98 protein-coding genes, 1 other RNA gene and 1 riboswitch are annotated in these 112,785 nt (G+C 63.2%); of the genes, 49 read left to right on the top strand and 50 right to left on the bottom strand.

What is annotated here, in order from left to right; all coding sequences use genetic code 11:
• The first annotated feature begins 585 nt into the window (after positions 1 to 585).
• Positions 586 to 939: a hypothetical protein gene (locus VSR68_RS37050; RefSeq protein ID WP_342944493.1), complete on the top strand. Its 354-nt coding sequence runs from the start codon at positions 586 to 588 to the stop codon at positions 937 to 939.
• A gap of 94 nt (positions 940 to 1,033) precedes the next feature.
• On the opposite strand, the gene VSR68_RS37045 is transcribed toward VSR68_RS37050, so the two are convergent.
• The gene (locus tag VSR68_RS37045; RefSeq protein ID WP_342944492.1) at positions 1,034 to 1,369 is read right to left on the bottom strand and encodes a hypothetical protein; all 336 of its coding nucleotides are present in this window, start codon (positions 1,367 to 1,369) and stop codon (positions 1,034 to 1,036) included.
• A gap of 187 nt (positions 1,370 to 1,556) precedes the next feature.
• On the opposite strand from VSR68_RS37045, the gene VSR68_RS37040 reads away from it, so the two are divergent.
• On the top strand, positions 1,557 to 2,369 hold the full coding sequence (locus tag VSR68_RS37040) for an IS5 family transposase (RefSeq protein ID WP_342944491.1): 813 nt from the start codon (positions 1,557 to 1,559) through the stop codon (positions 2,367 to 2,369).
• A 335-nt stretch (positions 2,370 to 2,704) separates the two neighbouring features.
• Here the strand turns inward: VSR68_RS37040 and VSR68_RS37035 are convergent, their stop codons facing one another.
• Together VSR68_RS37035 and VSR68_RS37030 are read right to left on the bottom strand one after the other, a co-directional pair.
• Positions 2,705 to 3,730, bottom strand: coding sequence for an IS110 family transposase (locus VSR68_RS37035; RefSeq protein ID WP_342944490.1), 1,026 nt, complete (start codon positions 3,728 to 3,730; stop codon positions 2,705 to 2,707).
• Between the two features lie 111 nt (positions 3,731 to 3,841).
• Positions 3,842 to 4,423 (bottom strand): hypothetical protein, encoded by a 582-nt coding sequence (locus tag VSR68_RS37030; RefSeq protein WP_342944489.1) that lies wholly within the window; start codon positions 4,421 to 4,423, stop codon positions 3,842 to 3,844.
• Positions 4,424 to 6,272: 1,849 nt separating this feature from the next.
• Between VSR68_RS37030 and VSR68_RS37025 the strand changes: the two genes are divergently transcribed.
• From VSR68_RS37025 to VSR68_RS37015, 3 genes are all read left to right on the top strand, one after another.
• A complete protein-coding gene (locus tag VSR68_RS37025; protein WP_342944488.1) occupies positions 6,273 to 8,249 on the top strand; it encodes an AAA family ATPase in 1,977 nt (658 codons plus the stop codon).
• Positions 8,250 to 8,341: 92 nt separating this feature from the next.
• Positions 8,342 to 8,617 carry a hypothetical protein gene (locus VSR68_RS37020; RefSeq protein WP_342944487.1) on the top strand — a complete coding sequence of 92 codons (276 nt, stop codon included), beginning with the start codon at positions 8,342 to 8,344 and terminating at the stop codon, positions 8,615 to 8,617.
• A gap of 661 nt (positions 8,618 to 9,278) precedes the next feature.
• A complete protein-coding gene (locus VSR68_RS37015) occupies positions 9,279 to 10,184 on the top strand; it encodes a hypothetical protein (RefSeq protein WP_342944486.1) in 906 nt (301 codons plus the stop codon).
• A 615-nt stretch (positions 10,185 to 10,799) separates the two neighbouring features.
• On the opposite strand, the gene VSR68_RS37010 is transcribed toward VSR68_RS37015, so the two are convergent.
• Positions 10,800 to 11,306, bottom strand: coding sequence for a hypothetical protein (locus tag VSR68_RS37010; RefSeq protein ID WP_342944485.1), 507 nt, complete (start codon positions 11,304 to 11,306; stop codon positions 10,800 to 10,802).
• A 636-nt stretch (positions 11,307 to 11,942) separates the two neighbouring features.
• The gene (locus VSR68_RS37005; protein WP_342944484.1) at positions 11,943 to 12,329 is read right to left on the bottom strand and encodes a hypothetical protein; all 387 of its coding nucleotides are present in this window, start codon (positions 12,327 to 12,329) and stop codon (positions 11,943 to 11,945) included.
• Positions 12,330 to 13,705: 1,376 nt separating this feature from the next.
• Here VSR68_RS37005 and VSR68_RS37000 point away from each other — a divergent pair.
• On the top strand, positions 13,706 to 14,119 hold the full coding sequence (locus VSR68_RS37000) for a hypothetical protein (RefSeq protein WP_342944483.1): 414 nt from the start codon (positions 13,706 to 13,708) through the stop codon (positions 14,117 to 14,119).
• A gap of 55 nt (positions 14,120 to 14,174) precedes the next feature.
• On the opposite strand, the gene VSR68_RS36995 is transcribed toward VSR68_RS37000, so the two are convergent.
• From VSR68_RS36995 to VSR68_RS36975, 5 genes are all read right to left on the bottom strand, one after another.
• Entirely contained in the window at positions 14,175 to 14,915 is a 741-nt protein-coding gene (locus VSR68_RS36995) for an integrase domain-containing protein (protein ID WP_342944482.1), read from the bottom strand.
• A 1,570-nt stretch (positions 14,916 to 16,485) separates the two neighbouring features.
• Positions 16,486 to 17,268: a hypothetical protein gene (locus VSR68_RS36990; RefSeq protein ID WP_342944481.1), complete on the bottom strand. Its 783-nt coding sequence runs from the start codon at positions 17,266 to 17,268 to the stop codon at positions 16,486 to 16,488.
• A gap of 135 nt (positions 17,269 to 17,403) precedes the next feature.
• A complete protein-coding gene (locus tag VSR68_RS36985) occupies positions 17,404 to 17,853 on the bottom strand; it encodes a hypothetical protein (protein ID WP_342944480.1) in 450 nt (149 codons plus the stop codon).
• Between the two features lie 78 nt (positions 17,854 to 17,931).
• Positions 17,932 to 18,945 (bottom strand): integrase domain-containing protein, encoded by a 1,014-nt coding sequence (locus VSR68_RS36980; RefSeq protein ID WP_342944479.1) that lies wholly within the window; start codon positions 18,943 to 18,945, stop codon positions 17,932 to 17,934.
• Positions 18,946 to 19,820: 875 nt separating this feature from the next.
• A complete protein-coding gene (locus VSR68_RS36975; RefSeq protein WP_342944478.1) occupies positions 19,821 to 20,069 on the bottom strand; it encodes a hypothetical protein in 249 nt (82 codons plus the stop codon).
• Positions 20,070 to 20,811: 742 nt separating this feature from the next.
• Between VSR68_RS36975 and wecB the strand changes: the two genes are divergently transcribed.
• From wecB to VSR68_RS36920, 11 genes are all read left to right on the top strand, one after another.
• On the top strand, positions 20,812 to 21,999 hold the full coding sequence (gene wecB, locus VSR68_RS36970; RefSeq protein ID WP_342944477.1) for a non-hydrolyzing UDP-N-acetylglucosamine 2-epimerase: 1,188 nt from the start codon (positions 20,812 to 20,814) through the stop codon (positions 21,997 to 21,999).
• Positions 22,000 to 22,182: 183 nt separating this feature from the next.
• Positions 22,183 to 24,399: a cellulose synthase gene (locus VSR68_RS36965; RefSeq protein ID WP_342944476.1), complete on the top strand. Its 2,217-nt coding sequence runs from the start codon at positions 22,183 to 22,185 to the stop codon at positions 24,397 to 24,399.
• Positions 24,396 to 26,555 carry a glycosyl transferase family protein gene (locus VSR68_RS36960; protein ID WP_342944475.1) on the top strand — a complete coding sequence of 720 codons (2,160 nt, stop codon included), beginning with the start codon at positions 24,396 to 24,398 and terminating at the stop codon, positions 26,553 to 26,555. Before VSR68_RS36965 ends, VSR68_RS36960 begins: the two co-directional genes overlap by 4 nt.
• A complete protein-coding gene (locus tag VSR68_RS36955) occupies positions 26,552 to 29,137 on the top strand; it encodes a bacteriophage N4 adsorption protein A (protein ID WP_342944474.1) in 2,586 nt (861 codons plus the stop codon). Before VSR68_RS36960 ends, VSR68_RS36955 begins: the two co-directional genes overlap by 4 nt.
• 36 nt (positions 29,138 to 29,173) lie before the next feature.
• Positions 29,174 to 29,869 carry an alginate O-acetyltransferase AlgF gene (locus VSR68_RS36950; protein WP_342944473.1) on the top strand — a complete coding sequence of 232 codons (696 nt, stop codon included), beginning with the start codon at positions 29,174 to 29,176 and terminating at the stop codon, positions 29,867 to 29,869.
• A 103-nt stretch (positions 29,870 to 29,972) separates the two neighbouring features.
• On the top strand, positions 29,973 to 30,995 hold the full coding sequence (locus VSR68_RS36945; protein ID WP_342944472.1) for an alginate O-acetyltransferase AlgX-related protein: 1,023 nt from the start codon (positions 29,973 to 29,975) through the stop codon (positions 30,993 to 30,995).
• Positions 30,992 to 32,167, top strand: a complete 1,176-nt coding sequence (locus tag VSR68_RS36940; RefSeq protein WP_342944471.1) for an alginate O-acetyltransferase AlgX-related protein — start codon at positions 30,992 to 30,994, stop codon at positions 32,165 to 32,167. The genes VSR68_RS36945 and VSR68_RS36940 overlap by 4 nt, the downstream gene beginning before the upstream one ends.
• A gap of 5 nt (positions 32,168 to 32,172) precedes the next feature.
• Positions 32,173 to 33,789: an MBOAT family O-acyltransferase gene (locus tag VSR68_RS36935; protein WP_342944470.1), complete on the top strand. Its 1,617-nt coding sequence runs from the start codon at positions 32,173 to 32,175 to the stop codon at positions 33,787 to 33,789.
• Between the two features lie 29 nt (positions 33,790 to 33,818).
• Positions 33,819 to 34,055, top strand: coding sequence for an acyl carrier protein (locus tag VSR68_RS36930; RefSeq protein WP_342944469.1), 237 nt, complete (start codon positions 33,819 to 33,821; stop codon positions 34,053 to 34,055).
• A gap of 7 nt (positions 34,056 to 34,062) precedes the next feature.
• A complete protein-coding gene (locus tag VSR68_RS36925; protein ID WP_342944468.1) occupies positions 34,063 to 35,553 on the top strand; it encodes an AMP-binding protein in 1,491 nt (496 codons plus the stop codon).
• Between the two features lie 13 nt (positions 35,554 to 35,566).
• Positions 35,567 to 36,454 (top strand): hypothetical protein, encoded by an 888-nt coding sequence (locus VSR68_RS36920; protein ID WP_342944467.1) that lies wholly within the window; start codon positions 35,567 to 35,569, stop codon positions 36,452 to 36,454.
• Positions 36,455 to 36,529: 75 nt separating this feature from the next.
• Here the strand turns inward: VSR68_RS36920 and VSR68_RS36915 are convergent, their stop codons facing one another.
• From VSR68_RS36915 to VSR68_RS36895, 5 genes are all read right to left on the bottom strand, one after another.
• A complete protein-coding gene (locus tag VSR68_RS36915; RefSeq protein WP_342944466.1) occupies positions 36,530 to 38,071 on the bottom strand; it encodes a mannose-1-phosphate guanylyltransferase/mannose-6-phosphate isomerase in 1,542 nt (513 codons plus the stop codon).
• Positions 38,072 to 38,271: 200 nt separating this feature from the next.
• A complete protein-coding gene (gene galE / locus VSR68_RS36910) occupies positions 38,272 to 39,294 on the bottom strand; it encodes a UDP-glucose 4-epimerase GalE (RefSeq protein WP_342944465.1) in 1,023 nt (340 codons plus the stop codon).
• An 11-nt stretch (positions 39,295 to 39,305) separates the two neighbouring features.
• Positions 39,306 to 40,466: a glycosyltransferase family 4 protein gene (locus tag VSR68_RS36905; RefSeq protein WP_342944464.1), complete on the bottom strand. Its 1,161-nt coding sequence runs from the start codon at positions 40,464 to 40,466 to the stop codon at positions 39,306 to 39,308.
• 33 nt (positions 40,467 to 40,499) lie between these two features.
• Positions 40,500 to 41,339, bottom strand: coding sequence for a glycosyltransferase (locus tag VSR68_RS36900; RefSeq protein ID WP_342944463.1), 840 nt, complete (start codon positions 41,337 to 41,339; stop codon positions 40,500 to 40,502).
• The gene (locus VSR68_RS36895; protein WP_342944462.1) at positions 41,336 to 42,610 is read right to left on the bottom strand and encodes a lipopolysaccharide biosynthesis protein; all 1,275 of its coding nucleotides are present in this window, start codon (positions 42,608 to 42,610) and stop codon (positions 41,336 to 41,338) included. Before VSR68_RS36895 ends, VSR68_RS36900 begins: the two co-directional genes overlap by 4 nt.
• A gap of 245 nt (positions 42,611 to 42,855) precedes the next feature.
• On the opposite strand from VSR68_RS36895, the gene VSR68_RS36890 reads away from it, so the two are divergent.
• The 4 genes from VSR68_RS36890 to waaA all read left to right on the top strand — a co-directional run bounded on the left by VSR68_RS36890 (position 42,856) and on the right by waaA (position 47,978).
• The gene (locus VSR68_RS36890; RefSeq protein WP_342944461.1) at positions 42,856 to 44,250 is read left to right on the top strand and encodes a phosphomannomutase/phosphoglucomutase; all 1,395 of its coding nucleotides are present in this window, start codon (positions 42,856 to 42,858) and stop codon (positions 44,248 to 44,250) included.
• Positions 44,251 to 44,442: 192 nt separating this feature from the next.
• The gene (gene waaC / locus VSR68_RS36885; protein WP_342944460.1) at positions 44,443 to 45,483 is read left to right on the top strand and encodes a lipopolysaccharide heptosyltransferase I; all 1,041 of its coding nucleotides are present in this window, start codon (positions 44,443 to 44,445) and stop codon (positions 45,481 to 45,483) included.
• A gap of 208 nt (positions 45,484 to 45,691) precedes the next feature.
• Complete coding sequence (locus VSR68_RS36880; RefSeq protein WP_342944459.1) at positions 45,692 to 46,576, top strand: Kdo hydroxylase family protein; 885 nt, start codon at positions 45,692 to 45,694, stop codon at positions 46,574 to 46,576.
• Between the two features lie 100 nt (positions 46,577 to 46,676).
• The gene (waaA, locus tag VSR68_RS36875) at positions 46,677 to 47,978 is read left to right on the top strand and encodes a lipid IV(A) 3-deoxy-D-manno-octulosonic acid transferase (protein ID WP_342944458.1); all 1,302 of its coding nucleotides are present in this window, start codon (positions 46,677 to 46,679) and stop codon (positions 47,976 to 47,978) included.
• A gap of 369 nt (positions 47,979 to 48,347) precedes the next feature.
• Here waaA and VSR68_RS36870 read toward each other — a convergent pair whose 3' ends face one another.
• The 14 genes from VSR68_RS36870 to urtA form a co-directional block, all read right to left on the bottom strand.
• Positions 48,348 to 49,793 carry a PQQ-dependent sugar dehydrogenase gene (locus VSR68_RS36870; RefSeq protein ID WP_342944457.1) on the bottom strand — a complete coding sequence of 482 codons (1,446 nt, stop codon included), beginning with the start codon at positions 49,791 to 49,793 and terminating at the stop codon, positions 48,348 to 48,350.
• Between the two features lie 351 nt (positions 49,794 to 50,144).
• A complete protein-coding gene (ureG, locus tag VSR68_RS36865; RefSeq protein WP_342944456.1) occupies positions 50,145 to 50,786 on the bottom strand; it encodes an urease accessory protein UreG in 642 nt (213 codons plus the stop codon).
• Positions 50,787 to 50,811: 25 nt separating this feature from the next.
• Positions 50,812 to 51,492 carry an urease accessory protein UreF gene (locus VSR68_RS36860; RefSeq protein ID WP_342944497.1) on the bottom strand — a complete coding sequence of 227 codons (681 nt, stop codon included), beginning with the start codon at positions 51,490 to 51,492 and terminating at the stop codon, positions 50,812 to 50,814.
• Positions 51,479 to 52,108: an urease accessory protein UreE gene (gene ureE, locus VSR68_RS36855; protein WP_342944455.1), complete on the bottom strand. Its 630-nt coding sequence runs from the start codon at positions 52,106 to 52,108 to the stop codon at positions 51,479 to 51,481. The genes VSR68_RS36860 and ureE overlap by 14 nt, the downstream gene beginning before the upstream one ends.
• A 1-nt stretch (position 52,109) precedes the next feature.
• Positions 52,110 to 53,816, bottom strand: coding sequence for an urease subunit alpha (ureC, locus tag VSR68_RS36850; RefSeq protein ID WP_342944454.1), 1,707 nt, complete (start codon positions 53,814 to 53,816; stop codon positions 52,110 to 52,112).
• Positions 53,817 to 53,870: 54 nt separating this feature from the next.
• Positions 53,871 to 54,176: an urease subunit beta gene (locus VSR68_RS36845; protein ID WP_342944453.1), complete on the bottom strand. Its 306-nt coding sequence runs from the start codon at positions 54,174 to 54,176 to the stop codon at positions 53,871 to 53,873.
• 12 nt (positions 54,177 to 54,188) lie between these two features.
• The gene (ureA, locus tag VSR68_RS36840; protein WP_090864636.1) at positions 54,189 to 54,491 is read right to left on the bottom strand and encodes an urease subunit gamma; all 303 of its coding nucleotides are present in this window, start codon (positions 54,489 to 54,491) and stop codon (positions 54,189 to 54,191) included.
• Positions 54,492 to 54,568: 77 nt separating this feature from the next.
• On the bottom strand, positions 54,569 to 55,372 hold the full coding sequence (locus tag VSR68_RS36835) for a transporter substrate-binding domain-containing protein (RefSeq protein ID WP_342944496.1): 804 nt from the start codon (positions 55,370 to 55,372) through the stop codon (positions 54,569 to 54,571).
• Between the two features lie 221 nt (positions 55,373 to 55,593).
• Positions 55,594 to 56,475 (bottom strand): urease accessory protein UreD, encoded by an 882-nt coding sequence (locus VSR68_RS36830; protein WP_342944452.1) that lies wholly within the window; start codon positions 56,473 to 56,475, stop codon positions 55,594 to 55,596.
• Between the two features lie 33 nt (positions 56,476 to 56,508).
• The gene (urtE, locus tag VSR68_RS36825) at positions 56,509 to 57,201 is read right to left on the bottom strand and encodes an urea ABC transporter ATP-binding subunit UrtE (protein WP_342944451.1); all 693 of its coding nucleotides are present in this window, start codon (positions 57,199 to 57,201) and stop codon (positions 56,509 to 56,511) included.
• A gap of 815 nt (positions 57,202 to 58,016) precedes the next feature.
• Complete coding sequence (gene urtD / locus VSR68_RS36820; protein WP_342944450.1) at positions 58,017 to 58,880, bottom strand: urea ABC transporter ATP-binding protein UrtD; 864 nt, start codon at positions 58,878 to 58,880, stop codon at positions 58,017 to 58,019.
• A complete protein-coding gene (gene urtC, locus VSR68_RS36815; RefSeq protein WP_342944449.1) occupies positions 58,877 to 60,061 on the bottom strand; it encodes an urea ABC transporter permease subunit UrtC in 1,185 nt (394 codons plus the stop codon). Before urtC ends, urtD begins: the two co-directional genes overlap by 4 nt.
• 1 nt (position 60,062) lies before the next feature.
• Positions 60,063 to 61,736 (bottom strand): urea ABC transporter permease subunit UrtB, encoded by a 1,674-nt coding sequence (urtB, locus tag VSR68_RS36810; protein WP_342944448.1) that lies wholly within the window; start codon positions 61,734 to 61,736, stop codon positions 60,063 to 60,065.
• Positions 61,737 to 61,920: 184 nt separating this feature from the next.
• Positions 61,921 to 63,225 (bottom strand): urea ABC transporter substrate-binding protein, encoded by a 1,305-nt coding sequence (gene urtA, locus VSR68_RS36805; RefSeq protein WP_342944447.1) that lies wholly within the window; start codon positions 63,223 to 63,225, stop codon positions 61,921 to 61,923.
• A gap of 404 nt (positions 63,226 to 63,629) precedes the next feature.
• Between urtA and VSR68_RS36800 the strand changes: the two genes are divergently transcribed.
• Positions 63,630 to 64,994: an aspartate aminotransferase family protein gene (locus tag VSR68_RS36800; RefSeq protein WP_342944446.1), complete on the top strand. Its 1,365-nt coding sequence runs from the start codon at positions 63,630 to 63,632 to the stop codon at positions 64,992 to 64,994.
• A gap of 118 nt (positions 64,995 to 65,112) precedes the next feature.
• Here the strand turns inward: VSR68_RS36800 and VSR68_RS36795 are convergent, their stop codons facing one another.
• The 4 genes from VSR68_RS36795 to VSR68_RS36780 form a co-directional block, all read right to left on the bottom strand.
• Positions 65,113 to 66,594 carry a DUF3443 family protein gene (locus VSR68_RS36795; RefSeq protein ID WP_342944445.1) on the bottom strand — a complete coding sequence of 494 codons (1,482 nt, stop codon included), beginning with the start codon at positions 66,592 to 66,594 and terminating at the stop codon, positions 65,113 to 65,115.
• The gene (locus VSR68_RS36790) at positions 66,591 to 67,043 is read right to left on the bottom strand and encodes a DUF2844 domain-containing protein (protein WP_342944444.1); all 453 of its coding nucleotides are present in this window, start codon (positions 67,041 to 67,043) and stop codon (positions 66,591 to 66,593) included. The genes VSR68_RS36795 and VSR68_RS36790 overlap by 4 nt, the downstream gene beginning before the upstream one ends.
• Before the next feature lie 187 nt (positions 67,044 to 67,230).
• The gene (locus tag VSR68_RS36785; protein ID WP_152758091.1) at positions 67,231 to 67,554 is read right to left on the bottom strand and encodes a rhodanese-like domain-containing protein; all 324 of its coding nucleotides are present in this window, start codon (positions 67,552 to 67,554) and stop codon (positions 67,231 to 67,233) included.
• Positions 67,555 to 67,592: 38 nt separating this feature from the next.
• Positions 67,593 to 68,246 carry a protein-L-isoaspartate O-methyltransferase gene (locus VSR68_RS36780; RefSeq protein ID WP_342944443.1) on the bottom strand — a complete coding sequence of 218 codons (654 nt, stop codon included), beginning with the start codon at positions 68,244 to 68,246 and terminating at the stop codon, positions 67,593 to 67,595.
• A gap of 281 nt (positions 68,247 to 68,527) precedes the next feature.
• Between VSR68_RS36780 and VSR68_RS36775 the strand changes: the two genes are divergently transcribed.
• The 6 genes from VSR68_RS36775 to VSR68_RS36750 all read left to right on the top strand — a co-directional run bounded on the left by VSR68_RS36775 (position 68,528) and on the right by VSR68_RS36750 (position 75,568).
• Entirely contained in the window at positions 68,528 to 69,607 is a 1,080-nt protein-coding gene (locus tag VSR68_RS36775) for a LacI family DNA-binding transcriptional regulator (RefSeq protein ID WP_428983671.1), read from the top strand.
• Between the two features lie 13 nt (positions 69,608 to 69,620).
• Complete coding sequence (locus VSR68_RS36770; RefSeq protein WP_342944442.1) at positions 69,621 to 71,108, top strand: sugar ABC transporter ATP-binding protein; 1,488 nt, start codon at positions 69,621 to 69,623, stop codon at positions 71,106 to 71,108.
• Positions 71,089 to 72,102: an ABC transporter permease gene (locus VSR68_RS36765; RefSeq protein WP_342944441.1), complete on the top strand. Its 1,014-nt coding sequence runs from the start codon at positions 71,089 to 71,091 to the stop codon at positions 72,100 to 72,102. Before VSR68_RS36770 ends, VSR68_RS36765 begins: the two co-directional genes overlap by 20 nt.
• A gap of 156 nt (positions 72,103 to 72,258) precedes the next feature.
• The gene (locus VSR68_RS36760) at positions 72,259 to 73,221 is read left to right on the top strand and encodes a substrate-binding domain-containing protein (protein ID WP_342944440.1); all 963 of its coding nucleotides are present in this window, start codon (positions 72,259 to 72,261) and stop codon (positions 73,219 to 73,221) included.
• A gap of 85 nt (positions 73,222 to 73,306) precedes the next feature.
• Complete coding sequence (locus VSR68_RS36755; protein ID WP_342944439.1) at positions 73,307 to 74,368, top strand: sugar phosphate isomerase/epimerase; 1,062 nt, start codon at positions 73,307 to 73,309, stop codon at positions 74,366 to 74,368.
• Between the two features lie 51 nt (positions 74,369 to 74,419).
• Complete coding sequence (locus VSR68_RS36750; RefSeq protein WP_342944438.1) at positions 74,420 to 75,568, top strand: Gfo/Idh/MocA family oxidoreductase; 1,149 nt, start codon at positions 74,420 to 74,422, stop codon at positions 75,566 to 75,568.
• Positions 75,569 to 75,571: 3 nt separating this feature from the next.
• Here VSR68_RS36750 and VSR68_RS36745 read toward each other — a convergent pair whose 3' ends face one another.
• Positions 75,572 to 75,829, bottom strand: a complete 258-nt coding sequence (locus VSR68_RS36745; RefSeq protein WP_342944437.1) for a hypothetical protein — start codon at positions 75,827 to 75,829, stop codon at positions 75,572 to 75,574.
• A gap of 121 nt (positions 75,830 to 75,950) precedes the next feature.
• On the opposite strand from VSR68_RS36745, the gene VSR68_RS36740 reads away from it, so the two are divergent.
• Positions 75,951 to 77,339, top strand: a complete 1,389-nt coding sequence (locus VSR68_RS36740) for a hypothetical protein (RefSeq protein ID WP_342944436.1) — start codon at positions 75,951 to 75,953, stop codon at positions 77,337 to 77,339.
• A 74-nt stretch (positions 77,340 to 77,413) separates the two neighbouring features.
• Here VSR68_RS36740 and VSR68_RS36735 read toward each other — a convergent pair whose 3' ends face one another.
• The gene (locus tag VSR68_RS36735) at positions 77,414 to 78,595 is read right to left on the bottom strand and encodes an ABC transporter substrate-binding protein (protein WP_342944435.1); all 1,182 of its coding nucleotides are present in this window, start codon (positions 78,593 to 78,595) and stop codon (positions 77,414 to 77,416) included.
• Positions 78,596 to 78,650: 55 nt separating this feature from the next.
• Positions 78,651 to 79,592 carry a CysB family HTH-type transcriptional regulator gene (locus tag VSR68_RS36730; protein WP_342944434.1) on the bottom strand — a complete coding sequence of 314 codons (942 nt, stop codon included), beginning with the start codon at positions 79,590 to 79,592 and terminating at the stop codon, positions 78,651 to 78,653.
• Positions 79,593 to 79,830: 238 nt separating this feature from the next.
• Between VSR68_RS36730 and VSR68_RS36725 the strand changes: the two genes are divergently transcribed.
• The 7 genes from VSR68_RS36725 to bla all read left to right on the top strand — a co-directional run bounded on the left by VSR68_RS36725 (position 79,831) and on the right by bla (position 87,141).
• Complete coding sequence (locus VSR68_RS36725; protein WP_342944433.1) at positions 79,831 to 81,510, top strand: nitrite/sulfite reductase; 1,680 nt, start codon at positions 79,831 to 79,833, stop codon at positions 81,508 to 81,510.
• Between the two features lie 13 nt (positions 81,511 to 81,523).
• The gene (locus VSR68_RS36720; protein ID WP_342944432.1) at positions 81,524 to 82,066 is read left to right on the top strand and encodes a DUF934 domain-containing protein; all 543 of its coding nucleotides are present in this window, start codon (positions 81,524 to 81,526) and stop codon (positions 82,064 to 82,066) included.
• Positions 82,063 to 82,803 (top strand): phosphoadenylyl-sulfate reductase, encoded by a 741-nt coding sequence (locus tag VSR68_RS36715; RefSeq protein WP_342944431.1) that lies wholly within the window; start codon positions 82,063 to 82,065, stop codon positions 82,801 to 82,803. Before VSR68_RS36720 ends, VSR68_RS36715 begins: the two co-directional genes overlap by 4 nt.
• Positions 82,804 to 82,941: 138 nt before the next feature.
• Positions 82,942 to 83,904, top strand: a complete 963-nt coding sequence (gene cysD, locus VSR68_RS36710; protein WP_342944430.1) for a sulfate adenylyltransferase subunit CysD — start codon at positions 82,942 to 82,944, stop codon at positions 83,902 to 83,904.
• A 22-nt stretch (positions 83,905 to 83,926) separates the two neighbouring features.
• The gene (locus VSR68_RS36705; protein ID WP_342944429.1) at positions 83,927 to 85,240 is read left to right on the top strand and encodes a sulfate adenylyltransferase subunit 1; all 1,314 of its coding nucleotides are present in this window, start codon (positions 83,927 to 83,929) and stop codon (positions 85,238 to 85,240) included.
• A gap of 38 nt (positions 85,241 to 85,278) precedes the next feature.
• Positions 85,279 to 86,058, top strand: coding sequence for a uroporphyrinogen-III C-methyltransferase (cobA, locus tag VSR68_RS36700; RefSeq protein ID WP_342944428.1), 780 nt, complete (start codon positions 85,279 to 85,281; stop codon positions 86,056 to 86,058).
• A 189-nt stretch (positions 86,059 to 86,247) separates the two neighbouring features.
• Positions 86,248 to 87,141, top strand: a complete 894-nt coding sequence (gene bla / locus VSR68_RS36695; RefSeq protein WP_342944427.1) for a class A beta-lactamase — start codon at positions 86,248 to 86,250, stop codon at positions 87,139 to 87,141.
• A gap of 41 nt (positions 87,142 to 87,182) precedes the next feature.
• Here the strand turns inward: bla and VSR68_RS36690 are convergent, their stop codons facing one another.
• Genes VSR68_RS36690 through lptF form a run of 3 tightly spaced genes read right to left on the bottom strand, consistent with a single transcriptional unit; the run spans position 87,183 to position 89,852 of the window.
• The gene (locus tag VSR68_RS36690; RefSeq protein WP_342944426.1) at positions 87,183 to 87,563 is read right to left on the bottom strand and encodes a CbiX/SirB N-terminal domain-containing protein; all 381 of its coding nucleotides are present in this window, start codon (positions 87,561 to 87,563) and stop codon (positions 87,183 to 87,185) included.
• Positions 87,564 to 87,588: 25 nt separating this feature from the next.
• Positions 87,589 to 88,737 (bottom strand): LPS export ABC transporter permease LptG, encoded by a 1,149-nt coding sequence (gene lptG, locus VSR68_RS36685; protein ID WP_342944425.1) that lies wholly within the window; start codon positions 88,735 to 88,737, stop codon positions 87,589 to 87,591.
• 2 nt (positions 88,738 to 88,739) lie between these two features.
• Positions 88,740 to 89,852 (bottom strand): LPS export ABC transporter permease LptF, encoded by a 1,113-nt coding sequence (gene lptF, locus VSR68_RS36680; RefSeq protein ID WP_342944424.1) that lies wholly within the window; start codon positions 89,850 to 89,852, stop codon positions 88,740 to 88,742.
• Positions 89,853 to 89,989: 137 nt separating this feature from the next.
• Here lptF and VSR68_RS36675 point away from each other — a divergent pair, with 137 nt between their 5' ends.
• From VSR68_RS36675 to VSR68_RS36665, 3 genes are all read left to right on the top strand, one after another.
• Entirely contained in the window at positions 89,990 to 91,501 is a 1,512-nt protein-coding gene (locus VSR68_RS36675; protein WP_342944423.1) for a leucyl aminopeptidase, read from the top strand.
• A 46-nt stretch (positions 91,502 to 91,547) separates the two neighbouring features.
• Positions 91,548 to 91,964, top strand: a complete 417-nt coding sequence (locus tag VSR68_RS36670; RefSeq protein WP_342944422.1) for a DNA polymerase III subunit chi — start codon at positions 91,548 to 91,550, stop codon at positions 91,962 to 91,964.
• Between the two features lie 78 nt (positions 91,965 to 92,042).
• Positions 92,043 to 92,804 (top strand): DUF2486 family protein, encoded by a 762-nt coding sequence (locus tag VSR68_RS36665; protein ID WP_342944421.1) that lies wholly within the window; start codon positions 92,043 to 92,045, stop codon positions 92,802 to 92,804.
• 91 nt (positions 92,805 to 92,895) lie between these two features.
• Here VSR68_RS36665 and VSR68_RS36660 read toward each other — a convergent pair whose 3' ends face one another.
• Positions 92,896 to 93,222, bottom strand: a complete 327-nt coding sequence (locus tag VSR68_RS36660; protein WP_342944420.1) for a c-type cytochrome — start codon at positions 93,220 to 93,222, stop codon at positions 92,896 to 92,898.
• Positions 93,223 to 93,415: 193 nt separating this feature from the next.
• Positions 93,416 to 95,089, bottom strand: a complete 1,674-nt coding sequence (gene ilvD / locus VSR68_RS36655) for a dihydroxy-acid dehydratase (RefSeq protein WP_342944419.1) — start codon at positions 95,087 to 95,089, stop codon at positions 93,416 to 93,418.
• Positions 95,090 to 95,277: 188 nt separating this feature from the next.
• On the opposite strand from ilvD, the gene VSR68_RS36650 reads away from it, so the two are divergent.
• Both VSR68_RS36650 and lgt read left to right on the top strand, forming a co-directional pair.
• Positions 95,278 to 96,231 carry a LysR family transcriptional regulator gene (locus VSR68_RS36650; protein ID WP_342944418.1) on the top strand — a complete coding sequence of 318 codons (954 nt, stop codon included), beginning with the start codon at positions 95,278 to 95,280 and terminating at the stop codon, positions 96,229 to 96,231.
• Positions 96,232 to 96,347: 116 nt separating this feature from the next.
• Entirely contained in the window at positions 96,348 to 97,253 is a 906-nt protein-coding gene (lgt, locus tag VSR68_RS36645) for a prolipoprotein diacylglyceryl transferase (RefSeq protein WP_342944417.1), read from the top strand.
• Positions 97,254 to 97,370: 117 nt separating this feature from the next.
• On the opposite strand, the gene VSR68_RS36640 is transcribed toward lgt, so the two are convergent.
• The 5 genes from VSR68_RS36640 to VSR68_RS36620 all read right to left on the bottom strand — a co-directional run bounded on the left by VSR68_RS36640 (position 97,371) and on the right by VSR68_RS36620 (position 99,824).
• Positions 97,371 to 98,099 carry an SIMPL domain-containing protein gene (locus VSR68_RS36640; RefSeq protein ID WP_342944416.1) on the bottom strand — a complete coding sequence of 243 codons (729 nt, stop codon included), beginning with the start codon at positions 98,097 to 98,099 and terminating at the stop codon, positions 97,371 to 97,373.
• Between the two features lie 228 nt (positions 98,100 to 98,327).
• Positions 98,328 to 98,798, bottom strand: coding sequence for an EVE domain-containing protein (locus VSR68_RS36635; protein WP_342944415.1), 471 nt, complete (start codon positions 98,796 to 98,798; stop codon positions 98,328 to 98,330).
• A gap of 104 nt (positions 98,799 to 98,902) precedes the next feature.
• A non-coding RNA gene (gene ssrS, locus VSR68_RS36630) (6S RNA) lies at positions 98,903 to 99,084 on the bottom strand.
• A 63-nt stretch (positions 99,085 to 99,147) separates the two neighbouring features.
• A complete protein-coding gene (locus VSR68_RS36625; protein WP_342944414.1) occupies positions 99,148 to 99,462 on the bottom strand; it encodes a cell division protein ZapA in 315 nt (104 codons plus the stop codon).
• Positions 99,459 to 99,824, bottom strand: a complete 366-nt coding sequence (locus VSR68_RS36620) for an ATPase (RefSeq protein WP_342944413.1) — start codon at positions 99,822 to 99,824, stop codon at positions 99,459 to 99,461. The genes VSR68_RS36625 and VSR68_RS36620 overlap by 4 nt, the downstream gene beginning before the upstream one ends.
• Before the next feature lie 220 nt (positions 99,825 to 100,044).
• Positions 100,045 to 100,309, top strand: a riboswitch (cobalamin riboswitch).
• 64 nt (positions 100,310 to 100,373) lie between these two features.
• On the opposite strand from VSR68_RS36620, the gene VSR68_RS36615 reads away from it, so the two are divergent.
• The 6 genes from VSR68_RS36615 to cobC all read left to right on the top strand — a co-directional run bounded on the left by VSR68_RS36615 (position 100,374) and on the right by cobC (position 106,861).
• Entirely contained in the window at positions 100,374 to 102,401 is a 2,028-nt protein-coding gene (locus tag VSR68_RS36615) for a TonB-dependent receptor domain-containing protein (protein ID WP_342944412.1), read from the top strand.
• A gap of 6 nt (positions 102,402 to 102,407) precedes the next feature.
• A complete protein-coding gene (locus VSR68_RS36610) occupies positions 102,408 to 103,457 on the top strand; it encodes an iron ABC transporter permease (protein WP_342944411.1) in 1,050 nt (349 codons plus the stop codon).
• The gene (locus VSR68_RS36605; RefSeq protein ID WP_342944410.1) at positions 103,454 to 104,272 is read left to right on the top strand and encodes an ABC transporter ATP-binding protein; all 819 of its coding nucleotides are present in this window, start codon (positions 103,454 to 103,456) and stop codon (positions 104,270 to 104,272) included. The genes VSR68_RS36610 and VSR68_RS36605 overlap by 4 nt, the downstream gene beginning before the upstream one ends.
• A gap of 104 nt (positions 104,273 to 104,376) precedes the next feature.
• Complete coding sequence (gene cobT, locus VSR68_RS36600; RefSeq protein WP_342944409.1) at positions 104,377 to 105,441, top strand: nicotinate-nucleotide--dimethylbenzimidazole phosphoribosyltransferase; 1,065 nt, start codon at positions 104,377 to 104,379, stop codon at positions 105,439 to 105,441.
• 95 nt (positions 105,442 to 105,536) lie between these two features.
• Positions 105,537 to 106,286, top strand: a complete 750-nt coding sequence (locus VSR68_RS36595) for an adenosylcobinamide-GDP ribazoletransferase (protein WP_342944408.1) — start codon at positions 105,537 to 105,539, stop codon at positions 106,284 to 106,286.
• Positions 106,271 to 106,861, top strand: a complete 591-nt coding sequence (gene cobC / locus VSR68_RS36590; protein ID WP_342944407.1) for an alpha-ribazole phosphatase — start codon at positions 106,271 to 106,273, stop codon at positions 106,859 to 106,861. Before VSR68_RS36595 ends, cobC begins: the two co-directional genes overlap by 16 nt.
• A gap of 20 nt (positions 106,862 to 106,881) precedes the next feature.
• Here the strand turns inward: cobC and VSR68_RS36585 are convergent, their stop codons facing one another.
• The 4 genes from VSR68_RS36585 to cobU are packed head-to-tail and all read right to left on the bottom strand — an operon-like array spanning position 106,882 to position 110,319.
• Positions 106,882 to 107,808, bottom strand: a complete 927-nt coding sequence (locus tag VSR68_RS36585) for a cobalamin-binding protein (RefSeq protein ID WP_342944406.1) — start codon at positions 107,806 to 107,808, stop codon at positions 106,882 to 106,884.
• Positions 107,809 to 107,827: 19 nt separating this feature from the next.
• On the bottom strand, positions 107,828 to 108,829 hold the full coding sequence (gene cobD / locus VSR68_RS36580; RefSeq protein ID WP_342944405.1) for a threonine-phosphate decarboxylase CobD: 1,002 nt from the start codon (positions 108,827 to 108,829) through the stop codon (positions 107,828 to 107,830).
• A gap of 3 nt (positions 108,830 to 108,832) precedes the next feature.
• The gene (cbiB, locus tag VSR68_RS36575; protein ID WP_342944404.1) at positions 108,833 to 109,774 is read right to left on the bottom strand and encodes an adenosylcobinamide-phosphate synthase CbiB; all 942 of its coding nucleotides are present in this window, start codon (positions 109,772 to 109,774) and stop codon (positions 108,833 to 108,835) included.
• Complete coding sequence (gene cobU / locus VSR68_RS36570) at positions 109,771 to 110,319, bottom strand: bifunctional adenosylcobinamide kinase/adenosylcobinamide-phosphate guanylyltransferase (RefSeq protein ID WP_342944403.1); 549 nt, start codon at positions 110,317 to 110,319, stop codon at positions 109,771 to 109,773. Before cobU ends, cbiB begins: the two co-directional genes overlap by 4 nt.
• Before the next feature lie 99 nt (positions 110,320 to 110,418).
• Between cobU and VSR68_RS36565 the strand changes: the two genes are divergently transcribed.
• A complete protein-coding gene (locus VSR68_RS36565; RefSeq protein ID WP_428983670.1) occupies positions 110,419 to 111,990 on the top strand; it encodes a cobyric acid synthase in 1,572 nt (523 codons plus the stop codon).
• Positions 111,991 to 112,111: 121 nt separating this feature from the next.
• Entirely contained in the window at positions 112,112 to 112,546 is a 435-nt protein-coding gene (locus VSR68_RS36560) for a DoxX family protein (protein ID WP_090864590.1), read from the top strand.
• The last annotated feature ends 239 nt before the right edge of the window (positions 112,547 to 112,785 follow it).

Genomic DNA, 112,785 nt, shown 5'->3' with positions numbered 1-112,785 from the left:
GATGATCCTCAGGAAGCTGAAGCTTTTTTACGCCCTCGTCCTCATCGCCTTGCTAAACCATATCGTCGCCGCCGTGCCAACAGCATGAGTTGAGTGGCCGACTAAGCGAATTGTTCAGGGCCGACTAATTATTCGGTGACGGACGAACTCGAGTTTTGCACAGAAATCGCAAGATCAGTGATCGACACAGCCCGCGTGGTCGACGGCAGGCCGGCATACCGGAAGGGTTTTGCCCAGCGCTGCCGGTTCGTCCGGATCTGCCAATATGAATGCTGTGACTCGCGTGCTGTGACCCGCGCCGAAGCTTAGACGTCCATCGCAAAGCGAAGCCAGCATAGTTGGCTGGCTGACAAATATCAGCGGCGGCAGAGAGTCAAGGGCAAACCAAATCTAGAAAGTTGAGAGATGCGTGGGGGTACTGTAACTAAGCCGCCAGCAATCAAAACTGCCACGCCTTCTGATGTTTGGTCTCGTAGAAACATTCGCGCCTGACAACGGATCGATGCGCACTCGATGCTCCTGACTTGCATTGCAGATCACGAATGAGAAGCTGGACAGGTTGCAACGACCTTCGGGATACTTTACATGTCAGTGCCACCCTGTCCGACGCGCGCGTTCACTGGCGCTCGTTTCCGCTACGCTGATCGCGTACATGCGGTCACCGATGGTGAGAATGCCTTCGACATACTCATTGATGGTCAATTGCGGTTCCGATTGGAGGGCGATAGTCAATGGCCTACTCAATGGCGCCTTTACCCCGTTACTGCCGGTGTTCGAGAGGCGCAGTGGGTCGCGATGGAGAACGAACGCTGGGACATTATTGGACAACTTGAACGTGGCGCGCACTGGATGTCTGCGACTGATATTGAGCCAGAATCAAGACAGGCTCGGTGTTTGACCACGTACACCCGCTTTCCTGAGTATCTGGGAGAAAACTAGTCAGAGACAGGACATGAAGGCCATATCGCGCTACCTCGTCCGAGCATCATTAACATAGATGTAATGCGACGAGGTAGTTCGACGAACAACCAGTCTAGTTCAGGGCGCTAACTCTGCCGTTGCCGGCAGCAACGGACAATGCGAAACCAGTGATTTCAGCAGCATCCAGTATTGTCTGTACCTGATGGAGCGGTTTTGTCGAAAGCAACGGCGCATCCATAAACAGGTTGACCATCAATCCGAGTTGCATTTCCAGCGCATAACACGTGTCGGCATTTGGGTGTCGTTTAAGGATGCTCCTTGCAATAAGTGCTGCATCCATGAACCGATCAAGATCCGGGTCCCGGATCACGGCAGTACTCACGCCCAAAAAGGGTCCAAAAAAACTTTTAAACATCCGCGTGGCAGCGGTCGGTGTATATTGATTCAATTTCGTTATCCTATGTAAAATAGTTCCAGCGAATTTGGAATGATGGAATGCGGAAAATGCTGCTACGGGCATTACCGCGACAGAGGGAATGTCCGGGACGCAGATTAGGCGTAGCCGGTCAGCAATTGTCCGGGTGAAGGGCTAGAAGGTGTTAGGAACTTTCTCTCAAACCTGGTACCCTGGCGGGATGACAAGAGAGAAACGCAAACCTTATCCGTCGGACGTGTCAGACGAAGAATGGAGCTTCGTAGCTCCATATCTGGTGCTGATGGATGAGCGTGCGCCGCAGCGCAAGTATGAGTTGCGCGAGATGTTCAATGCATTGCGCTGGATGGCTCGGGCGGGGGCCCCGTGGCGACTGATGCCTCACAACTTTCCGCCGTGGGAACTCGTGTACCAGCAGACGCAGCGATGGCTGGCTGCAGGGTGTTTCGAGTGCATGGTCAGTGATCTGCGATCGATCATACGCGTGGCGCAAGGGCGGCAGGGACAGCCCAGTGCAGTGATTCTTGACGGCCGTACGTTGCAATCGACGTGTGAAAGCGGCCCGCGTGCAGGCTATGACGGCTACAAGCGCAAGCGTGGCAGCAAGGTGCACATGGCGGTCGACACGCTGGGTCAGTTGCTCGCTGTACACGTGACTCCGGCTAACGAGCAGGAGCGCGCGCAGGTGGCAGAGCTTGCGCGTCAGGTGCAACAGGCCACAGGAGAAACTGTCAAAGTGGCCTTTGCCGATCAGGGTTACACGGGTGAAGATCCTGCACAGGCAGCGCGCGATCACGGCATCGATCTCCATGTAGTCAAGCTCGATGATGCGAAAAAAGGCTTTGTGCTATTACCGCGGCGATGGGTGGTCGAGCGCAGCTTCGGATGGCTTAACCGCTTCCGACGTCTCACGCGAGACTATGAGCGCTTGCCTGAAACTCTTTCTGGGCTGCACTTTGTCGTCTTCGCCATGCTTATGCTTGTTCACGCAGTGCCGCTACTTCGAAGTTCCTAACACGCTACAAGGGCTTCCCCGTTGAGCACAAGCTCAATCGAGGTTCGCTGTTGATACATGCTGCAATGCCGGGCTGGTGCGTGTGAGAAGGTGAAGGACTGCGGTTCTACAACCGGTCATGTTGGACCAATGGCCCGGACCCTGATGAAAGACGCGCGCAGAGGCCTCATTCTCTAGCCGGGAATGGATATCCCCGCCGTGTTAGTCAGGTACGCCCCGCGCGGGTCCAACCCGCTTCACATCACCGCTGGCAGTGCAAAGTGATCGTTCCTATGTGCTCATGATGTCTGCGCTCGTGTCCGGTTGCAGGTTGATTGACAGGCCCCGCATCGAAGTTAGTCTGCCTCTGGTTCGAGCTTGAAATCATCTCCGTATTTCAGCGAGGCCCACGCCAATCTCGCGTTCTTTGCGGCTATCGCAATGGCCGCCCGCCAGTAGCCCCGGCGCTCGACTAGGGTTCGAACCCATCGGCTGAAGCGATCCTGTTTCTCTCCGAGATTGGCAATGACAGCGCGCGCACCGTTGACCAGCAAGCCGCGCAGATAGGCGTCACCTGCCTTCGTAATGCTACCCAGCCGCGCCTTACCGCCGCTGCTATATTGACCGGGCGTAAGTCCGATCCACGCTGCCACCTGTCGGCCGTTTCTGAAGTCGTGCCCGGCACCGATACTGGCGAGCAGCGCACTTGCCGTGGTTGGGCCGATGCCGCGCAACTGCATCAGCCTCTTGCTACGCGCGTCCTCACGCGCGATATCAGCGATCGCACGGTCGTATTCGAGCAGGCGATCCTCGATATGGCCCGCATGCTCAAGCAGATCGCTGATACTGCGCTTTGCCCAGCCAGGCAATGCGTCCAGATGTTCCGTGATGTACCTGCGCAACTTCTCCGGGCTCTGTGGCAGCACCACGCCGAACTCCGAGAGCAGGCCTCGCAATCGGTTGTAGGTCGCTGTCCTCTCTTCGACGAAACCTTGTCGTGTCCGATGCAGGCAAAGCGTTGCCTGCTGATGTTCGTCCTTCAGCGGCACAAAACGCATGCTCGGGCGCGTCACCGCTTCGCAGATTGCAGCAGCATCCGCCGCGTCGTTCTTGCCGCGCTTGCCCGACATGCGATAAGGCGCGACAAGATTGGGCGCCATGAGCTTGACCGTATGACCGTGCTGCTGGAACATCCGGGCCCAGTGATGAGCGCCGGAGCATGCTTCCATGCCAATGAGGCACGCAGGCAACTGTGCGATCAACGCCGCCAGCTGATCGCGCGGAACACGCGGCTTCATCAGCATCGCCTTACCGGTCTCGTCCACACCGTGAACGGCAAATACATTCTTGGCAAGATCGATTCCGATAGTGACAATAGCCATGGACTTCCCCTCTCGCTGGTGTCGATGAACGTTCGCAACGTCATCCTGGCACATTGATGCCGACTCGCGGCTTCCGCCGCAGCCTCGGGACGGGGAAGTCCCTTTCATTCTCTAGATACTTCGAATAAGAGCAACGGATAGAATCTCGCAAATAAGAATAAGAAAAACAATCCACGCAAGGTAGTGGCGATCGAACGAAAACCAGGATGACAATTTTTCCTTGATTTGGCCATAGCGTCTCTCGACCGACAGTATGAGTAGTCGGAACGGATCGGTAACTGCTGCAGACCAATGGCCACTAACAGAAACATCGATATTTCTTCCGAGAAGATCTCGCTGTAATTGCGCTAGCTGGGTTTCGTATTTATTCAGCTTGCGCTCAAGCGTGGACTGATTGAACAGAATATCCTCCATGGCCATATCAGTGGCAAAAAGAAGCTCCCCGGATAGCTTGGAAAACCTCGCATCCAGATCCAACTCATTCTGGATCGACGTGCAAGCATTTGTTGGTTCATGAATGCGACCACCGTACTCGCTGACCAGACTTTCCAGGGTGGCGCAGATCTCTGTCAGAGTCGCCACGGCTTGAGTCAGCGCTGTTTGTGTATCACGCAAAGTCTGGAGGAAAACTCGTGGCTCCCTGAGTGACAAGGGGTTAGAGGTTTCATCCATTTTCGAGGCAGAAGGAAGCATGAGTTAGATCCCGTGGTGTGGTTGTCCATTGGAGGTGATGTCCAATTTGAAAACTATCCAATGCCTGATTCGTTTTCATGGACTGATAATACGTCCCAAACCGATAAATCGGGATTCGAAAAACACGCTATTTCGGCGCGCTTTCGATCTCATCGACCAATCCAGTCCCGACGTAGAATACTGGCGAGTCCAATGACGTCTCGTGGAGGCGCTGTTTGACGACTGAGGAACCTGGTGCCACAGGAGCGATGGGGATCGAGTTTTTGATCAAATTCACCGCTAATGAGCCGTGACAAGTCGGCGTCGTGAAGCCGTGGACAAGATGGGTCGAAGTGACAGTCTGGGTCGCGCAGACTTCGTATGATCGTCGCGCATAGGACGGGAAGGGCTGGTAAGTTGTTTCGAACTCTTCCTGCGAACCCGCGGATCATGGCGACTCGCGGAGCCTGGCCGCGTTTCTGGAATCACTCGCGATGGCACGAGGGGAAGGACGGCGATTTTCGACGATGCGCTGTTTGTTGGGGGGGCGCGCAGTGCATCTACGAAGACGCTCCGGAAAGACACGCCACGATTGAAAGGCGACCCGAGCACGACAATTACTGGCAGGAGAGGGCCTGAGTTCGAAGGTCGTAACGATGACGGTAACGGTGCGGAGAAGCTTTCAATGCAGAAAGGAAGGCAAGAGAATGCGGCTCTCCATCGTCCGACCGCGAAGATTCGTTGAGGAACAGTTTTGTCTCACTGTGAGACAGTTTTTGCAGATTTTCGTATTGATTTTGAAAGGAAATTGACGATTGGAAGCGCGTAATATACAGAAAAACCTGCGTGATTACGTTCGAGTTTGCATGGAGGAAATGGGCGTTGGGAGGCAACCCGTTCTGCGGCAAATGAAATCGCGATCAGCGGGTCGGTGACCAAGAACGAAGGGCTTTTTGGTCGAGACGATTAAATCTGAACATGGTTCGAGTACGAGATAGACGGTACAGATCCGTGACGTAGCATCATGCGAATTATGCAAGTTGCCGTACGTCTCGGGCGAGTACACATCCGAATCTGCGGCGCCGCCAGATGATGGAGCGCGGTGATTCCTTGTTGCGGGTTGTGGTCAGCCGCTCATATGGTCGCGGGGAAGAAGAACGGATCGGAACATTCCCGCGAGGGGCTGAAGTAACCTGCGGGGGAGACCTAGTACTTGAATCGGACCCCAGCGGCTAGTGGAGGCGAAGAATCGGTGTACATCAGATAGAAGTCAAGGCCCAGACCGAATAGGGTGTGACCCGGCCGACGTCACACATTCCTTTCCCCGGTGCACCACCCCAGATAGCCTTCACCGTGCCGCACATCCAAATCGGTCGACCACAGCGGCTTTCTTCCGATCCGTCCCTTGCTCCAATAGCGCCGGTAACGCCCAGGCTGCCAGTGCTCCCCGGGAGAACGCCCATCGCTCATCTACAGATGCTGGTGATATCTGCATTTCGGAGGCATTTTCGTCGTAGCGGATCGCCGATCGAATGGAGCGCGTCTATGGATACACCGCCTTAAGCTCGTGCCCGAGCTCTCAGCTGATAACGCGGATTGATACGCGTCACGTACATTGCGAAGACGCCGGAGCATTTTGTATCTGGTCTTTGTGTCCCTTCGAAGATCCGGCAAATCCACTTGCTCTTCGCAACGCAGATCGTCGCCAACGACCTCTTACGGATATTCCGGACTTGTCCACGTCCTTTTAACTCTTCTGCTCGCGCCGACGGTGATTTGCGTCGGTGAGATATCCCTCGACAATCGACCTGCGGATCCATGCGCGGTATGCATAACGCGGATTTGGATGCCTAACTACAGAGGAGATATCATGTTTGTGCTCATGTTTGCTTTCGTCGAAACGATCTGCTTGGGATTGCCGGTTATCTGGGGGGCGTTGCTGTTTGCTTCCATATCCGGGCCATACAATCTGGTGGGCGAGAACGGGTTCAGGTTTTTCGGATGGACGGTCGTCGCCGCAGGGGCAATTGTCTTCCTGAGCGCCGGGCGCCGGGGCTGGAGGTGGGCTGCTCTCGCCGTAGTGGGCATCGGGACGCTACGGCTGCTGCTAGCCGCAAATGTGTATGGCGTATACGGCGTGTTCATCTGCTGCGCGGGATTGCCGCTCCTTATATTCGAGCGAAAGCGACGGGTGAAGCTCGCTGCTCACGAGCAGTTGCGTCCTGCACAGACTAGCGTTCAGCAGTCGAGTGATTCTTCACAGGCTGTGCGATCCGAGTACGGATATGAACATCTGATACAGCGGGCGAGGTACAGCTTTAGCGATATTGTCGGTATGACTGATATCAAAAAGCGCCTCATTTTTTCCGCGCGCGAAATCATCTCGTCTAGCGATCAGAAGATACATCTCCAATCACAGGAAAATCCGCGCAATGGAATATTGTTATTCGGGGAGCCGGGAAACGGAAAGACAATGTTTGCCGAAGCTTTAAGCGGGGAACTAAGAATACCATTTATTAAAGTTGCCTATGGTGATGTGGCATCTCGCTGGGTAAACGAGACACCCGCCCGAATCAAGGCGGTGTTTGATACAGCGCGACGTATGTCACCGTGCCTGCTATTTATCGATGAATTCGATTCTCTGGTTAAAAGCAGGGGCTCTGAACGCACGCACTCGATGGATCATGATATGACCAACGTAATGCTGACTGAAATCGTAGCATTGCGCGGCACACCCGTAGTGCTCGTGGCAGCAACCAATTTCAACGACAGTGTCCTTGATCAGGCATCGATTCGCGATGGCCGATTTGACTACAAGATTGAGGTGCCATCGCCTGATCTTGAGGCGAGAAAGGCTCTTCTTCACAATAGCCTTTGCAGGGCGTTGGGGCAGGATTGCATTGACCCAGACACGCTGGCGAATCTTGCGCAACGTTGGGAAGGATTTAGTGCAAGCCGACTGGACGCACTTGGCAGGCAGCTCGGAGAGATGCGTGACAACGGGTTATTGTCCTCAGGCAATGTTACGTCCGAGGCCGCCATGGCAGCCATGCGCATGCTGCAAGGCCGGAAGGGCAAACTGCCGGAAAACGTGAAGTCAACCGACGAGATCATCATGCCGGAGTTGTCACGAGACATATTACGCAACCTCGCATTCAGGATGAAGAATGCGGTTGATCTCGAAAAGATTGGCGGACGTATTCCAACCGGGCTGCTGTTTGCCGGGCCTCCCGGAACCGGGAAGACAGCCGCTGCGATGTCGCTTGCCAAAGAGAGCGGCTATGCATTCCTTTCGACCACCGGTGGTCAGATCATCGCCCGACCGGAAACCTGGGAATCGCTAGTGCGCGAGGCACGCGAGCTAAGGCCGACTGTTGTGTTGATTGACGAAGGCGAGGATATTCTTCGCACCCGGCGACACTCGAACGTCGCCTCGCTGACGAACAGGATTCTCGCGACAATAGACGGCGCGGCGGGCCGGACGCGCGACATCATATACATATGCACTACAAATCACTTAGACCAGATTGATCCAGCGGCCTTAAGGGGTGGGCGATTCGAGGAAACAATCATGTTCGACGTACCGAGCTCGCAGGACATGGTTCGGTACGCCTGTGCGCATCTCAAGAAGCTGGCGGGGAGTACTTACGTGATCATGCCTGGAACGCGCTTGCGTCTACAACAGCTTCTCGTGGGCAGATCAATCGCGGACGCCGACGCGGTTCTGCAAAAAATCGTTGATATGGCCGCCGTTCGCGCCTTACGCGAGCGTGTTAATGAGATTCGCGCCGCGGACGTTGAGCTGGCAGCCGCTAGCGTATTCGCTGCTCAAGACTTTGTTCACTAGCGGGAGGTATTGGGTCGACGCTTGTGAAAACCGTTTACGACGCAAGAGGGATCTTAAATCAACTTCCTGAAAACCGTGCAAGGAGCACGTTAATGCCACCCCTGAATGAAGACGACGACTTCACAGTCATCATGCGCTTCCTGCGTGCCGTCGCGCTCGTCGTGCTTGCGCTCGCCACGCTCGCCATGACCGTGGCAATGTTCTGGCGAGACATGGGGATAGCGTCTTTCTTCGACGACTGGTTTGGGCAGTGGTCTGAAGGAAAGCTTACGGCCGTCGCAGGTGTCATGGCGATCGTTTCGATTGTCGCCCTGAGGGTTACCCAGAAGTCCGAGGATCGATATCGGCAACGCTCGCGTATCCGGTGAGATCCGCCTGGCGCCGCTGGTCCGCGCGTGGAGAGGGCCCGGCGGACCGATCAAGTGGCCTCCTGGCGGCGGAAGGCCCCGTCCCGATATGATCGGCACCGTCTAAGGTAATCCCCGCTCCTCAACATATGCATTGAGCACCACTGCGAACCGCAACGGCGCGCGCTCGAGCGTATGCGTTCATTTCCTGCGCTGAATGTACCAGGGTGCCAGGCTAGCATTTACATATTAGAAGTATGGCGGATCGAAATGCAATCGGCACGTGCCGCGCGTTCGACATATTGCTTCCTGTTGTGTCCGCTTGTCGCCTCTCCTTTTAGCCGGCACCTGTCAGACCTCCCCGCGAAATAAAGATAGCTGGACTTCAGGCCTGCCCACTTGCGTAGCAGGCTCGCCCAACCATTTCTGGCTGCCGGCCGCCAGTGTGTGTGGACTTGTTTCGGTTTCCTGTAGATTGTCAATTACGATGGCCGCCCGGCCAAGATAATTGTCGTTCTCTAGGTTTCCGGGCTCCGTGCCTGGACGACATTGCCTGTGGTGGCGATATGACGGGCGTCATGCCTTTCGTGCCTCCACTTGCGTCGGCGCATCTCTCCTCGACACTGTCGTTGCGGACGATTTTATCGTGATCCGTTTTGTAAGCTTAACTAAGGAGAATTTCGTGCAATCGAAAGTATCGGGATTATTCAAACGTCTTCTGCGTATTGACGTCATAGGTTCTCAAATGGCCGGAATTGCGTTGTTTATCTACTGGTTGACGGGAGTCTGGTCCGACGTCGCATCGGGGCATATTTTTACATCGACTGAACGGAGTGTCTCTCTGTGGACGGGTGTAGCGATAGCGCTCCTGTTCCGTTCTGCTTTTCGTCGGTGGGCGATGTTCCGCTGGTTCGGCCGGTCGACGTTAGTCTTTGCCGTGGCACATACGTTTCTGCCATTTGACGGGTTTTCTGTCATATCCATGCTCGCTCTGTCTACGGCAATCGCGCTGGAAGTTTTCATGTCTCGATCATGCTCATCTACCTCCTACATTCGATCAAGGCTTGACCGAATGTACGGACGCGCCAGGGGCGATGATGCTTTGAACCGGCACGATGCGCTTCTGGCGCCCGCTGGATCGCGACATTCGATCATAGATGCCGCCGCCGCTACAGAGCGGGGACTTCAGGGCAGTTGCGACCGTGAGACCGCGTTCGTGACAAGTGCGGATGATGCGGGAGCTCAGACCAGCGCAGGGGAACTTATATCGGTCAGCGCAATGAACAGCAGCGCACTTTCGGATGCGCGGGCGCGTGACACCCGACGCGCGGACCAGCCTCCGCTTGCGGTGCCGGACCCCGACGCTGTCGCATCTTATATACGCGTCGAGCTTCGCCTGATGGCAGGGGAACTTCGTATATCGCGTTACGTGATGCACTATGCCGTGTTTGCAATGCGCGACGTGCCAGTTTCAGAAATTGGCGCGATATTGGAGCGGATCATCGATGAGGCGATGCTGCGCCGGTGCCGCGAAGGCGGCGGAGCCACAATCACAGCGGAAGATGTTCGTACGGCACTTCGCGGTTAACGTGGCGAGACAGCACCGGGCGGCGGAAAGCATTTCTCTACCGTAGGTCGGACGACCATTCAATGGCGCCATATCGTCACACGGTGCTGACCGTTCGCTTGCCGTCGCAGCCAGGAACTCGGGCCGGGACTGCGGGATGGGGGCGTCCCGGTCGCTTGTGGTGCGATCCACATCTCGCCTGTGAGTGAACGCAGGACTGCTGGACTCCGAACTCCCGGTGCGTCCGGCGGGACCTAACCGGAGTAGTCGCGCACGGGAGATGCGGTTTGTGTCCGCAGATGTTCATCTGGCGTTCGGACAGCATTGCGGGCGATCGACGACGTCTATGGTCTATGCGTTGCCGACGCTGACGACCCGGCTGATAAAAACGCGTCGCAGGTCAACCTGCTCGACTGGCGTAGGGATGTCCGCATGTCGGGTCGGCGGGAGCCGAGGGTTTTCATCTTCCTTGTGCGACCGCGACAAACTGCGCGGAAAGGGTTTTCTTCGCGTGATCGGTGCAGCCGCGTCCGCAAGTCCAGGACTGCGGGACGCGGCACGTTCACGCTTTACAGAATGAGTGACCAGACCGCGAGGCGTGGGATTCCTGATGTTCCGTCAGATACTGGCTGTACCTCATCCGCGTGTAGTCGTCCGGTACTTGCCGCAAATCTCGCACAGGTACGTGTCGAGCGCCACGTGGGCGCGCCGGCCGTGACCACAACACGCAAAAGCCCGAGCTTGCACTTGCCCGGGGCTTGCGCCTGTTTTGAGCAAGAAGTCGCAAAGTGATAGAGGGTAGGAAAAGCGAATGGACCGCGAGCTAAGTTCGCCGCTACTTCCCGCAGGAGCAAGCATAGCACGCAGCCGGTTGCGCATCGTCTTCTCATTCTTTCCGGCGATCGGCTTGCCATCATCACCATCGGAATGGTCCAGGGTTGCTTCGAGCACGCGAATGGTCTCGCTGCGCAGGGAGCGACAAACCCGATCTGGCGCGACCGGATCTTCCAGCACGATGTTCTTGTCACAGGGAGGCAAACTCGCACACAGTTGAATTCTCTCGGCGCCCTTCTTGTCGCGATCGCGGACAACGAGATGACTTTCCGATGGGCCGCCGAAGGGTCGCATCGTGGAGATCCGCATCAGCCCTCCACGATGTGCCTCCCGGTTCGCCCCGACGCTGTGCGGAACAGATTGCGTAAGCGGCCGTGTTGTCGGGCGACGTCCCATCGCCGGTCCCGTCTGCTTGCGTCTGCCAGATCACGTGCGAACCTGCAATCGCGAGGAAGGAAACGCAGCGGCAGGGATGTGAACTGTGCCGCCTGCGCATCGCGAATCTTTCGTCAACAACAGGCGGCGAAGAACGTGTCGCCCGCGTCGTCGTCACCCGCAAAGGCATTCGAATGAAAGTACGGTACTTCGTTTCATCGACTAACCACCAGAAAATCGCGAGCATCAGCAAAGGGAGCGCCACGCTCTTGTTTCCTGCGCGGCTTCCCCTGGAAGTTCTGGAGCATTTCAGGCGACGCATGCGCGACCGGGTCGCGCGCCCGCTCGCATGGAGACGGCGGGAAGCGCGAAGACTTTTGAAGGAACAAACGGCACGACGACACGGGCGCGAGCGCATTGAACGGCATGTGGCCGTGCGCGCGTCCAGGCAGAGGCGAGATGGCGTGCGCCACCCGGGCCGCCGCAACCTAGAAGTCCGGTTTTGACAACGCGCGGGTCTGCTGGCGTGCACGCAGACGTTCCGGTGTAAGTTGCGTGGGCCAGCAACGATCATGCTCTTGTACAGGCTGTCCTCGCCGTAGCCAGGACTATTCGATGGCATCTGCGAGCAGTGGTTGGACGGACCGTAGTTTTGCTCTTCGGGCCCACGCCACCGCCATCGTCCCACCAGAACACGGCGGCAGGCGCGGTCGCCGATGAACCGGAGCCGCCCGCGAGCGACGACAGCATCGAACGGCTGGGGGCCGAATACGACGCTCCCCCTGACGTCGTGTTGAAGCAGTTGTAGCGTGCCGCCGAAGGCGCGGACGACGAGTCCGTGAAATTCTTCAGATAGCTCGCGCTCACGCCCGTCTCGACATAGAGCAGGCAGTTGCTTGCGGCGTTCGGCCTGCTGGTGCGGTATCTCGTCGAGCACTTGTACGTCGTCACAGTCATGTTCTTGCTGCTTGTGGAGGTGCCGACCTTGCCGTTCGAGTTCCTGAGAGCCCGTTAGTGAGCATTCAATGCGTCGCCGCTGCTACCGTTCTTCGATAAGCGCGGACAGTTGCTTGAATTCGGATTCGCATTCGCAAAAATGGGATCGAGGGAATCAGTCGCTGTCGGAATTGGTGTGGCAAACGCCACCCCCCTGATGTCGCGTTTGGGGCCGCAGGTATCGTCTCCACCAAGCCGAAGAAGGTTGTTCTGGTTGCCCGCACAAAAGCTGCTGACCATCCTCGGCGCCATCGCAAAAGCAGGAGAGCCACGTGGAATGAGTCTATCCACACGGTTTGGCTGATAAGACAGGCTTGACTGATAAGACAGTTACTCATTACGCTATAGGATGACCATGCGGAATGGGGCTACGGGAAGAAGTGTTGTGAAGGTCTGCGTTCGATCGTCCCAGTAGCTGTCAATTACCATAAAAAAGTGAATGGCGTTACAGACATGTCGAATAAAACAAAAAATCCGACCGCAATGCTTCATCTTCAAATCCCTCACTCAAGAATGCCTCGTGATGTTCTGCCCATGCTGACTGTCGAGGACCGCAACGTCTTCTATGACGGAAAACTTGTTTTTCAGGCCGTGTCGAGCGACGAAGCTGTAGCCTATAGGGATAGACTCATTGGCTTGTACACCTGACTAGACCGCTTTTCTCGTTCTCTCTTTGCCACTCTCAAGTTTGTTGTGTAATCGTCGACATGGGGAATGGAGGCAATGCAATGCCGAGACGTTTCGAACGTCCATAAATACGGGATCTCGATCGCCGAACTATGGCTTGGGAACCGCGGCCCACGGCACAATTGCATTCATCGTGTCGAGAAACTCGTGGCAACGCATACGTTTGCGTCACGGCTCATATCCTGCACTCTGATCTGCTGCCATCGTGTGCGTGTGCTGCTTCATCGTTTCTCGCTTTTCCGTTGCTGACATATGGATCATGGACCGGGTAGATTGTTGCTCGCATCGGGTGAAGGACGTACGCGCTCATGACGCTCTTGCCTGACTGCGGTGCAACGGTAATGACAAGCGCGCGCTTGCCTGGTGATGAGGTGTTTGCAAAGCGTTGCAATGTTGACTGCTGGTCTGCCGCCGGAGGTGCCGCGGGGATGGATCGAGTGCGGCTGCAATCAGCCACATGGGCGGACCGACCTTGCCAGTTGTGCCCTGGTTGAAGTTGTGGGTCATTGCGGCATCCGGCGAGCACATCAAACCAGATCGACTGCACGATGGAGGCGTGACATCTGCCGGGTCGTCGCCGCATGCAGGGGTGGCGGAGGGCGACGCTCTCAGACCAGTTGTCGGTGGAAGGCGGTGAGATCCAGCGATAGATGAACCCGCACGCGACCTCATCGAGGCAGCCGATCTCGTGGACCATCGCAGTCATCGTCCACTGCGCGAGCGAAAGAGAGGCGGGGCCAGTTGCACCGTTTCCGGCTCGCCTGAGGGCAATAGACCTGGCCGGCCGGGATGCAGTCGATGCGTTCATCGGAGTCTCCTTAGAACATGTTCCGTTATCGGCGGCCGGTATGCTCAATACAGGACAGTCGACACGCGGCACGCCGCACTGCCTGGCCTCGATGCAGCCGGGCACAATGGCATCCAGCAAAACGACGGCGCTGCGCTGCAACTTTTCAGTGTGCCGTTTCAGGCGGCGTGAAGCCAGTCGCTTCGAGCTGCAGTTCATTCACTTTGATATCCAAAATGAATGGTATTGTCATTCACTCAACCGCCATGGGCACTAGCTTGCACGGTTCCCCACCCGGCGGGCCAGCGCCTGCCGGGTGGACATTTCACGTATTACCGTGTGAACACAATCACGCCCCAATCGAATGGTTCCTCGCGGACCAGGCCGGTGCCTGCCGCGCCCGGCGCCTGCGGGGCTTCATAGGACCGCTCGCCAATCTCCCGCAGGTAAGTGTCGAGGAACATATGGGCCCGCGGGCCTTGGCCGACTGATGCGAAAACACGCTCCCGCGCTTGCTCGGGACTTGCACCCGCCTCCATCAGCGCATTTGCCAGCGAAACCGCGTAAGCATGGCGAAGCGACAGCGTGCTCAGTTCGCCGCTGATCCGCGCAGACTGCAGCATCGCGCGCAGCCGGTTGCGCTGCGTTTTCTGATCCGCGCCCGGGATCAGCTTGCCGTCGTGGGCCTCGCAATGTTCCAGTGCCGCTTCGATTGCGCGAATGGTGTCCTCACGCAGCGGCCCGATAATCTCAATCCGGCGCGCGCGGCTCGCCCCCGCACCGCGTGGGAGCCGAAGGTATTGCACACCGATCCGAAGCAGGACAAGCCAGTCAGCCAGTTCGCGCACGCACCGCAGCGCTTCAATCGGTCGCAGTCCCAGCAGGCGCATGAGGCACAGCAGGTGCGCAAGTCCCGGATCAACAGCCCGTGCCCGCCTGAGGGTTTCGGCAAACTCCGATTGCGTCTGCGCACGGCGTGCGCCCGTGCGACCGCGACAGGGTGCCCGGGGAGCGTCGTTAGTGCAGGCGGTGTCGACGATGCCGCATCGGGCTTCCGCGTTGTTTTGTTCCATCTGTTCAATCTCCAGAAAATCCTTCCGACGAGAAGGGGCTGCCCAATGCGGCGGAAGATTCGCAGTGCTTGGGACCTGGCACAGGATTGTCCGCGCCAGGGGGTAAGTTAGAACTTCAGAAAGCCTTATGGGAGAGAAACGCATGCCGGCTGCGGCGGAAGATTCACAATACATGGCCCCCTGGCACAGGATGGTCCGTGCAAGTTACTTACGTCGGGGTTGCACCGGATGCTGCAGGCCGCTTGGGGCAGAAGCGGCAGAACACGCGGTGCTTTCGGACTGGTGTGGGATTGACTGGATGTGTTTCTTCTGATTGGCCAAGGGCATTACTGCACCGCTGGCTCTAGATCTGATCGCCCGAGACTCCGCACGAAAGGCGAGGATGTGTTCAAGGGCTTGACGCACGTCCATCGGGTGTGACGCATGCTGCGTCGGACGATCAAGCTATGCGTCGGACTATTGAGCCTGCTGTCAACGGCAGGTATTGGAAGTGCGCATCAAAACGCTGCGCATCTGCTCAATGGAATTTTGATCGGCGCCTTCAAGGCTCGTGTCAGTTGGGTCGGCCGCGCCTGGCAGATTCGCCCTTACAGTAGCGAATCCAAGCGGGCATGAGATCGCGGAAGACCTCAGATGACTGACTTTAGGGTGCCAGGACGCATTTCGGAAACACCTACTGCCTGATTGCAGCCGTGCCCCGTAGAGCCGGGCGCGGAATTTTCACTTTTATATTGGTACAGCGGTGTAACCCACCCGTTATGCCTCAGCGGAGGCCGGGTAAACCGTTGCTGGACCGATAGTTGTATCGTCACACAACGGTCTATCGCTGTCAAGAGACAATCTTGCCAGATCGTTGTTTAATCAGCATACCCGATTAAGGCGCACCTGTAGCACGGACACTTTCCGGCGGGTATCGCGGCACTTCTTTGCCCACCTTGCACACAACGATCGCCGCATGCCAGGACGTTCACGCATACGCATTGCACGTGGGACTGGATGTCGCGGGGGATACCTGGCGCAGCAATCCCTTGAAAATCACTGTTCGACGCGGTTGGGGCGTTGTCGGTTTGAAGATCCTGTCGATTTTTGCAAACAGATACTCGTCGAGAGTTTTCCAGCTCATCTTTACCTGACTCCTGTAATAGCGTGAGTTGTTCCTTCACGCGAAAGTTGATAAAGGACATGCAGCCAGTTGCCGCATTGCTTACTGCAACAGCGTGGAATCGATTCACTCTCGGGTGACGATCGATTCGCAGTGTTTAGCGTCCGGTCCGACGCCGTACGCATCGATGATCCGACGCTTCCCGGAACATATATCGATATCGGTGTTCAATCTGCGCCGACGTCGACCAGCCTTTGCGACTTTCTGATCATCTGTGCGTTTGCGGTCTCCAGACTGCAGTCTTCATCATGGTCCGTCGACTGGATGCACGGGAACAACGCGCATCGTTTCGCTGCACAGGCAGGCTCGCGGACGGGCTTGCACCGTGCGCTGCCGCATGCGCCGTGATGCCACTGACGGTTGCATCTGCGGCGTAGCAGCTGATACAGGGTGCAAGCCATGACGTGTTCAGCGGGAGGCCGCGCGGTGAGGCGATGCGCCAGCTTCGCGCAGCCACTCGTCTTTTCCAATGCGAGGCAGGCCAAGCAGATCGTAGGCACGCTCAAACTCACGTGCAGCGGCAACGACAGTGCGTGCCGCCATCAGCCGACGGCTCAGCGTGTGAAGCTTCTTTTCGTTTGCACCTTGTGTGCGCGCTGCTGCGAACTCGCCTTCGATGTCGACGGCACGATGAATCAGCGCGCCAAGCGAGAGCTTGTGTGCCTGCGCCTGTTCGAAAGCACGAGAGGCGCAGACCACCGCCGGCACAACCAGCCCGTCGAGCTGTTTATCGCCCAGATACGTGTAAACCTGTCCGAACGCGGACTCGGGTTGCGTATCCTGCGGGCAGTCGACAAGCAGCAGGCGAAATTGCTCGGGTCCAAGGCTGTCGGGCACAGTTGCGTCCAGGAGGGTGACGGCGTTGCGCTGCGACTCCTCATCCGGCGATACGATCACGACGACGCAGGCCAGCTCGACAAGTGTGTCTTTACGTTCATTCAGGAACGTCACCAGATCCTGCCGGTTCTGCGGCGAAACTTCGAGCAGCCCCCCATGAGGCGATGCCATCAGCGTGCAATATGACGCTTCCATTTCGTCACGGCGGGCGGCCGGCTCCGCAAGCCCGGGTTGCGCGTTCATGTCCGTTGCGTGCCGTTTGATACTGGCGCCACGATAGCCGTGCACGACGTCCGTCATGCTACGTTGCGTGAGATCATCCGATGTACGCACAATAATGGTGATTGAATGCATGTGTAGTCCTTATGAGCTTCGTTGGTTGGTAAAAAAGTCGAGCAATGCCTGCGTCGGAAGAGATCCGGTGCCGGGCTGTCGCGGGGCGACCCGATGCAAGCCCTGCGTAGCTTCCCGGCGGATCGCATCAGGTGTCTATTCCTCCCCGGATGAGTCGCTGTCACCGCCGGCCTGCGTCCCCGTCTTACCGGGGACTTCGCGCGGTCGCGCGACTTCATGGCGATACGCGTTGTCCTTGTTTTGCACGCGTTTGCGGCGACGCGGAGCGCTCAGGGCCGCGAGCGCCTCCCGGTCATAACCGCAGTGAAGCAGGATAAGGCGGACGGCACCCAATACGAGAGGAGCTTCCTCGAAGGCGACTGCGCCTTCGAGGTCACAATGTCGGGAAAAGGCCTCCAGCGTTTCCTCCGGGATGTCGGTCACCGACGCCGGCGGTGCGCCGAGTCCGAGCACAAAGCGCGCGAAGATCTGCCAGGGCGGGTCGAGCACGCGCGCGGCGTCTGCGTCCCATCCTTCGCGTCCAATCACGTGACGTGTCGTTTCCATGAGACTTACGTCGTCCCCAGTGGTCTGGATATCATTCATTTTCTATTCCTTAGCGTATGTTGATGCACAATGAAACTGGTTAACGGGCGCCATGTTTTTGGCGATATGTCAGGATTACTATTTGAACTGCATCACCCGGTTCGAGCGAATGGTGCGTTGCGGACCGGGCAGGTTTCTGCGGCGCCCTGCACGATTCGGGTTGCGAGACGGGACTCTCGGAATGGTCACCGACGCGAACCGCTCCTTGATCTCGCGCAGGTATGTGTTTAGCACCATCGGCGCCCGGTCCCCGTGACCAAGGGCCCGCGACACGCGGTCCATGACGGCGTCGGGGCTTACCCCAGCATCGAGCAGCTCTAGCGCCAGGTTCACGGCATATGAATACCGGCAACAATGCGACACCGTGTCACCGCTGAATCCGGCAGCCTGGAGCGCGGTGCGCATGCGATTGCGACTGGTCCTAAGATCGTTATCCATCCCATTGATCAGCCTGCCGCTGTGCGCCTCGCAATAGGCAAGCGCCGCTTCAATTGTCTGGATCGTCTGATCGCGCAAGCTGCTGATGATTTCGATGTTGCGGAAACGGTTGGTTTTGGCACCATGCGAAAACGGAAGGGAGTTCGCACCCATCCGAAGCAGGGCGAGCCAGCCCGCGAGCGTGTCCGCGGACCGCAGGGCTTCAATCGCACGCGGTCCGAGGTAGTACATGATCGAGATATGGTGCGCCAGCCCTTCATCGACACACCGCGCACGTTCGCGCATCTGCGCAAATTCCTCGGGTGACAGCGCGCGACGGGTGCCCGTGCGATCGCGGCGAGGCACACCGAGCGCATCGTTGGAACAGACAGTGTTGACAAGTCCGCGACCCGCTTCATCGAGAAGCACGCGTATGGCCGTCGTCATATTTCTTCCATGCGCAGCCTTCATCCCCTCGCACAGTCGCATCTGGACGTAAAGTTTGATGACCCACAGGGGGGTGTCTCGAATGTGGGTAACGCGGATACCCAACCGCATGGGAAACCCCCATAGTTCATGCGTGAGCTGTCGGCGGTTGTCCCTGGTTTTATAGGATCCGCCCCGAAACATCGAGTACTGCCGTGAACCGTGCCGCAAACGGGAAGTCTGCCCCATACGTTCTCTCCTGAATTGAATGAAAGAATGAAAGCCTTCCGGAACGAGGCATGCCCGACAGCGGAAGGACCGCACAAACATGGCCCCGGCACGGAGTGATCCCGTGTCAGTTGCTGGAGCTGGAGTGCGCTGGTGCAGCAGGCCACCTGGGGCAGGAGCGGCGGTGCTGGTCGCAGCGCTTACGGATTCATGGAGGCGGGGCTCGTTAAGATGGAGTCCTTCGGAAAGGAAGGAATTGTTGCAGTCGCGCCAGTTTGGGATTGGGCAGCCCGCAGACTTTTCGCCACGCGAAATGCGAGGGCGCGCTCAATGGCTCGAGGCGCGCCCGTTCAGGCGATGTCTGACGCATTGCTGCGTCGGGGGGCTTTCAGAATGCCGTATGAACACGGCATGAAAGGAGAAGCGGCTGTTCCGCATGGCGGAAACATCCGTTCGCTTGATGTGCAATTTGATGAGGCAGTTCGGAGAGCACCAGCGGTGCATGGCGGACTGCAGCGGCCGGATCCGTGGACATCCGGAACAACTGTCGATGTCCTTACGCGGGGCGCATCAATGCGTTTCCCTCTGGCAGCAAAGACACGAGGTCCTTGTCTTGCGATATTCCTTGACGGTGCACCCTGACAGGCGGTACACGATATTTCGGGTAATAAACCGTGCAAGTAGCACGGGGTGAGTCAATGCCGGTATGCGGCGGCGGAGAAAAAGCGATGAAGAACAGCTTTCTTCATACATTGCGCAGCATAGACGGGGGCTGCACATATGTCAACAACAAGTTGGTACGAGAGCGCCGGCTTGTGTCAGCACGCAAAAGTGCGGGTGGCCAGCGCCGGGCTGCCCGTCAGATGCGCGCATTGCATGCGAAGCGGATCGGCTGATCAACGGACTGCGGTAGCCGCATCCAGCCAGGAGGCGTGAAAGAGGCGCCGTAGCGGGGGCTTTTTCCGTTCGACAGCCGAAGAAAAAGACGTCGCGTTGGGCGCCTGCTGATTACTTCCAACCGCAAGCTCGATGCTTTTGTCGGTTCCATACAGACTTGTGAAAACAACATCCACTGCAGCGCGTTCGCTCGCCGCTACCTGTTGACTGCTTGCCAGCGCGAGCAGGTCCTCATTTTCGCCCTGCACGAAAACTGGGCTGTCCTGAGCCAGGGAGCCTGCTTGAATCCCTCAGGAATCGATCGCCTGGAGTAGTCAGGAAGCTGCGTACGAAACGCCAGTACCTCGCGACTGACGATTGCCAGTCCTGACTGCGGACATCATCGTTCGCAGCGCGGCAATACGAAGTGCCTCGCTCATCGTCCGTTGTACCAGTTAGGAGTCCAATACGATATGGAATCCAGATCAGATATGGGTGGTGGAGGCGACTGGGAGCACCGATCGTAGAAAAGCGCCCGTCATCATACGAGCGAGGCTTTGGACGGGATAGGCGAGCAGTGCCGCAAATGGGTAATGGTGCGTTAATCAGGCGTGAAGATATATCGCGAATTTACAACACGTTCTCTCGCACACAACGTAAGAGCCGGGCCTCAGGCATTCGCAGGAAGTTGGCAGAAAACGTTTGCATCGCCGTCCCTTACGGATAATGGGAGCAAATCCGCAATATTTACCTGTCAACCTGACCGGCGATATTAGCGTTTTGACGCAGATGTTCTCGAAAATACCGTGTAAACCACGTTAGAATCCGCTTCGGTTTTTACACGTCCACCTGGTTCAATATGCGAGGTGCGCACCATTCGGCATTTGTTACATCCTTCCTTGACCGCGAATGCGCTGGGATGACGGCGCGCGGCCGGTGGCGTCGGTAGGTGGGGCGGTTTAGCGAATACGGCGTACTGGCTCTATTAAAACGATTTAAATACATCGCGACATGCCAACGAGAATTCTGTCGATTTTCGGCACACGGCCGGAAGCCATAAAAATGGCGCCGCTGGTAAAACAGCTGGCGGTAAACCCGGAAGTCGTGTCGGTCGTGTGCGTCACCGGTCAGCATCAGCAGATGCTCGATCAGGTACTCGATCTGTTCGGAATCGCGCCCGACTACAACCTCGCGCTGATGACGGGTAATCAGACGCTCAACGGACTTGCGTCGCGTCTCATTGCCTCGCTCGACGACGTACTGGCGAGCGTGAACCCGGACCGCGTGCTCGTGCATGGCGACACGACGACAGCGTCGGCAGCGGCGCTCGCAGCGTTTCATCGGCGCATTCCCGTCGGTCACGTCGAAGCCGGTTTGCGCACGGGCAATCTGATGCAGCCGTGGCCGGAAGAAATGAACCGCCGCGTTGTCGACGTGATGAGCGATCTGATGTTTGCGCCGACCCCCAGTTCGAAGGCGAATCTGGTGCAGGAAAACCTTCACGGCCGTGTCGTGGTGACAGGCAATACGGTAATCGACGCGTTGAACCTCTCCACCGCGCGGCTGGACAGCGACCCGGTGTTGCGTGCCGAAATCGACGCACGCTTGCCGTCCGTCGATGCGCGCGAGCCCATGCTGCTCGTCACCGGCCATCGGCGCGAGAGCTTTGGCCCAGGCTTCGCAAACATTTGCGCGGCGCTTGCGGATCTGGCCACAACCAATGCTGTCCAGATCGTTTATCCCGTTCATCTGAATCCGAACGTGCGCGGTCCAGTGCAGGAGTCGCTCGGCAAGCTGCGCAACATACATCTGGTGGAGCCGCAGGATTACCTGAGCTTCGTCCGCCTGATGCAGCGCGCGTCGATCATCCTGACGGACTCGGGCGGCGTGCAGGAAGAGGCTCCGGCGCTCGGCAAGCCGGTGCTGGTCATGCGCGACGTCACCGAGCGCCCCGAGGCCGTGGCGGCAGGCACGGTGCGTCTCGTCGGCACGCAGCGCGAGTCGATCGTGCAGGCCGTCATGGGTCTCATCGGGAACGCGCAAGAACGGGACGACTTTGCGCATCGGATCAACCCGTACGGCGATGGTCATGCGTCGCAGCGGATCGTCGCGGCGCTCACGGGATGCCCCTTCGAAGAATTCGCGGGCGCGCGAGCTAGCGAGGAGCAGCGCGTTCAGCCCACCGTGGACGCGCAGTAGTCCACAGGAGTCTGTTACGTCGTGGCGGGCTGCGCTTGCACGCATTCGTCACGTCATCGACTTCAGAAGCGCTCCCGAACTGCCGTTAATGCGAGCAGACCAATGCGTGATTTCACCCGTTGCCGTCGCTGAGTGGTGCGCTGCCCTCCATCTGGTTGCGCGCACATCAAAGGATATGAGAAAGTGAGCTTCGATCCGTCCCCGCACCGCTTCGCGCGAGCTTTCACGCGGCCTCGCCCGATCTGGTCCGTCGCGCTGCTGTGTCTGGCGACAACCGCTCACGCGCAACATTCCGGCGACGTCGCCGGCAGCTTTGCGCGGCTCGGCAGCGGTCGGCTCGTCAATCGCACCGTATCGCTCACCGATCTGGGAGTGCGCGATCCCATCGTACTGCACGCGCCCGAGAGCCGCCAGGAACTGTATTTTCCCGTGCCGGCGGGCCTGGTTCTCAGCGATGCAACCCTGCAGATCACCGGAAGCTATTTGCGCGGCGACGGCGGCCGCGTAACCATGCTGGTTTCGCTGGACGGATCGCCCGTGCTCTCGCGCTCGCCGGCGCAGGACCAGGGCGACGCCTCGGCGAGTATCGGGGTGGACGGCGCAGCGCGGCCGGGCGGATTCGTTCGCGCGGGTTTCGACTGGTCGTCGGTACTAGGCGATAAGGCCAGTAGCGATCAGACGGCAATCGGTAACGTCTGGCGTATCGCACCGACTTCCCGCCTGACGTACAGCTACGATCCCGATTCCGTCCGTGATTTGCGCACCGCGTGGAGCGCGTTGCCGCACATCCCAGTCGTGATGCTGGGCGCGCGTACGGTGACGGCGACTTCCTTCGATGCCGCATGGCGTCTCGAAGCACTGCTGCAACGTGATGGCCACGCGCCCGCGACCCGCGCATGGCCCGTCGCGGGCGATACCGTCGACCTGACTGGTATCGACGTGCCCGCACCGCTACGCGCGATCCCCGCATTCGCCGCGCTTGCAGCGGGCGGTTCGCACAAGCTGGCAGACGAGGCCGAAGCGGGCGCGCTGATCGCACTGACGCCGCGCACGGCATTCGCGCCGGATGTGATCATCGCCGACGACACGTTGCGCAGCTCGCTCAGCCATTCGCTCGACGCGCTGCGTCAGCAGGTCGCGAGCGCAGGGCCCACTGCGGCTAATGCATTCGATGCGTGGCGAATCCGCGCGATCGAGCCGATCACCGAACCGCTCGCGGTGGGGGAGGTGCGTCTCGCGCATTTCGCTGGGCAGACCGCGATCGTGCTGGGCGACAACGAAGGCGTGGCGGGACTTGCACGCGAGTGGCGTCCGATCGACGTGTTGAGCCGTCTCGTCGTGCATCAGCTCGATGACGCCCCGCTCGCGCGCAGCGACGAAGTCGCACTGTCGCTGCTCGGCGGCCAGCCGTGCGCGCTGGACGTGCGAGACCGCGCCACGTGGGACGCGAACTTCGATCTGGGCGCGGTGGCGAGCAACGGCAAGCTGCCGGAATCCGTGGTGCTCGACGTGACAGCTGCGCCAACGGTAAAAAACACGGCGCAAACGGCATCCATCTACTTCAACGACGTGCTGATCGGCTCCCAGCTCCTGACAGCGGATGGCAAGCCGCTGCGCATCACCGCGCACGTGCCGCATTACGCGCTCGCGTCCAACAACCTGCTGCGCGTGGTGTTCGAGCGTCAGCCGGAAAAGGACTATGGGCCCCGTCTCCCGGAGCATCTCGTCGCCATATTGCCGAGCAGCCATATCACGCTCGCCGAAGCAAAGCTCGACGACGACTTCACAGGCATGGTGGCGCGCTTTGCCTCAGGCGCGCAAGTCGTCGTGCCGGCCGGCTACCTGAGCGATGCGACGAATGCGCTTGCGCGCGTCGCGAGCCTTGCCAACGCAAGCGGCATTGCGCCGACGCGTGCAGCCTTCAGCGTCGCGAACGCAGGCGCGGCATTCACTCCCAGCCGCGCCTTCCTCGCGGTCGACGTGCCGCTCGCGGACGAAAAGAGCGTCGTGCGCCTGTCGAAAGACCGCCTTTCGCTCACGGATGCATCCGGCAAGATGCTCGTCGATGTGTCGGGCCTCGATCGCGTCGGCGTGCTCGAAGCGGTCAGGTCGGGCAGCGTGCCGGGCATCGCCTATCGCACGGTCGGCGATACGGCGGCGGTCCTGCCCGCTTCATTGAAACTGTCGCGGGGCGACGTCGAGATCGTCGACGGCAGCGGCACGCTGCGTCAGTTCGATACGCGCAATCCGGGCGAAGTGCCCAAAGCCGACGCCATACAGGGGCCATGGTTCATGCACAGCTGGGTGAGCTGGGGTATTCCTGCCGGTCTGATCGGGCTGCTGATCGTTTTGCTGCTGATCGCCAACGTTGCGCGCAGACGGACGCGGGACGGGTCGTGAGCATCGATCTGATCAAATGGTATGCAGGCTACGCAGTAGCCCACTATTACCACGGACTCGAATACGTCGCGGCGGCGGTGGCGTTCCTCATCTTGCTGTCGAGTATCGACGACCTCTTCATCGACCTCTGGTACTGGGTGCGAACGCTCTATCGCCGTTATACGGTGGAGCGCACCTACAGCCCGCTGACAACCGCTCAGCTTTACCAGCGCGAAGAGCAGCCGATCGCGATCATGGTGCCTGCATGGCACGAGTACGACGTGGTCGCGGCAATGATCGAGGACATGGTGCGGGTGCTCGACTATCGCAGCTATGTGGTGTTTGTCGGCACGTATCAGAACGACCCGCAGACCATTGCCGAAGTCGAGCGCATGCGCCGACGCTACAAGCAGTTGCGCCGGGTGGAAGTCCCGCACGATGGTCCGACCTGCAAGGCAGACTGTCTGAACTGGGTGATCCAGGCGATCTTCGCGTACGAGCGCGAAGCGGGCATCGAGTTCGCGGGCGTGGTGCTGCACGACAGCGAGGACGTGCTGCACCCGGTCGAACTCAAGTTTTTCAACTATCTGCTGCCGCGCAAGGACATGATCCAGTTGCCGGTAGCGTCGCTCGAACGCAACTGGTTCGAACTCGTTGCGGGCACCTACATGGACGAGTTCGCCGAATGGCACGCGAAAGACCTCGTGGTGCGCGAGAGCCTGGTGGGTTCGGTGCCTTCTGCGGGCGTCGGCACTTGCTTTTCGCGCCGCGCACTGCTCGGGCTGATTGCGCAAACCGATAACCAGCCGTTCAACACGGAAAGCCTCACCGAGGACTACGACGTCGGCGCACGCCTTGCCAGAATGGGCATGCGATCGATCTTCGCGCGTTTTCCCGTGCAGTTTGCGACGCGTCGCAAAGCATGGTTCGGCTTCGGCAAGGAACGCGACATTACAGTGACGATGCCGCTGTGCGTGCGCGAGTTCTTTCCGGATACGTTTCGCACCGCTTACCGTCAGCGCGCGCGCTGGACGCTCGGTATCGGCTTGCAAGGCTGGAAGCAGACGGGCTGGACGGGTTCGCTCGCCAACCGTTATCTGCTCGCGCGCGATCGCAAGGGCGTGGTGACTACCTTCGTCGGCTTCTTCGCGTATCTGCTCGTGCTGCAGTTTCTGGCGTTTGCGGCTGCAGGTCTGTTCGGGTGGCTGCCGCCACTGATCGCCTCGCCTTTCTCCGACTCGTCATGGGCGCAGATCCTCTTGTGGAGCAATGCGTGCGCGCTTGCCCTGCGCATCGTGCAGCGGATCTATTTCTCGATGCGCCTGTACGGCTGGGAGCATGGCCTGTTGTCCGTGCCGCGCATGGTGGTAGGCAACTTCATCAATTTCATGGCCGTTGCACGTGCATGGAAGATGTTCATCATGCATCTGATCACGGGCAAGCGGCTCGCATGGGATAAGACCATGCACGACTTTCCGTCGGCGGACCAATTCAAGAATCGCCGGCAGCGCCTGGGTGAACTGCTGCTGTCCTGGCAGGCGATCGATCCCGACAAGCTCGAACAGGCGCTCGGCGAGAGTCATGCGCGCGAGGCACCGCTCGGCCGTGTGCTGATGGCGAGAGGGTGGCTCGACGAAGAGACGCTCGCGGAAGCCATCGCCTTCCAGGCGGATCTGCCGCGCGGCCATCTGGACCCGGAACGCCTTCAGGCGGATGCCGTGCGTCTGCCGCTCGATGCGATCGTGCGGCATCGCGTGCTGCCGCAGGTGGATGCGTCCGACCCGTCGGGTGCACGAACCGTTCTACTGACGGCGAGCCCGCTCGCCGAACCCGCGCTCGCGACGCTCGGCGCGATGGTCGATGGACCCGTGGTCCAGCATATCGTGCGCGAAGGCGAAATTGCCGCAGGTCTTCGCGCGCTGCGAGGCGTCGCGATCGACGCGACGGCTATCCAGCCCGTCGCGGCGCGCAGCGTGCCGCTGATCGGCGATCTGCTGATCGAGCGCGGCTACATGCGGCGCGAAACTTTCGAGGAAGCGATGCAGGACTACCGCCCCGACCGGCATGGCCGTATCGGCGACTACATGGTTGCGCGCAACGTTATCTCGCGCGCCGCGCTCGAAGAAGTCATCCAGCAACAGCGCCGTCTGCAGGACGCACTGGCGGCATCAGAATGATTGATTCACTTGTAGACGGCCGTGCTGTCGCGATTCGCATGCCGGAGTGCGCGACGATCCGCGCACATCAGGGCGAGCGTGCGCTGCGCAAGATCGCAGCCGCTGTACTCGCCGCGACGCTGTGCATGTGCTGCGCCGCGCACGCGCAGACGGCCGCCAACGTGCCGGGCGCGGCGAACGATCAGAACGCGTTGCCATTGACGGGCGCCGCCTACCGGGTCGCGCAGGATGCCTATGCAGCGTACTCCCAGGGGAACTACAAGATCGCGGCCGCGCGGGCGCACGAAGCGATCCGCCAGCGCCCCGACGCGGTCTCGCTGCGGCTGCTGCTCGCCAACGCGCTCGCGGCGCAACGGAACTACGCGGAGGCAAGCCGCTCGCTTGGCGACGCGATCGCGCAACTCGGCGCCGATCCTTCGCTCGTATCGCGCCGCAAGCAGATCGATGCGCTGAACGTATCGACCCGCGCGGTCGCGCGCGCGGCGCGCGTGCAGCCGAACGACCCGGACACGCTGACGGGCGACGCGCTGATCGCGGCGCAAAAAGCGTACAAGGCCTTTAACGCGAAAGACTTCAGCGGGACGGTGAGATATGCCGGCGAAGCGATCGCGATTCGTCCGGATCTGCTGCGCCTGCGTCTGCTGCTTATCGATGCCGCGAGCGCTGCCGGCGAGGACAAGGTGGCATGGAACGCCGATCTTGAAGCCGTCACGCGTTTCGGAGACCGCGAGGAGTTGCGCCTGCGCCGCAGCTTCATCGGCAGCCGTCTTGCGCCGAAGTCGTCGCAGGCGTCGTATACCGCGCGCGGGAAGGGCGATTATGCGCAAGCCGTGGCGCTCGCCCGCGAGACTGTCGCCTATGCGCCCGAGCTGGTCGGCTATCGTATCCAGCTGATGGACGCGCTGTTCGTCTCAAACGATCTCCCAGGGGTGGAGGCCGCCGCCAGCGTCGCGATCGCCGCGGACGACACCGAAATCATGCCGTTCGTCCTGCGCGGCTATGCGTTTGCCGCGCAAGGCAAAGCGGCACAGGCCGATGCAGACTTTGCGAAAGCACTGAATGTGCGCGACGCCACGCAGCGAAACGGGCGCATTGCGCGCGTCATTATCGCCGACGTGTGGATCGCCGACGGAGAACCGCAACGGGCCCTCGACCTGCTCGCGCCGCTGAAAACGGCAGGCGACGACACCGATCCGTCGATCGCGCTTCGCCGAGGCGAGGCGCGGCGGCTGCTGGCGCGGACGGTCGCGCAGAAGTCGGCAGGCGATGCGGACACGGCGGCCACGTCTGGCGAACCGCTCGATCCCGCGCGACGACCCGTGATCGACTGCGTGGCAAATGAATTCGGCGCAAGCTGCGACGTCTATGCCGCCGACGCGGGCTTCAAGGCAGCGCGGTCATACGCAAGGGCGGCCGCGGCAAGCGACACGAAGGCGGCCGTCGGCTATGCGCGCGAAGCCGTCGAGGATGCACCGCAGGATCCGCAGCATCGTGTGGATCTGGTCAATGCGCTAAGCACGGCAGGCGACGAGCGCGCTGCTACGCTCGAGGCGCGGCGCATGGTCGATATGGGCATGCTCGACTCGATTCCCGATATGGCTGCCGCCTACATCGCACAGCGCGCTGGCAACAACCGCGTCGCGTACCAGCGTTTCAGCATGGCCGACAAGGCGGGCATGATGCCCGTCAGTGCGACGGCCGATGCAGGCTACGCCGCCTTGAACGCACACCGCAACCGTGAGGCTGCCAGCTATTTTGAGCGTGCGATCGACGCGAGTGCAAAGCCGGGCGACGACTCGTTGCATGCTACCCCCATACAACTGAACGAAATGCGCAGTGCGCACGCCGACGTCACGCGCAACTGGGGCTTCGACGCGTCACTGAACTATCGCGGCGCCGGTCTGCAGCCCGGGTACGCGACGTCCGCGACGCCGGGGACATCGAACAACTGGCAGGCGGGTGTCGAAGCGTACTGGCGCCCGTTCGGCAGTTTCAACGACCGTATGTTCGAACTCTACGCGCGAGGTTACGACAGCTTCGGCGTGAAGAACGGCGCTCCGTCGGGAGTCAGCACCTCACAGATGGCCGTCGGTGCGCGCGCCAAGCCGCTCGCGCAGATCGACGCGATCGTCGCGTTCGAGCGGATCATTGCGATCGGATCCCAGGTCAAGCCCGACTGGCTCGCGCGCCTCGCGTATTCGGGCGGCGTCGGCATCGAGCGCCGGGTGGACGTGCCGTCGTGGTGGACTGCGCAGGTCTATGCGGAAACCGGGACATACCTGAACGCCGGCTCGGTCTACGCAACAACCAATATCGAAGTGGGCCGAACCTTCCGCATGGATCGTTTCAGTCCGAAATGGACGGTATTTCCGTATGCCGTGATCGGCGCGGATTACGACTCGAACGTCGATCACAGCATTCCGCTAGGTGCGGGTGCCGGTATTGCGACGCGTTACTGGTTGCGGGACAGCAAGTACGATGCGCCGCGCTCGTATGTCGATCTGTCCGTGCAGTATCGCTTGCGTATCTCCGGCGACAATCGCGCGCGGGGCGTTTTCTTCGGCGCAATCTATTCGTATTGAACCCAGTATGGCTGACCTTGAATCCGGACCGATGACATGAAGAGAATCGCGGGTATCCGAAGTAAAGCCGTCGTGGTCCTGGCGGTGCTGCTGTCGTCGGGCGCCGCGTGCGCGGCAGCCAACGATGTGGCGAGTCTGTACGGGCCACAGCCGCCTGAGGATGCCTCCTATCTGCGCTTGCTCAATCTCTCGCCGCAGGCCGTACGCGTTGCGCTCGCGGGCAGCGACACGCCGCGGACACTTGCACCGGGGGCGGCGACGCGCTTTAGCGTGGTGGCCAGAGGCACGCCTTTACGCGTGACGGTTGACGGCATGCTGCTCAGGGAGGCTTCAGGCGACGCCAGTCCTGGCGACGCGATTACCGTGGCGCTGCGCCGCGACGCATCGGGTTGGCACGGGACGCCGGTCGCTGCGCGCTATGGACGCGCCAACGGTTTGAAGGCTACGCTGCGCGTGTTCAACTTTGTACCGGGCTGCGCCGCAACGATCAGCGTGGACGGTGACGGCCCAACTGTATTCGCACGTGTCGCGAGCGGCACGCAGGACGCGCGCGCAATCAACCCGCTTGACGTGAAACTGGTGGGACAGTGTGGCAAGGCCATCAGCGCGCCGCTGCCGTTGCCGATGCTTGCCGCCGGAGACAGCTACAGCCTGTTCGTGAACGGGAACGCTGCGAAGCCGGTATTGAGCGGCGCGCGCGATGTGCTGGCCTGGCCGCCTGCTACCCATTGATCGATCGACAAGCCGGAAGCGCTCGACGCGCGTGCGGGCAGCGAGCCGCACGCATCGATGCCGGCATACCCATGCCTTGTATGCGTCACGGAGACTGCAAGTAATGACTGACACCGGCCGTCCGATCATGCGGATGTCGGCGCAACCAGTTGCTCTTGACGAGCGCCGGCGGCGTTTGCTGCTGGCACTCGCCGCAGCACCGCTTCTCGGCGGACTCTCGACGGTGCCGGCGCGCGCGTTGGCGGCGGGCCAGACGAGCGTGATCGAGGGGCGCAACCTGTGGCTCTACCCTGGCTGGGAGAGCCTGACCGAGGATGCCACGCAAGCTTGTACAAAGGCGCTCGACCTGATTCACCAGACGGCCGCGAAGCTGGCCGCGCGAGGCATTCGCAGCGTCGTCGTGGTGGCGCCGTTGAAAGCGCGTTCGTGCCAGGAGAACCTGCCGGACGGCGTGGCGATGTCCGACGGTGTCAAGGCGCGGTTTGACGCGATGCGCTCGCATGCCGCCTCGCTGGACCTGCAGATGGTCGATTCCGTACGCGCGATCGCGGGCGTCGATCCTGCGCAGGAAAAGTACATCCGCGCAGACTATCACTGGAGCGGGCACGCCGCCGAAGCGGTCGCGGCGGCCGTCGCCTCGCATCTGACGGCGGACGCGCTGAAGGGCGGCAGCGGCGGCGCGCGGCTTGGCAACTGGAAGGAAGAAGTCCGTTATGGTGATCTGGCGACATTGCTGCCGCCGGAACGCAAGAAGGCCATCGGCAAGGACCACTTCATTGTGCGCACCGTGGTAGCGGCGAAGACACTTGTCGATGGCGAACCGCCCGTCGTCCAGGTGGTCGGCAACAGCATGGTGCAGCCGTATCTCGGCTTTCCACAGGCGCTGTCACGTGTGATCGACCGCCAGGTCGGGCTCACGTGGACGTTCGGCGACACCGGCCCGTGGAAGACGCTGCTCAACTATCTGGAGTCGCCTGCATTCAAAGGGAGTCCGCCGCAGGCGATCGTCTGGCAGTTCAACGAAGGGCAGATGATGAATCTGCCGGCTTCCGCGGGGCAATGGGACGCGACCTCGGTCATGTCCGACGATGCGTTTCTTGCGCGCGTCACGAAAGCCCTGGCATGATGAGAGAGCCGTACAGTCATCCTGAGGGAAGCAACGCGCAGAAGACGGCGTGGCCGGTGGGCGCCAGCGGACAGGCACACGCGCAGCAACTCGACACGCAGCATGCGCATCGGCGCATCGCGTGGCTGGTCGCTTTGATACTCGTCATCGGCTGCGCGGGCGCGCTGGCGTCGCTGGTTGCGCAGTCGCGCAGTGGTACGCCGTTGGATGCATCCGGTTGGCGCGACGGCAGTCTTGGCCGCAGGCTCGATCGCATGATCTCCGTGCCGTATGCGCGCACGCTGCATCGCTGGGAGGCGGCGGCACGTTACCGGCTCCTCGGCGATCTCGGACCGCAGGTGCGCGAGGGCTGCCCGGGCTGGATGTTCTTTGCCGATGGCCTGCATGGGCCGCTGCACAGGGACGACGCCCACGACGGCGACGACCTGATGGATGCACGTATTGCGACGATGCACCGGTACGCCGAGGCGCTGCGCAGCACAGGTATCCAGCTGCTCGTCGTCACCGTGCCTGACAAGGCGCGCGTCGAGAGCGAAGCGCTATGCGGGCTGCGCCAGGATGCCCTGATGACGCAGCGCATGAGCGCGTGGAACCGGGCGTTGAACGAAAGCCGGGTCGCGCATGTCGAGCTGCTGCCAGTCTTGCAGGCCGCGCGTCCCGCGTATTTTCATACCGACGTGCACTGGAACGCGCGCGGCGCGCAGGCGGCGGCGCAGGCGGTTGCCGCGGCAGCACTTCAGATGCTCGGCAAGCGTGGTAATACTCACTACTTCCATGTGACGGCGCCCGCTGCGCCGCGAGTCGGGGATCTGCTGATGCTCGCCGATCTCGACGCCGTGCCCGACGCATGGCGTCCCGCGCCCGACGTCGTCTCGGCGGAAACCCTGCAGGTGCAGCGCAACCTGGGTCTGCTCGACGATGGTCCCGACGCAGAAGTGCTGCTCGCAGGCAGTTCGTTCTCGCGCCGCAGCGCGTTTGCCGAGCGCCTTGGCGAACAGCTGGGCAGCGAAGTCTGGAACGTTAGCCTGGATGATGGGCAGTTCGATCGGGCGCTGCGCGCGGTCTGGCGTGATCGGTCCAACTGGCCGAGGAGCGTGCGCGTCCTGATCTGGGAGATGTCGGAGGACGCACTATCGATGCCTGTCGCCGGGGACGGGACGAAACAGGACTGATACCGATGCTCTTCAACTCGTTCATTTTCCTCACGCTATTCCTGCCGCCCGCGCTCGCTGGCTACTATCTGCTCGGCCGGCGCACGCCGCGCGCCGCAGCAGCATGGCTGTGCGGTGTTTCGATTGTGTTCTATGGCTGGTGGACCCCTGCCTTCGTTGGCCTGCTGCTCGGTTCCATCGCGTTCAACTATGCGATGAGCCACGTGATCGCCGCAGCACCCGTGAATTCGGCGCGCCGCCGCTGGCTGCTCCATCTCGCGATCATCGCCGATCTCGCACTGCTGGTGCGCTACAAATACCTGGCGTCGCTGTTGACCGCGCTCGTACACGCGAGTGGCATCGTTCCCGCTGGCTGGCTCGCACAGGGCATGCACGATGTGGTTCTGCCCCTCGGCATTTCGTTTTTCACCTTCACGCAAATCGGCTATCTGCTCGATTGCAATGCGGGCATCGTCAAGGAACGCGATGCGCTCGGCTATATGCAATTCGTGACCTTCTTTCCTCATCTGATCGCGGGTCCGATCCTGCATCACAAGGAAATGATGACGCATTTCGCGCAGCCCGAGACCTACCGGCTGCGCGCGGAAAATCTGTCGGTCGGCGCCTTTATGTTCACGATCGGGCTGGCGAAAAAAGTGCTGCTGGCCGACACCATCGCTCCGTATGCCGATGCGGGATTTGCCGCACCTCACGAGCTTCAGTGGCTGGCAGCATGGGCAACCTGCCTTGCCTATGCTCTTCAGCTCTATTTCGATTTTTCCGGCTATTCGGATATGGCCATGGGACTCGCAAAGATGTTCGGCGTACGCTTCCCGCTGAACTTCAATTCACCGTTCAAGGCGGCCAGCATCATCGATTTCTGGCAGCGCTGGCATATGACGCTCACGCGCTATCTCACCGCTTACCTCTACTATCCGATGGCGATGCGGATCAACCGTAGCCGCGCATCGCGCGGGCTGCCCATCGGCCGTCACGCGCAGCGCTCGTTGAGTGGTTTTCTGAGCACAGTTGCCGTGCCAACTTTCTACACGATGGCGCTGGCGGGGATGTGGCATGGCGCGGGCTGGCAGTACCTGATCTACGGTCTGCTGCATGGGACGTATCTCGCGGTGAATCACGCGTATCGCGCGAGGCGCGCCGCCGCGCCGTCGGCGACGGGTACGGCATCGAAGGGCGGCTTCGGAGAACGTGCTCGCCATGTGGGCAACGTGTTGCTGACCTTCACGACAGTGCTCGTCGCGTTTGCGTTTTTCCGCGCGCATGGCGTCGGCGATGCGCTCGCGCTGTTGCAGGGTATGGCAGGGCTGCACGGCATCGAATCGCCCGAATGGCCGGCATGGGGCACGGCGAACATGGACGTCTTCGATGGGTGGCATCTCGTCATGGGCCGCTCGACGCTCGCGTTGCAGCTTGGCGTACTGCTTGCGATCGCCTGGGGAATGCCGAATTCGCACCAACTGATGGGCCGTTTTTCCCCCGCGCTCGAGCGGGCTGCGGAGCGTTTGCCGTCGGCTCTCGCCTGGCGGCCCTCGTTGCGATGGACGCTCGTCATGTTCGGCGTGCTGGCCGTCTGCCTGGCGCAGTTGCACGGCGAGGTCCGCTTTCTCTACTTCCAGTTCTGATTGTCGACACAGGTCTTGAAGGATCACACATGACTCAAAATGAAACCCTGCATGCCGAAGTCGCGGCGTTGGTCGAATCCGTCGTGCAGCGTCCCGTCGACGGCGATGTCCCGTTGCTGGAATCGGACCTGGTCGATTCGGTGCTGGCCGTCGAAATCGTGATGGGCGTCGAGATGCAATTTGGCGCGAGGATTCCGCCGAGCGAAATCGATGAGCATCTGAGTTCCGTGAATGCGCTTGCCGCATTCATCGCGTCTCAACGCTAGGCGCGCCATGCGATTCGACCTGACGGCAAATCGCTTTGTCGACGAGCACCTGCGCGCCGAAGCGTGGGCGGTAGTCGGTTCGGACCGCGCGCTGCGTTGGCACGAACTGGCTGCACAGGCGCGCGAGTGGGTCGAACGGGCGCGTGCGCATGGCTTTGCGCAAGACGTGCCGTTGATGGTGCGAGGTCACAAAGAGGCGTCGTTTTTCGTCGCGATGGTCGGGGCTTTGCTGCTTGGTGCACCGTTTGTTCCCGTCGACACCATCTATCCCGATGAACGCATGGAGCGCATCGCGCGCGCGCTCGGCGCCCAGATCTATTTCGACGCGCAGAGCGATCGCTTTTTGACCGTGAGTGGCAAGCACGCGATCACCGATCCTGCCATGTTCGTCCCGCGATCCTTGCGGGAGAGGAATCTCGCCTACGTGCTGTTTACCTCGGGTACGACGGGCGAGCCGAAGGGAGTCCAGATTGGCCGTGAAAGCGTGGCGGATCTGGCGAAATGGATGACAGAGGACTTCACGCTCGGCGATACGCCCGTGTTCCTCAACCAGGCGCCGTTCAGCTTTGACCTGTCGATGTATGAAGTATTCGGGACGCTTGCGACGGGTGGCACGGTGGTGCTCGCGTCGCGAGCGCTGGCCGCGCACGGAGGAGGGCTGCTCGGCAAACTGGCGCAATACGGCGTGACCACCTGGGTATCGACGCCCTCGTTCGCGCAACAGCAACTGCTCGATCTGCGCTTTTCGCAGACGGAGCTTCCCTTGCTGAATACGTTCCTGTTCTGCGGAGAGGTGCTGTCCGTCGAGCTTGTGAGGCAGTTGCGTCAGCGCTTTCCGGCTGCACGCATCATTAACACGTACGGACCGACCGAGGCGACGGTCGCGACGACCTGGATAGTCGTCGACGATACCGTGCTCGGCAAATATGAGCGTTTGCCTGTCGGTTACGCGAAGCGCGGTGCAAAGGTGTTCGTCGATGCCGGCGAGATATGCATCGCGGGCGCACATGTGATGCGCGGTTATCTCAATCGCGACGACCTGAACGCCGCTCGCATGTTCATGTGTGATGGCCAGCGTGCGTTCCGCACGGGAGACCTGGGCGCTGTCGACGGCGATCGCCTGTTGTTCTGCCACGGACGCATCGACGATCAGATCAAATTCGGCGGTTACCGGATCGAACTATCGGAGATCGATGCTGCACTGTGCGCATTGCAAGGCGTTTCGAGCGCTGCGGCCGTGGCATTGCGCCGGCCGGACGGCAGAGTGATGCGTATCGTTGCGTTCGTTGCGACGGGCAGCGCCGAGGGAACATTGCCCGGTGCGTTGCTCGACTGGAGAGCCCAGTTGGCAGTTCGTCTGCCTTCCTATATGGTGCCGTCCGAACTGCTGACGTACGAGTCGTTGCCCGTTTCCGCGAACTTCAAGACCGATCGCGCTCGTTTGGTCCAGGATTATCGAAACCATCACTTCAAGTCTTCGTTCCAGGCCAATGCGTGACTCAACGAGCTTCATGGATGAAACGACTACGCTCGCGTCGCCTCGCCGGCGCACGCTTCTCGCTGCCGGTTTGTGCGCGGCCCTGCTTGACAGCTGCTCGGCTCTGCGTTCCGATCAGGCTGACGCACTCGCTCAAGGAGTAGTCTGGCAACCGGACGGAGATCACCTCGACCCGTTCGGCGACTGGGATCGCCTGGGCGTCACGGACCTGCTCGTGCAATGGACGGCCGTGGACGACATTTCGTTTTTGCCGGGCGCAGCCAGCCAGAGCGAAAAGGCTGGCCTTAAAACGTCTGGCCGCATGCCTGACTGGACGCGCATCGCCGGCGAGCCCTGGGCGCGCAACGTGATCGTCGGTCTCGCGGGACGTTTCGACGAGACCACGGCGCGCGCGGAGGTGGCGCGGCTCGTTGCGCAGTCGTTGAAGCTGGCGGCCTGGCGGCCGCCTGTCCATCTTGCCGGATATTATTTTCCTGTCGAAGTCGATCCGACCTGGCAAGGTGCCGCGACCCTTGGCCCTTTGCTCGCCAGGCTGCCGCGACCGCTGTGGATTAGTGTCTACGACAACTCGAATATCGGTGGTGCTGCGTTGGCTACATGGCTGGACGGGTGGCTGCCCGAGGACGTGGGCATATTCATGCAGGACGGGTGTGGAGTCTATGCGCGTGGCCCGTCGGCGGCGCGCGCCTATGCCGACGCGCTGACGGCCCGTCTCGGCAAGCAACGTGTCCGGATCATCGCCGAAGCCTTCCGCCCGGCCATGGGTGACGCATTCCGGCCTGCCACTGCGGAAGAACTGGCGCCTCAATTGCTCGCGTATCGCGGGTATCGCGTCTATCTCTTCGACGGCCCGCATTACGTGTCGGGCCAGCTCGTGCGTGATCTCCTGCAGGCGGCATAGCACGTGTGCTTGCCGCCGAATGAGGGCGCGGTGCTTGCTCGAGAACGAAAGTCCTGACCGAGCGCCGTTCGGCCTTCAACTCTCCGCACGCCCGTATTGATCATCAAACCGCACGATATCGTCTTCGCCCAGATAACCGCCCGATTGCACCTCGATGATCTCGAGCGGTGTCTTGCCCGGATTCTCCAGCCGGTGCTGCACGCCGAGCGGAATATAGGTCGACTGGTTTTCAGTGAGCAGGAACGATTCGTCGCCGCGCGTCACGCGCGCCGTGCCGCGCACGACGACCCAGTGCTCCGCGCGATGATGATGCATCTGCAACGATAGCCGCCCGCCCGGCTTCACGACAATTCGCTTGACCTGGAAGCGGTCGCCGCGATCGATCGAGTCGTAGCAGCCCCACGGCCGCTCGACTTTGCGATGCACCTTCGCTTCCGTATCCTTCGCGGCATTCAGCCGGTTCACGATGGCCTTGACGTCCTGCACGCGGTCTTTCGCGGCGACGAGCACGGCATCGGCCGTCTCGACCACCACGACGCCCGTCACGCCGACACACGCGACGAGGCGCCCTTCGGAATGCGCATACGTGTCGCTCGCGCGCTCCAGCAGCACGCGGCCGCGCGCGACGTTGCCCGCTGCATCCTTCGCGCTGATGCTCCAGACGGCGTCCCATGCGCCGACATCGGACCAGCCCGCCGTCAGCGGCACGATGATGCCCGTCAGCTTCAGATCGTCGCCGATGCGCTCCATCACCGCGTAGTCGATCGAGTCGCTCGGGCATGCGGTGAACGCGGCGCGGTCGATCAGCAATGCGCCGTCGCGATCGGTGCATGCGTTGTCATACGCCGCGCGGCATGCGGCCGCGATATCGGGCCGGCACGATGCGATGGCCGCGAGCCACACCGATGCGCGCATCACGAAGATGCCGCTGTTCCACCAGTACTCGCCCGACGCGACATAACGCTCGGCCGTTTCCTGCGCGGGCTTTTCGACGAAGCGCTCGATGGTCCGTGCGCCGCGCGCGTCGGCGGGCAGGCCTGTCTTGATGTAGCCATAGCCCGTTTCCGCGCGCTCGGGCGGCACGCCCAGCGCGACGATCGCATCGCGCAGCGCATGCTGGACGGCTTGCTGCAATGTTGCGACGAACGCGGCGTCATCGACGATCAGATGATCGGCGGGCATCACGACGAGAACGGGGTCTTCGCCTTGCGGCGCGTCGGCGAGCGCGGCCAGCGCGGCGACCGTCAGCGCGGGCGCCGTATTGCGCGGCGCGGGTTCGAGCACGACGCGCGATTCGCACGCGCAGCGTTCGAGCCGTTCGCGCGTCGGCAGCCGCAGTTCTTCGCTGCAGACGACGAGCGCCCGCTGCGTCCTCACGACATGTCGGGTGGGAAGATCAGATGTGGGCACGCGCAGTCCTTTCGTTCTGCGCAACGTGGCTTCGAGCAACGATTCGTCGCTCGTCAGGCCGATCAGCTGTTTCGGGCATTGCTCGCGCGACAGCGGCCACAGACGCGTGCCCGAGCCTCCAGCCAGCACGACGGGCTGGACGATGCAAGCGGGCTGCGTCTCGTGCCTAAGGGCGTCGTTGGCGGACGCTTCTGCGATGACATTCATTTTCCCTCCGGGGACGCCGGGCCAAAGCGGATGCCGCAGCGCCCGTCATGTCCGGTGATTGAAGCATCGGAGGGAGGGAATTTCTGTGCGTCGGTGCACAGAAGAGGTAGCGGAAGGAGGTGGAAAGAGGTGGAAAAAACAGGTGGAACGGATCGCAGCGGAGCGATCCGTTCATGCGCGCAATCTGTGTATGTTCGCGCTTACTCGAACCCGCGCGGATTCTGCGCCTGCCAGCGCCAATGATCGACGCACATGCGCTCGATGTCGAACTGCGCGTGCCAGCCGATCACGTCGAGCGCCTTCGCCGGATTCGCGAAGCACTGCGCGACGTCGCCCGGACGGCGCGCGACGATCTCGTAAGGCACCGGCTTGCCGGATGCTTTTTCGAAGGCCTTCACGATTTCGAGCACGCTATAGCCCTGGCCCGTGCCGAGATTCACGACAAAGCTCGCATCGCGTTTGACGAGCGCATCGAGTGCCGCGATATGCCCGCGCGCCAGATCGACGACGTGAATGTAGTCGCGCACGCCTGTGCCGTCCGGCGTGTCGTAGTCGCCGCCGAACACGCGCAGCTTGTCGAGCTTGCCGACGGCCACCTGCGCGACATACGGCATCAGGTTGTTCGGAATGCCGCCCGGGTCTTCGCCGATCAGTCCGCTCTCGTGTGCGCCGACCGGGTTGAAGTAGCGCAGCGTTGCGATGCGCCACGACGGGTCGGACACTTCGAGGTCGCGCAGGACCTGTTCGGCGATCAGCTTGCTCTGGCCATACGGGTTGGTCGCCGACAGCGGGAACGTCTCGTCGATCGGCGAGCTTTCCGGCACGCCGTACACGGTCGCCGACGAGCTGAACACGAACTGCTTCACATTGCGCGCGCGCATCACGTCGAGCAGCACGAGCAGGCCGTCGATGTTGTTGCGGTAGTACGCGATCGGCTTCGCGACCGATTCGCCGACGGCCTTCAGCGCCGCGAAGTGAATCGCGCCCGTGATCGGGTGCTGGTCGAAGATCGTGTTCAGCGTGGGCTCGTCGCGCACGTTTGCTTCGTAGAACGCGATCTTCTTGCCGGTGATCTTCTCGACGCGCGCGATCGACTCGCGCTTGCTGTTCACGAGATTGTCGATCACGACCACGTCGTAATCGCTGTTGAGCAATTCCACGCACGTATGCGAGCCGATGAAGCCCGCACCGCCCGTCACCAGAATTGTGCCCTTCGTGGTCATGCTGAGCTCCCTTAAAGTGATACGCCCGTCAATTGCCGGATGACATCCTTGTACCGCTCGACGACCCCGCGTTCGTCGAACTCCTTCGTGACCTTCTCACGACCGCGCGCGCCCATCGCGCGCCGTTCGTCGTCGCTCATGTCGAGCATGTGCGCGAGCGTTGCCGCGAGGCTGTCGACATTGCGCACATCGCACAGCAGGCCGTTGACGCCGTCGGCGACGCATTCGCGGCAACCGGGCACGTCGGTGGCGATGACGGGCCGGCCCATCGCCGATGCTTCCATCAGCGTGCGCGGCACGCCTTCGCGATACGAAGGCAGCACGACGCAATCGGCGGCTTCGATCAGCGGACGCACGTCGTGCGCTTCGCCCAGATACTCGATCACGCCTTCGCGCACCCACGCGTCCACTTCGGCACGCGTGATCGCGCTCGGATTGTCGACGCCCACGGGGCCGAGCAACTGAAAGCGCGCACGCGGATAAGTCGCGCGCAATCGCCGCGCGGCCTCGACATATTCGCCCACGCCTTTATCCCACAACAGCCGCCCGATTAATACAAAAGAAAATGTCTCGCGTGCGGTTTCACGCTTAGACAACGGCGCGAAATAAAACTGGTCGAGATCCACGCCCTCGCCGTGCAGCAGACGCGCGCGCTCCGGATGCACCAGCAGTTTCTGATCGAGAAAGGCGGCCTGATCGTCTTTATTCAAGAACCATACTTCGCGTGGAAAGCGAAACGCAAAGCGGTATAGCAGCTTGGCGATTTGCGCGGCCCGACTCTGCTGGATAAAAACATAGCCCAGCCCAGTCGTCACGGCAACCGAGTCGACGCCTGCAAGTTTCGCGGCAAGCGTGCCAAAGATATTCGGCTTGATCGTGTAATGAAATACGATATGCGGTCGAATCGACCGGTAGAGCTTGTACAGCGACCACAACGTGCGCAGATCGTCGCGCGGATTGGTGCCTTTCGATGCGACCTGCAACTCGATGCAGCGGCAGCCCATCTCCTTGAGCAGATCGAACGTGCGGTCGCGCGGCGCGATCACGGTCACTTCGACGCCGCGTCCGATGAGCATGCGTATCAGCCCTTGCCGGTACGTATAGATCGCAAACGCGGTATTGCACACGAGACAGATGCGCAGTGCGCGGGCGGATTCGATCGGTTGCTTCATGCTTGCGATGCGGACAGAAAAGGGAAGCAGCGATTAGAGGCTTGCGCGCAGCGCATAGAGACGCTTCTTGACGCGCTGAAGCGTCTGATACGGCGTCACGAAATGCAGCAGCGTCTTTGCAAGGCCCAGCCAGTCGCACGGATTGAGCACGTTGAAGTACTGCATCTGCAAACGCAGCGTCGATACGATCTGGCGGCGCCGCTTCGTCGCGCTGATGCCGCCTTCGTTCAACTCGTAGTAAAGGCCGGTTTCCGGCAGATTCGCGCAGTCGTGGCGTTCCATCAGGCGCAGAAAAAGATCGAGATCTTCCGCCGCCTTGTACGCCTCGCGATAGTTGCCGACGGCGAGCACGGCATCGACACGCAGCATCATCGACGGATGCACGAAGCACGTGCGCAGAAAGCGCACGCGTCGGATGGCGCGCGGCTCGGCGGGCGGCGTCAGCATGAAGAGCGGCGTGCCGTCGCGCGAGACGACCTGCGTCCACATGCCGAGACCCGCGACTCGCGGATTCGCTTCGAGATACGCACGCTGTTTCGCAAGACGCTGCGGCACGCTCAGATCGCCGGCATCGATGCGCGCGGCGTAGCGAAAGCCACGCGCCGCGAGCGCTTCGATGCCCGCCTGCAACGCGCGCTCGATGCCACCGTTCTTCGGCATGCGCAGCACTTCGATCGACATGTTCGGCAACGCGGGCGCGCCGATGGGCGGCGTGCTGCCATCGTCGACGATCAGCACGTGGATGCGCGCGTCCTCGCTGAACGAGGCCAAGGTGCGTTCGACGTCGGCCTGGCCGTTGAAGGCGGGCATCAGCACGGCGACATCGTCGAGCGAGGCCGGGCCCTTGGGCGGCGTGAATGAAGAAGACGTCATGGACGCAGCTTGAAACGGATGTAATAGAAATTGACGCACGCGGCGGCCAGATAACCGGCCGCGAGACCGACCAGCGCGCCATACGCGCCCATGCGGGCAATCGCAAACAGATTGACGACGCACGCGACGGCCAGCGCGAGCAGCCATTTCGACAGCAACACGAACTTCGCCTGATACTTCAGCACGACCAGATTGCCGATCGCCTCGATGCCCGCCGGCACGGACAGCCACACGGCCCAGCGGAAAATATCGACGGCTTCTTCGAAGTTCGGCCCGAACACGCGCCGGATGATGAAGCCCGCAAGCAGATCGAGCACGCACGCGCCCGCGATCATCAGCATGGCTGTCATCGCCGTGAGCCGCCACATATTGCGGCGCAGTTGCGCAAGGTCCTGGATGCGATAGACGAACGCGGGCGCGAGCGTTTGCGCGAGCATCAGCGCGAGCGTGATCCAGTTCTCGTTCAGCTGCTGCGCGGCCGAATAGCGCCCGAGATCGGCGAACGAGATCGCGCGTTCGAGCATCAGCCGGTCGAGCTTCAAAAACAGATACATGCAGATGAGCCCGAGCCAGAACACCGTGCCCGCCGTCGCGAAGTGGCGAAAGAGCGTGCGGTCCACGCGCCAGCCGAGCTTGCCGCCATGCCGCTTCACGTAGTAAGCGATCAGTACGACGCCGATCACGGCCGATTCGAGCGCCCAGAGCCAGCCGAAGCGCGCGGGCGCGGCGGCGGCGCGCACGAGCAGCCACACGAGCATTGCCTTTGCGATGGCCGTCGTCATGCTCGTGATGAGCTGTGGCTTGCTGTAGGTCATGCTCTGCAGCCACGCGTTGATCACGCCGACGAGCGGCTCGCGAAACAGCATCGTGACGGCGAGCCCGGCGAGCATCGCGCCGACGAGCGGATCGGTGATGCCCGTCGACGTGCACGCCACAATACCCGCCCACGTCAGCAGCAGCGCAGCCGCCGACACGGAGAGCCGCAACGCGAACGCGCTGCCGAGCACGGTGCCGAGCTGTTCGGGCGGACGATGGACGATGGTCGGCACGAGGATTTCCGCGCCGCAAACCCATGTAATCGGCGACAGCACGAGCAAAAGCGTATTGGCGTATTGCCACTTGCCGAACACGTCGGGACCGAAATAGCGCGCGAGCACGCCGCTGACCGCGATCGCGACGCCGATCTGCGTGAGACGCTCGAGACCAAGCCAGACAAGGTTTGCGACAGCGCGCGTGACGTCCGGGTTCGCGAAACGCTTAAGCGCCGGCATCCGCATGTCGTCTGTCTGCTGTCTGCGGGCACGGGAGGTGCATATTGTCTGTATTTTGGCGTGCCCAGCCGAGCTTCCGATGCGGCAACTTTGTGAGCGCGGGGCGTCTAAGCATTAGAATGGCGCCAGTAAGGCGTCGCTGAAAAGCGCAATTATAAGTTGTATCCGGACCGCTTCCGGCAAGGCACAGCGCCATGACCACGCCGTGTCGAACATATTTCCATTGCACGTAAGTGAGCCAATCCATGATCTCGCAATCCATATTCAAGGCATATGACATCCGCGGAGTGATCGGCAAGACGCTCGATGCCGAGACCGCCCGTTCGATTGGCCGCGCCTTCGGCAGCGAAGTGCGCGCGCAGGGCGGCGATGCCGTCGTGGTCGCGCGTGACGGACGTCTTTCGGGCCCCGAGCTGATCCAGGCACTGTCCGATGGGCTGCGCGCGGCGGGTGTCGATGTGGTCAACGTCGGCATGGTGCCCACGCCCGTCGGTTACTTCGCGGCCAGCGTTCCGCTCAAGCTCGCGGGCGGCGAACGCCGCGTCGATTCCTGCATCGTCGTGACGGGCAGCCATAATCCGCCCGACTACAACGGCTTCAAGATGGTGTTGCGCGGCGCGGCCATCTACGGCGACCAGATCCAGGCGCTCTACAAACGCATCACCGATAACCGCTTCGAGAGCGGCAGCGGCAGCTATCAGGACTACGACATCGCCGATGCGTACGTCGAGCGCATCGTCAGCGACATCAAGCTCGCGCGGCCGCTGAAGATCGTCGTCGACACGGGCAACGGCGTCGCGGGCGGTCTCGCGCCGCGCCTCTTCAAGGCGCTCGGCTGCGAACTGGTCGAGCTGTTCACGGACATCGACGGCAATTTCCCGAATCACCATCCGGACCCGGCACACCCGGAAAATCTGCAGGACGTGATCCGTGCGCTGAAGGAAACGGACGCCGAAATCGGCTTCGCATTCGACGGCGACGGCGACCGCCTCGGCGTCGTCACGAAGGACGGCCAGATCATCTATCCGGATCGCCAGCTGATGCTCTTCGCCGAAGAAGTGCTGTCGCGCAACAAGGGCGCGCAGATCATCTATGACGTGAAGTGCACGCGCAATCTCGCGAAGTGGGTGAAGGACAAGGGCGGCGAGCCGCTGATGTGGAAGACGGGCCACTCGCTCGTGAAGGCCAAGCTGCGTGAAACGGGTGCACCGCTCGCGGGCGAAATGAGCGGTCACGTGTTCTTCAAGGACCGCTGGTATGGCTTCGACGACGGCCTGTACACGGGCGCGCGTCTGCTCGAAATCCTCGCGCGCGTGCAGGACCCGAGCAAGCTGCTCAACAGCCTGCCGAACTCGCACTCGACGCCGGAACTGCAACTGAAGCTGCAGGAAGGCGAGAACTTCGAGTTGATCGCGCGTCTGCAGAAGAGCGCGAAGTTCCCGGACGCCGATCAGGTTGTGACGATCGACGGTCTGCGTGTCGAGTATCCGGACGGCTTCGGCCTCGCGCGTTCGTCGAACACGACGCCCGTCGTCGTGATGCGTTTCGAGGCCGACAACGATGCGGCGCTCAAGCGCATCCAGGAAGATTTCCGCCGCGTGATCCTCGCGGAGAAAGCGGACGCGAAACTGCCGTTCTGATCGTCTGCGGATGCCGGGTGCGGCTATGTGCCGTACCGCGCGCAAGATCCGCCGATCGCGGGTCAGCAGCAGGCCCGACAGCAGGCACATAGCAGGCCCGGGGAACAGAAACCGACGCGGCGCAAGGTATGCTTACCGCGCCGCGTTTTTTCATGTTATTTGCGTCGGGCGCGCTAAAATTGCGTCCTTTCCATGCATCCTGACGTCGGATCAGCCGGCGTTCTCCCTTTCTTGAGCGCGCAAAAGATACTGATCGTGAGAGTGTCGTCGCTGGGCGACGTCGTTCACAACATGCCCGTCATCGCCGACATTCGCCGCCGCCATCCTGACGCGCAGATCGACTGGCTCGTCGAAGAGAGCTTCGTCAAGCTCGTGGAGCTGGTGCACGGCGTGCGGCGCGCGATCCCGGTATCGCTGCGGCGCTGGCGCAAGCGCATTCTCTCCGTGAACAACTGGCGCGAGATCGGCGCATTCCGCCGCGCGCTCGCCGCCGAAAACTACGATCTCGTGATCGACTGCCAGGGGCTCATCAAGACCGCGTGGGTTGCGAAGATGGCGCGCGGGCCGCTGGTCGGCCTGGGCAATCGCACGGACGGCGCGGGCTTCGAGTGGCCCGTGCGCTTTTTCTACGACCGGCGCGTGCCCATCGAGCCGCGCACGCATGTCGTCGAACGCACGCGCCAGCTGGTGGCCGCGGCGCTCGGCGACCCCGCGCCGCAGCCCACCGACGAGATCGACTTCGGCATCGACACGCGCCGCGCGGCGCTAGCGCTCTCCGAGGCGCAACTGAATCTGCCCGTGCCGTATGTGGTGTTCGTCCACGCGACGTCGCGCGCCGACAAGCAGTGGCCCGATGCCGCGTGGATCGAGCTCGGGCAGTCGCTGGTGCGGCGCGGCGCGTCGATCGTATTGCCGTGGGGCAGCGACGACGAGCGCGCGACGAGCGAGCGTCTCGCGAAAGAATTCGGCGCGGCCGCGATCGTGCCGCCGAAACTGTCGCTGCCGGCCGTGGTCGGTCTGATCGAGGGCGCCGCGGCGACGGTCGGGGTTGATACAGGTCTCGTTCACATTGCAGCCGCGCTGAAGCGGCCGACGGTCGAGTTGTACAATTTCGCCACTTCATGGCGTACGGGCGGCTACTGGTCGCCGAACGTCGTGAATCTCGGCACGGCGGGCCAGCCGCCGACGCTGCAGCAGGTGAAATCCGCGCTGGCCGGGTTCGGCCTGCTCTGATGCGGCGCGGCGATGCAGGGTGGCCGCGTGCCGTATCCGTTGGCGCATCCTGCATCCCGCGTGTGCGTCCCGTGCGTGCGTCCCATGGGTGTATCCCGCACGGTGGCCGGATGCCGCGATGCGCAGCAGGAAGGGCATGGACACATGGCGCGGCCCCGGTGGCTAGCCGTTGCGCCCGCCCGGTTCCATCCGCTTTGAAAAGGCGATCATGAACGAATCCCAGATCATCGAAGTAGCAAGCGCCGACTGGCACGGCAAGAGCCTGTCGGTGCCGCGCGAGACGCTGCTCGCCGGCGTCGAGCGCGGCAAGGTGCTGTATTTCCCGAACCTCGCTTTTGCGATCGACGGCGGCGAGCGTGCGTTGCTCGATCCCGCGCTCGCCGATCCGAAGCGCAAGAACATCAGCCTCGAACCGAACGGCGGCGCGCTGCATGGCGTGCTCGGCGATTCTGTCACGCAGTCCGCCGTGCGCGCGCTGATTGCGCGCTATCAGTCGAATGCGCGAACGCTCGTCGACGGACTCTTTCCCGAGTACATCGGCAAGCTGCGCGTCGCGCCGACGAGCCTGCGCCTGCATCAGGTGGAGACGCGTCAGACGTCGTGGCGCAAGGACGACAGCCGCCTGCACGTCGATGCGTTCCCGTCGCGTCCCAACTATGGTGAGCGCATCCTGCGCGTGTTCACGAACGTCAATCCGAACGGCACGCCGCGCGTGTGGCGCGTCGGCGAGCCCTTCGAGGACATGGCAAAGCGCTTCCTGCCGCGCATCAGGCCGCAGATGCCGGGCTCCGCATGGCTGCTGAATCTGGTGCACGTGACGAAGTCGCCGCGCAGCGAGTACGACCATCTGATGCTGAACCTGCACGACGGGATGAAAGCCGATCTCGACTATCAGAAGTCGTCGCCGCAAGAGACGATGCCGTTTCCGCCCGGCAGCGTGTGGGTGTGCTTCTCGGACCAGACGTCGCATGCGGTCATGTCCGGCCAGTTCATGATGGAGCAGACATTCTTCTTGCCCGTCAAGTCGATGGCGCAGCCGGAGTGCGCGCCGCTCGGCATTCTCGAACGCCTGAAAGGCAGGGCGCTGGTTTGAACGGCGCGCTCGCACCCGTCCGTCCGATGCCGGGCGCCACGTGCGCGGCCGCGCTTGTGCCGCCCGCGATGCCGCCCGCGACGCCGCGCGTGGAAGCCCGATGCTGAGGGTCGTCTATAACGCGCTGTGGTGGCTGATCGCGCCGCTGGCGGTGTTGCGGCTCTTCATCCGCTCGCGCAAGGAGCGCGGCTATCGCGAGCATATCGGCGAGCGCTTCGGCTATGCGCGCGGCCGCGTGCCCGAGGACGATACGCCGGTGATCTGGGTGCATGCCGTGTCGGTGGGCGAGACGCGCGCGGCGCAGCCGCTGATCGACGCGCTCATCAAGGCGCGGCCCGATGCGCGCATCCTGCTCACGCACATGACGCCGAGCGGCCGCGCGACGGGCGTGCAGATCTTCGGCGACCGCGTGCTGCGCTGCTATCTGCCGTATGACATGCCGCATGCCGTGCGGCGTTTTCTGAAGGCCTGGCGGCCCTCTGTCGGGCTCGTGATGGAAACGGAAGTCTGGCCGACGCTGATCGACGAATGCCGTCGCGCTGACGTGCCGCTCGTGCTGACGAACGCGCGCATGTCGGAGCGCTCGTACCGGCGCGCGGCGAAGTTCGGCAACGCGACGCGCGGCGTATTCGGCGGCTTCGCGCGCGTGCTCGCGCAGAGTCCGTCGGATGCGACGCGGCTTTCCGCTTTAGGCGCGCGCAACGTGGCCGTGCTCGGCAATCTGAAGTTCGACATGAACACGCCGCCCGAACTCGCGGCGCGCGGACATGCGTGGCGCGCGGCGATCGGCACGCGTCCCGTGTGGGTCGCGGCGAGCACGCGCGAGGGCGAAGAGGAACTGGTGTTGCAGGCGCTCGATGCGCTCGGTGTCGACGATGCGTTGCTGGTCCTCGTGCCGCGTCATCCGCAGCGCTTCAACGAAGTGGCGGCGCTGGTCGAGAAGAAAGGCTTGCGTTGCGTGCGCCGTTCAGAGTGGGCGCCTGCGGGCGCCGTGGCAGCGGGCCAGGGCGCCGCGAAAGAGTTGCCGCGCGACGTGAAGGTGCTGCTCGGCGATTCGATGGGCGAGCTGGGCGCTTACTATGCGGCGTCGGATGTGGCGTTCATCGGCGGCAGCCTGTTGCCGCTGGGCGGGCAGAATCTGATCGAGGCTTGCGGCGTCGGCGTGCCCGTGCTGATCGGGCCGCACGTATTCAACTTCACGCAGGCGACCGCCGATGCCGTTGCGGCGGGCGCGTGCGTGCAGGTCGACGATCCCGCCGGTCTTGCGCGCGTGCTGCGCGAACTGTTCGGCGACAAGCCGCGCCGCGCGGCGATGGGCGCGGCGGCATCGGCGTTTGCTGCGAGACATCGCGGCGCGACTGCGCGGACGGTCAAGGTGTTGACTTCGTTGTTGCCGGAGTAGTGCTGCCGCTGAGGGGGCGCCTCGGGCGCGGCTCTCATCACGGGGCGGGAGCGGGTTTCCATCACGACCCCCGGATAGATTTGCGCATGCCCCATTTACGTCAACACCGACTCGCTTGCGAAAGACGGGCTGACCATAGATTTGTTTGGGTTCACTTTTGCCTTTCGCGGGCAAGGTCGCATCACTCGCTACCATCATTCGCCCAGCGGACGATGCGCCGACTGAACACGTCCAGCACCACGGCGAGATATGGGTTGCCGGCGCGATGTTCGATGGCTGTCAATCGATCTCCGCGCCGGCTTCGTGTACGCGTCCTTCCGCAAGGATATGGATACTTGCTCCACCTGAGGTTTTCCCGGTACCCGCGAACTACTGATGCGTGATTCGGCGAATGGTGCTCGTGACCAGATCCACGTAAAACAGATCGCCATTCGGACCGCCCTTCAAGTCCACCGCGCCGCCCTGAAGGCCTTTGGCAAACGCTTGTGCCTGTGGCAGGGACGTATTGTTCGGCGGCGGCATCTGAATCATCCAGATGCATTTGCGCAGGTAATCGCCGAAGTACAGCGCGTTTTTATAGATGGCCGGATAGGTCGTGCTGCTGTTATCCGTGAACCCGATGGCCGATATGACACTGCCGTTCTGATCCGGGCCGCCGCCCGACGGCCTGCCGCCACATGTCTTCGCCTTGCTGTCGGCTGGCGTGACATAACTTCCATGCGCATACGCGAAAAACGGTGCAGACGAGCTGATGTTCGTACAGTAGCTTGTGTTCCCCGTTCTCGCCGGGTTCTGATAATCCGGCTGTGGTGCCGCCGCGCCCGTCCCCGGGTCCCATCCTTCGAAGCACGGCCAGCCAAAGTTTTGCCCGGCATTGCTCAGATGATCGATAGACTCCCACGCGTTCCAGCCTACATTGCCAATGTACAAATCGTGGTTGACGGGATTGACCGCAAACCGGAAAGGATTGCGCAACCCTTTTGCCACCACTGCTATGCTCGGAGTGGCAGCGCTCAAATTCGTGACGGCGAGAACGACTCCATCAATGTAAGGTGGCGAATTCAGTTGCTGACTGCGAAACGCACCCTGCGGGAGGTTCGTGCCATCACCGCAAGCGGTATCCAGTTGACCGTAGTCGACCGTATCGAAGCTGGCGCCATCGCCCGCGCTGACATACAGCGTTGTATTGTCAGAGGCAAAAGCCAACCCGCCAATACTATGAGACGTGTAGAAAAAGCACCAAGGCTGACTGGAGGCCGTGCTGGAGGGAAGGATTTTGGTCTCGGTCACCGTCCCGTTTATCGGCGACAAGCGGGAAAGCTGCCCGCCTGTAACAACGTTTCCGGTACATGCCGCCCCGGGGGAAGGCGTCGTATAAAGCACGTAGACGTTTTGTGCGTTCATCGGGTCGATCGCAAGCCCGAGAAGCCCTCGGTCCGCGTCGTTGCAGATTTCACTGCTGAGGTCGGCCAATTGCGTGCACGTTGACGCAGATAGATCGCATCTCCAGACCTTGCCACCCTTTTCAGCAACGAACGCGAGCGTCATGTCTGCACTGAAGCTCAGCGCTGTCGGCTGGTTCAGGCAGCCGCTGAAGAGAATCTGTTCGGTAAAGCCTTTGGGAAGCGTTGGCTGCGGTCGAGTAATAAAAGGAGGCTTGCATGATATCGTCGGACCGGGACCAGACACGACCTGCGCCTCCGCTTTCACGGGAGTAGTCGCAAGCGCTACTTCGAAGATCACGGACACCAGCAATATCGCGAGGCCCAGCAGACGCTGGATTTGATCGGTCGAATTTCTTGTGATGCGCACCATCTCGTCCTCCCGCTTTCGACTGAACGACGAGTCGACTCATTGAAGGACCTGCGTTCGCAGGCGACCCACCACGGGTAGGAAGCGCGCTATGAGGGAAACCGGCGTTGGTCTACCGAAACCAATGATAGGTCTTACCCCTTACATGAACAAATTTTTGCAGCACCCGCACGTCAGACCTGACGCGGCAAGAAAGAAGTAGTTGATTGCTGTTTCGACAGTCACAAGTGTGAGCGGCGGCTATGACTCCTCTCCAGGGTTAGAGTGCTTTTCGCGGTGGCCGCAATTGCTACGCACACGCGGATGCCAGAAAAAAGGCAAATAAATCAAAAACAGCGTCGCAGACGCAAAAACTCACACCCCCAACAACCCCTTTTTCTCAACAAACGCAATCACCTGATCCAACCCCTCAAGCGCCTTCAGATTGCACATCACGAACGGCCGCTCGCCGCGCATCTTCTTCGCATCCGACGCCATCACGTCGAGATTCGCACCGACCATCGGCGCGAGGTCCGTCTTGTTGATCACGAGCAGGTCCGACTTCGTGATCCCTGGCCCGCCCTTGCGCGGAATCTTCTCGCCGCCCGCGACGTCAATCACGTAGATCGTCAGGTCGGACAGCTCCGGGCTGAACGTCGCGGCCAGATTGTCGCCGCCCGATTCGATGAACACGATGTCCGCATCGGGAAAGCGCGTCAGCATGCGGTCGACGGCTTCGAGATTGATCGACGCGTCCTCGCGAATCGCCGTGTGCGGACAGCCGCCCGTCTCCACGCCCATGATGCGCTCGGCGGGCAGCGCGCCCGCCACCGTCAGCAGACGCTGGTCTTCCTTCGTGTAAATGTCGTTCGTGATCGCGACGAGATCGTACTTGTCGCGCATCGCCTTGCAGAGCATTTCGAGCAGCGTCGTCTTGCCCGAACCGACAGGGCCGCCCACGCCCACGCGCAGCGGCGGCAATTTCTTCGTGCGATGCATCGAATGAGGTGCGTTCATGATTCGATTGAGCGAAACCGAAAGGCTATGAGCGGAAGAGCCGCGAATACTGCGACTCGTGACGCGCCGACAGAATGCCGAGCTGCGGCGCGAACGTATTGATCTCGTTGGGCGAAGTGGCGAGCGCCTCCTTGACGGCCACGTCGATCGGCTCGCGCAGCGCGACGATGATGCGCTGTCCCGCGATCTGTCCGAGCGGCACGGCCTTCAGCGCGGCCGCCGCCTGGTTCTCGACCCAGCTGAACGCATAGGCGGCGAGCGCGGCGTCCGTGGCGGCATCGTGGGCGAAGGCGGCGAACGCAAATGCCGTCGGCTGCGCAATCGGCGCGATCGATGAGAGCGTCGCGCGGCGTTCGTCGTCCCCCCATTCGAGCGACGCGCACAACTGCCGCAGCGACCACCCCATCTGCTCCGTCTCGCGACGCAACTCCGCCGATTCACGGCTCGCGAGGAATTCGTGATTGCTCGCCGTCAAAGCAGCGGCATCATGCGCGCGCCAGCGTTCGATCTGATGCGCGAGAAACGGCAGTTCGCCGTGCGCGAGCACGTTCGAAAGGCCGCTTTCGATCCACGCGCATGCGCTGTCGGCGTCCGTGATGAGTCCTGCTTCGATCGCCGCTTCGAGCCCTTGCGAATAGCTGAACGCGCCGATCGGCAATGCCGGCGACGCGAGATGCAACAGCGCGGTCAGTTCAGCGATGCGCATGATGATGGCCATGATCGTGACTGCACGACGACGAACCGCAATCGCCGTGATCGTGCTCATGACCGTGATCGCGCGAATCCGAATGTGCATGCTCATGACCGTGATGCTCGCCATACACCTGCTGTGCGATCGCATAGTCTTCGGCGAACGTCTCGTCGTGACCGTGCCGATGACCGCCGCCATACGCGCCCGTTTCCGGCTGAAACGGCATCTCGACACAATCGACGGATGCGCCCAGACGCTTCAGCATATCGGCGAGCACGGAATCGTATTCGAGCTTCAGATAATCCGTGCCCACTTCGACGGGCGTATGCCGGTTGCCGAGGTGATACGCGGCGCGCGTCAGCGTCAGCACATCGGGGGCGCGCACGATCAGCACGGAATCGGCGGCCGCGACGACGCGCACGAGCGCGCCATCGTCGGCGACGAGCACATCGCCGTCGCGCAGCACCGTGCCGCGCGGCAGCACCAGCGCGACTTCTTCGCCGTCGTCGAGCGTGGCGGCAAGACGGCTCTTGCAGCGCGCGTCGAATGCGAGCGTCAGCGTCGACGCGCGCTCGATGAGGACGGGCGCGAGCTTGATATGGGCGCCCAGCAGCTTGTCGATCGTTCGCATGTCAGAACAGGAAATAGCGTTGCGCCATCGGCAGGACTTTTGCGGGCTCACAGGTGAGCAACTGTCCGTCGGCGATCACCTGATACGTCTCGGGATCGACGCTGATCGACGGTTGCCACGCGTTGTGGATCATGTGCGCCTTCGTCACATTGCGGCAGTTCCTCACTGCAACGATACGCTTGCCAAGGCCATAGCGCCCGGCGATGTCCGCATCGAGCGCCATCTGCGATACGAACGTCAGCGACGTGCGCGCCAATGCGCCGCCGCGCGTGCCGAACATCTCGCGATAATGCACGGGCTGCGGCGTCGGAATCGACGCGTTCGGGTCGCCCATCTGCGCCATCGCGATCATGCCGCCCTTCAGGATAAGCGCGGGCTTGATGCCGAAGAACGCGGGCTCCCACAACACGATGTCGGCCCATTTGCCCGGCTCGATCGAACCGAGTTCATGCGCGATGCCATGCGTGAGCGCCGGGTTGATCGTGTACTTCGCGACATAGCGCTTTGCGCGGAAGTTGTCGTTGCGCGCGTTGTCCTCGGGCAGCGTGCCGCGCTGCACCTTCATCTTGTGCGCGGTCTGCCACGTGCGGATGATCACTTCGCCGACACGTCCCATTGCTTGCGAATCGGAAGAGAGCATCGACAGCGCGCCGAGATCGTGAAGAATGTCCTCCGCTGCAATCGTCTCGCGGCGGATGCGCGATTCGGCGAACGCGATGTCTTCCGCAATCGACGGATCGAGGTGATGACAGACCATCAGCATGTCGAGATGTTCGTCGAGCGTGTTGACGGTGTACGGGCGGGTCGGATTCGTCGACGACGGCAGCACGTTCGCCTCGCCGCAGACCTTGATGATGTCGGGCGCGTGGCCGCCGCCCGCGCCTTCCGTGTGATACGTATGGATCGTGCGGCCCTTGAACGCGGCGACCGTCGCTTCGACGAAGCCCGCTTCGTTCAGCGTGTCGGTGTGGATCGCGACCTGCGTGTCGGTGTCGTCGGCCACCGACAGGCAATTGTCGATCGCCGCGGGCGTCGTGCCCCAGTCTTCGTGCAGCTTCAGGCCGATCGCGCCCGCTGCGATCTGCTCGAGCGCGGGCGCAGGCGTGCTCACGTTGCCCTTGCCGAGAAAGCCGAGATTCATCGGATAGCCGTCGGCGGCCTGCAGCATGCGCTCGATGTGCCACGGACCCGGCGTGCAGGTCGTCGCGTTCGTGCCCGTCGCGGGGCCCGTGCCGCCGCCGAGCATCGTCGTCACGCCGCTCGCGAGCGCTTCGTCGATCTGTTGCGGGCTGATGAAGTGAATGTGCGTATCGATGCCGCCCGCCGTCACGATCATCCCTTCGCCCGCGATCACTTCCGTCGCCGCGCCGATCGCGATCGTCACGCCCGGTTGAATGTCGGGATTACCCGCCTTGCCGATTGCAACGATGCGGCCGCCCTTGATGCCGATATCGGCCTTCACGATGCCCCAGTGATCGAGAATCAGCGCATTCGTGACGACGGTATCGACGACATCCGCCGCGACGCGTTGCGACTGGCCCATGCCGTCGCGAATCACCTTGCCGCCGCCGAACTTAACCTCTTCGCCGTAGATCGTGTAATCGCGTTCGACTTCGATTAGCAGGTCCGTATCCGCGAGACGCACGCGATCGCCCGTCGTGGGGCCGAACATTTCCGCGTAGGCGCGGCGGCCAATGCGTAGTGTCATGTTATGAGGTTCCCGAATGTTTTCGCGGTGGCGCATGCATCAGCGGCGCGCGAATCAAAGCTTGCCCATCACCTTGCCGTTGAAGCCATAGACGACGCGATCGCCCGCCAGCGCGACCAGTTCGACGGTGCGCTCCTGGCCCGGCTCGAAGCGCACGGCCGTGCCCGCCGCGATGTTCAGACGAAAGCCGCGCGCGGCTTCCCGGTCGAACGACAGCGCGTCGTTCACCTCGTAGAAGTGATAGTGCGAGCCGACCTGCACGGGGCGGTCGCCCGTGTTCGACACCGTGAGCGTGACGGTCGCGCGGCCCGCGTTGAGTTCGTGCTCGCCGTCGTCGGTAATCAGTTCGCCTGGGATCATGAGCGCGCCTCGTCACGCAATCGGATGATGGACGGTCACGAGCTTGGTGCCGTCGGGGAAGGTGGCTTCGACCTGAATGTCCGGGATCATCTCGGGCACGCCCTCCATGACGTCGTCGCGCGTGAGGAGCGTGGTGCCGTAGTGCATCACTTCCGCGACCGTCTTGCCGTCGCGCGCGGCTTCCATCAGCGCGGCCGTGATGAACGCGACGGTCTCCGGATAGTTGAGCTTGAGGCCGCGTGCGCGTCGCCGCTCCGCGAGCAACGCGGCCGTGAAGATCAGGAGTTTGTCTCTTTCGCGTGGAGTCAGCTTCATCGCATTCGTTGTGTCTGGTTGTAGCGCGTCGTATTGCAGGGGCCGTTTGACGATACCAGCTTCAACCAACGCAGCGCTTACAGGTCGGCGGGCAACGCCGTGCCGAACCACTTCTTCGACATCGCATCAAGCGTGCCGTCGTGCTTCGCTTGCGCGATCGCCGCATCGACTTTTTGCTGAAGGCGTGGCTCGTTCTTGTTGAGGCCCACGAAGCACGGCGAGTTCTTGATCACGAACTTCGGCTCCGGGCGGCGCGGCGGGTTCTTCGCGAGAATCGCCGAGGCGACGATGTTGCCCGCCGCGATCAACGGGACCTGACCTGACAGGAACGCGGAGATAGTTGCGTTGTTGTCTTCGAAGCGCTTGATCGTCGCGTTCGGCGCCATCTGCGTGAGCGCGATCTCTTCGAGCGCGCCGCGCGTCGCGCCGACCGTCTTGCCCGTCAGATCGGCGGGGCCGCTCACCTTGATGTCGGCGGGACCGAACACGCCCTGATAGTAAGGCGCGTAGGCCGTCGAAAAGTCGATCACCTTCTCGCGCTCGGGCGTCTTGCCTGGCGACGAGATGACGAGATCGACCTTGTTGGTCTGCAGATACGGAATGCGGTTCGCGCTGTTGACGGGCACCAGTTCGAGCTTCACGTTCATCGATTTCGCGAGCAGCGCGGCCGTGTCGATGTCATAGCCTTGCGGCTTCAGATCGGGGCCGACCGAGCCGAACGGCGGATAGTCCTCGGGCACCGCGACCTTCAGCACGCCGGTCTTCGTGATGTTGTCGAGCGCATCGGCATGAGCGACGGGCGCGGCGAGCGCGAGGAGCGGCGAAAGCAGCAGGGCGGCGAGCCACGCGCGGCGCGGGCGATGGGCGGTCGTTCGGATCATGATGGCGAGGGTCTCTTGCGTGTGGTCTTTAGCGGGCTCGTTTAGCGTGCTTGCGTGCTTGTGCGTGCCGGCGGATACGGCATCGCGCGGCGCCAGTAGCAGCAAGGGCCATGCCATGCGTACTCCATGCGGATGTCGCGCGGTTTGCCGCGCTTCGCACATGAGCCTGCACCACGCGAAAGCATATCGACGCCCGAAGATGGTGCGTCGGAGAGATTCGCTCAGGTCGTCCAGAGACGCAGCGGCACGGCATCGACGCGATGGACGATGGGGCGCAACTGCATCCAGCATCGAATCAACGCATGCTGGAGCGTTTCCATCGATCTCGCGATGCCCCGCACGATCATCACGCCGGGGCGCACGCACGAAGCGGCCGCGCGGATGGAGTCGTCGAAGGGCAGTTGGGCGGCGAGCGATTCCGCGAGCGCGTCGTCGCATTGCGGGCTGATCGCCCACAGCGTGCCGAACGCGGGGAAACGCGCGAGCCCTTGCGGCGCATCGCGCAACGGGTCGCTGGCAGCGAGCCTTGAGCGCTCGAACCACAGCAGTTCACCATCAGGCCCGACGATGCGCGATACAGCGTGCACATGGCCCGCCGACCAGGTTTCGCCTGCCGCTTGCCTGCCGAGTTGCGTCGCGTCCCAGCCGAGCGCGGTCGCGCCTTCATCGAGCGTCAGCGAGAAGTCGAGCGAAGCGTTTGCGTGATCGAAAACGATGTTGTTCTGCGGCAGCCAGTCGAGCTTTGAATTCGCGGCGACGTGTATCGCGATGTGCTGATGCGCGGCGCGTCCGTTGGACTTGTACCACTTGTTGGCGCCGGGTGTCGTGAGCACGGCGTGAGTGTCCGTGTCGAGTCGTATGTCGATATCGAGTCGGTCGCCGCCCGCGATGCCGCCGGGAGGATGCACGATCACCGCGTGACAGATGGACGATCCTTCGGGATAGAGCGGACGTTGCAGCCGCAGCGGCCCTTCGTGTCGACGATGGGCGAGCGTCGTGCGGCTGCCGTGTCTGACGAAGCCGAGTTCGAGCCGCGCGCGCCATTGGGCGTGCGACGGATCGTCGATGGTGGCGAGCGTGGCGTGGTGTTCGTGCAGCGACATGCGGCGAGAATAGCAGCTAAGCGGTCTTTGTCGTTATACCGCGATCAGGCTGCGCACGCCGTCGCGATCCATGTCGACGCCTTCGCCGCCCGCAACGATTTCGCCTCGGCTCATCACCCAGTAGTGGTCGGCGATCGCTTTGGCGAAGTCGTAGTACTGCTCGACAAGCAGTACTGTCAGGCCCATTTCCTCGACGAGTTGCCGCAATGTTCTTCCGATGTCCTGGATGATCGACGGTTGAATGCCTTCTGTCGGTTCATCGAGGATCAGCAGTTCTGGTTCGCTCATCAGAGCGCGGCCGATGGCCAGTTGTTGTTGCTGTCCGCCGGACAGGTCGCCGCCTCGTCGTGCTCTCATGTCTTTGAGGACAGGGAAGAGGCTATAGATTCTGTCCGGGATTTTCTTCGGGGCTTTTCTGCTGGCTGCGCCGACCAGCAGATTTTCCTCGACGGTCAGTCGCGGGAAGATGTCTCTGCCTTGCGGAACGTAGGCGAGCCCTTGTGCGACGCGCGCGTGCGGGGCGAGTTTCGTGATTGGCGTGCCGCGCCATCTGATTTCGCCGGTTTTTGTTGGGACTACGCCCATCAAGCATCGCAGCAGCGTGGTCTTGCCGACGCCGTTTCGTCCCAGCAGGACGGTGAGCTTGCCGTCGGGTACTGTGAGTTTTACGTCTCTCAGGACGTGGCTGCCGCCGTAGTACTGGTTCAGGTTTTCTACTTCTAGCATTTGGGGTTTCCTTTTTGCCTTCGGCGTGTGGTTTGTGTTTTGTTTGTGTCTGCGGCGCTGTTTGTTTTTTTGCCTCTGCGCGGGCATCCGCGTGTGCGCCTCGCGGCGCGGGCGTTGCCCCTGTGCGGGGCGGCACTCACTTTCTTTGCCGCCGCAAAGAAAGTAAGCAAAGAAAGCGGGCTCACACCGCCAGTACTTGACGTTTACCCACGGGCTCTCAACGTCCCCGTGTTTCATGCGGGCAGTGTGCTGGCTTGCATTCGTTGCCAGCGCACTGCTCAAGCGCCTCACCTGCTTCATGCATCCGCATCGCGGCTCGCGATATCGAATAGCCGGTGCCCCTTTGCGGCAAACTGTGTGTAGGCATTCGCACCGCACGGGAAACCCTCGCCACGCGATGCGGCTCAAGTGAGGGCGATGCCCTGTACGACACAACAACTTCATTCACTACCGACATGCTGCGCTGAAACGTTCGATACCCTTAGCCGTGCCACACGTGCATGAAGCGGGTGAGGCGTTTAGCGAGCGCGTTGGCAACGAACGTACGCCAGCACACTGCCGTACGAAACACGGGGACGTTGAGAGCCCGTGGGTAAAGGTCAAGGACTGGCGGTGTTAGCCCGCTTTCTTTTGCCTACTTTTCTTTGCGGCGGCAAAGAAAAGTAGGTGCCGCCCCGCACAGGGGCAACGCCCGCGCCGCGAGGCGCACACGCGGATGCCAGCGCGAAGGCAAAAACACCAAAACTAAAGCCGTCGCAGACAAAAACTACATCGCCGGCAGCAAGCCATAAAAACCAAAACGCCGTCGCAGACAATTAACGCCCAAGATAACTCTCAACCACCCCCGCATCCCGCTTGACCTCATCAAGTGTCCCATCCGCGAGCACACGTCCCTCGGCCATCACCGTAACCTTGCCGGTTTCACCGGCCAAAGCGGCTACAAATTCCATGTCATGCTCGACGACCATCATTGAACAAGTCCCACGCAAGTGATTGAGCAAAGACGCCAACTCCATGGTCTCATCATCGGTCATGCCAGCCGCAGGCTCATCGAGCAAAAGAAGTGCCGGTTGCTGCATCAGCAGCATGCCGATCTCCAGACGCTGCTTCTGCCCATGCGACAGCTCGCCCGCAGGCCGCAACGCTTCACCTTCCAGACGAATCAGCGACAACGTCTCCTCGATGCGCGCCTGGGCACTCCGATCCAGACGCGCCCGCAGCGAAGCGAGCCAGCGCTTGTCGGTCTTCATCGCCAGTTCGAGGTTCTCCCACACGGGATGCTGCTCGAACACAGTCGGCTTCTGAAACTTCCGCCCAATCCCCGCGCGCGCAATCGACGGCTCGTTCATGCGCGTGAGGTCGATCGTCTGGCCCAGAAACACCTTGCCCGAATCGGGCGCAGTCTTCCCCGTGACGACGTCCATCATCGTCGTCTTGCCCGCGCCGTTCGGGCCGATGATGCAGCGCAATTCGCCGACGTCGATCGACAGCGACAGCTCATTCAATGCCCTGATGCCGTCGAACGAAACTGTCACGTCCTCCAGATAGAGAATCGCGCCGTGCGATACGTCGATCTCGCCGGGCGTCACCGCGCGGCTCATCGATGCGACGCCGGACAACGCGCGGCCGTCGTGCTCTTCGGGTAGCGACAGGTCGGGCACCATCGGGTTTTCGTTCATCGGCGGTTCCTCCTGCGCGTCGCGAGTTCAACCAGTCCCATGATCCCGTTCGGCAGCAGCAGCGGCACCAGCACGAAAATCAGACCGAGAAAGAACAGCCAGTACTCCGCGAAATAAGCCGTGAAAAAGCTCTTCGCGCCATTCACTGCGAACGCGCCGACAATCGGTCCGATCAGCGTGCCGCGTCCGCCGACGGCGACCCAGATCGCCATTTCGATCGAGTTGCCCGGCGACATCTCGCCGGGATTGATGATGCCGACCTGAGGCACGTACAGCGCGCCCGCGATGCCGCACAGCACGGCCGATACCGTCCACACGAACAGCTTGTACGCAAGCGTGCTGTAGCCGAGGAACATCAGCCGCGTCTCGCCATCGCGCACGGCCGTCACGACACGTCCGAGCTTCGACGTGACGATCGCACGCGCGCCGATGAACGACAGCACCAGCACCGCGAACGTCATCAGAAAGAGGGCCGTGCGCGTGCCGGGATGCGTGATCGGGAAGCCCGCGATGCGCTTGAAATCGGTGAAGCCGTTGTTGCCGCCGAAGCCCGTTTCGTTGCGGTAGAAAAGCAGCATCGCGGCGAACGTCATCGCCTGCGTGATGATCGACAGATACACGCCCTTCACGCGCGAGCGGAACGTGAAGAAGCCGAACACCCAGGCGAGCACGGCGGGCACCAGCACGACCAGCAGCAGCGCGTACCAGAGATGCTGTGTGCCTTCCCAGTACCACGGCAGCCGATGCCAGTCGAGGAACACCATGAAGTCGGGCAGATCGCTGCCGTACTTGCCGTCGCGGCCGATCGCGCGCATCAGGTACATCCCCATCGCGTAGCCGCCGAGTGCGAAGAAGAGTCCGTGCCCCAGGCTCAGGATGCCGCAGTAGCCCCACACGAGATCTAGCGCGAGCGCGGCGATCGCATAGCACATCAGCTTGCCGACGAGCGTCATCGCATACGCGGACAGATGGAACGCGCTCGTCTCGGGCAGCACCAGCGCGCTGAACGGCACGCCGAGGCCGACCGCGACGATCAACGCGATCAGCAGTTGCCACGCGCGCCGCGACAGCAGCGCGGGGCGCGGCGGCAAGCCGAGCGCGAAGCCCAACAGGCGTTCGCGTTCGACCGACGGCGCGGCGCTGCGCGCATTGACGGCAGCGGATGAAGTCGCGGATGTCATGTCATGCCTCCGCGCTGCGGCCCTTCAGGGCGAACATGCCCTGCGGACGCTTCTGGATGAACAGCACGATCAGCACGAGCACCGCGATCTTCGCGAGCACCGCGCCCCAGAACGGCTCGATCGCCTTGCTCACGAGTCCGAGCCCGAAGCCGCCGATCACCGTGCCCGCCAGTTGGCCGACACCGCCCAGCACGACGGCCATGAACGAATCGATGATGTAGCTTTGCCCGAGGTCCGGGCCGACATTGCCGATCTGCGACAGCGCGCAGCCGCCGAGTCCCGCAATGCCCGCGCCGAACGCGAACGCGCACGAATCGACATACGCGGTCTTCACGCCGACGCACGCGGCCATCCGGCGGTTCTGCGTGACGGCGCGCACGAAGAGACCGAGGCGCGTCTTCGTCAGCACGGCCCATGCAATCGCGACGACGATCAGCGAGAACGCGAGGATCGCGAGGCGGTTGTACGGCAGGATCAGGCTCTGCATCACCGTGACGCCGCCGCTCATCCACGACGGATTTTGCACCTGCACGTTCTGCGCGCCGAACAGCATGCGCGTCGCCTGAATGAGGATCAGGCTGATGCCGAAGGTGGTCAGCAGCGTTTCGAGCGGACGTCCGTACAGATGCTTCAGCACGAGCCGTTCGAGCACGATGCCGACGAGCGCCGCCACCACGAACGAAGCGGGCACGGCGATCAGCGGATACCAGTCGAACGCGCCCGGTGCATAGCGTTGCACGAGATTCTGCACGACGTACGTCGCATAAGCGCCGATCATCAAGAACTCGCCGTGCGCCATGTTGATCACGCCGATCAGACCATACGTGATCGCAAGCCCGAGCGCCGCGAGCAGCAGCACGCTGCCGAGCGACAGACCCGCGAACAGCGTCCCCGCGATCTCGCTGCGGCGCTGGATCGAATCGAGCGCATCGATGCCTTGCTGCGCCGTTTCGCGCACACGCGCGTCGCTCTCGGCGAAGGTGCCGTCCGGTTTCTTCACGACGAGCGGGCGCAGCAGCTCGTACATGTCCAGGTCGTGCCGCGCGGCGACGAGCTTCACCGCTTCGAAACGCTTCGCGCCATCGCTGTCGTGCAGCGCCGTCATCGCCCATAGCGTGTCGAGGCGCTGTTTCAGCTTTGCGTCCGTTTCCTTCGCGCGCGCCGCGTCGATTTGCGGTTTCATCGACGGATCGGGATTTTGCAGAAGCGCGGCAATCGCGGCGGCACGCTTCGCGGGATCGGTCGAATCGAGTTGCAGGCCCGACAGCGCGCCCGATACTTTCGAGCGCAACAGATTGTTCAGCGTGATCGATTGCGCGTCGCCTGCGGCCACGGTCTTGCCCGTGACGGCGTCGCGCGCGGTATCGCCGTCTTGAATCAGCACTTCGCCGGAATCGGTCGCGAGCACGCTGTCTTCGGAGAGCGCCTTGAGCAGCGAAAGCGAAGGCGTGTCGTGATTCGCGATCAGCTTGTCGATCGCGGCGGACTTCGCGTCGAAATCGTCGCCGGTCAGCGGTGCGACGTCGGCGGCCGTCAACGCATGGGCGCTCGCTGGCGCGAACGCGATGAGCGCTGCGCCCAGCGCACATGACGCGCCGAGCAGGCTCATGCGCTTGCGGGCGTTGCGCAGCCAGTCAGCACTGTGAGCGGCGAGCGTGGAAAGTGAATGCGCCATGATGGTTTTGAGAATGAAGCCAGCAATCAGGCCAGCGATCCGGCGCGCGATGCCATCGCATGCGAAAAGCGGCAAGCGAGGTATCGCGCGATTGCGCCGTGCGTTTGCTTCGATACGTGCATCGAACGACGAGTGCCGTGTGCGCCGATGCGTTCGTGAAGGCTGAACGCACCGGCATGCCGCGTCACGCGACGCGCGAGCGGCGGCGCAGGAACTCGGGAATCGACGTGACGATATCCGGCTTGCCCTGATTGCCTGCGATATACGGGCTCCACGGCTGCGCGCGAATGGCCGTCTTCGTTTTCCACACGACGTTGAACTGGCCATCCGCGCGCACTTCGCCGATCATCACCGGCTTGTGCAGATGATGGTTGCCGTCCATTTCGAGCGTGAAGCCCGACGGCGCCGCGAACTTCTGGCCGATCATCGCGACGCGCACCTTGTCGACATCGGTGCTCTTCGCCTTTTCGACGGCCTGCTTCCACATGTGGATGCCGACATAGGTCGCTTCCATCGGATCGTTCGTCACGCGCTTCGAACCACCCGGCAGGTTTTGCGACTTGACCCATCCGGCCCATTGCTCCTTGAACTTCGAGTTGCTCGGGCCTTTCACCGACATGAAGTAGTTCCATGCGGCAAGGTTGCCGACGAGCGGCTTCGTATCGATGCCGCGCAGCTCCTCTTCGCCGACCGAGAACGCGACGACGGGCACGTCGGTTGCCTTTAGCCCCTGGTTGCCGAGTTCCTTGTAGAACGGCACGTTCGAGTCGCCGTTGACGGTCGAGATCACGCACGTCTTGCCGCCCTGCGCGAACGTCTTGATGCTCGCGACGATCGTCTGATAGTCGCTGTGACCGAAGGGCGTGTAGACCTCCTGGATGTCGCTCTCCTGGACGCCCTTCGACTTGAGGAAGGCGCGCAGGATCTTGTTCGTCGTGCGTGGATACACATAGTCGGTGCCGAGCAGAAAGAAGCGTTTGGCACCGCCGCCTTCGGCGCTCATCAGGTATTCGGTGGCGGGAAGCGCCTGTTGATTCGGCGCGGCGCCCGTATAGAACACGTTGCGCGACATCTCTTCGCCCTCGTATTGCACGGGGTAGAACAGCAGGCCGTTCAGTTCCTCGAACACGGGCAGCACCGACTTGCGCGACACCGACGTCCAGCAGCCGAAGACGCAGGCGACCTTGTCCTGCGTCAGCAGCTGACGGGCCTTTTCGGCAAAGAGCGGCCAGTTCGAAGCGGGATCGACGACGACGGGCTCGATCTTGCGGCCCATTACGCCGCCGCTTGCGTTGATCTCGGCGATCGTCATCAGCGCGGTGTCTTTCAGCGACGTCTCGGAGATCGCCATCGTGCCCGACAGGGAGTGCAGGATGCCGACCTTGATCGGGCCGCTGCCCGACGACTGCGCACGCGCGAAAGGTACCTTGCCCGCGAGCGCGAGCGCGCCCGACATGGAGCCGAGCTTCAGCAGACTGCGACGTTTCATATGCTTCCCCTTGCCATGAATGGTGGTGAGTGGCGGACGGGTAGTGCGTGTCCGATCCCTGTTTGCGTTATGTGTGCAGAGTCATGTGTACAGAGTCGTGCAGGGCCGGATACTGCAAGGCATATGCCAACTCGCCGCATCGCTCTTCAACGGACACTGAGCGTGCTGCAATGCGGCTCGCTGACGACGCCGCATCGTGTGGCTGTATGCGCTTTGAGCGCGAAAGCGGTGCAACGCAAGGCGTTTCGCCTCGTCCAGGTGCGCCCGCGCTACAACGGGGCGCAGGCGGCGATTCGTCATATCGGCGGGCGCGCCGCCGGTGCGAAGACGCTGTCCGGTTGTGCATGGCCGTGTGCCTGCCTACACTGAAAACCCAACTGACCTCATTTGAGAGGAGACAGCAGATGAACGAACGCGCTACACCTTCGGCCACGGCACCTACGTCCGCCACGCCCACCGACGCGCCCGACATGTCGGCGTTCTGGATGCCGTTCACCGCGAACCGGCAGTTCAAGAGCGCGCCGAGGCTGTTGTCGAGCGCTAAAGGGATGTACTACACGTCGCACGATGGCCGGCGCATCCTCGATGGCACGGCGGGGCTGTGGTGCGTGAACGCGGGACACTGCCGCGACGAGATCGTCGCCGCCGTGCAGGCGCAGGCCGCCGAGATGGACTTCGCGCCGACGTTCCAGATGGGCCACCCGAAGGCGTTCGAAGCCGCGACCAGGATCGCGAAGCACACGCCCGGCGATCTGAAGCACATCTTCTTCACGAACTCGGGATCGGAAGCCGTCGATACCGCGCTGAAGATTGCGCTCGCGTATCACCGCGCGCGGGGCGAAGGGCAGCGCACGCGGCTGATCGGACGCGAACGCGGCTATCACGGCGTGGGCTTCGGCGGGATTTCCGTCGGTGGCATCGCGCCGAATCGCAAGGCGTATTCAGGCGCGCTGCTGCCCGCCGTCGATCATCTGCCGCATACGCTCAACATCAAGGAAGCGGCGTTCTCGAAAGGACAGCCCGCGTGGGGCGCGCATCTCGCCGACGAACTGGAGCGGCTCGTCACGCTGCACGACGCATCGACGATTGCGGCCGTGATCGTCGAGCCGGTGGCGGGATCGACGGGCGTGCTGATTCCGCCGCAAGGCTATTTGCAGCGTCTGCGCGAGATCTGCGACAGGCACGGCATCCTGCTGATCTTCGATGAAGTGATTACGGGCTGGGGACGTCTCGGTGCGCCGTTCGCCGCGCAGTACTTCAACGTGACGCCCGATCTGCTGACGATGGCCAAAGGCACGAACAATGCCGCCGCGCCGATGGGCGCCGTGGCTGCGAGCGCGCGGATTCACGATGCGATCGTCAACGGCGCGCCCGCGGGCATCGAGCTTTTCCACGGCTATACGTACTCGGGGCATCCGATCGCGGCGGCCGCTGCGTGCGCAACGATCGACCTGTACGAGCGCGAAGGGCTGTTCGAGCGCGCGGCAAAGATGGCGCCTGTGTTCGAAGCGGCGATTCACAAGCTGAAGGGCGAGCGGCATGTGATCGACGTGCGGAATCTAGGGCTCGTCGGGGGCGTCGAATTGCAGCCGCGCGACGGCGCGCCGGGCGCGCGCGCTTACGACGTGTTCGTGCGCTGCTTCCAGAAAGGCGTGCTGACGCGTTATACGGGCGACATTCTGGCGTTCTCGCCGCCGCTCATCATCGATGAAGCGCAGATCGACGAGTTGTTCCGCACCGTCGCGGAGGTCTTGAAGGAAGTGGATTGAGCGCGATTCGTGTGTGATCTCAGCGCGCGAAAAACGGCGGATGGGTTGGCTGACCGTCCGCCGTTTCGTTTCTTTTGCCGTGGCTCCGGCAGAGTCCGCGCGCGGAGCCGGTGGCCGATCAGAACGCCACGTAAGGCCCTGTCTGAGTGCCGGCCTGCATTCCGCTCAACGCCGTGTACGCGTTGCGCCCGAAGAAGAACGGTAAGCCCCAGATGAACATGCCCGACGCGGGCGCGCCGAGCGCGTCATAGGCGGCCAGCGCGCTGTCGAAGAGATTCGGCGCATTCGCGATCGAGAATGGCACCGTCGATTGCGCATTGCCCGTATTCGACAGCATCGTTCCGTTCAGGCTCTGCGTGACGGCGGGTGCAAACCAGCCGAGCAGCACGGGCAGTGTCGCGTCGGGAAAGAACAGGCCGTTCGAGCCGCTGTCGACCACGCTCGTCATCGTTCTGCCTTTGTATGTCGTCGTGAATGCGCCGCGATCGGACACGGCGACGAACGTCGGCGTGGCGGGCAACGCGTTGTTGTCGCGCGTGCCGATGCCGAACACGAGTTCTCCTGTGACGCTCGCCTGGCCCGTCGGCGGCAGCGCCGGCAGACGGACGATCGTGCCGTTGTTGTCGGTTGCGAAGGCGGCGACGGGGTTGGCTGTCTGCCTGTCGAGCGGCACGCGCGCGGGCATGCAGGACGAAGGCGTTGCGCAGTAGTAGTAAGCCGCCGCGAGCGCCGTTTGCGCCGCCTGCGGGAAGTCGCGCGCGAGATGCCCGATGCCCACGATTCCGTTCGCGCCGAGCGTCGCGGCGGTGTTCATGCTTGCGCCGCCGCGCGCGAGGCAGTCGGATGGCGCGGACGGATACGCGCTGTCGCCGATCAGCTGGATCGGGATGCCGCTTGCCGTTTCGCCGCCGATCATCACGTCGGCGCGGCGTATCGAACCCCACGTGTAGCCCGACGCGAAGATCGCGCATTGCGCGATGGGCGCGTTGCCCGTCGCGTCGTTGCCGGCGCCCGTCTGCGCGGGCAATTGCGCGGCAAGCGCGGCGCCGAGCGCGGCCTGCGTCACGCGCACGCCCGACGATCCCGTATCGAGCAGCATGTGATCGACGGTCGCGCACTGCGCCGCGCCGCGCGTGCCCGGCGCGCAGAGCGTCACGCTGACGTAAGGCATGTTCACGACCGAGCCGATCGCATTGTCGACGACGATGGGCACGCTGTTGGCGGCGACGGGCGAGGGCGGCGGTGTGTCGTTGGTATTGTCCTTCGGCGGTTGGCCGTTGTCGGGCGGGTTGGGGGGCGCGGGTGGTGTCGGTATGACTGGCGTGCTGGGCGTTGTGGGCGGTTGCGCGGGCGTGGCCGGCTGCGTCGATCCGCTCGCGGTTACGGGCGCCGACGCCGCGCTCGCAGTCGATGCCGGAGCCGCCGCTGACGGTGCGCTGCCCGGAACGGCGGGTGTCGTCGTCGGTGCGGCCGGCGATACGTTGGTGACAGCCGGATTGCTGCCCTTGTCATCGCCGCCGCCGCCACCGCATGCCGAAAGCGCGACGCTCGCCGCCAGCATCGCGGCGAGAACGGCGAGACGTGGGAAGTCGCGCTTCATGGCAAGACCTCCAAGTCGACATTCGCGGGCACGAGCCGTGGCACCCACGCCTTGCCCGCGAAGGCGCCCTGATGCCCGACCGATTCGATCCGCAGATCGCCGTCACGCGCGATCAGCGGACCGGTGCCGCGCGCAGTGCGATGTGCTGCCGCAACGAAGCTCGGAAAATAGCTGCCGAGCAGCGCCTGCATGTCGGGCCGCGTCGGCCCTTGCCATGTGAGCGCGAAGACGACGTTCGCGGGCGAAGCGTATTCGCGCACCGTGACGCCGTCGGCCGTTTGCGATTCGTGAACGGAATAGGCCGACGCGACTGCCGAAGCGGCGGACGGCGACGCGCGCAAGCTGCGGGACGACTGATGTGCGTCCGTCGATGGCGCAGCGCCGAGCGTCGCATGACAAACGACAGGCAACAGCAACATTGCCGTCGACGCGATCCTGATCAGGTTCATTCAGGCCTCTGCTTTCGAAAAGGAAACGAGGCATGTTGATCGATCGATGATCAGGATGGCGTACGAAGCTTCCGAATCGTCAAAGGGAAATGGCCGCACCGTGAGGCGGCAGGACGGAAGCGACCAATAAAAAACGCGCCGGAGAATTCCGGCGCGTTTCGACTACATCAACGACAAGCGGCTTGGCTCAATACGTGGGAACGGACGGATCGACCTGGCGCGACCACGCGTCGATGCCGCCTTGCAGATTGAACACGTCCTTATAGCCGCGCGATTCGAGGAACATCGCGACCTGTGCGCTGCGCGCGCCGTGATGGCATACGCAGACGATCTGCACATCGTCGTCCAGTTCTTCGCTGCGCGCCGGGATTTCGCGCATCGGAATCGACATGCTGCCAGCGATTTTCGCCGTTTCGATTTCCCATGGCTCGCGCACGTCCAGCAGCACGGGCGCCGGGCGCGACTTGTCGGCGAGCCATTCGGCGAGAGCGGGAGCGGTCAGGTTTTGCATCATCAAATCTCGCTACGGTGTCGGTGTCGTGCCGATGCTCAGAACCGGAAGCGCGGTGCGTGCACCGCGTTCTGCAGCGGCTCGACATAGGTTTCGAACACGTCGGCGATACGGAACTGCTTTTCGTCGACGCGCGTGATGATCTGCGCCTTCATCACGGGAGCCGTGCCGACGAAGGCGGCCAGACGTCCGCCGACCTTCAGCTGCTCCAGCATTTCCTGCGGCAGCACGGGCAGGCCACCCGACACGCAGATCACGTCGTAAGGCGCGGCGGCCGTCCAGCCGCGCGCGGCGTCGCCCGTCGCGACTTCGGCGTTCAGCACGCCGTTGGCGGCGAGGTTCGTCTTCGCGAGCTCGGCCAGTTCCGGCTCGATATCGACCGTCAGCACGTGCTGTGCGCGGTGCGCGAGGAGCGCGGCCATGTAGCCCGAGCCCGCGCCGATTTCCAGCACGGTTTCATGCTTCTTCACCGCCAGTTCTTGCAACACGCGTGCCTCGATGCGCGGCGCGAGCATGTGCTGGCCGGCGGGCAGCGGAATGTCGAAATCGACGAACGCCAGATCGCGATAGACGGCGGGCACGAAGTTCTCACGCTTGACGATCGACAGCAGATTCAGCACGTCCTGGTCGAGCACTTCCCAGGGACGGATCTGCTGTTCAATCATGTTGAAACGCGCTTGTTCGATGTTCATGATCAATTCGGCGGTGTGGGTTTGGATGCGGGCAACGGGACGACAGCGGATGTCGTGGAGAGCCCCGCCCGCTGTTCCGCTGTTCAGTTCGTTAACTGCGGAATTGTACCAAACCGCGCGCCGGTGCCGTCCGGTAGCGGGCAGGTGCGCTGTCGGACAGCGCTGATCCGCGCGCCGTCCGGCCTCCGTGTAAATCCCTACGCGATGGGACTTGCGATTCGCCGCCAAGTCGACCAAAAATGTAATCGATTACATTTTCGAGCCAGATGGTGGACAAACCCGTGGATAAACCGTCCCGTCCCGACCCGCAATCGCCGCCGCCCGGCACGGCCGAGCCCGACGCGCGCGGCGCTTCGCGGGGCACGGCGGAGGGCTTGTCGATCGCGGGCGTCGCGGAGCAGGCGGGCGTGTCGGTGGCGACGGTTTCGCGGGTGCTCAACGGCCACGCGAATGTGCGCCCGGCCACGCGCGACAAGGTGCTGGCCGCCGTCGCGACGAGCGGCTATCGGGTGAACGAACTGGCGCGCAATCTGCGCACGGCCGAAAGCCGCCTGCTGCTGACGATGGTGCCCGACGTCGGCAACCCGTTCTACGCGGAGGTGATTCGCGGCATCGATTCCGTCGCGCGCCAGCACGGCTATTTCATGCTGTTGTGCGATACGGGCGCCGATCCGGGCCGCGAGCGCAGCTACTTCGATCTGCTGCGCCGCCGCCGCGCGGACGGCGCGATCTGCCTCGATCCCGCGACGGTGCAACAGGCGCTCGCCGAAGAATCGAACGCGCTGCGGTGGGTCGCGTGCTGCGAGTTCGACTCGTCGGTGGGCGTGCCGTATGTCGGCATCGACAACTACCGCGCGGCGGGCGACGCCGTGCGCCACTTGCTCGCGCGCGGCCACCGGCGCATCGCGCTGATCAACTCCGACGATCACTACCTGTACGCGCAGCAGCGTCAGCGCGGCTATCTCGACGCGTTGCGCGACGCGGGCATCGCGCCCGACGAACGCTGGCGCGTGAACGTGAACAGCCTCGACTACGAAGCGGGCGCGCAGGCATCCGCGCGCCTGATGACGCACGCCGATGCGCCGACGGCGGTATTCGCCGTGTCGGACACGCTCGCGATCGGCGTGATTGCCGGTTTGCGCAGCGTCGGCAAGCGCGTGCCGGACGATGTGGCCGTCGTGGGCTTCGACGATATCTCGCTTGCCGCGCAGATCGAGCCGCCCCTCACGACGATCGCGCAGCCGATGCGCGAGCTGGGCGAAACGGCCGCGCGTCTGCTGCTGCGCAGGCTCGCGAATCCGACGGAAAACGTGCCGGGCGTGCTGCTGCCGCATCGGCTCGTCGTCAGAAAGAGCGCATGAGAGGGCCGCCGCGATGAGCCTCGCCGTCCGCTTCGACGACATACGCAAAGACTTCGGCCCCGTGCGCGTGCTGCACGGCGTGAGCTTCGACATCGCGCCGGGCCGCATCTACGGACTGCTCGGCGAGAACGGCGCGGGCAAGTCGACGCTGATGAAGATACTCGCGGGCTACGAGACGGCGACGGAGGGCACCGTGCTGGTCGACGGCCACGCGCAGCGCTTCGCGGGCTCGCGCGACGCGGAAGCGGCGGGCATCGTGCTGATCCACCAGGAGTTCAATCTCGCCGAGCATCTGACGATCGCGCAGAACATGTATCTCGGCCACGAGAAGCGCAAGGGCCTGTTCGTCGACGATACAGCGATGCGCAACGAGGCGAGGCGCTATCTCGATCAGGTCGGTCTGCACAAGCATCCGGATACGAAGGTGCGCGATCTGATCGTCGCGGAAAAGCAGATGGTGGAGATCGCGAAGGCGCTGTCGCGGCGCGCGCGCCTTCTGATCATGGATGAGCCCACGGCGACACTCACGCCTTCGGAGACCGAGCGCCTCTTCGCGCTGATGACGAAGTTGAAGGCCGACGGAGTGACGATCGTCTACATCTCGCACAAGCTCGACGAGGTCGAGCACATCACCGACGAAGTGATCGTGATGCGCGACGGCCGCTTCGTCGCGCGCAGCGAGACGGCATTGCTCGGGCGTCAGCAGATGGCGAACCTGATGGTCGGGCGCGAGCTGTCCGACATGTTCCCCGCGAAGACCCCGCCCGCCGCGGACGCGCCCATCGCGTTGAAAGTCGAGAACCTGAGCGTGCCCGACTGGGTCGACGATCTGAGCTTCGCGGTGCGCGCGGGCGAAGTGTTCGGCTTCGCGGGACTGGTCGGCGCGGGCCGCACGGAAGCGTTCGAGTCGATCATCGGCTTGCGCAAGCGCACGGCGGGCACGATCGAAATCGCGGGCCGCAAAGTCGATCTGCACAGTCCGCGCGACGCGATGCGCCGCGGCCTCACGTACCTGAGCGAAGACCGCAAGGGCAAGGGCCTGCATGTGAACCTCAGCCTGCAGGACAACGTGACGCTGATGACGCTCGAACACTACGCGCATCCGCTGCTCGACCTGAAAGCGGGACGCGAGGCGCTGACGCGGGCCGTGCGCGAGTTCGGCATCCGCACGGGCGATCTGTCGAGCCGCGCGCGGATGCTCTCGGGCGGCAACCAGCAGAAGCTCGCGCTCGCCAAGTTCCTGCAGCCCAATCCCGATGTGATCGTGCTCGACGAGCCGACGCGCGGCGTCGACATCGGCGCGAAACGCGACATCTATTTCCTGATTCACCGGCTCGCCGCCGAAGGGCGCGCCGTGATCGTCATCTCATCCGAACTGATCGAGCTGATCGGGCTGTGCCATCGCGTCGCCGTGATGCGCGCGGGCCGTCTGCAGGCGACGCTCGGTCTCGACCATCTGACCGAAGAGGAGTTGATCGCTCATGCGACCGGCACACACTGACACCGCGCCGACCGGGCGCGCGATGCGCATCGCGCATCGTCTGCATGGACTCGGGCCGCTCGCGGGCCTGATCGTGCTGTGCATCGCGGGCACGCTGCTCAATCGCGATTTCGCCACCATTGACAACATGATGAACGTGCTCACGCGCACGTCGTTCATCGGCATCATTGCCGTCGGCATGACGTTCGTGATCATCTCGGGCGGCATCGATCTGTCCGTCGGCTCGATGGCTGCACTGATCGCGGGCAGCATGATCTGGCTGATGAACGCGCTCGCCTTGTCGCCGGGCGGCCACGCCTTTGCGCCGCTGACCATCGTGATCATCGGCATTCTGTGCGCGTTCGTGCTGGGCGGCGTGTTCGGCTGCGCGCACGGCCTGCTGATCACGAAAGGGCGGATCGAGCCGTTCATCGTGACGCTCGGCACGCTCGGCATCTTTCGCGCGGTGCTCACGTGGCTCGCCGACGGCGGCGCGCTCACGCTCGACAACAACCTCTCCGATCTGTACGGCCCCGTCTATTACGCGAGCCTCTTCGGCGTGCCCGTGCCGATCTGGGTGTTTCTCGTCGTCGCGGCGGGCGGCGCGCTGATCCTCAACCGCACCGCGTTCGGGCGTCACGTGCAGGCGATCGGCTCGAACGAACAGGTCGCGCGCTACGCGGCGATTCGCGTCGATACCGTGAAGATCGTCACGTATGTGCTGCTCGGCGTCTGCGTCGGCGTGGCGACGGTGCTGTACGTGCCGCGCCTGGGCTCCGCGACGCCGACGACGGGCCTCTTGTGGGAACTCGAAGCGATCGCGGCCGTGGTGGTCGGCGGCACGGCGCTCAAGGGCGGTGAAGGGCGCGTCGCGGGCACGGTGATCGGCGCAATCCTGTTGTCCGTCATCGCGAACATCCTCAATCTCACGAGCATCATCAGCGTGTATCTGAATGCGGCCGTGCAGGGCGTCGTGATCATCGTCGTCGCGTTCCTTCAGCGAGGGCGGCGGTAGCAGGGCAGCGCGCGTGCGATTCCGTGAAGGTCAAGGGCATCGAAGCTAAGGGCGTCGAAGGGTTAAAGGCGGCAACGCAAGCGGCAAAGGAGAGCAGCACAGAAGCGGTTTATCGACGAAGAAACCAGTCAAAGGAAAGTCAAAGGAGACACAGCCATGAAGCAGATCATTCGAGCGGTCGGCGCCGGGATGCTGGCACTGGGGATACTGGGGCTCACGGGCGCCGCGCGCGCCGACGACAAGGTCACGCTGGGTGTCGCGATACCGACGGCCGATCACGGCTTCACGGGCGGCATCGTCTGGTGGGCGAACAAGGCGAAGGCCGATCTGGAGAAAGCGCATCCCGATCTGAAGGTGATCGTGAAGACGGCCGCGAACGCGCCCGAGCAGGCGAACCAGTTGCAGGATCTCGTGACGGTGAACAAGATCAACGCGCTCGTGATCTTCCCGTATGAATCGGCTTCGCTCACGCAGCCCGTCGCGCAGGTGAAGAAGAAAGGCGTCTACGTGACCGTCGTCGATCGCGGCCTCACCGACACCAGCGCGCAGGATGCGTATGTGGCCGGCGACAACACCGCGTTCGGCAAGATTCCCGCCGAGTACCTGGCGAAGGCGCTCGACGGCAAGGGCGACGTCGTCGCGCTGCGCGGCATTCCGACGACGCTCGACAACGAACGCTGGACGGCCTTCACGGGCGTGCTGAAGAGCTATCCGAACATCAAGATTCTCGATGCGAAGTACGCGAACTGGAATCGCGATGACGCGTTCAAGGTGATGCAGGACTACCTGACGCGCTTCAAGCATATCGACGCCGTGTGGGCCGCCGACGACGACATGGCCGTCGGCGTGCTGAAGGCGATCGATCAGGCAAAGCGCAACGACATCAAGATCGTGTTCGGCGGCGCGGGCTCGAAGGGCATGGTCAAGAACGTGATGGACGGCGCGCCGCTCATCAAGGCCGACGTGTCGTATTCGCCGAAGTTCATCTACGACGCGATCAAGCTGACGGCGGAAGCGCGCCTCAAAGGCGACAAGCTGCCGCCGACGACGATCATTCCGTCCGTGCTCATCACGAAGGACAACGCGAAGGACTTCTACTTCCCGGATTCGCCGTTCTGATCGCATGCATGCTTGAGCGGGGCGCTGCCCTTCGTCATCCGATGCGAAGGGCGGCGCCTTTTCAATCACCGAAGGGAGCAGCACGATGAAAACGATCAAAGGGCCGGCGATCTTTCTCGCGCAGTTCATGGGAGCGCAGTTGGATACTCGGGCACCGTTCGACAATCTCGCGCATCTCGCCGAATGGGCAGCGAATCTCGGCTACAAGGGCATTCAGGTGCCCGCCGATCCGCGCCTCGTCGATCTCGAGCAGGCCGCGTCGAGCCAGGCGTATTGCGACGACCTGCTGGGCATCGTCACCGATGCGGGCGTCGAAATCACCGAGCTGTCGACGCATCTGCAAGGCCAGCTCGTCGCGGTGCATCCGGCGTATGACGTGCTGTTCGACGGCTTCGCCGCGCCGCAGGTGCGCGGCAATCCGGCGGCGCGCACCGAATGGGCGATTCAGCAGATGAAGTGGGCCGCGAAGGCATCGCAGCGTCTCGGGCTCACGTCGCATGTGTCGTTTTCGGGCGCGCTCGCGTGGCCGTATTTCTACCCGTGGCCGCAGCGTCCCGCAGGGCTCGTCGAAGCCGCGTTCGACGAACTCGCGCGCCGCTGGACGCCGATTCTCGATGCGTTCGACGAAGCGGGCGTCGATGTCTGCTACGAACTGCATCCGGGCGAGGACCTGCACGACGGCGTGACGTTCGAGCGCTTTCTCGCGGCCGTGAACGATCACAGGCGCGCGAACATCCTGTTCGATCCGAGCCACTTCGTGTTGCAGCAGCTCGACTATCTCGCGTTCATCGATATCTATCACGAGCGCATCAAGGCCTTTCACGTGAAGGACGCCGAGTTTCGTCCGAACGGACGGCAAGGCGTGTATGGCGGCTATAGCGGCTGGGTCGAGCGCGCGGGACGTTTCCGTTCGCTCGGCGACGGGCAGATCGACTTCGGCGCGATCTTCTCGAAGATGGCGCAATACGATTTTCCGGGCTGGGCGGTGCTTGAATGGGAATGCGCGTTGAAGCATCCCGAAGACGGCGCGCGCGAAGGCGCGGAGTTCATCAAGCGGCACATCATCCGCGTGGCCGAACATGCATTCGACGACTTTGCGGGCAGCGGCGCGGACGCCGCGCAACTGAAGCGCGTGCTGGGCCTGTGAGCTCGCGTGGTTGTCCCGCGATGGTCGCGCATCGAAGAGGAGCATAAGACGATGGCACGAAGACTCAGGCTGGGCATGGTCGGCGGCGGGCAGGGCGCGTTCATCGGCGCGGTGCATCGGATCGCCGCGCGCATCGACGACCGCTTCGAGCTGGTGGCGGGCGCGCTGTCGTCGGACCCGCTGCGCGCGCAGGCAAGCGCCGACGAAGCCGGCATCGCGCGCAGCTACGCGAGCTGGCAAGAGATGGCGCGCGCCGAAGCCGCGCGCGACGACGGCATCGACGCCGTTGCGATCGTCACGCCGAACCATCTGCATGCGCCCGTTGCGACGGCGTTTCTGAATGCGGGCATCCACGTGATCTGCGACAAGCCGCTTGCGATGACGCGCGAAGAAGGCGAAGCGCTCGCGAAACTGGCGCGCGAGAAAAACCGTCTGTTCGCGCTGACGCACACGTACTCCGGCTATCCGATGGTGCGCCACGCGCGCGAACTCGTCGATGCGGGCGAGATCGGCGAGGTGCGCGTCGTTCAGGTCGAATACGCGCAGGACTGGCTCGCGAAGCCGGTCGAGCTCACGGGCGAGAACCGCCAGGCCGTCTGGCGCACTGACCCGAAGCAGGCGGGGCGCGCGGGCTGTCTCGGCGATATCGGCACGCACGCGTATCACCTCGCGGCGTTCGCGACGGGCATGCTGCCGAAGCAGATCGTCGCGGAGCTGCATACGTTCGTCGAAGGCCGCCAGGTCGACGATCATATCGAGGCGCTGCTGCGCTACGAAAACGGCGCGCGCGGCATGCTGTGGGCAAGCCAGGTGGCGAGCGGCGCGGAAAACGCGCTGCGTCTGCGCGTGTACGGCACGAAGGCCAATCTCGCGTTCGATCAGGAGAACCCGAACGAGCTGCTGTTCACGCCGCTGGGCGGCGCGATGCAACGGCTCACGCGCGGACGCGTCGACAGCGCGATCGCGCGGCATGCGACGCGCGTGCCGCCCGGCCATCCGGAAGGCTATCTGGAAGCGTTCGCGCAACTGTACAAGGATGCCGCGCTGCAGATCGAAGCGATCGACGCGGGCTTGCCGCTACCCGAAGAAAGCCGTCTGCTGACGACCGTCGACGACGGCGTCGCGGGCCTGCGCTTCATCGATGCCGTGTTCGACAGCCACGCGAAGCTGCAGTGGCAGGACGTGCAGAGCGGCGGCTGAGGTTCAGCTCTTGCTGCGCTTGATCTGCTCTTCGAAAGCGAGATCGAGCTTGCTGACCTTGCGCGGTTTCTTGGGACCGTATGCGTCGACGAACTTCACGAACTCGTCGAGCGGCAGCGGATCGGAGATTCTCTGTTCCGTGCCGCCCGATTTGTCGACGAGATAGAACACTCCCCCCGACAGGCTGATTGCCGCGAAACGTGGGTTGCCGCTACGGGTCTTCAGCCGTTCGACGGCATGGATGGCTCGGGTCGTGCGCATGATCGGACGATGCTGTGAAGTTTTGAGATTGCAGTCCGATTCTACGACGTATACTCGCGCGCCGTCGGCGGTCCCGCCGATACGTCAGTCCTGCCGAACAAAGAAACAAGCGACCCACGCCATGTCGAACCTTCAGGTTGCGCTCGATGCGCTCGCCCATGCACCCGACGATGTCGAAAAGCTGCGCGCCGTCTGTATCGCGCTGATCGAAGACAAGCGCGACGACGAACTGCTGCCGTATGCCGACCGCGCGCTCGCGATCGAGCCGCGCGACGTGCATTTCGTCAACTGGCGTGCGTATGCGTTGACGCTGATGGGCCGGCATTTCGATGCCGTCGCGACCTGGCGCAACCATGCGGCGCTCGCGTGGAAACCCGCTTACTACGAGATGAGCCTCGGGCAGGGCCTCGTGATGTCGGGCGACGTCGAGCGCGGCATTCCGATGCTGGAGCGCGCGTGGCGCACGGCCGCTGCCGAAGGCGAGTGGTTCGCGCGGCAAGCGGAGCATCTGTACGGCGAGGCGCTGCTGCGCACGGCGCGTCCGGCGGGTTTCGAGCCATGGCTCGCGCGCAATTTCAGCGACACCGGCAACTACCGGCCCGCCGACATCCCTTTGTGGTCAAGCGGACAGGATCTGCGCGGCAAGCGCGTGCTGATCACGCATCAGATGGGTTACGGCGACCAGTTCCTGCTGTTCGCGAACGTGCCGCAATGGCAGGCTGCGGGCGCGCAACTGATGATCACCTGCGATCCGCCGTTGCATGCGCTGTTGCAGGCTTCGTTGCCGGAGTGCGTCATCGTGAGCGCGCCGCGTCCGCTGCATCATCAGGAAGGCTTGGCCGAAGCGCTGGCCGACGAGGTGCGCAAGTTCGCGCCCGATCTGCACGCGACGCTGCTTCATCTGCCGTTGCTCGCCGCGCGGCACACGCCGCTGCCGTCACCGTTTTTTTCCGCGTATCTGCGCGCGCCCGACGCTGAGCGCGGCGCCGCCGCCGGATGGGCGCGCGAAATGCGCGCGGCGCATCCGGGCAAGTCGCTCGTCGGCATCTTCTGGGACTGCAATCAGCGGCACGCGCATGAAGTCGGCGCGGTGATGCGCTGCTCGGCGATACGGCGCAGCCTGCCGCTGACGGAAGTCGAACTTCTCGTCACGCATCCGCACGTCGCGGCGAAGCGGCACTTCGTGAGCCTGCATCCTCCCGCCGCGCAGAGCTTCGCGGGGACGCCGTCGGCGAACATCAGCGTGTATGGACCTGGCATCGCAACGTTCGCGCAGACGGCCGCGTGCATCGAGCAACTGGACGCCGTCGTCGCCGTCGATTCGGGCGTCGCGAATCTGAGCGCGATGCTCGGCAAGACGACCATCGTGCCGCTCAATCTGGCAAGTGAATGGCGCTGGGGCGTGGAAGGCGATACATCGCCGTGGATGGCGAATCTGAAGCCGCTGCGCCAGACGTTGATGGGCGACTGGCGCAGCGTGATCGATGAGGCGGTGGTGTTTCTGTCGTAGCGGTCAGCAGCTATGCGGCGGCGGGATCGCTTTGGGCGAGGGCCGCTGCATGGAGCGCAGCCACTTCAAAAAGCTCACTGGCTCAGATACGTAAACTTCCCGCCTTTGACGATCCCCATCACGCTCGCGCGCTGATCGAGCCCGACGTGATCCTTCGCGCTCGTGTTCACGACGCCGTTCGGCACCACCAGCTCATGCGCGTGCTCGAGCTCCGTGCGCAGCGCAACGCGAAACTCCGGCGTGCCCGGCTGCGCCGTCTTCAACGCGCGCGCGACGGCATCCTGCAAACGCGGATAGACACCCGCCGCGTCGCCCGCGAACTGCGTGACCGTGTTCGGGCCGTACTGCGCTTCGTATGCGCTGACGAACGCGAGCGCGGCCTTCTTCGCCGGATGATCGGCGGGCAGCGTGCGCGCGACGACGACAGGCTGCGTCGGAAAGAGCGTGCCCTCGACATCCTTGCCGCCGAGCTTGATGAACTCCGGCGTCGCGATGCCGTGTGTCTGATAGATCGCGCCCTTGTAGCCGCGCTCGACGAGCGTGCGCTGCGGCAGCACCGTCGGCGTGCCCGCGCCCGCGATCAGCACCGCGTCGGGCTTCGCGGCCATCAGTTTCAGCACCTGGCCCGTGACGCTCGCGTCGGTGCGGTTGAAGCGCTCGGTCGCGACGACCTGGATGTGGCGCAGCGCCGCGAACTTCGTGAACTCGTTGAGCCAGCTGTCGCCGTAGCTGTCCGCAAAGCCGATGAAGCCGACCGTCTTCACGTTGTGATTCGACATGTAGCGCGTCATCACGTCGGCCATCGCGCCGTCCGTCTGCGCCATCTTGTACGCCCAGACCTTCTTGCCTTCCTGCGGCTCGACGACGCTCGCCGAGCCGATCAGCGTGATCATCGGCGTCTGGCTTTCGGCGACGGGATCGAGCGCGGCCATCGCGGCGGGCGTAATGTTCGGCCCGACGATCACATCGACGTGATCCTCGTTGATCAGCTTGCGGATATTGCGCACGGCCGCGCCCGGATCAGAGCCGTCGTCGAGCACGATGTACTGCGCTGGCTGGCCGGCAATCGTCTTCGGCCACATCAGCATCGCGTTCTTGCTCGTGATGCCGATGGCAGCGGCAGGCCCCGTGCTCGACAGATCGATGCCGACCTTGACGTCCGCGTGCGCGGCGGCGGCGAAGAGCAACGCGCCGAGCGCGGCGGCGCGTGTCAGATGGCGCAGGGTGTTTTTCGGCTTGTTCTTGTGCGGCGTCATGCGGAAAGGTCTCCGATAGGTGCGGTAGTCGTCAGTCGTTATTGGGGAACAGAAATCAAAGCTCGTACGTCTCGTGATCGCCCTTGAGCGCCTGCTCGATCAGCTTGCGGTTCAGGTTCGGCGACAACAGCTCGACGAGCGTGTACACATAGCTGCGCAGATACGCGCCCTGCTTGAGCGCGACGCGCGTCACGTTGCTGCCGAACAGATGGCCGACGGGCAACGCGCGCAGATGACGGTCGCGCTCGGCGTTGAACGCGATATCGGCCATGATGCCGACGCCGAGCCCCAGCTCGACGTAAGTCTTGATCACGTCCGCGTCGATTGCTTCCAGCACGATGTCGGGATGCAGGCTGCGCAGGCGGAACGCGTCGTTGATCTTCGTGCGGCCCGCGAACGCGTTGTCGTACGTGATCAGCGGAAACTGAGTCAGATCGTCGAGCGAAAGCTGCTTGCGTTCGAGCAGCGGGTGATCGGCGGGCATCACGGCCACGTGATGCCACGAGAAGCACGGCAGCGACACCAGCTCCTTGTAGCTGGACACGGCTTCCGTCGCGATCGCGAGATCCGCCTGGTCGTGGATCACCATTTCCGCGACCTGCGTCGGGCTGCCTTGCAGGATCGACAGATGCACCTTCGGAAAGCGCTTCTTGAATTCGGCGATCGCGGCGGGCAGCGAGTAGCGCGCCTGCGTGTGCGTCGCGGCGATCACGAGATTGCCCTGGTCCTGCGCCGCGTAATCCTTACCGACGCGCTTCAGGCTTTCGACCTCCTGCAGAATCCGCTCGACGGAGGCCAGAATGATCCGCCCCGGCTCGGTCAGCGAGCGCACGCGCTTGCCGTGCCGCGTGAAGATTTCGACGCCCAGTTCATCTTCCAGCTCGATGATCGCCTTCGACACGCCAGGCTGGCTCGTATACAGCGCCTTGGCGGCTTCCGTCAGATTGAAGTTCTGCCGGACGGCCTCCCGTACGAAGCGGAACTGATGCAGGTTCATATATAACCTCGCCGCATATCAAAAGAATTTTTTAGTCGTTTGAAATATAAGGCGAGTTTATTACGATTTGTCCAGTTTTTCCAATATGGATATCTGTATTTGTCATTAGCAAATGAGTGATGCATCTAAACGGCCGATGGCCGCGACACTCAAAGCTGACTGGCAATGATGAATACGAGGCGCGGCGTAACCGGAACGCCGTGTTGTGCGAGACGAACACAAACCCTGGGGTCCCCGAATGTACCAATACGATCAGTACGACCAGACCATCGTCGATGAACGCGTCGCGCAGTACGCCGATCAGGTTCGTCGCCGTCTGTCGGGCGAATTGAGCGAAGAAGAGTTCCGCCCGCTGCGGCTGCAAAACGGCCTCTACATGCAGCGTCATGCGTACATGCACCGCATCGCGATTCCGTACGGCAATCTGCGCAGCGACCAGCTTCGCATGCTCGCGACCATCGCGCGCGAGCACGATCGCGGCTACGGCCACTTCTCGACGCGCACGAACATCCAGTACAACTGGATCAAGCTCGAAGAGACGCCGGAAATCCTGCGCAAGCTCGCGTCCGTGCAGATGCACGCAATCCAGACGTCGGGCAACTGCATCCGTAACATCACGGCCGACCAGTTCGCGGGCGTCGCGTCCGACGAAATCATCGATCCGCGTCCGTGGGCCGAAATCCTGCGCCAGTGGTCGACGTTCCACCCGGAATTCGCGTGGCTGCCGCGCAAGTTCAAGATCGCCGTGTCGGGCTCGAAGGAAGACCGGGCGGCCGTGCAGATTCACGACCTCGGCGTCTATCTGACGAAGAACGCAGCGGGCGAAGTCGTCGCGAGCATCCTCGCGGGCGGCGGTCTGGGCCGCACGCCGATCGTCGGCGCGATCATCAGGAAAGACCTGCCCTGGCAGCATCTGCTCACGTATTGCGAAGCCGTGCTGCGCGTGTACAACCGCTACGGCCGCCGCGACAACCTGTTCAAGGCGCGCATCAAGATTCTGGTGAAGTCGCTGTCGGCGGAAAAATTCTCGCAGCAGGTCGAGGAAGAGTGGCAGCACCTGAAGGACGGCCCGTCGACGCTCACGCAAGCCGAGCTGGACCGCGTGTCGCAATACTTCCAGCCGCCCGTCTACGAGAAGCTGCCGGACACGGACACGTCGTTCGAAAAGCATCTGCTCGAAAGCCGTGCGTTTGCGCGCTGGGTCGAACGCAATGTGCGTCCGCACCGCGTGTCGGGCTATGCGTCCGTCACGGTGTCGCTGAAGAAGACGGGCGTCGCGCCCGGCGACGCCACCGACAAGCAGATGGAAGCCGTCGCCGACTGGGCCGACGAATACTCGTTCGGCAAGATCCGCGTGTCGCACGAGCAGAACCTGATTCTCGCCGACGTCAAGAAGCGCGACCTGTACGCGCTGTGGGAAAAGGCCAAGGCACAAGGCTTCGCGACGCCGAACATCGGCCTGCTGACCGACATCATCGCGTGCCCGGGCGGCGACTTCTGCTCGCTCGCGAACGCGAAGTCGATTCCGATTGCGCAAGCGATCCAGGAGCGCTTCGACGACCTCGACTTCGTGTACGACCTCGGCGACGTGTCGCTGAACATCTCGGGTTGCATGAATTCGTGCGGCCATCATCATGTCGGCAACATCGGCGTGCTGGGCGTCGACAAGGACGGCTCCGAGTGGTACCAGGTGTCGCTCGGCGGCGAGCAGGGCATGGGCCAGGACGGAGCGAAGCTCGGCCGCGTGATCGGCCCGTCGTTCTCGGCGGAAGAAATGCCGGACGTGGTGTCGAAGGTGATCGACACGTTCGTCGAGAACCGCATCGACGGCGAACGCTTCATCGACACCTACAACCGCATCGGGATCGCACCGTTCAAGGAACGCGTGTATGCATCGCGTCAACCGGCTCACGCGTAACGAGGACTAGCAGATGGCATCGATTATCAAGGACCGCACGATCGTCAACGACGACTTCACGGTCGTCCGCGCAGCCGAGGACGGCACGCTGCCCGCAGTGAGCGCATTGCCCGCCGGCAAGGTGATCGTTCCTTTCGCGTTGTGGCAGAGCGCGCGCGACGAGCTGACGGCATCGCGCAGCGCTGACCAGATCGGCGTGTGGCTCGCGCCCGATAGCGAGCCCGCCGACATCGTCGGCGACTTCGACAAGCTCGGCCTGATCGCCGTCGACTTCCCCGTGTTCCGCGACGGGCGCGGCTACAGCATTGCGCGTCTGCTGCGCGAGCGCTATGGCTACAAGGGCGAGATCCGCGCGATCGGCGACGTGCTGCGCGACCAGTTGCGCTTCTACGAGCGCTGCGGCTTCAACGCGTATGCGCTGCGCGCGGACAAGGACATCAACGACGCGCTGAAGGCGTTCACCGAATTCACCGTGCAGTATCAGGGCGCATTCGACGAGCCTTCGCCGCTCTTTCGCCGTCGCGAAGCGGCTGCAACGCAAAAGGCCACCGTATGACGAGCACAGCGGAACTCACGCCTGAACTCGAGGCGAAGATCGCACGTCTCGACGCGCTGCTCGATTCGATCGCGCAGCGTCACGAGAAGGTCAAGCTCGCGAGCAGCCTCGCGGCGGAAGACATGCTGCTCACGCACGCGATCCTGTCGCGCGGCGTGAAGATCGGCGTCTTCTCGCTGAACACGGGCCGCCTGCATGCGGAAACGCTCGGCATGATCGACCGTGTGCGCGAGCGCTATGGCTACGAGATCGAGCAGTTTCATCCGCAAGCGGCCGCCGTCGATGAGTATGTCGCGCAGCATGGCCTGAACGCTTTCTATGAAAGCATCGATCTGCGCAAGCGCTGCTGCGAAATCCGCAAGGTCGAGCCGCTCAATCGCGCGCTCGGCGACGTCGGCGCATGGGTGACGGGTCAGCGCCGCGAGCAGTCGGTCACGCGCGCGGAACTGCACGAGGAAGAGCACGACGGCGCGCGCAACATCGCCAAGTACAACCCGCTCGCAGACTGGACGGAAGCCGATGTGTGGGCTTACCTGAAGGCCTTCGACGTGCCCGTGAACCCGCTGCATGCGCGCGGCTATCCGAGCATCGGCTGCGAGCCGTGTACGCGGGCCGTGCGTCCTGGCGAAGACAGCCGGGCAGGGCGCTGGTGGTGGGAGTCGCGCGATACGAAGGAATGCGGACTGCACATCACGACGATCCCTGTCACGGTCGTCTCGGAGAACGCCTCGGCCTGATGTGAGCCGCACAGGCGCCGGCGTAAGATGACCCAAACGCCGTGCGCCGCCGATTGCCGATTTCGATTGAATCCCTACGTGCCGCACGCATCTGGTGAGCACCCGAACAAGCGACACGAACCAATGAAGGACCAGAAAATGAGCACGACGCTCGATTCCACTGTCAACGCACCGCTGCCCGTCACGGCGAACCGGATGGATCACCTCGACTGGCTCGAGGCAGAGTCGATCCACATCCTGCGCGAACTGGTCGCCGAATGCAGCAAGCCTGCGCTGCTGTTCTCGGGCGGCAAGGATTCCGTCGTCGTGCTGGCGCTCGCGCTGAAGGCGTTCGGCCTCGGCGCGAACCGCAAGACGAAGCTGCCGTTTCCGCTCGTGCACATCGACACGGGTCACAACTACGACGAGGTGATCGACTTCCGCGATCGACGCGCACAGGAAATCGGCGCGGAACTCGTGGTCGGTCACGTCGAAGACTCGATCAAGCGCGGCACCGTGCGCCTGCGCCGCGAAACGGATTCGCGCAACGCCGCGCAAGCCGTCACGCTGCTCGAAACCATCGAGCAATACGGCTATACGGCGATGATCGGCGGCGCGCGCCGCGACGAAGAAAAGGCGCGTGCGAAAGAGCGCATCTTTTCGTTCCGCGACGAGTTCGGCCAATGGGACCCGAAGGCGCAGCGCCCCGAGCTGTGGAGCCTGTATAACGCGCGCCTGCATCAGGGCGAGCATCTGCGCGTGTTCCCGATCTCGAACTGGACGGAGCTCGACGTGTGGCAATACATCGCCCGCGAAAACCTCGAACTGCCGTCGATCTACTACGCGCACAAGCGCGAGATCGTGCGCCGCAACGGCCTGCTCGTGCCCGTGACGCCGCTCACGCCGATCCGCGAAGGCGAGGCGAGCGAAGAAGCGCTGGTGCGCTTCCGCACGGTGGGCGACATCAGCTGCACGTGCCCCGTCGAAAGCGATGCCGACGATGTCGAGAAGATCATCGCCGAAACGGCCGTGACGGAAATCACGGAACGCGGCGCGACGCGGATGGACGACCAGACGTCGGAAGCCGCGATGGAACAGCGCAAGAAGCAAGGTTATTTCTAAGGCACACGAGGGCGACACAACCATGAGCATTCATCAACCTGAAGACCTCGGCGTGCTTCGTTTCATCACGGCAGGCAGCGTCGACGACGGCAAGAGCACGCTGATCGGCCGCCTGCTGTACGACAGCAAGGCTGTGCTGTCGGATCAGCTGTCCGCGCTGTCGCGCGCGAAGAACAAGCGCACGGTCGGCGACGAAATCGATCTGTCGCTGCTGACGGACGGCCTCGAAGCCGAGCGCGAGCAGGGCATCACGATCGACGTCGCGTATCGCTACTTCGCGACCGCGAAGCGCAAGTTCATCATCGCCGACACGCCGGGCCACGAGCAGTACACGCGCAACATGGTGACGGGCGCATCGACGGCGCATGCCGCGATCATTCTCGTCGACGCGACGCGCGTCACGTTCGAGAACGGCGCCGCGCAACTGCTGCCGCAGACCAAGCGCCACAGTGCGATCGTCAAGCTGCTGGGCCTGCAGCACGTGATCGTCGCGATCAACAAGATGGACCTCGTCGACTACAGCGAAACGCGCTTCAACGAGATCCGCGACGCGTATGTCGCGCTCGCGCGCCAGCTCGGTCTGAACGATGTGCGCTTCGTGCCTGTGTCGGCGCTGAAGGGCGACAACATCGTGACGGCGAGCGAGCGCATGCCGTGGTACGCGGGCGAGCCGCTGCTCGACGTGCTCGAAGCACTGCCCGTCGATACGGCGACGCACGACACACTGCGTTTCCCGGTGCAATGGGTCGCGCGCCAGGACGGCAGCCAGGCCGACGATTTCCGCGGCTACATGGGCCGTGTCGAATCGGGTGAAGTGAAGGTCGGCGATTCGATCATCGTGTTGCCGGCGAACCGCCAGGCGACGGTTGCCGAAATCATCGCGCCCGTGCCGGGCGGCACGGCGCAAGTGGACCGCGCGTTCGCGGGCCAGACGGTGACGATCCGTCTCACGGAAGACGTCGACGTGTCGCGCGGCGATACGTTCGTGCACGCGTCCGCGACGGTTCAGCCGGCGAAGAAGCTCGAAGCGGATCTGTGCTGGTTCGACGACGCGCCGCTGTCGACGGCGCGCAAGTATCTGTTGAAGCAGACGACGAACACGGTGTTCGCGCGCGTCGGCGGCATCAAGCAGGTGCTGGACGTGCATACGCTGTCGCACGCGACGGACCGCCACGAGCTGACGATGAACGACATCGGCCGCGTGTCGCTGACGCTGCAAAAGCCGATCGTCGCCGACGAGTACGATGCGCATCCGGGCACGGGCGCGTTCGTGCTGATCGACGAAGCGACGCATCACACGGTGGCGGCCGGCATGATTCGTTCTGTCTCTGCATAATGGAAGAGAGCAGGTAACGAAGCGGAACGGAGCAGCAAATGGGCAAGGTTTATCTGATCGGCGCGGGGCCTGGCGCAGCGGACCTGATCACGGTTCGCGGCGCGCGGCTGCTCGCCGTTGCCGATGTCGTGCTGCACGATGCGCTCGTCGAGCCGGCGATGCTCGACTACGCGCCGAAAGCACGCAAGATCGCGGTGGGCAAGCGCTGCGGCAAGCGCTCGACCGCGCAGCACTTCATCAACAAGCAGATCGTCGATGCGGCGCGCGAGCATGGCGTCGTCGTGCGGTTGAAGGGCGGCGATCCGATGCTCTTCGGCCGCGCCGATGAAGAGATGCGCGCACTCGAAGCAGCGGGTGTCGAATATGAAGTCGTGCCGGGCATCACGGCGGCGCTGGCGAGCGCGGCATCGCTGCGCCGTTCGCTGACGCTGCGTGGCGTGTCGCGCAGCGTCGCGCTGGCGACGCACAGCCGCGCGGCGGATTCCGCCGAGATTCGCGAGCAGGTGAATGCCGATTCGCTGGTGTTCTACATGGGCCGCGACAGCGCGCCCGAGATCGCGCAACAGCTGATCGACGCGGGCCGCGCGGGCTCGACGCCCGTGGCGATCGTCGAGGCATGCTCGACGCCGCGCGAGCGGACGTTGACGCTGACGCTCGAAGGACTCGCGGCAGGCGACGCGCAACTGTGGCTCGATCCCGCGCAGCCTTCGCTGCTGATGATCGGCGATGCATTCGCCGAGCGCGTGCTGAAGAGCGAGCCGCACGCGGACGATTCGTCTTCCGCCGAGTCAGGCGAGCCTGCGTTGCGGGTCGCGTAGCGCAAGCGCTTTTGCTGTTTCTTTTCTTCGGCCGCATTCGCGTGAGCGAATGCGGCCGATTGTCTTTGGGCTCACCGCTTTCGATTCGTCGCGTCGATTCGCTGTTATCGGACAGTCGAGCAGACACGCAAAGGGCGGGCACATGCGTTGCGATAACATTCGCTTTCGCTCTGCATTCACCTCTGCGTCATGTCCCATTCTTCGTTGCGTCGTGCTCTGCTGATTGCGCTCGCTGCTGGCCCTGTCATAGGCGTTCGCGCGCAGCCGGCTTCTTCCGTCGCGATCAATCTGGCCGCGCATGAGCGCTTCGAGCAACTCGAAGCGAGGAGCGGCGGACGCCTCGGTGTCGCCGCGATCAATACCTCCGATGGGTCGTATGTCGGTTATCGCGAGTCGGAGCGCTTTCCGATGTGCAGCACGTTCAAGCTGCTGGCCGTCGCAGCGATCCTGAAGCGCGGCATCGCCGAGCGTGCTCTGCTCGACACGCACATTCGTTATGGCGAGACGGATCTCGTCGCGAATTCGCCCGTGACGAAGCGGCACGTGAGCGAGGGCATGTCGATGAGCGACATCTGCGCGGCGGCGCTCCAGTACAGCGACAACACGGCGGCCAACCTGCTGTTGACCGCGCTGGGCGGACCGGAAGTGTTGAACGAGTTTGCGCGCTCGATCGGCGATACGTGGTTCGATCTCGTGCGACGGGAGCCAGAGCTTAACGACGCCGTGCCGGGCGACATGCGCGATACCACGACGCCGCGCGCGATGATGAACGATATGCAGAAGATCCTGCTGTCGGACGATGTGCTCGAGCCGCCGCAGCGCGAAAAATTGAAGATGTGGCTGCTGGGCAATACGACGGGCGAAAGACGCATCCGGGCGGCTGTCCGTTCTTCGGGCTGGCCCGTCGCCGACAAGACGGGAAGCGGCGACTACGGCACGGCCAACGATGTCGCCGTCGTGTATTCGCCATCGGCGACGTTCGTCGTCGCCATCTATTTCACTGGCTTAACGCCCAAGGAAACGCGGCCCGAGGACGAGATCGTCGATGAGGCCGCGCGGATCGTGTTCGACGCGATGAAGTGAAGCGTGCTTCCTGTGGGCGGCGTAAAGCCGTGTAAAGCCGGTCAGGAAGAAGCCTGCCGCAGGCAATAGCCGGCGATAGCCTCGATCACATCCGCATCCTCGCCGACGGCAACGGAGCAGCGGATCTCGACACTCGGATTCGCCGCGCGGCACTGATCGAGAATGACGGGCAAGTCGCGCCGGATATGGCCGCCCTGGCCGAAGAACACAGGCACGACGGTCACGACGGACGCCCCCGCCGACACCTGATCGGCGACGGCGGAGGGCAGATCGGGCGTCATCAATTCGAGGAACGCGAGCGAAACGGGCCCTGCATCGGCGCCGCGCAACTCGCGCAAGCGGGTGGCAAGACGCTCGAACGGCTCGGCCCAGCGGGCGTCTCTCGCGCCATGCGCAAACAGCACAATGCCATGCGATCCCATAGCCGGAGCGTCCGTAAAAAAGCAGCTAGTGCCGGTCGACCCACTTGAGCCCAGCGAGCCCAAGCACGAGATACAACAACGCCGGCGTCGCAGCCGTCAAAGGCGCCGGCCAGGTGTTCAGATTACCGATGTGCGAGAACAGCGTGTTGAAGAGTTGAAAGCTCATCCCCAGCATGATCCCGCCGAACACCTTCATGCCCACAACGCCCGCGCGCGTGTGCAAGTAGGCGAACGGCAACGACAGCACCAGCATCACGAACACGGCGAACGGATACAGCAGCTTGCGCCACAACGCGATCTCATACCGCTGCGTGTCCTGATGGTTCTCGGTCAGGTGCTGGATGTAGCGGAACAGATTGAACATCGACATCCGCTCCGGCGCGACCAGCAGCACCGACAGGATCTGCGGCGTCAGTTCCGAGCGCAACGAGTATTCGGGCAGCGTCACCTGCTTCGCGCGATAGACGGGATTCAACGCATCGGCGGGCTTGCCCGCGTCGGGCGCGACGTCGATCAGTTGCGTATCCGTGACGTCCGTCAGCGCCCAATGCCCCGGCGGCTGATACTTGCCCGACTTCGCGATGCGCACATTCGACAGACGGAACTTCGAATCGAACTCGTAGATGCGCACGTTCGTGATCGTCGCATCGGGCTGCAACTGGCCGACGTTCACGAAGCGGGTCACCTGCTCGCCGTCGGCGCGCGACGTCAGCGTGTCCTTCACCCAGACGCCCGACTGGAAATTGCTCGACACCGACGAGCCCAATGCCTCGAGGCGCACGCGCTCCGACAACTGGTCCGTGTACGGGCCGACCACTTCGCCGATGATGTACGTGAGGATCACGAGCGGAATGCCGATTTTCAGCAGCGAGCGCAGCGCCTGGTTCGTCGCGAGACCGGACACGCGGAAAATCGTGTACTCGGAATTCGCCGCCATCTGCGCGAACACATAGATCGCGCTGATCAGCGCGGCGACGGGAATGATTTCGTAGAAGCGCGACGGCGTCTGCAACGCGACGCGCAGCACCGCGTACTGGAACTTGTAGTTGCCGTGGCCGACCGAGTTCAGTTCGTTGATCAGGTCGAAGAAGAAGAACAGACCCGAAAACGCGAACAGGATGAAGATGAACGTAAGGTAGACCTGCCGCGCGAAGTACTTTTCATAGATGCGCATGGTCACGCTCCCTGCGCCGGCGTGTTTGCAGCCCGGCCGAACATCGCCCGCGTGAACAACGGCCGGTTGCGCACCCGCAGCCAGAAGATGAACGCGACGACCAGCGCGACGACGATATGCAGCCCCACGAGCCCCACGCCAAACGACATCTTGCCCTGCTCGATCCACGACTGCACGACGTTCAGCAGATTCGAATACGTCAGATAGATCAGCACGGCCATCACGAGATTGATCGTGCGGCTGCGGCGCGGATTCTGGTGCGCAAGCGGAATGGCGAGCAGCATCAGGTTGATTGCGATCAGCGGCAAGCCCGCGCGCCACGCGAATTCGGCGAGATTCTGGCGCGTCGGGTCGCGGAACAGGTCGAGTGTGGGCGTACCCGTCGTGGTCGGCGTGCTGACGACAGGCTGGCTCTGGATCTTCACGCCGTATCGCTCGAACTCCATGATGCGGAAGTCGGGATGGCCCGGCTCGCCGTCATAGCGGCGGCCGTATTCGAGCACGACGAAGCGGTCGCCGTTCTTGTGCGTTTCCGTGTGGCCGTTCTTCGACACGACCACGTTCAGCTTGCCGTTTTCCGTGCTCGTGACGAATACGTTCTCGACGTGGCCCTGGTCGGGCGACATCTTCTCGATGAAGAACACGCGATGGCTCGTGGCCGATTCGCGGAACTGGCCCGGCGCGAGCAGCGAGACTTCGTCGCGCTGCTGGAAGCGCGCACGGATCAGCTTGCTCTGCTGGTTCGACCACGGCCAGCCGACGAACACGAAGAATGCAATCAGAATGATGATGGGCGTCGCGAACAGCCCGACGGGCTTGATGAAGCGCGTGAGGCTCACGCCCGACGCGAGCCACACGACCATTTCGGAATCCTTGTACCAGCGCGTGAGCACGAACAGGATCGACACGAACAGCGTCGCGACCAGCATGATCGCGAGATAGCCGATGACCGTGAGGCCGATCAGCACGAGCACGTCGCGCGGATCGATTTCACCCGATGCCGCGAAGCCGACGATGCGGATCATCATCGTCGTCAGAACCAGCGTGAGCAGGACCATGAACACGGCACCAGCCGTGTACGCCAGTTCGCGCTGGAGGGAGCGTTCAAAAATCATGGTTGATGAGGAGAGGGCGCGCCCCGGTGGACGGCGGGGTTGGGCCCCATCACGCCTTCCGTGCAGCCGCCGCGGGAAAAATAGCGGATAATTGCGGCTTTCATCCTAAGCCCAGATTTTATCCGAGGACAAGCGCGATGGACTTTAGCATAAAAGCCTGTGATTGGAGCAAAGGCTCGACCAACGGATTCCTTACCGGGAAATCGGATTGCGTCGTGATCGGCGTGTTCGAGTCGCAGACGCTGTCGGGCGCAGCGCTGGAAATCGACGCGGCCACCAAGGGGCTGCTCACGCGCATCGTCAAGGCCGGCGACATGGACGGCAAGATCGGCAGCACGGTGTTCCTGCATGAAGTGCAGGGCATCGGCGCGTCGCGCGTGCTGCTGGTCGGCCTCGGCAAGCAGGATGCCTTCACGCAGAAAGCCTACGGCGACGCCGTGCGCGCGGCATGGCGCGCAATCCTCGGCACCAAGGTCGCGCAGGTCACGTTTACGCTGGCCCAGGCGCCCGTCAAGGAGCGCTCGTCGGATTGGGCCGTGCGCGCCGCGATCGTCGCGCTGCGCGAGCTGACCTACAAGTTCGCGCAGATGAAGAGCAAGCCGGACAACGGCGCGCGCGCGCTGAAGCGCATCGTGTTCAGCGTCGACGGCGCCGATGAAAAGCTCGCGAAGGTCGCCGCGAAGCAGGGCGTCGCGCTCGCGAACGGCATGGACCTGACGAAGGACCTCGGCAACCTGCCGGGCAACGTCTGCACGCCGACCTATCTGGCGAACGCCGCGAAGAAGCTCGCGAAGGACTGGAAGCTGAAGGTCGAAGTGCTCGGCCAGAAGCAGCTCGAAGCGCTGAAAATGGGCTCGTTCCTCTCGGTCACGAAAGGCTCCATCGAGCCGCCGCAATTCATCGTGCTCCAGCATCAGGGCGGCTCCGCGAAGGCCGCGCCCGTCGTGCTGGTCGGCAAGGGCATCACGTTCGACACGGGCGGCATCTCGCTCAAGCCCGGCGACAGCATGGACGAGATGAAGTACGACATGTGCGGCGCGGGCTCGGTGCTCGGCACGATGCGCGCCGTCGCCGAAATGGGCCTGAAGCTGAACGTCGTCGGCATCATTCCGACCTGCGAGAACATGCCCGCAGGCAACGCGACGAAGCCGGGCGACATCGTCACCAGCATGAAGGGGCTGACGATCGAAGTGCTGAACACGGACGCGGAAGGGCGTCTCATTCTGTGCGACGCGCTTACCTATGCGGAGCGTTTCAAGCCCGCCGCCGTGATCGACATCGCGACGCTGACGGGTGCGTGCATCATCGCGCTCGGCCATCACAACAGCGGCCTCTTCTCGAAGGACGACGTGCTGGCGGGCGAACTGCTCGACGCGTCGAAGGAAGCGGGCGATCCGGCATGGCGTCTGCCCCTCGACGACGAGTATCAGGAACAGCTCAAGTCGAATTTCGCGGATATCGCGAACATCGGCGGACGTCCTGCAGGTAGCGTGACGGCGGCGTGCTTCCTGTCGCGCTTCACGGACGCGTATCCGTGGGCTCACCTCGACATCGCGGGCACCGCATGGAAGAGCGGCGCGGCGAAGGGCGCAACGGGCCGTCCCGTGCCGTTGCTGTCGCAGTTCCTGATCGACCGCGCCGCACAATGACGCATCGCAGTTCCCGCGCGCACGAAGCAATGAAGCAGGCTCGCCGATGACCCGCATCGACTTTCATTCGAACGTCGGCGATTCGCTGCTCTATGCGTGCCGTCTCGTGCGCAAGGCGTATCAGGCCGGCCAGCCGCTGATCGTGCTGGCCGAGCCGCCACGGCTGCGCGCATTCGACGAGCAGCTCTGGACCTTCTCCCCGCTCGACTTCGTGCCGCACTGCATGGCGGAGAGTCCGCTCGCGGCGCAAACGCCCGTCGTGCTTACGTCGTCGCTCGACGACGTACCCCATCATCAGATACTGTTGAACCTGAGCGCGACAGTGCCGCCGCAGTTCGCGCGCTTCGAACGCCTGCTGGAAATCGTCGGCAACGAGCCCGACGAACTGGCCGCGGGCCGGGAGCGCTACCGCTTCTATCGCGATCGCGGCTATGCTCTAAACAACTACAAGCAGGGCGCCTGACGGTTCATGTCCGCTCGATGCGCGGTCTTGTCCGATTCGCGCGGAACCGCATCGTCCGATCTTTAAAGGGAGGCTTTCGTGTCCCAATCTTCTGACTCGTCCGATCAAGACATTCCCGTTCTGACCGATGTGATGGCCACGGGCCACGATCCCCATGCGAAGACGAAACGCTCGAAGCGGCATGGACATGGCCACGATTCTTCGCATGCGCGGCGGCATGAAGCGGCGCATGACGATGCGCATCATGATGCGCATGAAGAAGGACATGATGCGGCGCATGAAGGGGCGCATGAAGCGACACATGAAAGCGCTCAGGAGCCGTCCGCGCAAGAAGACGATGTGCCCGTGCTCGATTCCGTGTACGAACCCGCGCTTGATGATCTGCCGGGCGAGCCGGCCATGCATCCCGAACTCGAAGGAGTGAGCGCGCATGCGCCGCAAGCCGCGCACGTCGAAGCGCTTGCGCCCGCGCGCGAGCCGGCGCAGTTCGTGCCGGGCGAAGCGGAGTTCACATCGGGATCGGCGGCTGAACGCTATGTCGCGCCGCCAGACCTCGGCGCAACGCCGGCGCCGACCGAACACATCCACACACCCGCCGATACCCCCGAATACGATGCGGACGTGCTCGCCGAACGCTTGCGCGCACGCTTCGCGACCTATCTGAAAGGCGAGGGGCGCAACCTGATCGAAGCGCGTTGCCGCGACGCGTTTCAGGATCACACGACGTGGCTCGTCAACCAGATCACGCGCGAAGTCGCGCTTGCGCTCGAAACGGAAATGCTGAGGTGGGTGCGCGAAGCGGTCCGCGAAGAACTCGGCAAGAGCGCGGACGGCAAGTAAGCGGCATTTGACGTTTTAATCCGCGCGCCATTCGATGTTTTAATCCGCGCGCCGGCGCGCGATCCACGACGCCGTATCCGGCCTAGATGCGTTATTTGAGCGTCATGATCCAGCTTGCGAGCGACGCTGCTTCGTCGGGCGTGACCTGCGTGTTCGCGGGCATCGGCACGGTGCCCCAGACGCCCGCGCTGCCTTCGAGGATCTTGCGTGCGAGGTAATGCGATGCGTCGCTGCGCGACGCGTACCGGGCGGCGACATCGTGCAGCGCCGGTCCCATGAACTGCCGAGTCACCGAATGGCAGCTCATGCAGTTCTCCTTCTGTGCGAGCGCGAGGCCTGGGGCCGATTCCGCGCGCGCCGCGCCGGCGAGTGTCAAAGCGCCTGCCAGCAAGACTGCCGCATACGACTTCGATTTCATTATGGTCTCCGCCGGCGACTGGGCCCGGCCTGTGGTGGACGCATTATAAAAGCAAAGGGGCACACGGCGATCCGTGTGCCCCTTCGTTCATCGAAGCATGGTACTGGGTTCGTTCACAGCGATCCGGCGTTGCTGCGTTCCGTCAGCGAAAGCAGCGCTTGCGGCGTCCAGAGACACCAGCGGCGCTTGCGCCTCAGCCTGTGACGGCACCCTTGTTCGCCGGCTTCGCGAGCGCGGCGAACTTGGCCAGCACGCCACGCGTGTAGCGCGGCGCCGGCTGCTTCCATGCTGCGCGGCGGCGACCGAGTTCCGCGTCGTCGACGTTCAGTTGCAGCAGCAGCTTGTGCGCGTCGATCGTGATCGAGTCGCCTTCCTGCACGAGCGCGATCGTGCCGCCGACGAACGCTTCCGGCGCGACGTGGCCGACGACCATGCCCCACGTGCCGCCCGAGAAGCGGCCGTCGGTGATGAGGCCGACGGATTCGCCGAGCCCCTTGCCGATGATCGCCGAAGTCGGCGCGAGCATTTCCGGCATGCCCGGACCGCCTTGCGGGCCGAGATAGCGGAGCACGACGACGTCGCCGGCCTTGATTTTGTCGGCGAGGATCGCTTCCATCGCGCTCTGCTCGTCGTCGAACACGCGCGCCGGGCCCGTGATGACGGGGTTCTTCAAGCCGGTGATCTTCGCGACCGCGCCGTCTTCCGCGAGGTTGCCCTTCAGGATCGCGAGGTGGCCTTCGCTGTAGAGCGCCTTGTCGATCGGGTAGATCACGTTCTGGTCCGCGCGCGGCTTGCTTGGCACGTCCTTCAGTTCTTCGGCGATCGTCTTGCCCGTGATCGTCATGCAGTCGCCGTGCAGCAGGCCCGCGTCGAGCAGGAGTTTCAGCACTTGCGGGATGCCGCCTGCCTTGTGCAGATCGGTCGCGACGTACTTGCCCGACGGCTTCAAATCGCAGATCACGGGCACTTTCTTGCGCATGCGCTCGAAGTCCTCGATCGTCCACTCGACTTCCGCGGCGTGCGCGATCGCGAGGTAGTGAAGCACGGCGTTGGTCGAGCCGCCCGTCGCCATGATCAGCGCGACCGCGTTTTCGATCGACTTCTTCGTGATGATGTCGCGCGGCTTGAGGTCCTTCTTGACGGCTTCGACCAGCACGCGCGCCGACTCGGCCGCCGAATCCACTTTCTCCTGATCCGGGTTCGCCATCGTCGACGAGTACAGCAGCGACATGCCGAGCGCCTCGAACGACGAGCTCATCGTGTTGGCCGTGTACATGCCGCCGCACGAGCCCGTGGTCGGGCATGCGTTCTTTTCGACCCCTTCGAAATCTTCCTGCGACATGCGGCCCGCCGTGAATTCGCCGACGGCTTCGAACGACGACACGATGGTCAGGTCGGTGCCCTTCCAGTTGCCCGGCCTGATCGTCCCGCCATACACGTAGATGCCGGGGACGTTCATCCGGGCGAGGCCGATCATGCCGCCCGGCATGTTCTTGTCGCAGCCGCCGATCACGACCACGCCGTCCATCCACTGGCCCTGCACGCAGGTCTCGATACAGTCGGCGATCACTTCGCGCGACACGAGCGAGTACTTCATGCCTTCCGTGCCCATCGACATGCCGTCCGAAATGGTCGGCGTGCCGAAGGTCTGCGGGTTCGCGTCGGAGCGCCTGACGGCTTCGACGGCGGCATCCGTGAGGCGTTGCAGGCCGGCGTTGCACGGCGTGATCGTCGAGTGGCCGTTGGCGACGCCGATCATCGGCTTGTCGAAGTCATCTTTCTGATAGCCGAGTGCGTAATACATCGAACGGTTCGGCGAACGCGCGACGCCTTGCGTGATGTTCTTCGAACGACGGTTGTACGGCATGGGGAGCTCCATCCAGGTGTTTTGATCCGTGCGCCGCGCTGTGCTCCCTTGCCGCGACGGCGCAAGGGCTCAGGGCGGTTCGGGCGCGGGTTCTTAAGTCTAGTTCGGGCGCGTCGCGCAAGAATGCAGTTTCTGCAAACGAATGTCCAATATATTATTCAGCGTCGATTAGGTCGTAAAATGTATCAATGAGCCTGCCCGCGATTCCCGATCTCCGTCAGTTGCGCTATTTCGTGACCGTCGCCGAAGAGAAGCACTTCGGGCGCGCGGCGGCGCGGCTGTCGATGACGCAGCCGCCGCTGTCGCAGGCCATCCGCGCGCTCGAGGACACGCTGGGCGTCGAGCTGTTCGCGCGCACGAAGCGCTCCGTCGAGCTGACGCCCGTCGGCGCGGATCTGCTGCCCGAGGTGAGACGCCTGCTCGCGGCCGCGGAAGGGCTGCGGCCGCTCGCGCAGAGTCTTGCGCGCGGCGAGGCGGGCGTGTTGTCGCTGGCGTTCGTGTCGACGGCGGACTACGGGCTCCTGCCGCCGCTGTTGCGCGAGTTCGGCGCGCGGCATCCGCGCGTGCGGCTCGAACTGCTCGAAGCGACGAGCGATGTGCAGATCGACGAACTGGTGGCGGCGCGCATCGACGCGGGTCTCGTGATCGGGCCGCTGCCGCCGCGCTACGCGGCGCAACTGTCGTGGCTGCCGCTCGCGCGCGAGCCGCTGGTGATCGCGATGTCGGCGGAGATGGCGGCGCGCATCGAAGGCGACGCGCAGAGTGCCGCTGAATGGCGCGACAGGCCGTTGAGCCTCGCGCAAGCCGGCGACGCGCCGCTCGTCGTTTTCCCAAGGCGTCTCGCGCCAGGCTTTTATGACATCATTATGGATTGCTACGGCGCGGCCGGTCTCACGCCGCGCATCGGCCAGGAAGCGATCCAGATGCAGACGATCGTAAGCCTTGTGTCAGCGGGGATAGGCGTCGCACTGGTGCCGCAATCGTTGCGTAACCTGCGGCGCACGGGCGTGGTGTATCGTCCGCTGCGCGAAGCGGTGCCCGCCGTCGTCACGGGGCTCGTGTGGCGCACGGCGGAGGTGAGCCCCGTGCTGGCCGGTTTCATCGACATCGTGCGCGCGCATGCCGATGTGCTCGCCGGCTAGCGGCCGGCACGCGGCGATGCGCTCGACGGAGAGCACCGCGAATCTGCTGCTGCGAACCCTTTATATCCGCGCGCGTCCAATGCGCTTGAATAACGACGAACCCCTATAACGATACGATGCACATCCACCCGAATTTCGACCCCATCGCCATCCATCTGGGGCCGCTGGCCGTCCGCTGGTACGGCCTGATGTATCTGGTCGCCTTCGTCATGGCGATCGTCGTGGGCCGCCTGCGCCTGCGTCTGCCGCATGTCGCCGCGCAAGGCTGGACTCCGAAGGATATCGACGACATGCTGTTCTACGGCGTGCTCGGCACGATCCTCGGCGGACGTCTGGGCTATGTGCTGTTCTACAAGGCGAGCTGGTACTTCGCGCATCCCCTCGACATCTTCAAGGTCTGGGAGGGCGGCATGTCGTTTCACGGCGGCTTCCTCGGCGTGACGCTCGCGATGGTGCTGTTCGCGTGGCAGCGCAAGCGCACATGGCTTCAGGTGACAGACTTCGTCGCGCCGATGGTGCCGACGGGGCTCGCGGCGGGGCGTCTCGGCAACTTCATCAACGGCGAGCTGTGGGGCCGCGTGACGTCGCCGGATGCACCGTGGGCGATGCTGTTCCCGGGCGCCGCGAACGAAGACGCGGGCTGGATCGCCGCGCATCCGGCACAGGCCACGCAATGGCATCTCGTCGATGTGTTCGCGCAATATCACATGCTGCCGCGCCATCCGTCGCAGCTGTATGAGATCGCGCTCGAAGGCGTCGTGCTGTTCCTCGTGCTGTGGTTCTTCACGCGCAAGCCGCGTCCCGTCGGCGCGGCGTCAGCGGTGTTTCTGATCGGCTACGGTCTCGCGCGCTTCACGGTCGAGTTCGCTCGCGAGCCTGACGACTTCCTCGGCTTGCTGGCGCTCGGTCTGTCGATGGGTCAATGGCTGTCGCTGCCGATGATCATCGCGGGCATCCTGATGCTGCTGTGGGCGTATCGGCGCGACCGTCGCGACGCTGCGCGAACCGTCAACGCGAGCTGAGCGTCGGGTCACGTTCGCATCCGTTCAGCGGACATGAAAAACGCCACGGCATGCCGTGGCGTTTTCGTTTGCTCGTACCAGCTGGCAACTGCGGTCGACAACTGCGCCTGGCGCGCGTTACTTCATCTGCACCGATCCCGACACGTTGACCGTCACCGTCGACGTGCCGCCTTCGACGGGCACGGGCGCGGCGGCCTTCGCGCTGTTGCCGTCGGCGCGCATGCTCATCATCATCACCGGGCGCGGCGGCACGCCGCCGTGGCCGACGTTCACTTCGCGGATCGAATAGCCGCTGTAGCCGAACGCCTGCGCGGCGGCCGTGGCCTGCTGCCTGAACGACGCGATTGCCTGACCTGTCAGCTTTTGCTCGGCGGCGCGCTGCGCTTCCGGCGACAGCGAGAACTGCACGTTGCCGACCTGCATGATCGACGACAGTTGCCCCGCGAGCTTCGACGCCGCCGCGAAGTCGTGCGACTCCAGCACGATCTCCGTGCGGCCGCGCCATGCGGAGATGCGTCCATCGCGGTCCGTCGACGGATAGATCGAGAACGCCCCCGTGCGCGCCGTCACGCCCGCGACGCCCTTGGCTTTTTGCAGCGCCTGGTCGGCGTGCTGGTTCAGCGTGCCCGTCAACGACGACGGATCGCTCGCTTCCTGTTCGTAGAACAGCGTGATATCGACGACGTCCTGCGGCACTTCGGCGCTCGCCTGCGCGTTCAGCGACAGGACGCCCGCGGGCTGATACTGCTGCACAACGGTTTGCGCGTTCGCGGCGATGGGCGCGAGCGCAACGGGCGCCGCGCATGCGCCGGCGAGCGCCCACACGAGCGCGGATTTTTTCGTCATTGTTCGACTCCTTCGTTGAGCAGGTTGTGCGCGCATGCATCGACGGCGTGGCTTGCGTCGATCGTTCGACACTTGCTCGTGGCATGGCGCTTGCGGGCGATTAGGCGTTTGAAAGGGCCAACTGGTTCCCCGAGTCCATTCGAGCATCGCTTCGAATGCGAGCGCGCGGCCCGATGCTGCGCCGTTCAAGCACAGACGCACAGAACCGCGTCCGCCGCCCATCGACCCTCATGCGGCCTGCTTCGCAAGCTGCTTCGTGATGAACGCCCACTCGGCTTCGGTGACGGGCGTGATCGACAGGCGGTTGCCCTTCGCGAGCACGCGCATGTCGGCGAGCTCGGGATGCGCGCGCAACTCGGCGAGCGGAATCAACTGGATCTTCTTCTTGAACACGACGTCGACGAGCGTCCAGCGTGGCGTTTCCTGCGTCGATTTCGCGTCGTAGTAGTCGCTCTTCGGATCGAACTGGGTCGGATCGGGATAAGGCGTCGACGAGACTTCGGCGATGCCCGCAATGCCGGGCTCCGGGCAGCTCGAATGATAGAAGAGCACGCCGTCGCCGATCTTCATGATGTCGCGCATGAAATTGCGCGCCTGATAGTTGCGGACGCCCGTCCAGGGCAGCGTGCGCTGCGGCGCCTTAGCGAGATCGTCGATGCTTGCTTCGTCCGGTTCGGACTTCATCAGCCAGTAGCGCATGAGTCGATTGAACGTGAAGAAGAGGGAGGGGTTTTGCCGATCAGTTCTCGCACAGGCACGCGCGCAAAGAAAAACGGCACCGGACAAAGTCCGATGCCGTTTGTTGGGTCCCCGCCATAGCCGCTAGGCCGGCATCCTGAACCTGAGGTTCAGAATTGGTCGCAGTTAGCAGCACTTCGGGTACATCAGACTGAGTGACGCGCACGCCCGTGCTACAAATTTCCGCAACCGTGCACATAGCATTGGTTCAAGGAATATATGACCTTGGCGAACCAGGCAGGGAAGCTGAAAAACGTTTGCTCTACAACATGGGCCTGATTGCCGGTCAATCAAGCCCATCGCGATTCATTTACTGCACGCTGTACTGTTGAATAACAGTGCCCAGCTGCTCGTTCATCTGGTGCATTGTACGCCGGATTTCCTCGGCGGGAAACGATTCTCCGTGGCGCACGCTGGCTTGCAGCCTAAGCAGTTCCGATGCCAGCGACAGTGCCGCCATCACGGCGATACGGTCCTGGCCACGCACGCTGCTGTTGGCACGGATCTTCGTCATCTCGGCGTCGACACGCGCCACCGCTTCGAGCAGCGCCGATTCCGTTTCCGGCGAGCAGGCGAGACGATAGGACTGGCCGAGGATCGACACTTCGATCTGCTTCGTGCTCATGCATTTTCTCCTTGGCGGGTCGCGTCGTTATTCGCGTCGTGATTGGCCTGCGCCTGCTGTTCGGGCGCGAGGAGATCGAGTTGATTGTCGGGCTCGTTATGACCACGCGCGCGCGGCAGCTTTTCGAGGATCGCGTTCAGACGCACCTGGGCGTCGTCGATCTTCGCGGAAAGCGCATCGCGCTCCGCCTGCAATGCGTTGCGTTCTTCACGGATCTGTTCGAGTTCTGCGCGGGTGGATTCGCATTCGGCATGCGCTTGCGCAAGCTGTTCTTCGAGCGCGATGCGCGCCTCGTTATAGCGCTGGCTGATCTCGATCAGCCGGCCGATGTTCTGTGACAGTGTTTCGAGTTCGGTGAGCATGTGCTGCGTCCTCTAAAGACATGGCATTCTAGCGCGGAATGTCGCACGCTCGGACATTTGTCTCGTTTCGAGACGTAACAGTAGCGCGTTAATGCCGCATTATCCAGGTGCCCGGCCGCATTTAACGCATTTTTACCCCTTAAAAAGGGGCTTTTTTAACATCTCCCCTTTGGACATTCGTACGATGTCCCGCGTTTCTTGACGCGTTTGCTCGCCACTTCTACACTTGCGGCACTTTGGTGCCCGCGCACGGTATCGCGCCGCGCGCAGTTAAACGGGAAGCAGGGAGCAAAGTCCTCCCGGACGAGCCAACCTGCGCTGTCCTCGCAACGGTACAACGACCGCAGTTCCTGCAGGTCGACCCCATGCACGCGTCGAGCCGTCCATGTGTTCGAACGCCGTGCGAGAAGCCACTGCGCGTCGCGCGCGGGAAGGCGGGTCGGCACGTCGTCAGCCCGGATACCGGCCAGAGGCAAGGGGCGCGTCGCCCCTTGGACAGGCAACGGCCCACGAGGAGCGGGCCGCGCATAGGCCCACAGGACTCTTTCGATGCTCACCCCGCTGTTCCCGCGCGTTGCGCGTGCGCCGTACGTTGCGCCTGCCGTCCTTGCATACGCACTCTCGTGTGCGCCGTCCGCCGCTTGCGCTCAGACCGACGCGCAGTCTCAAGCGCAGTCCCAGGCGCAGTCCCAGGCGCAACCTCCCGATCAACACGCGGACTCTTCCGCCGCGACGACGGATCAACCTGACAGCGGCGCCGGGAAGCCTTCGTCGAAGCCCTCTGCCGCGACCCTCTCGACGGATGCCGGCCCCGATGCGCCGACGCTCTCGCCGATCGTGGTCACAGCCGAGCGCGGCGCCCAACGTCTCGCCGATGCCATTCCGCAGACCACATTGTTCGACGCGCAGGACATCGCCGATACGACGGCACGCGATCTGCCCGGTCTGCTGCAACTCGCGCCCGGCGCGCAGATCGTGCGCAACGGCGGCCCCGGCTCGACGTCGAGTCTCTTTCTGCGCGGCGCGTCGGCGACGCAATCGCTCGTGCTGATCGACGGCGTGCGCGTCGATTCGGTGAGCCAGGGCAGCGCGCAGCTCGAGCAGATTCCGCTCGACCAGATCGATCATGTCGAAGTGGTCAACGGCAATGTGTCGGCGCTGTATGGCTCGGGCGCGATCGGCGGCGTGGTGCAGGTATTCACGAAGGACGGCGGCAATCATCCGCCGCGCTTTCACTTCGAGGTCGAATACGGCAGCTATCACACGCAGCGGCAAGCGGCAGGCGTGGACGGCGCGCTCGACAAGGACGGCAAGACCACCTTCAGCGTCACGCTCGCGCGCGCGAAGACGGACGGCTTCTCGTCGATCGATCCCGCGCTCGCGCCCGTCAATCCGAACGCGAACGGCTACTTCAACGAGAGCGTGAGCGCGTCGCTGCGTCACAGGTTCGACGAGCGATGGGACGTGGGCCTGCGCTATTTCCAGTCGAACGGCAACGACAGCTTCGACAATCCGTTCGGTCTGCCCACCGATCAGAACAATCTGCACAGCAAGGTGCAGATGGTGTCCGCGTTCGCGAACGGCAGGCTCACCGACTGGTGGACGACGCACCTTATCGCCGCGACGGGCAACGATCGCAGCAACACGGCCCTCAACGGCGACTATCTGTACCGCTACGATTCGGACAACCGTCAGTACACGTGGCAGAACGATTTGATGTTTGCGCGCGATCACAAGCTGCAGATCGGCTATGAGCATCTGGACCAGACGCTCGATTCGAATCAGTACACGGCACCCGACCGCCACGTGAACTCGGTGTTCGCGGGCTACTCGGGGCGCCTGGGCAACAGCCAGATTCAGGCGAATGTGCGGCGCGACCAGTACTCGGATTTCGGCGGGGCCAACAGTTACTATCTCGGCTATGGCTACGACTTCGACGAGCACTGGAAGGCGACTGCAAGCTGGTCCGATGCTTTTCGCGCGCCGAGCTTCAACGACTTGTACTACCCGTTCAGCGGCAATCCGCTGATCCAGCCGGAGCGCAGTCATTCCGTCGAGGCGGCGTTGCAGTACGCATCGGATGCGCTGGGCCTGATGAAGCTCACCGCGTTCGAGACGCGCTACACGAACCTGATCGACTACGTGCAGACGACACCGGGCATCTACGTTGCAGAGAACGTCGGCCATGCGAAGGTGCAGGGCATCGAAGGATCGTGGGCGGGACATGTCGGCAGGACGGATGTGCGCGCGGCCGTGACGTTCCAGAATCCCGTCGACGAAGACACGCACACCGATCTGAACCGGCGCGCGCGTCACTTCGCGTCGTTTACCGCGAACCGCAATATCGGCAGCTGGCGCGTGGGCGGGGAGTGGATTCTGAGCGGCGAGCGCGTCGACGGCGGCACGCCGCTCGGCGGTTATGGCATCGTGAATCTGTCCGCGCGCTATCGCATCACGAAGGCATGGTATGTGGCCGCGCAGATCCAGAATCTCTTCGACAAGGACTATGAACTCGCCTACACGTACAACACGCCGCGGCGCGGCGCGTACATCACGCTTGGCTGGCAGCAGCAGTAACGCGCGATGAACGGCGCCGTGCCACGTCAGCGCATTCATGTAGCGCGAAGCATGAGCGCGAAGCGCGCGCTCGCGATCTGGGCTGCGCTCGGCGCTGCCGCGCTCGTCGTGTTCGTCGCGTCGCTCGCATTGGGCAGCGTGAGCGTCGCGCCGTTGCGCGTGTTCGCTGCATTGCTGCCGTCGCACGACGCAGCGGGTGATCTCGGTATCGAGATCGTTCGCACGCTGCGTCTGCCGCGCGCGCTCGCGGGCTTCGGATGCGGCGCGCTGCTCGCGCTCGCGGGCGCGTTGTTGCAGGTGCTGTTGCGCAATCCGCTCGCGGAGCCGTATGTGCTCGGCGTGTCCGGCGGCGCAGCGAGTTTCGCGCTCGTCGCGATGATCGCGGGCTGCGCATGGTGGATCGTCGATGTATCCGCTTTCGCGGGCGCGTTCGCATCGATTTTGCTCGTGCTCGGCCTCGCGCGCGGTGCGTTGTGGCGCGGCGAGCCGCAGGACGCGTCGCCGCGTCTTCTGCTGACGGGCGCCGTGATCGCGGCGGGGTGGGGCGCCATCATCACGCTGCTGCTGACCGTTGCACCCGACAGCCGTTTGCGCGGCATGCTGTTCTGGCTCACGGGCGACCTGAACGGCGGCGGCATGCCATGGCTCGCGCTTGGCGCATTGTGCGTGGCGTTGATCGCGATCGTGCCCGCCGCGCCGCAACTCAACGTGCTGCTGCGCGGCGATGCAGCGGCACAGGCGCTCGGCGTGCCCGTGATGCGCGCGCGGCTGCGCGTGTATCTCGTCGCATCGCTGGCGGCCGCGGCGGCCGTGACGACGGGCGGCACGATCGGCTTCGTCGGGCTCGTCGTGCCGCACATGCTGCGACTCGCGTTCGGCAACGACCAGCGGATGCTGCTGCCCGCGTCCGCGCTCGGCGGCGGCGTCGCCGTGATGGGCGCCGATCTGGTCGCGCGCATCGTGATCGCGCCCGCGCAGTTGCCCGTCGGCGTGATCACGGCATTGACGGGCGTGCCCGTGTTTCTGTGGATGCTGCTGCGGCGGAGGCGCGCATGAACGCACGCGCCGCAATTGAACTCACGCTGCACGCCGACCGGCTGACATTGCACGCGGGCGCGCGCACGCTGCTCGACGATTTCACGCATACGTTCCATGCGGGCGAAGTCTGGTGCATCGCCGGACCGAACGGCGCGGGCAAGACCACTTTGATTTCGACGCTCGCCGGCCTTCTGCATCCGGCAAAAGGTCATGTCGAGCTCGATGGTTTGCGTGTGAACGAATGGCCGCTTGCGCTGCTCGCGCAGCGCCGCGCGCTGATGCCGCAAGCGTCGCACGATGCGTTCAGCGCGAGCGTGCTCGATATCGTGTTGCTGAACCGCTTTCCGCATCTGGCCGGCTGGGGTTGGGAGCGCGACGAAGACCGTGCGGCTGCGCATGCGGCGCTCGATACGCTCGGTCTCGCCGGTTTCGCTTCGCGCGATGTGCTGTCGCTGTCGGGCGGCGAGCGCCAGCGCGTCGCGCTCGCGGCCGTGCTGTGCCAGGACGCGCCGTTGCTGCTGCTCGACGAGCCGCTCGCGCATCTGGACCTGCATCATCAGATCGATTGTCTTGAAGCGTTGAACGCATGGACGCGCAGCGCCGGGCGTACAGTGATGTTCTCGTGCCACGATCTGAATCTCGCGCGGCGTTTCGCGACGCATGCGCTGCTGCTCGAAGGCAATGGCGCCGCGCATGCGGGACTCGTGCGCGAGGTGTTGACACCATCGCTCGCGAGCCGCGCATTCGGCTATCCGCTCGTGCTGATCTGCGACGGCGACGACGAAGCGCTGATTCCGGCAACGCGTCCATCGGCTCGCACGGACCCTGCATGAACCGCGCCTCAAACGCAGATACGTTTTGCAGATGCCCTTTGCAGAGACCTCATGCAGACACTTCATTTAGACACTTCATTTAGACACTTCAAGCAGATACGAACATGACCACCTCACTGCCCGCTTTGTCCGACCTGCCAGTTGTCGAGCCGCTTTATCAAACGCTGCGCGTCGAGCTGCAACGCGTCATCGATCTGAAGACGAAGCCGCCCGGCAGCCTCGGTCAGCTCGAAGCGCTCGCGTTGCAGATGGGCATGATCCAGCGGACGACGCGGCCCGCGATCGTGCGTCCCGCGATGATCGTTTTCGCCGCCGACCACGGCATCGCGAACGCGGGCGTGAGTCCTTATCCGCAAGCCGTGACCGCGCAGATGGTGCTGAACTTTCTCGCGGGCGGCGCGGCGATCAACGCGTTCAGCCGCGTCGCGGGCCTCGAGCTCGAAGTCGTGAACGCGGGCGTTGCCTACAATTTCGCGCCGCATGAAAAACTCGTCGACATACCCATCGGCAAGGGCACGCGCAACTTCGCGAAAGAACCGGCGATGACGCGCGACGAAGCGCTCGCCGCGATGCGCGCGGGCGCGGAGCGCGTGCGTCATCATGCGGCGCTCGGCACCAACGTGATCGGCTTCGGCGAGATGGGGATCGCGAACACGTCGTCGGCTGCGTGTTTGATGAGCCGGTTGTGCGGCATCGCCATCGACGAATGCGTCGGGCGCGGCACGGGTCTCGACGACGCCGGCCTCGCGAAGAAGCGCGACGTGCTGGCGGCGGCGCTCGCGTATCACCCTGCGCCCGACAATCCGCTCGATGTGCTTGCGACGTTCGGCGGTTTCGAGATCGCGATGATGGCGGGCGCGTATCTCGCGGCGGCGCAAGCGCACATGACGATTGTCGTCGACGGTTTCATCGCGTCGTCGGCGTTGCTGGTCGCCGAGGCATTCGCGCCCGCCGTGCGCGACTACTGCGTATTTGCGCATGCGTCGAACGAGGCGGGGCACCGGCGCATGCTCGATCACTTCGGCGCCGCGCCGCTGCTCGCGCTCGACCTGCGTCTTGGCGAAGGCACGGGCTCGGCGCTCGCGATGCCGCTGCTGCGCGCGGCCGTCGCGTTCATCAACGAGATGGCGAGCTTCGAATCGGCGGGTGTCGCGCAGCGCGACGCGTGATGCCGTGCGCGCATGAACAGGGCGTGCGAATAAACTGTGAAGAATGAACCGTGAAGAGCGAACCGTGAAGAGCGAACCGCGAGCGACGACCAGCGATGAATGAACTGCGTTATTTCTTCACGGCGCTCGGTTACTTCACGCGCGTGCCCGTGCCGCGCTGGGTCGGCTATGAGCCGCATTATCTGAACGCGGCGGCACGCTATTTTCCGCTCGTCGGCGCATTGGTCGGCGCGGCGGGCGCGGTCGTGTACATGGCTGCGCTGCGCATCTTTCCAACGGGCGTGGCCGTGCTGCTTTCGATGGCGACGACGCTGCTCGTCACAGGCGCCTTCCACGAAGACGGACTGGCCGATTGCGTCGATGCGTTCGGCGGCGCATATACGCGTGAAGATACGCTGCGCATCATGCACGACTCGCGCATCGGCGCATTCGGCGCGATTGCGCTGATGATCGCGCTCGCGCTGAAGTGGCAAACGCTCGCGTCATTGCCGCCGCTGCGCGCAGCGTGGCTGATGATCGCGGCGCATGCGGCAAGCCGCGCATGCGCGATCAGCTATCTCGTCACGCTCGACTACGTCCGCACGGAAGGCAAGGCGAAACCCGTCGCGCAGCGCATGTCCCGCAATGCGTTTTGCTGCGCTATCTTACTGGGTATGCCGTGGCTCTTCTGGCCGCAATGGCGGGCCGGTTGCATCGCGCTGCTCGTGCTGGTCGTGCTGCGCATTGCGCTGGGCCGCTATTTCGTCAGGCGCATCGGCGGATATACGGGTGACTGTTTGGGCTTTGCCCAGCAGATCTTCGAACTGGCCATCTATTTAGTAGGGCTCGCATGGATATCGTTCTGATCCGTCACCCGGCCGTCGACGTCGAAGAAGGCGTCTGCTATGGCCAGAGCGACGTGGCGCTCGCCGGTGCGCCGGAAGCGTCGGCGGCCGCGCTGGCCGTGCGTCTCGCGACGTTGCAGGTGCCCGCGCCGCGCGTGCTGCTGTCGAGTCCGCTTACGCGCTGCGCGTCGGTGGCCGCCGCGCTCGCCGCGAACTTCGGCTGTGCGTATAGCTGCGACGACAGCCTGAAGGAAATGGACTTCGGCACGTGGGAGCTGCAGCGCTGGAACGATATCGATCGCGCGTTGATCGACGCATGGGCGAACGACTTCGAAGGCGCGCGTGCGCATGGCGGCGAAAGCGTCGAGCAGTTCGTGAGCCGCGTGCGCGCATGGTTCGACGCACTCCAGCAGACGCGCGAACTGTCGCCTGCCTATGTCGTCACGCATGCGGGCGTGATGCGCGTGATCGCGGCGACGGTGCTCGGGTTGCCCGTCGAGCGTTGCCTGAAATGGTCGCTCGACATGTCGGGTTGCGTCTGGTTGCGCCGCGACGACGTCACGCACGACTGGTCGATGGTGCGCTGGAACGCCTGACGCTCTGCTCAGGTTCCGCTTCAACGATTCGGCCGGCGCGAGCGCGCGATATCGAGGTCCTTGCACAGTTGCGCCGCGCCTTGCGCGAGACGCGGGGCGGGGCGGTTGATCAGATCGCCGTCGATTGCAAAGAGGTTGTTGCGCGCGACGGCGGTCATGCCCGGCCATGCCTTCCATCTGTCGAGCGAAGGCAGAGGCCGGTCGGGTTTCGTCTCGCCGGGCGCGGCCGTGACGATGACTTCCGGATTCGCGGCCAGCACGGCTTCCGTCGAAACCGTCGGCACCAGCGGTTCCAGCTTCGCGAATACATTGCGGCCGCCGCATAGCGCGATCACGTCGCTGATCATGTGCTCGCCGTTGAGCGTCATCAGCGGCTCGTCCCATACCTGATAGAACACGCTGACACTCGGCTGCGTCGAATACCGTGCGCGCAAGCTGGCGATGTCGTCACGCCAGGCGCGCGCTGCCGCATCGGCGGCTTGCGATGTGCCGAGCAACTGACCGAGCTTCGTCAACGCAACGGCGATATCGTCGAGATGATGCGGCTCGCTGAAATAGAGCGGGATATGCATTTCGCGCAAGCGATCGATCTGGCGCTGCGCATTGCCATGACGCCAGACGACGATCAGATCGGGCTTCAACGCGACGATGCGTTCGAGGTCGAGCGACTTGTTGTCGCCGACGCGTGGCAGCTGTTTGGCTTCGGGCGGATAGTCGCTATAGCTCACCGCGCCGACGAGCTTTGCGCCGCCGCCCGCCGCGTAGATCATCTCGGTCACATGCGGCGCGAGGCTGATCACGCGCTGCGCGGGTTGAGAGAGCGTGACGGGCGTATTGGTGTCGTCGGTGACGGTGATTGGTGTGCTTGCGTTCGCGTTCGCATGTAGCAGCATTGAGGCGAGCGCGAATGCGGCGCTCAGCGCGCGGAATCGTCGGGCTGGTTGCATCGTTTTGATCGCGTCGTTTTTATAGCGCTGCCATGCTCGCGTGAAGGCTTTCTTCGAAGCGCAGCCACTGCGCTTCCGTTGCGGGCAGCCCGAAGCGCACGCTCGCGGGTTCGGCGAAGAACCGCGTCCATACGCCTTGTTGCGCGAGCGCGCGATGCAATTGCGCGGCGCGCGGGTCGGCGATCCATGCGAAGAGCGGCGTCGCATGCACGTCGAACCCTTGCGTTTTCAGAAGCGCGACGAGACGCGTGCTGTCGTGCGCAAGCCGTTCGCGCATCGCGTGCTGCCACGCCGTATCGGCGAACGCGGCGCTCACCGCATGACGCGCCGGACCGCTGACGGTCCACGCGCCCAACGCTTCGTCGAGCGCTTCGAGCAGGCGAGGGCAGCCGAGCACGAAGCCCGCGCGCACGCCGGCCAAGCCAAAGAACTTGCCCGGCGAGCGCAGCACGACGAGTCCTTCGCGATCGGTGCAGGCAGTAAGTGATTGTGCAGGCATCGAATCGGCAAACGCTTCATCGACGATCAGCGTGCCACCGCGTGCGCGCAATGCTTCATGCCATTGCAGCAGCTGCGCAGCGCTCACATGCTCGGCTGTCGGGTTGTTGGGATTCACGACGACGGCATGCGTGATGTCATCGGGCAACATCGAACGCGCGACGTCGAGCGCCGCCACTTGATGCCCGGCGCGCGCGAATGCGGGCGCGTATTCACCGTACGTCAAAGGCACAATGCCGACAGTGCCGCGTTCGAGCACGAGCGGCAGCATGCGGATCGCCGCCTGGCTCCCCGCGACGGGCAGCACATGTGATGCATCGGGCGCGCCGTAGTAACGCGCCGCGCGTTCCGCGAAACCATCGTCGCTATCGGGCAGACGCCGCCATGCATCGGCGGGAACGGGCGGCACTGGGTAGCCATGCGGATTGATGCCCGTCGACAGATCGAGCCAGGCGTCATAGGGGATTGCGTAACGGCGTGCTGCTTCGTGCAGGTTGCCGCCGTGCTGAACGGATCGCGTCATCGTCTAGCCCTGAAACGGCACGCTCAAAAGTGCGAGCGCGATGAAGACGGCGAGCCACAGAATGACGGTCCGCTCGACGAGCATCAGCGCCGCCTCGACATGCCGCGCGCTCGCCGTGTGGCCCGCGCCGAGCATGGGACGCTGTTCTATCACGCCGTGATACACAGCCGCGCCGCCCAGCAGCACGTTGAGGCTGCCCGCGCCGGAGGCCATCACGGGCCCCGCGTTCGGACTGTCCCAGCGCGGCGCCTGTTCGCGCCAGCATTGCAGCGCGGTGCGCGTGTCGCCGAGCAACGCGTAACCGAATGCGGTGAGGCGCGCGGGCAGCCAGTTCAGCACATCGTCGAAACGCGCGGCCGCCCAGCCGAAGCGCAGATATCGCGGCGTCCGATAACCCCACATCGCATCGAGCGTGTTCGCGAGACGAAACGCGAGCGCGCCCGGTCCGCCGAAAATCGCGAACCAGAAGAGCGCGCCGAAGATCGCGTCGTTGCCGTTTTCCAGCGCCGACTCGACGGCTGCGCGCGACAGCGCGCCCTCGTCCGCGTGCGAGGTTTCGCGCGAGACGATGCGCGACGTCAGCACGCGCGCCTGCGCGAGATCGCGGCTCGCGAGCGCGCGGCCGATGGGCGCGATGTGATCGTGCAGGCTGCGCGCGCCGAGCGCGAAGTAAAGCAGCGCGACGTGCACCGCGCACGCCAGCACGAACGGCAGCGCCAGCACGAGCCATGTCGCGACGAGAACGGGCGGCACGACGGCCAGCAGCCACGCGAGCATGCCGAGCAGCCGGCCGCACCGTCCCGTGTTGAGCGCGGCTTCGAGTTTCGCTGCGAGCTTGCCGAAGCCGACGAGCGGATGCGCGCGGCGCGGTTCGCCGAACCATCGGTCGATGGCGACGGATGCCGTCGCCAGTGTCGCAACGAGAGGCAGTGACAGCAGCATCATGAGTGGTCCGCCGTTTTCAGATGCAGAGGCAGGCCCGCGACCATCATCGTGACCCGCGTGCTGATGGCGGCGATGCGCTGATTGAGCCGTCCCAGTTCGTCGACGTAAAGACGCGTCGCCGCGCCGAGCGGCACGACGCCGAGCCCGATCTCGTTGCTGACGACGATGACCTTCGCGCGCGCTTGTGCGAGCGTTTCTTCGAGCATTGCGAAACGCGCGAGGTAATCGTCGAGCGGCGGCGAGCCGTCGGCGGGGCACAGCAGGTTCGCGAGCCACAGCGTCAGGCAGTCGATCAGCACGCATTGCCCCGGCCGATCGATGGACGCGAGCGCTTGCGGCAAGTCGAGCGGCGCTTCGAGCAGCGCCCAATGCGCAGGCCGCCGCTCGCGATGGCGCGCGACGCGCTCGGCGAACTCGGCATCGCCGATCCGCGCGGTCGCAACATAGGTGACGGGCAGCGCGCTCGCGGTCGCGAGCCGTTCGGCGTGCAGGCTCTTGCCCGAGCGCGCGCCGCCGAGCACGAAGGTGAGGTCGCGGGAAATCATCGCGTGATTGTACCGACAGTGCACGCATGTGCCGTGACGAAAGCGCGCGCTTCCAAGCACGATGGGATAATGCGTGCTTCCCTTCCACCGGCTGCGCACATGGCCACCGTGTCCGCTTTTTGTTCCGCTTCGAGCGAAGCGTGCGACGTGCCCTTCGATCTATCCGCGAACGTGCCCCACGGCACGCTGATGATCCAGGGCACAACCTCCGATGCAGGCAAGAGCACGCTCGTCGCCGGGCTGTGCCGTCTCGCGCGGCGCGCGGGCGCGCGGGTCGCACCGTTCAAGCCGCAGAACATGGCGCTCAACAGCGCTGTGACCGTCGACGGCGGCGAGATCGGCCGTGCGCAGGCGCTGCAGGCGGTGGCCGCGGGCATCGACGCGCACACCGATCTGAACCCCGTGCTGCTCAAGCCGACGAGCGACCGCGGCGCGCAGGTGATCATCCACGGCAAGGCGCGCATGAATCTCGACGCGCGCGCGTATCACGACTACAAGCCCATCGCGTTCGAGGCGGTGCTCGAGTCGTATGCGCGCCTGAAGGCGGCGTATGACACGATCTTCGTCGAAGGCGCGGGCAGTCCCGCCGAAATCAATCTGCGCGAGCGCGACATCGCGAACATGGGCTTTGCGGAAGCCGTCGATTGCCCCGTCGTGCTCGTCGCCGACATCGATCGCGGCGGCGTGTTCGCGCATCTGACGGGCACGCTCGCCTGTCTCTCCGAAAGCGAGCAGGCGCGCGTGCGCGGCTTCGTCATCAACCGCTTTCGCGGCGACGTCGGTCTGCTGAAGCCGGGGCTCGAATGGCTCGAAGCGAAGACGGGCAAGCCCGTGCTCGGCGTCGTGCCGTATCTGCACGGCCTCACGCTCGATGCCGAAGACATGCTGCCGCGCGAGCTGCGCGCCACGCACGCCGGCGACGCCGCGCGGACGTTGCGCGTCGTCGTGCCCGCGCTACCGCACATCAGCAATCACACGGATTTCGATGCGCTGCGCGCGCATCCGCAAGTCGACTTTCATTACGTGCGCGCGGGCAGCGCGCCGCCGCCCGCCGATCTGATCATCCTGCCGGGCTCGAAGAACGTGCAGGGCGATCTGGCGTTTCTGCGCGCGCAGGGCTGGGATGCCGTGCTGGAGCGACATCTGCGTTACGGCGGGCGCGTGATCGGCGTTTGCGGCGGCATGCAGATGCTCGGGCGCGAAGTCGCGGACCCGCACGGCGTAGAAGGGCCGCCCGCGACGGTCGCCGGACTCGGCTGGCTCGATTTCTCGACGACGCTCACGCGCGACAAGACGCTCAGGAACGTGACGGGGCGCCTCGCCGCGTTCGATGTCACCGATGCCACCGATGCGGCCGACATCGCCGGCTACGAGATCCACATGGGCGAGACGCAAGGCCCCGCGCTCGACGCGCCCGCGCTGCTGCTCGACGACGCGTCTGGCCGCTCACGTCCCGACGGCGCCCGTTCCGCCGATGGCCAGATTCTCGCGACGTACGTGCACGGTCTCTTCGATACGCCTGCCGCGTGCGCGTCGCTGCTCGCGTGGGCAGGGCTTGCGAACGCCGAGCCGGTCGACTATCCCGCGCTGCGCGAGGCGTCGCTGGAGCGGCTCGCCGATACGCTCGCCGCGCACCTCGACCTGAAGCGCCTGTGGGCAGCCGTCGGTTGATTCGTTCTTACTGTGAATTAATCTAAGCCGGGGAGGCGATTTTTCCGACACATCGGTTCGAATAAAGTCCGTTCCATCGACGGCGCACTCCGCGCCGTCAAACCATCACCAAGGAACCGACATGAACCCGACCGCGAGCAACAAAGCCGATCTCGCCGCCACGATCCTGCGCGTCGCGCTGGGCGTGCTGTATCTGGCGCACAGCCTGCAAAAGATCTTCGTCTTCACGCTGCCGGGCGCGGCTCAATTCTTCGTGTCGATCGGCTTTCCGGGCTGGCTCGCCTACGTGACGACGTTCGTTGAGCTGTTTGGCGGGATTGCGTTGCTGCTCGGCGTGCAGGTGCGCTGGGTCGCGCTCGTGCTGCTGCCGTTCATGCTCGGCGCGCTGTCCGTGCATCTGCCGAACGGCTGGGGCTTTGCGTCGCCGCACGGCGGCTGGGAGTATCCGGCGTTCTGGGCCGTCACGCTCGTCGTGCAGTCGCTGCTCGGCAATGGCCTGTTTGCTGTCGGCGGCGCGAAGGCGGAGTCGCTGGGTCAGGCGCGCAAGCCCGCTTGATGCCCGCTTGACTCGGCGATCCGGGGCTGGCGCGCTGCCAGCCTCCCAACGAAAAAACGGCACGCGGGCGTGAGCCTCGTGCCGTTTTTGTCGCCGATGGCTTGCGGTGGTTATGAGGTTGACCCGGTTCGACGGACAGTTCTGCAGTTGGGTTTAATTCACTGTTGATCCTCCATGAAGGCCGCGGGTTGTCCACGGCCCGGCAGCGGGTCGCCTGTCACGACCATGACGCTGTCGGG

The organism is Paraburkholderia phymatum (genome assembly GCF_038900715.1).
GTDB lineage: Bacteria > Pseudomonadota > Gammaproteobacteria > Burkholderiales > Burkholderiaceae > Paraburkholderia > Paraburkholderia phymatum_A.
This window is presented reverse-complemented; position numbering and strand designations above follow the sequence as displayed.

Excerpts from the sequence above, each read along its gene's own strand:
- VSR68_RS37050 (WP_342944493.1), top strand. The coding sequence starts at position 586 with ATGTCAGTGCCACCCTGTCCGACGCGCGCGTTCACTGGCGCTCGTTTC.
- VSR68_RS37040 (WP_342944491.1), top strand. The coding sequence starts at position 1,557 with ATGACAAGAGAGAAACGCAAACCTTATCCGTCGGACGTGTCAGACGAA.
- VSR68_RS37035 (WP_342944490.1), bottom strand. The coding sequence starts at position 3,730 with ATGGCTATTGTCACTATCGGAATCGATCTTGCCAAGAATGTATTTGCC.
- VSR68_RS37030 (WP_342944489.1), bottom strand. The coding sequence starts at position 4,423 with ATGCTTCCTTCTGCCTCGAAAATGGATGAAACCTCTAACCCCTTGTCA.
- VSR68_RS37025 (WP_342944488.1), top strand. The coding sequence starts at position 6,273 with ATGTTTGTGCTCATGTTTGCTTTCGTCGAAACGATCTGCTTGGGATTG.
- VSR68_RS37020 (WP_342944487.1), top strand. The coding sequence starts at position 8,342 with ATGCCACCCCTGAATGAAGACGACGACTTCACAGTCATCATGCGCTTC.
- VSR68_RS37010 (WP_342944485.1), bottom strand. The coding sequence starts at position 11,306 with ATGCGGATCTCCACGATGCGACCCTTCGGCGGCCCATCGGAAAGTCAT.
- VSR68_RS37005 (WP_342944484.1), bottom strand. The coding sequence starts at position 12,329 with ATGACTGTGACGACGTACAAGTGCTCGACGAGATACCGCACCAGCAGG.
- VSR68_RS37000 (WP_342944483.1), top strand. The coding sequence starts at position 13,706 with ATGAACCCGCACGCGACCTCATCGAGGCAGCCGATCTCGTGGACCATC.
- VSR68_RS36995 (WP_342944482.1), bottom strand. The coding sequence starts at position 14,915 with ATGGAACAAAACAACGCGGAAGCCCGATGCGGCATCGTCGACACCGCC.
- VSR68_RS36990 (WP_342944481.1), bottom strand. The coding sequence starts at position 17,268 with ATGCATTCAATCACCATTATTGTGCGTACATCGGATGATCTCACGCAA.
- VSR68_RS36985 (WP_342944480.1), bottom strand. The coding sequence starts at position 17,853 with ATGAATGATATCCAGACCACTGGGGACGACGTAAGTCTCATGGAAACG.
- VSR68_RS36980 (WP_342944479.1), bottom strand. The coding sequence starts at position 18,945 with ATGGGGCAGACTTCCCGTTTGCGGCACGGTTCACGGCAGTACTCGATG.
- wecB (WP_342944477.1), top strand. The coding sequence starts at position 20,812 with ATGCCAACGAGAATTCTGTCGATTTTCGGCACACGGCCGGAAGCCATA.
- VSR68_RS36955 (WP_342944474.1), top strand. The coding sequence starts at position 26,552 with ATGATTGATTCACTTGTAGACGGCCGTGCTGTCGCGATTCGCATGCCG.
- VSR68_RS36950 (WP_342944473.1), top strand. The coding sequence starts at position 29,174 with ATGAAGAGAATCGCGGGTATCCGAAGTAAAGCCGTCGTGGTCCTGGCG.
- VSR68_RS36945 (WP_342944472.1), top strand. The coding sequence starts at position 29,973 with ATGACTGACACCGGCCGTCCGATCATGCGGATGTCGGCGCAACCAGTT.
- VSR68_RS36940 (WP_342944471.1), top strand. The coding sequence starts at position 30,992 with ATGATGAGAGAGCCGTACAGTCATCCTGAGGGAAGCAACGCGCAGAAG.
- VSR68_RS36935 (WP_342944470.1), top strand. The coding sequence starts at position 32,173 with ATGCTCTTCAACTCGTTCATTTTCCTCACGCTATTCCTGCCGCCCGCG.
- VSR68_RS36930 (WP_342944469.1), top strand. The coding sequence starts at position 33,819 with ATGACTCAAAATGAAACCCTGCATGCCGAAGTCGCGGCGTTGGTCGAA.
- VSR68_RS36925 (WP_342944468.1), top strand. The coding sequence starts at position 34,063 with ATGCGATTCGACCTGACGGCAAATCGCTTTGTCGACGAGCACCTGCGC.
- VSR68_RS36920 (WP_342944467.1), top strand. The coding sequence starts at position 35,567 with ATGGATGAAACGACTACGCTCGCGTCGCCTCGCCGGCGCACGCTTCTC.
- VSR68_RS36915 (WP_342944466.1), bottom strand. The coding sequence starts at position 38,071 with ATGAATGTCATCGCAGAAGCGTCCGCCAACGACGCCCTTAGGCACGAG.
- galE (WP_342944465.1), bottom strand. The coding sequence starts at position 39,294 with ATGACCACGAAGGGCACAATTCTGGTGACGGGCGGTGCGGGCTTCATC.
- VSR68_RS36905 (WP_342944464.1), bottom strand. The coding sequence starts at position 40,466 with ATGAAGCAACCGATCGAATCCGCCCGCGCACTGCGCATCTGTCTCGTG.
- VSR68_RS36900 (WP_342944463.1), bottom strand. The coding sequence starts at position 41,339 with ATGACGTCTTCTTCATTCACGCCGCCCAAGGGCCCGGCCTCGCTCGAC.
- VSR68_RS36895 (WP_342944462.1), bottom strand. The coding sequence starts at position 42,610 with ATGCCGGCGCTTAAGCGTTTCGCGAACCCGGACGTCACGCGCGCTGTC.
- VSR68_RS36890 (WP_342944461.1), top strand. The coding sequence starts at position 42,856 with ATGATCTCGCAATCCATATTCAAGGCATATGACATCCGCGGAGTGATC.
- waaC (WP_342944460.1), top strand. The coding sequence starts at position 44,443 with ATGCATCCTGACGTCGGATCAGCCGGCGTTCTCCCTTTCTTGAGCGCG.
- VSR68_RS36880 (WP_342944459.1), top strand. The coding sequence starts at position 45,692 with ATGAACGAATCCCAGATCATCGAAGTAGCAAGCGCCGACTGGCACGGC.
- waaA (WP_342944458.1), top strand. The coding sequence starts at position 46,677 with ATGCTGAGGGTCGTCTATAACGCGCTGTGGTGGCTGATCGCGCCGCTG.
- VSR68_RS36870 (WP_342944457.1), bottom strand. The coding sequence starts at position 49,793 with ATGGTGCGCATCACAAGAAATTCGACCGATCAAATCCAGCGTCTGCTG.
- ureG (WP_342944456.1), bottom strand. The coding sequence starts at position 50,786 with ATGAACGCACCTCATTCGATGCATCGCACGAAGAAATTGCCGCCGCTG.
- VSR68_RS36860 (WP_342944497.1), bottom strand. The coding sequence starts at position 51,492 with ATGCGCATCGCTGAACTGACCGCGCTGTTGCATCTCGCGTCGCCGGCA.
- ureE (WP_342944455.1), bottom strand. The coding sequence starts at position 52,108 with ATGCGAACGATCGACAAGCTGCTGGGCGCCCATATCAAGCTCGCGCCC.
- ureC (WP_342944454.1), bottom strand. The coding sequence starts at position 53,816 with ATGACACTACGCATTGGCCGCCGCGCCTACGCGGAAATGTTCGGCCCC.
- VSR68_RS36845 (WP_342944453.1), bottom strand. The coding sequence starts at position 54,176 with ATGATCCCAGGCGAACTGATTACCGACGACGGCGAGCACGAACTCAAC.
- ureA (WP_090864636.1), bottom strand. The coding sequence starts at position 54,491 with ATGAAGCTGACTCCACGCGAAAGAGACAAACTCCTGATCTTCACGGCC.
- VSR68_RS36835 (WP_342944496.1), bottom strand. The coding sequence starts at position 55,372 with ATGATCCGAACGACCGCCCATCGCCCGCGCCGCGCGTGGCTCGCCGCC.
- VSR68_RS36830 (WP_342944452.1), bottom strand. The coding sequence starts at position 56,475 with ATGTCGCTGCACGAACACCACGCCACGCTCGCCACCATCGACGATCCG.
- urtE (WP_342944451.1), bottom strand. The coding sequence starts at position 57,201 with ATGCTAGAAGTAGAAAACCTGAACCAGTACTACGGCGGCAGCCACGTC.
- urtD (WP_342944450.1), bottom strand. The coding sequence starts at position 58,880 with ATGAACGAAAACCCGATGGTGCCCGACCTGTCGCTACCCGAAGAGCAC.
- urtC (WP_342944449.1), bottom strand. The coding sequence starts at position 60,061 with ATGACATCCGCGACTTCATCCGCTGCCGTCAATGCGCGCAGCGCCGCG.
- urtB (WP_342944448.1), bottom strand. The coding sequence starts at position 61,736 with ATGGCGCATTCACTTTCCACGCTCGCCGCTCACAGTGCTGACTGGCTG.
- urtA (WP_342944447.1), bottom strand. The coding sequence starts at position 63,225 with ATGAAACGTCGCAGTCTGCTGAAGCTCGGCTCCATGTCGGGCGCGCTC.
- VSR68_RS36800 (WP_342944446.1), top strand. The coding sequence starts at position 63,630 with ATGAACGAACGCGCTACACCTTCGGCCACGGCACCTACGTCCGCCACG.
- VSR68_RS36795 (WP_342944445.1), bottom strand. The coding sequence starts at position 66,594 with ATGAAGCGCGACTTCCCACGTCTCGCCGTTCTCGCCGCGATGCTGGCG.
- VSR68_RS36790 (WP_342944444.1), bottom strand. The coding sequence starts at position 67,043 with ATGAACCTGATCAGGATCGCGTCGACGGCAATGTTGCTGTTGCCTGTC.
- VSR68_RS36785 (WP_152758091.1), bottom strand. The coding sequence starts at position 67,554 with ATGCAAAACCTGACCGCTCCCGCTCTCGCCGAATGGCTCGCCGACAAG.
- VSR68_RS36780 (WP_342944443.1), bottom strand. The coding sequence starts at position 68,246 with ATGAACATCGAACAAGCGCGTTTCAACATGATTGAACAGCAGATCCGT.
- VSR68_RS36770 (WP_342944442.1), top strand. The coding sequence starts at position 69,621 with ATGAGCCTCGCCGTCCGCTTCGACGACATACGCAAAGACTTCGGCCCC.
- VSR68_RS36765 (WP_342944441.1), top strand. The coding sequence starts at position 71,089 with ATGCGACCGGCACACACTGACACCGCGCCGACCGGGCGCGCGATGCGC.
- VSR68_RS36760 (WP_342944440.1), top strand. The coding sequence starts at position 72,259 with ATGAAGCAGATCATTCGAGCGGTCGGCGCCGGGATGCTGGCACTGGGG.
- VSR68_RS36755 (WP_342944439.1), top strand. The coding sequence starts at position 73,307 with ATGAAAACGATCAAAGGGCCGGCGATCTTTCTCGCGCAGTTCATGGGA.
- VSR68_RS36750 (WP_342944438.1), top strand. The coding sequence starts at position 74,420 with ATGGCACGAAGACTCAGGCTGGGCATGGTCGGCGGCGGGCAGGGCGCG.
- VSR68_RS36745 (WP_342944437.1), bottom strand. The coding sequence starts at position 75,829 with ATGCGCACGACCCGAGCCATCCATGCCGTCGAACGGCTGAAGACCCGT.
- VSR68_RS36740 (WP_342944436.1), top strand. The coding sequence starts at position 75,951 with ATGTCGAACCTTCAGGTTGCGCTCGATGCGCTCGCCCATGCACCCGAC.
- VSR68_RS36735 (WP_342944435.1), bottom strand. The coding sequence starts at position 78,595 with ATGACGCCGCACAAGAACAAGCCGAAAAACACCCTGCGCCATCTGACA.
- VSR68_RS36730 (WP_342944434.1), bottom strand. The coding sequence starts at position 79,592 with ATGAACCTGCATCAGTTCCGCTTCGTACGGGAGGCCGTCCGGCAGAAC.
- VSR68_RS36725 (WP_342944433.1), top strand. The coding sequence starts at position 79,831 with ATGTACCAATACGATCAGTACGACCAGACCATCGTCGATGAACGCGTC.
- VSR68_RS36720 (WP_342944432.1), top strand. The coding sequence starts at position 81,524 with ATGGCATCGATTATCAAGGACCGCACGATCGTCAACGACGACTTCACG.
- VSR68_RS36715 (WP_342944431.1), top strand. The coding sequence starts at position 82,063 with ATGACGAGCACAGCGGAACTCACGCCTGAACTCGAGGCGAAGATCGCA.
- cysD (WP_342944430.1), top strand. The coding sequence starts at position 82,942 with ATGAGCACGACGCTCGATTCCACTGTCAACGCACCGCTGCCCGTCACG.
- VSR68_RS36705 (WP_342944429.1), top strand. The coding sequence starts at position 83,927 with ATGAGCATTCATCAACCTGAAGACCTCGGCGTGCTTCGTTTCATCACG.
- cobA (WP_342944428.1), top strand. The coding sequence starts at position 85,279 with ATGGGCAAGGTTTATCTGATCGGCGCGGGGCCTGGCGCAGCGGACCTG.
- bla (WP_342944427.1), top strand. The coding sequence starts at position 86,248 with ATGTCCCATTCTTCGTTGCGTCGTGCTCTGCTGATTGCGCTCGCTGCT.
- VSR68_RS36690 (WP_342944426.1), bottom strand. The coding sequence starts at position 87,563 with ATGGGATCGCATGGCATTGTGCTGTTTGCGCATGGCGCGAGAGACGCC.
- lptG (WP_342944425.1), bottom strand. The coding sequence starts at position 88,737 with ATGCGCATCTATGAAAAGTACTTCGCGCGGCAGGTCTACCTTACGTTC.
- lptF (WP_342944424.1), bottom strand. The coding sequence starts at position 89,852 with ATGATTTTTGAACGCTCCCTCCAGCGCGAACTGGCGTACACGGCTGGT.
- VSR68_RS36675 (WP_342944423.1), top strand. The coding sequence starts at position 89,990 with ATGGACTTTAGCATAAAAGCCTGTGATTGGAGCAAAGGCTCGACCAAC.
- VSR68_RS36670 (WP_342944422.1), top strand. The coding sequence starts at position 91,548 with ATGACCCGCATCGACTTTCATTCGAACGTCGGCGATTCGCTGCTCTAT.
- VSR68_RS36660 (WP_342944420.1), bottom strand. The coding sequence starts at position 93,222 with ATGAAATCGAAGTCGTATGCGGCAGTCTTGCTGGCAGGCGCTTTGACA.
- ilvD (WP_342944419.1), bottom strand. The coding sequence starts at position 95,089 with ATGCCGTACAACCGTCGTTCGAAGAACATCACGCAAGGCGTCGCGCGT.
- VSR68_RS36650 (WP_342944418.1), top strand. The coding sequence starts at position 95,278 with ATGAGCCTGCCCGCGATTCCCGATCTCCGTCAGTTGCGCTATTTCGTG.
- lgt (WP_342944417.1), top strand. The coding sequence starts at position 96,348 with ATGCACATCCACCCGAATTTCGACCCCATCGCCATCCATCTGGGGCCG.
- VSR68_RS36640 (WP_342944416.1), bottom strand. The coding sequence starts at position 98,099 with ATGACGAAAAAATCCGCGCTCGTGTGGGCGCTCGCCGGCGCATGCGCG.
- VSR68_RS36635 (WP_342944415.1), bottom strand. The coding sequence starts at position 98,798 with ATGCGCTACTGGCTGATGAAGTCCGAACCGGACGAAGCAAGCATCGAC.
- VSR68_RS36625 (WP_342944414.1), bottom strand. The coding sequence starts at position 99,462 with ATGAGCACGAAGCAGATCGAAGTGTCGATCCTCGGCCAGTCCTATCGT.
- VSR68_RS36620 (WP_342944413.1), bottom strand. The coding sequence starts at position 99,824 with ATGCTCACCGAACTCGAAACACTGTCACAGAACATCGGCCGGCTGATC.
- VSR68_RS36615 (WP_342944412.1), top strand. The coding sequence starts at position 100,374 with ATGCTCACCCCGCTGTTCCCGCGCGTTGCGCGTGCGCCGTACGTTGCG.
- VSR68_RS36610 (WP_342944411.1), top strand. The coding sequence starts at position 102,408 with ATGAACGGCGCCGTGCCACGTCAGCGCATTCATGTAGCGCGAAGCATG.
- VSR68_RS36605 (WP_342944410.1), top strand. The coding sequence starts at position 103,454 with ATGAACGCACGCGCCGCAATTGAACTCACGCTGCACGCCGACCGGCTG.
- cobT (WP_342944409.1), top strand. The coding sequence starts at position 104,377 with ATGACCACCTCACTGCCCGCTTTGTCCGACCTGCCAGTTGTCGAGCCG.
- VSR68_RS36595 (WP_342944408.1), top strand. The coding sequence starts at position 105,537 with ATGAATGAACTGCGTTATTTCTTCACGGCGCTCGGTTACTTCACGCGC.
- cobC (WP_342944407.1), top strand. The coding sequence starts at position 106,271 with ATGGATATCGTTCTGATCCGTCACCCGGCCGTCGACGTCGAAGAAGGC.
- VSR68_RS36585 (WP_342944406.1), bottom strand. The coding sequence starts at position 107,808 with ATGCAACCAGCCCGACGATTCCGCGCGCTGAGCGCCGCATTCGCGCTC.
- cobD (WP_342944405.1), bottom strand. The coding sequence starts at position 108,829 with ATGACGCGATCCGTTCAGCACGGCGGCAACCTGCACGAAGCAGCACGC.
- cbiB (WP_342944404.1), bottom strand. The coding sequence starts at position 109,774 with ATGATGCTGCTGTCACTGCCTCTCGTTGCGACACTGGCGACGGCATCC.
- cobU (WP_342944403.1), bottom strand. The coding sequence starts at position 110,319 with ATGATTTCCCGCGACCTCACCTTCGTGCTCGGCGGCGCGCGCTCGGGC.
- VSR68_RS36565 (WP_428983670.1), top strand. The coding sequence starts at position 110,419 with ATGGCCACCGTGTCCGCTTTTTGTTCCGCTTCGAGCGAAGCGTGCGAC.
- VSR68_RS36560 (WP_090864590.1), top strand. The coding sequence starts at position 112,112 with ATGAACCCGACCGCGAGCAACAAAGCCGATCTCGCCGCCACGATCCTG.